Genomic DNA, 115,343 nt, shown 5'->3' on the forward strand with positions numbered 1-115,343 from the left:
TAAAGGCTGTACACAGTCTATCAAAGTTATTGCAACTATTGCAGTATCTTCTCCACTACAACCTCCTTCAACGGTATATAAAAAAGTATACGTACCAGCTTCTACAGAAGATATATCCCATAAATTAGAACCATCAGTTAGTCCTCCGCTTATTGTGCTTGTTGTTTCCTCCCAATAACCAAATTCATCATAAGAATCTGTTAAGTAATCAAATAAATTCAGAACATCGGCTACGCTTGACTTAACCACACTTAGAGTCTGTCCTGTTCCAGCTTCTGGATTAGTTGTATTTTCTGCAGTTACATTATATGTTATTATTATTTCTGAACATGTATTTCCACTTCCATCATATGTTAATTTCGCTTGATAAAGTCCAATATCATCAATCGAAGAGAAATCATCAATAGGCAAGGTACTAGAAGTTCCCAAAACAGTAGAACCTCCATCTTTTGTCCATTCATATTCCATATAATCTAAATCAGGAGCAAATAAAAAGCCATCTTCTCCTTCACATAAATTAACAGCTCTAATTCGTGGATTTTTTGTTCTATTAGCATTAATAGAAACACTTTCTGTACCACAATCATCTGTTAATTCAAAAACATAATTTCCCTGTTCTAAGTCGATAAAAGCTCCTGATGTACCATTATCATCTTCAAAATCAACTCCATCTTTAGAAATAATCTTATAATTTATATCTCCAACTCCTTCAGCCTCAATAAAAACACTTAGATTACCATTAATACATTCATTAACATAATAATCAGTTACAACAACCGATCCGCTTCCATTAAATTCAAATTCCTCAAGAACCTCCATAGGTTCTGTACAAGCTTCAGCAACACCCGCATTCGTTAAAACACTAGGAGGACCTGCTAAATAAGTAACAACTCTATAAGATCCATCTCCATAATCTAAATTTTGCTCATTAATAGTGCCACTATTACTATATGATAAATTTAAGGTAAGCTCATTTTCCCATTCTTCTGTTGATTCATCATATTTCTGCAGATACACATAAAAAGAAGTAGATGTATTTACACGGCTATAAGTACCATCTATACCAAACGTACCACAATACTTAGTGACAGTTACGTCACTCTCATAAGCTGCATCATCATTAATTGTAAATTCATGAGTAAGTAGTTGATTATCACAACTTTCTACAACTGCCTCCACTACATAATCTCCAGGAGGGGCATCATATATATAGTGCAAAGTTTGAAATTGAACAGTTGTCTCATAGGGCAACGTAAAAGGAAAATCATCTGGCGCTTCTATTACTGTAAAAACAGCATCTTCATTACTAACATATAATGTAACATATGCTGTTTCTGTATCACAATAAAATCTGAAATTACTTCCTATCTCTAATTCATCACTTGTTACATTCTCTATCTCTTGGTGCGTAATCCCGCAGTCATCAATAAAATCAAACACATAAGCTCCATCTGCAACATATTCACTACTACTCCCAATAGAACCACTATCAAACTCATTCGCAGCAGTAATTGTCATACTATATGTTCCATCTCCATTATCTGTATAACCAGCTGCTATAGCTTGATTAACATCAAAATCATCTGGAAAACTAGAAAGCGTAACTACTATTGGATAGGTGAGGTCTCGTGAAAATCTAAAATCTATATATTCATGCCCACAAACTGAAGAAGTACCTCTAATATTAGTAGATGGATTTATATCTAACGTATCCGTAAATGTATCAGTAACCTCTTTCCCACAAGCATCCGTAATTGTAGTTACAACAACAGTATTTTCATCCTGAAAAACAGAATAATAAACATTCCCAAATTCTACTAAATCAGTTGCTTGACCAGTAACTCCTTCCTCTATAAGCACAAAAGTCTCTGTAGTATTATCTGGGTATGTTATAACAGACGTTGACGTAACTGGATAAACTAATATATCACTATCAGCACTAATCCCTGGTCTATATGCTTCCTGATTACACTCTAAACTACTAGAAATGACAATCGGATCATATTCATAAGTTTTACTTAAGGAAGAAACTATATAAGTTTCATTTTTTGTAGCTCCACAATTACTCACTACTTGCACAGTATATGTACCTGGCTCTACATTATCGAACTCGTTACTTGATTGTGGACCAGCAATTAAAGCTCCGTCTTGATATAAAGAATATTCCACTATAGTTCCCGAAACCGTACTTACTGTAAAAGTATAATAATCATCCCCATCTAAAGTAGAAGGACATGTATATTTATTAGTAACAGAAAAATCTAATGCTTCACTAACATTAGATTCAATTTCAAAATTCACTTCCTTTTGAAGTTGTTCACTACTTGAATTGACTTTTTGTATCTCTGCATAATATTCCGCAGCAGCAAGATCTGCTACCATCGTAATATTACCTGAGATTCCATCTTCATTTAAGACTGTAACAGGCGTCGTTACATCTGGAAGTCTATATATAGAAACTTGGAAATCGACATCCGCTTCTCCATTTACAATAATAAAAGACACCTGTCCATCAGTATTACATTCAGCTGGTTCAGTTTCAGTTGCAACTGTAAAGTCGTCTATAACAACTTCAGAATATAATTTTTCTCCATCTCTATTGCTTGAAAAAGCATTAAATGGAATAAAAGCAGTTATAAAAGTAAAAACAAATAACAATAAGTATTTATTCATCATACATGTTTATTTAAAAGAAATAATCAGTTTTTAATACGACAAGAACCTATCAATCAAAAAATTGATAAAGTTATCTGAGGGATAATAGGAAGAGGGAATTAATTATTAAAAACACAAAATACACATTATCAGGTGTTTACAATAGGTGCAAATTTATAGCATATTAATTCTCTATCCATATTTAATGCCTTTGATTTTCTTTTATCTGATTACATGAATATTAATGTATTGTTATCTTCTTTTAATTAGCTCAGGGTATAAAATCAACATTTATCAAGTAAATATGCCTTTGATCGATACAATTACTTCGCTAAAAAAATAATTTTCCTCTTGAAGAAAATTCTACCCCTATGAGACACTGAAATATTGATTAAGAAATATCCCTAGATATAACAGACATACATAGTTAATATGTCATCATAAATAAATGCTCAAAAAAACTAATGAAGGACTCAAGTTTTGTATAAAATAAAAAAACCAAAACAATGATCAGAATATAACATGATCATTGTTTTGGTTAACAATATTAAATAGTAAAGATTATAACAGTTGCACAAAATATTCAACAACTATTATAAATAGTAATCTACACCATATAGTATATAAGGTTCTTTTAGGAGTTACTCACAAGAATTGGAATATTCCTAAAAAACACTATTAATAGGCTTTAGCAAATAAAACTCGCTGCTTGGATGGTTTCCCAGAATACACACAAACACCATCCTCTTCTTTTGAGTCTAAAGGAATACAACGAATGGTTGCTTTTGTAAGTTCTTTTATTTTGTCTTCGGTTTCTGTCGTTCCATCCCAATGTGCCGATAAAAATCCACCTTTAGTTTCTAAAAGTTCTTTAAACTCTTCGAAAGTATTTACTTCTGTAATATGACTATTTCTATAATCTAAAGCCTTATTAAAAATTGTTTCTTGGATTTCTTCAAGTAAAAATTCAATTCTTTCGACCACATCATCGGTAGCAACTACCTCTTTAGAAAGTGTATCTCTACGAGCTAACTCAAAAGTGTTATTTTCCATATCACGCATTCCAATTGCTAAGCGCAACGGAACACCTTTCAACTCATATTCATTAAACTTCCAACCTGGCTTATAAGTATCTCTATTATCAAATTTTACAGAAATCCCTTTAGATCTTAACTCTTTAACTAAAGGATTTACACGTTCTGTAATTGCATCTAACTGTTCTTGCCCTTTGTGTATAGGAACAATTACAACTTGAATAGGTGCTAATTTTGGAGGCAATACCAATCCGTTATCATCGCTATGCATCATTATTAAAGCTCCCATTAATCTTGTAGACACTCCCCAAGAAGTTGCCCAAACTAGTTCTTGCTTACCTTCACGGGTTGTATATTTTACATCAAATGCTTTTGCAAAATTCTGACCCAAGAAATGAGAGGTTCCAGCTTGCAGTGCTTTTCCATCTTGCATTAAAGCCTCAATACAATAAGTTTCTACAGCACCAGCAAAACGCTCGCTATCGGTTTTCACTCCTTTTACTACAGGAACACCCATAAAGGTCTCTGCGAATTCTGCATACACATGCATCATTTGCTCTGCTTCTTGAATTGCTTCCTCTTTTGTTTCGTGTGCCGTATGCCCCTCTTGCCATAAAAACTCCGCAGTTCTTAAAAACATACGTGTTCTTAATTCCCAACGTACAACATTTGCCCACTGGTTAACAAGAATAGGTAAATCTCTATATGATTGAATCCACTTTCTATAGGTATCCCAAATAATCGTTTCTGAAGTAGGGCGCACAATAAGTTCTTCTTCTAATTTTGCATCTGGATCTACAATAACTCCACTTCCATCTTCAGCGTTTTTTAATCTGTAATGAGTTACGACTGCACATTCTTTTGCAAAACCGTCAACATGAGCTGCTTCCTTACTTAAATATGACTTCGGAATAAATAAAGGAAAATATGCATTCTCATGTCCTGTTTCTTTGAACATCTTATCTAATTGTGCTTGCATTTTTTCCCAAATAGCATACCCATAAGGTTTGATTACCATACAACCTCTTACTGCTGAATTTTCAGCTAAGTCAGCTTTAGCAACCAGTTCGTTATACCATTTAGAATAATCTTCGCTTCTCTTTGTTAAATTCTTACCCATTGTATGTAGTTTGGCACAAAACTTGCACCTTAGTTAAATGTAATCTATAAATATATAGTTCGACAAAACTAACTATTTTTGTTATGTTCAACAATAAATTTTTACAATCATGAAAACACTATACATTCCTAGAAAATTAAAAGCTATTTCTACTATATTTATTGTTGGAATTCTCGCTGGATCATGTGGATCATATGATCAGGCTTCTTATTATGATAATGATGGAATATATGAAAAAGATATTGCTTATTATGACGATACTAAAAATTCCAATGATAAAAAACAAGAACAACAGGCTACCGCTAATGTTGCAATAACTGATTATGAGGGCTATTTTGATAGCCGAGCTCAAATGTTAGGTCAAGCATTAGATTATCAGGAGCAAAATGAAATATTTACTGATGTAAACGAATACTCTAGCACTGATGTAGATAGCACCGATGTAACTCAAGATTACGTCTTAGATTATAACGAAGGAAATCCTGGATGGGGAGAAAACCCAGAAAGAACTATCGTTAATGTTTACAACAACGACTTTGGATATGGAGGCTACTACGGTGGATACTATAACCCATATTGGGGGCCATATTACGGTGGTTACTATGGTGGCTTCTACGGTGGTTGGGGAGGCGGCTTCTATGGTGGAGGCTGGGGCTTAAGCTGGGGCTGGGGCTACGGTGGCGGCTATTACGGTCGTCCTTGGTATGGCGGAGGTTATTACGGTCCATGGGGTGGCGGATATTACCGTCCTTACCCTTATGGTGGAAATCACAGATATGCCTATACAAACTCAAGAAGAGGATATTATGGTAGAAATACAGCTGCTATAGCTAGACATAACGCTACTGAAAGAAGAAGTAATACTACTGCAAGAACATCTAGAGGTTATTCTAGATCTACTTCAGCAAGAACAGGGAATTCATCAAGAAGTACAACTTCTCGTAGTGGGTACTCTAATAGCTCTAGAGTTGGCGTAGATAGAAATAGAAGTGGTTACAGCAGAACAGCTGGATATTCTAGAACATCTAGTTCTGCTTCTAGAAATACCTCTACAAGAGAAGGTTATTCTAGATCTTCTTCATCTACAAGAAGTTCTAACACATACTCAAGACCAACGTCTTCTAGTAGAAGTTCTAATACATACTCAAGACCAACGTCTTCTAGTAGAAGTAGCGGCTCTTACTCTAGATCAAGCAGCGGTTCAAGATCTTACTCAGGGGGATCTAGAAGTAGCGGCGCATCAAGAAGTAGTGGTGGATCAAGAAGTAGCGGTGGAAGAAGATAATAAAACTTATATTTTAAAAAGGCTTACTCCAAAAAAGTAGGCCTTTTTTTAAGATTTACAACTTTAAAAATTATATAATTTCTGAAAAAACTTAGTAAGTAATCAAATGAGGAATCTATTTTTATTTCTAGTAACATTTATATTCGCTACAAATGTTTTTGCTCAAAACCGAAACGATGTAGCTCTTTACGGAAGCGACAAACTAAACGGAACTGCGAGATACCAAGGAATGAGCGGAGCTTTTGGAGCTCTTGGAGGAGACATGTCTTCCCTTAATATCAACCCCGCAGGTTCTGCTGTATTTACGAATACTGTATTTACTATCTCGCTCGCCAACTACCATATAAATAATGAAACTAATTATTTTAACGGTAGAAGTGAAACTGATTTTTCACAATTAAAGCTGAATCAAATTGGGGGAGCATTAGTTTTTGAAAATGGAAACTCTTCTTCTCCTTGGAAAAAATTTACCATGGCTTTTAATTACGAACTCAGTAATAATTTTGAAAACGAATTCTTAGCTACTGGAGATGGAAATACTTCTATAGCTCAGTATTTCTTAAACAATGCTACTGGATACAGGGTTGAAGACTTAAAAATTCAAGATAATGAAAATTACAACAGCGCTTATTTAAATATAGGCCATGATTTAGGTTATAGTGCACAGCAAGGATACTTAGGCTATCAAAACTTAATAATTGATCCTGCTACTACCGAAAATCCTGATGAAACCAGCTATGTCTCCAATGCAAAATATGCAAGTAGAATTGGTCAAGATCAATTGGTTATTACCTCAGGATACGACAGTAAATATACTTTAAACTTCGCTTCTCAATATACCGATAATGTATATCTAGGTTTCGGATTGAATTTCCATAGCCTTGAACGTAGAAGAATATCTCAGTTTAAGGAATTTGGCTATGATAGTGATTCTAAACTTCAATATGTTGAATTTGACAACGATTTATATACATATGGAAATGGATTCTCATTTAATATTGGAGGGATTGCAAAACTAAGTAACATGGTTCGTGTTGGAGCTAGTTACCAATCGCCTACATGGTACGGTATGACGGACGAATTATCACAAAATATATATACCGAGTATATTGAGGGTACAGAAATTATAGGGTTAGGAGACGACCTTAGAAGTACCATTATATTCCCAAATTACGATATTTATATTCCAGGGAAATATACTGGAAGTATGGCTGTTATTTTTGGGCCTTTTGGGTTATTAAGTTTAGATTATTCTTATCAAGATATGTCTAACGCAAAGCTCAAACCAACTACAGACCCTGTTTTTGCTGAAGAAAACCAAGCTATCGACAATGAATTTCAAGCAGTTTCTACCGTTAGAGTTGGAGGAGAATTTAGAGTGAAGAGATTTAGCTTTAGAGGAGGTTATCGCTTTGAAGGCAGCCCTTATGAAGACGAGTTCACTTCAAGTGACTTAAATGGATATTCTCTGGGGCTTGGGTACTCTTTTGGAGCTACAAAATTAGACTTAGGATTTAGTCAAGCGTTCCATGATTATAACATTTCCTTGTACGACACAGGACTCACATCTACAGCAGCTATCGATAATAAGAATACAAACGTGAGCTTCTCTGTTACCTTTAACTTATAGTAAAAAACATAATCATTAAGAAAAATATTCTTTATGGTTACTCACAAAAAAAAGCTCGAAAAGATTTCATCTTTTCGAGCTTTTTTTCACTTATTACTCTTCATCACATATATCTTTACATAATATACTCCCCATTAACAACCTCTTCCGGAGGCGGTATTTTACTTTCTCCAAGCATTTCTAATAAATTGATTTCTATAGCTCTTGTTATTTGATTCAAAGAAATTCCCGAAGGAATCGCTTCAAAAGGATTTAAAAGTGCCATCCCAATTTTATGGGTAGTTAGAAACACATAACCCACAAGAATTCCTACTAATATAGACCAAGCGCCCATCCCATCTACTGCAGACCATGTTATACTTACAATAAATATCCAGATAAATACACGAGTATAGAAGTTATAAGTGGTAGGAAATACGGTGTTTTTAATTCTTTCTGACATTCCCATTTCATCGCAAAAACCGACTATCATTTTATTTAACTCCAAAAACTTAAAACCATCTATATTCCCTTTATCATAATGCATTTCTAAGTCCTGAGATTGTAAGTTCAAAATTGCATTAGGAATATTCGACTCCTTCTCTACTGCCTTCCATTCTTCCTCGCAGAGGTAATTACGATACTCACGAGAAATAGTTCCTCTTAAACTTTCTTTAAGCGCATATACAAATGCAATATGTCGATAAATCATTCTAACTTTATCTTTCTTTATGCTTTCAGTAGTAACATCTCCTTTCATATAAAAGAAAACCTGTCTTCCAAAAGATCTAGAATCATTTACCAAAGCGCCCCATATTTTTCTTGCTTCCCACCAACGATCATAAGCCTGATTGTTATTAAAACCAATAAAAAAGGCTAAGGCTGTACCCAAAATAGTAGGTATCTTACTTGAAATAACTACTGAATCAAAAACATGGAGAGACTCTACATATCTATAAAGTGTATAAGCAGCAAGACAGGCTATTATTTCTATTAAAAAATGACGCCAAGTACCGCTTAAAATACTGTAAATATTAACTTTTTTGGAAACTAACATAAGGTTGGTAAATCTAATTTTGAATTAAATATACCTATTTCAAAGAAATTTAATACAATTTACTTTTCAAAAATTCTGGCAAGCTCTTCATTATAATAGCATCCCAACCTGCGTCAAAACTACTACTCTCAAAATTAGGCCCTAAGGAAGAAAAATTCTCTATCCCACTATGTTTCAATCGTACATGCGTTATTCTATCTACAGAAGTTAATTGCCAACTCACAACAGATATTGCTTTGGAATATTCTGGATAACTCCAAGTATACCGGATTCTTTCCCCAGGAACAACTTCTAAAATTCTACATACATGTTTAAAATTTTTTCCGTTGGGTTCGTAAAAATAAAACTTATTCCCCTCTACTAATTCAAAATCTTGAATATTAAAATACCATTTTTTCATTTCTTCAGGATCTGTAATAGCATCCCAAAGTGTTGTTATAGCTGCATTAAATGCTATGTCTTTGACAATTGTTTGATCTTTCATTTTTTATCAATCTATTTAAAATTTAAAAGAATCAGTTTAGGGATCATCAACTCTAAAATAGCAATATATTATTCAGAAAAACAAAGTGAGATTTCTATAAACATCTACTTTTTATACATCAGAAATTAAATTCCTCACGATAGTGAACGAGCAAACCTATACTATTATTGTAAAAATTAATCGTAGAAATAAATCTTATTGCTGATAAAAAATTACTTCCAAATGAATAAAAGCTGAAAGACAACAAATAACAGATGAATAATAGAAAAATTGAAAGGTTTTAGAGAGAAAAGCTACTAATAAAAAAGTACACTAAATACTCGAAAACACCATTTAATAAACGAAGAAAGTTAATTATTCAATAAAAAGTTTGCAACTTAGCACTATATTAATGTTAATAGGCTATAAATACGTATCTTTGCTGTCAATTTTTTTTATTGGCAACCATTTTTTACAACACCTATTAAAAATTTATTTAAAAGAGTTAGTTGCAATAAAGTAATATTTTAGAGGGATGAAAATAGATAAAGCATTAGAAGATCACTTTGAAGAATTAGGTAATGACCATGCATCATCAGCGGCGGAAACTCCAATGAGAAAAGATGCTTTTGAGATATCTGATGACCAGAAAATAGAACAAATAGAATCACAAGTTTACAATATTTTAGAAACGTTAGGATTAGACTTAACAGATGATAGTTTACGTGGTACACCACGAAGAGTTGCTAAAATGTTTGTAAAAGAGATTTTCTCTGGACTTAATCCAGAGAAAACACCTAAAGCTTCTACTTTTTCTAATAAGTATAAGTACGGAGAAATGCTTGTAGAAAAAAACATCACTGTTTATTCTACCTGCGAGCATCACTTACTTCCAATTGTTGGGAGAGCTCATATTGCATATATCTCTAACGGAAGTGTTGTTGGTCTTTCTAAAATGAATAGAATTGTAGATTACTACGCTAAACGTCCACAAGTTCAAGAAAGACTTACAATGCAAGTAGTACAAGAACTACAAAGAGCGCTAGGAACTAAAGATGTTGCCTGCGTAATTGATGCTAAACACCTTTGCGTAAATTCTCGTGGAATTAGAGACATAGAAAGTAGTACAGTAACTTCAGAATTTGGAGGTAAATTTAAAGAACCATCAGTAAAAAGAGAGTTTTTAGATTACATAAAGTTAGATACTGATTTTTAAGAATAAATTCTTCTAATCTAACTACAAATCTGCATATACAAATGTGCGAATACAACATTTTCGGCAGTTGAATATGCAGATAAAAAACTAACCTTTTTTTAAGATATTCTCAAAAATCATTAAAACAACAATGCAACTATATCAAACCAACGAATTAAAAATTTATAATTCGATTACAGGAGAAAAAGAAGTATTTAAACCAATTACAGAGGGCTATGTTGGAATGTATGTTTGTGGACCTACCGTTTACAGTAATGTACACCTCGGTAATGTAAGAACTTTTATGTCTTTTGACCTTGTTTTTAGATACCTTAAGCACCTTGGATATAAAATACGCTACGTAAGAAATATCACTGATGCTGGGCATCTAGAGAATGATGCAGATGTTGGAGAAGATAGAATTGCAAAAAAGGCGAGATTAGAACAAATTGAACCTATGGAAGTCGTGCAACGATATACGGTAGATTTCCATAACACCCTTAATAAATTTAATAACCTCCCTCCTAGCATCGAGCCGACTGCTACTGGGCATATTATTGAACAAATTGAGGTAATTAATGAAATTATAGATAATGGCTTTGCTTATGTAGTGAATGGTTCTGTATATTTTGATGTTTTAAAATTTAATGAAACAAATGAATATGGGAAACTGAGCAAACGTAAAGTTGAAGACCTAATTCACAATACAAGAGAAACTGCTGGACAGTCTGAAAAGAAAAATCCACAAGATTTTGCACTTTGGAAAAAAGCAGAACCACAACACATTATGCGTTGGCCTTCTCCTTGGAGTGATGGTTTCCCTGGTTGGCATTTAGAATGTACTACAATGAGCACCAAATATTTGGGAGAACATTTTGATATTCATGGAGGCGGAATGGATTTAAAATTTCCTCACCACGAATGTGAAATAGCTCAAGCGGAAGCCTCTAAAGGAAAAAGTCCTGTTAATTATTGGATGCATGCCAATTTACTTACACTAAACGGGAAGAAAATGGCTAAATCTACTGGTAATAATATTTTACCAAATGAAATATTTACAGGTAATAACGATATTTTAGACAAAGCTTTTACGCCATCAGTAACCCGATTTTTCATGCTACAGGCTAATTACCGTAGTATTTTAGACTTTAGCAACGAGGCTCTTTTAGCTTCTGAAAAAGGATTTAATAGATTGATGGATGCCATACGCGCATTAGAAAGTTTACCAACTGCAAACACATCTACTTTTGATGTTAGCGCTTGGAAAAATAGCTGTTATAGTGCTATGAATGACGATTTTAATAGTCCGATTTTAATAGCAAACCTATTTGAAGCTGTAAAGCAGGTGAACTTAATTAAAGAAGAAAAGGCTTCTATTACCAAAGAAGACTTAGCTACTATCAAAGAAACTATGCATGCGTTTGTTTTTGATGTTCTAGGACTGCAAGACGAGAGAAATGCTCAAGACAATTCTTCAGATAAGTTAACTGGAACTGTAGAGCTATTAATTCAGTTACGTGCAGAAGCAAGAGCTAATAAAGACTTTGCTACATCAGATAAAATCAGAGATCAATTGGCTGCTTTGGGAGTTGAATTAAAAGATGGTAAAGACGGAACAACTTTTAGTCTAAACTAATTGTTAGGCTTTAGGCTTTAGGCTTTAGGCTTTAAAAATAAAATTTGCAATCTAGCATTCAAAACATTGTAAACTCTAATATGTTAAGCTGATTCAATACATCTTAGTAACTTTCAAACTTTTATACTTTAAAAAAACAAATTGCTAAAAAAAATACTCATAGCTCCTTTTATTTTTTTAGTTCGCTTTTATCAAGCGGCAATATCGCCATTTACCCCTGCTACTTGTCGATATTCGCCAACATGCTCTCAATACACGCTAGAAGCACTAAAAAAACATGGCCTTTTTAAAGGCGGCTGGCTTTCTGCTAAAAGGATTCTTAGTTGCGGCCCATGGGGAAGCTCTGGTTACGACCCAGTACCGTAACAAAAGAATTGAAACTGCTCTGCTATTTTCCTTTAACAAAACTTTGCGTTTATTCCTAAAATTTATCTTTACCATAAAACATCAATTAGTTATATTTACCTCAAAATAAACGAGAATGCACTTTTTAAGTATCACTTGGGATCCTAACGGGGTTCTTTTAGACCTTGGTTTTTTCCAATTACGCTATTATAGTTTAATGTTTGTTATTGCTTTTACATTAGGATGGTTCTTAATGCAAAAGATATACAAAAACGAAAACCAGTCAGAAGAAGCGCTAGATTCTCTGTTTATTTATATGGTTCTTTCTGTACTTATTGGTGCTCGATTAGGGCATTTTATTTTCTACGAGCCAAGTATGTTTTTAGAAGATCCTCTTAGCATTATCTTACCATTCCAATTCAGTCCAACATTTGAGTTTACTGGTTTCCGAGGGCTTGCTAGTCACGGTGCAGCTATTGGTGTTATCATCGCTATGTATTTATACAGCAAAAAAGTGATAAAAAAACCAATGCTATGGATTCTAGACAGAATAACAATTCCTGTAGCTATTGGAGGTGTTTTTGTGCGATTAGGGAACTTCTTTAATTCAGAAATCGTAGGGAAGCCAACAGGAACTGATTACGGTGTAATTTTTAAGCAATTAGGAGAATCTTTTCCAAGACACCCAGCCCAATTATATGAAGCTTTTGGATACGTATTTGTATTTATTATTTTGTTTTTCACGTATTGGAAAACCGATAAGAAAGACAAGTTAGGATATATGTTTGGAATGTGGTTAGTATTAACTTGGACAGTTCGCTTCATTGCAGAATTCTATAAAAAATCTCAAGGTGGATTCGAATCGGTTCTTGGCGTATTCTCCACAGGTCAATGGCTTAGTATTCCTTTTGTACTTCTTGGGTTTTACCTTATGTTTTTCTTTAAACCGTCAAAAAAAGTATCATGATCAACTTTTTAATCCGCCTTTTATTAGCTTTTATTTTTTTGTGCTTATCGTTAGTTAGTTGCAACACAAATTCTTCTCAAAAAGAAATAAAAACAGAAGAGGTTTCTTTTACTAAAGAAGGAGAATTATCTATTTATAAAGGGGATACGCTTATAAAAGACGGAATTGATATTGAGATTGCAGACAACGAATATGAGCGTCAAACGGGACTTATGTATCGCTCTTCCATGGAAGAAAAACAGGGAATGCTTTTTATATTTAAAAACGAAGAACCACGTAGTTTCTACATGAAAAACACTGAAATTTCTTTAGATATTATCTATATAAATAGCCACTTAAAGATTGTTAGCATGGTAAAAAATGCACATCCAATGAACGAATCATCACTTCCGTCTAAACTTCCTGCTCAATATGTATTAGAACTCAACGGAGGTACGGCAGATAGCTGGAAACTTACTGAAGGAGACCGCATAAGCTTTCAAAAAATATAATAAAACTATTATCAGCTTAAGCCTACCGAAGGTTTTGCATAAATCCCTCGATAAGCTCAGCATGATAATTTAATCACTTACAGAAACTACGAAACTTCCACTTGAAACTTTTCTCGTAACGATTTAGCGGCACTTACCATAGCCACCAAAGCATCATTAGTTTCTTTCCACCCTCTTGTTTTCAATCCACAGTCAGGATTTACCCAAATATTTTTTATAGGCAATAAATCGGCTGCCTTCTTAATCAGATTTTCCATTTCCTCAGTATTAGGAACCCTTGGAGAATGAATATCATAAACCCCTGGTCCAATTTCATTAGGATATTCAAAGTCTACAAATGCATCTAATAAATCCATTTGAGAACGAGAAGTCTCAATCGTAATCACATCGGCATCCATATCTGCAATACTTTCTATGATATCATTGAATTCAGAATAACACATATGGGTATGTATTTGAGTTGCATCTTTTACACCAGAAGCAGTAATTCTAAATGCCTTAATTGCCCAATCTAAATACCCCTTCCAATCTGCTCTTCGTAAAGGAAGACCCTCACGTATTGCAGGCTCATCTATCTGAATAATTTTAATTCCAGCAGCTTCCAAATCAACCACCTCTTTTCGAATTGCAAGCGCAATCTGATTCGTAGTTTCTTCTCTAGACTGATCATTTCTCACAAAAGACCATTGTAAAATGGTTACAGGTCCCGTTAACATCCCTTTTACAGGTAAATCTGTTAATTCTTGAGCATATGCTGTCCAAGCAACCGTCATTGGCTCTAACCTATCTACATCTCCGTAAATAATTGGCGGTTTTACAGCTCTAGATCCATAACTCTGCACCCAGCCAAATTTTGTAAAAGCAAAACCATCTAGCTGCTCCCCAAAATATTCAACCATATCGTTACGCTCAAACTCGCCATGCACCAATACATCCAAACCGATCTCCTCCTGCCATTTTATTGCTTTTTTAATTTCCGCAGTAATAGCATTGTTATATTCGTCTTGAGATAATGAAGCATTTTTAAGTTTAGATCTCAGTAATCGCACTTCTTTTGTTTGCGGGAAAGAACCTATAGTTGTTGTTGGCAATAAAGGAAGCCTTAAACTCTCTTGCTGCAAAATCTGCCGATCCGTAAACTTACTATTTCGTTTACTCTGAGAAGGGGTAATATTACTAACCGCATACTGTACCTTCTCTTTAAGAATCAGTTTAGATTCCTTTTTAGAAATCATCGCTTTTTTATTCTCCTCCAAAGCCTTTTTATTTGCATCATTATTAACTCCAGAAGCCAAATTCGAAATCACTTTCAACTCTTTGATCTTTTGCTTGGCAAAAGCCATCCAATTTTTAACTTCTAAAGGCAATGTAGTCTCATTATCGAGATCAAATGGAGTGTGCAATAACGAACAAGAAGGAGCAAGTATCAACCTATTTTCACCTACTTTTTCTTTTGCCTCATTTAGCAACAACAAAGAAGCTTCAAAATCATTTTTCCAAATATTTCGTCCATCAACAATTCCTAAAGAGAATTTTAAACTATCTGGAGCGCTTTCTAACGAAGAAATCACTTCGTTACCTCCTCTTACAAGATCAAGATGAAGAACGGCCACAGGAAGCTCTAAAACCCAATTTAGATTATCTCCGAGTGAACCAAAATAGCTCGTTAGAAAAAAAGATATTTCTGGAAATCTTTCAGCTAGAGTTGCATAAACAGATTGAAAAGCTTTACGTTCCTTTTCATTTAGATCCATCACAAGAAACGGCTCATCCAACTGGATATTTTTAGCACCATTATCTTGTAATTCAGCAATAATTGCACAGTAAACAGGAAGCAAGCGATCTATTAAATCCAAACGATGGAAGCCTTCTTCCTTTTCCTTCCCAAGCAGCAAATAAGATACAGGACCTATTAAAACAGGCTTAGCTTCCACTCCCAATGCTATAGATTCTTTATATTCTTGAACCGCCTTTGTAGAAGTATATTGAAATTCTTGATTCTTATAAAACTCTGGAACTATATAGTGATAATTGGTGTCGAACCACTTAGTCATTTCCATAGCAGTAATATCAAAACCATTTTTCTGATAACCACGAGCCATGGCAAAGTAAAGATCCAATTGATTATCCTCTTCCAAAAGAACCTCAGAATAACGTGGCGGAATGGCTCCTAAAGCCAAAGACATATCTAATACTTGATCGTAAAACGAAAAGTCGTTTACGGGGATAAGATCTATACCAACCTCCTTTTGAAGTTTCCAATTTTCTGCACGAAGACGCTTTCCTTCTTCCAACAGCGAATCAATATCAGTCTTTCCAGACCAATAGTTCTCACAAGCTTTTTTAAGCTCTCTTTTAGCACCTATTCGCGGGTACCCTAAATTTTGTGTGATCATTTTTTTGTTTTTAATCTATTAAACACTCTTGATCCTTTACAAGGCGCTTACGGACTAAAACAAAATTCAATAGCAGCATACACCAAATTAAAAATAAGGTGTAAAAACTATCAATTCTTGAATATTGCTTCAGGTCGCGAAAGCAGCATCATTTTAATTTCGGCAGGTCTCCTGGCTTGTAACATTTCTACCTCCTTCCCATCGTTAGACAGTGGATTTATTGATAAAAACTGGTTTGTTACTTACAGTTGCGCGACAGCTTGTGATTTTCACACAATTCCCTATTAATCTACGTAAAAGTAAAACCGCAATTAGATTGATCGATATGTAAAGAACATATATCGGTGTAAAGCTACATAATATTTAAATAGAAAAGATATTCTTTAAAAACAGCTTGTATAAAAATTGTTATAAAAATGATTAGGGTAATTATCTTCTAGAAAAAAGAAGATACCAGGCTTTCCGCTCGAAGTATTTGCTATTACAAAGAAACTACAGGAGAAGTCAGCAAAACAAGCTAAATCAAGGTTAAAAAGGGGTAATAGCAGAAAGAAATAGCAAAAGCTACCCGCTACAATCCTTATTACAAAAAAAGGGCTACCCGAAATAGGTAGCCCTTTTAAGAAATTATATATTTTATAACTATTCAGTTATTTTATCACCTTTTTTCTTTAAAGTGTCAAACATAACTGGTGTTGCAATAAATAATGATGAATATGTACCTACAGCAATACCAACAATCATGGCAAACATAAATCCTCTTAAAGATTCTCCACCGAAGATAAATATTGATAATAGCACTACTAATGTAGTTAAAGAGGTATTCAAGGTTCTACTTAAAGTGCTGTTCAATGCTTCATTAGCATTGTGTCCGCCTCTCCATCCTTTTTCTCTAACTACCTCTCTAATACGGTCAAATACAATTACGGTATCATTTAACGAGTAACCAATTACCGTTAAGATCGCCGCTATAAAAGCTTGATCGATTTCCATATTAAATGGCATGATGCTAGATGTAAGAGAGAAGATCCCTAATACTATTAAAACATCATGGAAAACTGCAACTACAGCTCCTAATGAGAATTGCCATTTACGGAAACGTAGTAAGATGTATAAGAATACAACTGCAAGAGATCCTATAATAGCCCAAACCGCATTTTTCTTAATATCATCTGCAATTGTTGGACCTACTTTGATAGACTGTAAGATTCCAATTTTGTCCTCTCCACTACCTTTAGAAAAGTCTTCATAAGTAATACCTTCTGGAAGGTACTTTTTAACTGCTTCATAAAGACCTTTTTGAATCTCTATGTCAACAGCAGTTCCTTCTTCATTAACCTTATATTTTGTAGTAATCTTAACCTGATTTGCATCTCCAAAAGTTTTCACCTCTGTGTTTCCAAATACGTCATTAAGATCATTAGCTATATCAGAAGGATTCACTGGGTTTACAAAGCGTACTTGGTACGAACGTCCTCCAACAAAATCCACACCACCTTCAAGTCCTTTAGTCAATAAAGAACCTAAACTAATTACAATTAAGATGGCAGATATAATATAAGCTTTCTTTCTTTTTGCTAAGAAATCGAAATTAGGATTCTTAGGTAAAGATCTAGTTATAGAAGTTGTAAATGTTAATGGATTCTTACCTCCTTTTACATTCCATTCTACTAATAATCTAGTAACAAAGATTGCAGTAAATAAAGAAGTTGCGATACCTATTATTAAAGTAGTTGCAAAACCTTGTATAGGTCCTGTTCCGAACAATAATAAGATAATAGCTGTTAATCCTGTTGTAATATTTGCATCTAAAATAGAAGACAATGCATTACTAAATCCATCTGCAATTGCCTGCATTTGTCCTTTTCCTGCACGTAACTCTTCTTTAATACGCTCAAATATAATTACGTTGGCATCCACCGACATACCGATTGTTAAAACGATACCGGCAATACCAGGTAATGTAAGAACTGCACCTAATCCTGCAAGCACACCAAATATTAAAATAATATTAAATACAAGTGCGATGTCCGCAAAAATACCAGCTTTACCATAATATAGTAACATCCATAACAATACTAATACCATTGCTACGATGAAAGAGAACATACCACTACTAATAGCCTCTTGTCCTAATGATGGTCCTACAACCTCCGACTGGATAATGTCTGCAGAAGCAGGTAATTTACCAGCTCTAAGTACATTCGCTAAATCGTCTGCTTCTTCTAACGTAAAGTTTCCAGAAATCTCAGAACTACCTCCAGAAATTGCTCCCTTAGATACTCCTGGTGCAGAGTAAACAATATTATCTAAAACAATAGCAATATTACCTTGCTCTCTAAATGCTTTTCCTGTAAGTTCTTCCCAGATTTTAGCTCCACGAGAATTCATCTGCATAGAAACTGCTGGTCTTCCTGCCATATCATAAGCTTGAGAAGCATCTGTAATAACATCTCCGCTCATATCTGGAATGTTCTCACGATTAGCTTTCAACGCATACAATTCTACAACCTGTGTATCTTTAGGAGGAATCCCCCATGCGAATTTCACATATTGTAAGTTATTAGGAAGTTGTTGCCTAACTTGAGGCATTTTTAAATACTCATCGAATTTTGCAGTATCTTTAGTAGCAACCATTGCAACTACTGGAGAACCTTGCCCTCCACCACTAACGATAAGATCGAAAAGTGGATTCACTTGGTTTGCAACATCTAAAGAATCTTGATTTGCATCAGACAATAAAGAATCGATTTCAGAAGTAGCTTCTTCTTTAACATCATCCTTTTTATCAGTAACAACAATATCTTTTAAAGTATTATTAGCAGCAATTAAGAAAGGAGCTACTTGGTCTGCTTTATAAGTTTCCCAAAACTCTAACTGTGCTGTACTTTGAAGTAAATTCTGTACTCTATTTACATCTTTAGCCCCTGGTAATTCTACCAAGATACGTCCAGAAGTACCTAAACGCTGAATGTTTGGTTGTGTAACTCCAAACTTATCGATACGCTTACGCAATACTTCGAATGCAGATACAATCGACTCATCAATTTTTCTTCTAATAATTGGCTGAACTTGATCATCTGTCATTTGGAAGTTGATCTCTTCGCTCAACGATTTATTAGCAAAAATATCTGGAGATGCTAATTTTGTAGAACCAGCACTAGCCTTTTCAAATTCAGCAAAGAATAAGTCAACATAATCATCTTGACTATTTTTTGAAGCCTCATCTGCTTGCGCCAACGCTTTGTTAAAAACAGGGTCTTTAGTATCGTTCGCTAATCCTTTCAAGATATCTTTTACAGATATTTGAAGAATAACATTGATACCACCTTTAAGGTCAAGTCCTTTGTTTAATTCTTTTTCTTTTACCTCATTGTAGGTAAAATCAGCAAATCCAAGGCTAAATACCTCTTCATTTCCTAGGGAGTCTAAATACCTAGATTCTTCGGCTTCTCGCTTCGCTACGTAGTTCTCTTCTGCATCTGAAATCTTGTTTAACGCGTAAGTTTCAGCTTCATCATCTACCTTATTTGCAACAAAAGTAAAAGAAAGTTGATAAATACTTACAATACCAAACAAAATAGCAAACAGCCTAATAAGTCCTTTATTCTGCATTCTAAATTTATTTAATGGTCAATTTTAAAAACGGACAAATATAGCGTTTACGTTATGAACTGACAATTATTTTTTTGAAGATTTAAAGCACAAAAAAATCCTACAAAAAAATATTTGTAGGATTTTTCAATATCTAATCGAATTATTAGCTTTTTATAGCTCTAAAAGTCCATTTGTTTTCCTAACTCCATCTGCACTTTCTTGCATTTTAGTCTTCTCAGCATCAGATAGTTCTATTTCAACAATCTTTTCAATTCCATCTTTTCCTAAAATTACAGGAACTCCAATACAGATATCAGACAACCCGTATTCTCCGTTCAATAAAGTTGAACAAGGAAACATTTTTTTCTGATCGCATGCAATTGCTTGTACAAGTCCAGATACCGCTGCACCAGGAGCATACCAAGCACTTGTTCCTAATAATTTAGTCAATGTAGCTCCACCAACTTTAGTATCTTCTTTTACTTGCTCTAAACGCTCTTCCGACAAAAATTCGCTAACAGCTACACTATTTCTAGTTGCCATACGCGTTAAAGGAAGCATTCCAGTATCACTGTGTCCTCCAATTACCATTCCGTCAACATCAGAAATAGGAGCTCCTAAAGCTTCTGCTAAACGGTATTTAAAACGTGCGCTATCTAAAGCACCACCCATTCCGATAATTTTATTCTTTGCAAGTCCAGTTGTTTTATGAACTAAATATGTCATTGTATCCATTGGATTACTTACTACAATGATAGTTACATTTGGAGAATGCTTAATCAAGTTACTAGAAACGTCTTTTACGATCCCTGCATTAATTCCGATAAGCTCTTCACGAGTCATTCCTGGTTTACGAGGAATACCACTAGTAATTACTGCGATATCAGAATCTGCAGTTTTACTATAATCACCAGTAGTACCAGTAATCTTAGTATCGAAACCATTCAAAGAAGCTGTTTGCATTAAATCCATTGCTTTACCTTCAGCAAAACCTTCTTTAATATCTAATATTACTACTTCTGATGCAAAATCTTTAATTGCGATGTACTCTGCGCAGCTAGCACCTACCGCTCCTGCTCCTACAACTGTAACTTTCATATTTTTATATATTATTTATTTAAACGATTCTATTGAAAACACAAAGCTACTAATTTTAACACAACAAGTAGCTTTGAAAAATATTAAATATGTTATAAAAAGAACACAAATTTTGGATATCTGTAATTTATTAGAAAGCTAAAAAGGTTATTGGCACAATAATTGAAAATATATCTAAACCTTTTAGGTTATAGAAATAAAATCTAATTATATGAAAACAACCACATTTAAAAACATTCTGATTGCAATCAGTTTTATTAGTTTACTCAGCTGCGCTTCTACAATAGATAAAGTTGTTGTAAATGCAATTTCTGCTCCAGATTCTGATATTAAAGTAAATCACCTTTTAATGCCAATGCCAAACGATCCGCACATGGCGATGACAGCAATTATGCCTCCCAAAGATGGAGATCAAGAAAGAGCAGATAGCTTGGCTAGAGTAATCAAAAAAAATATTGCTAAATACAAAGATATAGAGGTTGCCAAGTCTGATGGATATGAATTTTTCCCTCCTGAACCTCCTGCTGATATGAATATTGTTCATCTTGTAAATAGAAAATTTTCAGCTAAAGAAAATAAAAAATTCAATTCTGAAAAGCCTGGGTCTATTTTATACGAAAGAGATGGCAATGGATGGAAGCTTATCGGTGCTATGATAACTGCTCCTGTTGATGCATCAGAAAAAGAAATGAACGAAAGAGCTCCTCTTTCTGTAACGCAATGGCATTTACATAAAAATGTATGCGTCCCTAAACCTATTTGGGATGGAGAACAATGGAAGAAAACATTTCCTGACGGATCTCCTGTTTACGGACCTACAAGCAAAGTTACAACAGCTTCTGAATGCTCAAAATATCAAGGCCGTTTCTTGCCAGTTGTTTTTGGATGGATGACACATGCTTATGTTTTTGTTGACAACCCAGACGATGTCTGGAATCAAATGTACGGACACACAAGCAGTGAACACGACATGCATGGAGACCATCAAAAACATGAAAATCATTAAGCACATACAATCCAAATAAAAAGTGCTGCACTTTAAAAGGACAGCACTTTTTTTATATCTAATCTATACCTTTAGTTAGGCATCAATATTTGCATAAACTGCATTCTTCTCTATAAACTCTCTACGTGGTGGAACCTCATCTCCCATTAACATGGAGAATACACGATCTGCTTCTGTACCGCTATCTATAGTTACTTGACGCAAAGTTCTAAACTCTGGATTCATTGTAGTATCCCACAATTGCTCCGCATTCATTTCCCCAAGACCTTTATAACGCTGAATCCCTGCGCTACCTCCGTATTGCTGAGCCAACTCATCTCGTTCTTTATCACTCCAAGCATATGCTTTCTTAGCTCCTTTTTTAACTAAATATAATGGAGGCGTAGCAATATAAACATATCCTCTTTCCACCAATTCTCTCATATATCTAAAGAAGAATGTTAGAATTAAAGTAGCAATATGCGAACCATCGACATCGGCATCACACATAATCACTACTTTATGGTAACGTAGTTTATCAAGATTTAAAGCTTTACTATCTTCTTCCGTACCAATAGTAACCCCAAGAGCTGTATATATATTTCTAATCTCTTCGTTCTCGAAAACCTTATGTTGCATTGCTTTTTCAACATTTAAAATCTTACCACGAAGAGGCAGAATAGCTTGAAAATTTCTATCACGACCTTGTTTAGCAGTTCCACCCGCCGAATCTCCCTCGACAAGGAATACTTCACATTTCTCAGCATCCTGTTCTGAACAATCTGATAGTTTCCCCGGAAGTCCACCACCACTCATTACAGTTTTACGCTGCACCATCTCACGAGCTTTACGAGCTGCGTGTCTAGCATGTGCTGCAAGAATTACTTTCTGAACTATTATTTTAGCATCGTCTGGATGCTCCTCTAAATAATTCTCTAGCATTTCTGAAACAGCCTGAGATACAGCAGATGTAACATCTCTGTTACCTAGTTTTGTTTTCGTTTGTCCTTCAAATTGAGGCTCTGCAACTTTAACAGAAACAATTGCCGTTAGTCCTTCTCGGAAGTCATCCCCAGAAATCTCAAACTTTAATTTATCTAATAACCCTGAAGCATCCGCATATTTTTTTAGTGTTGTAGTTAAACCACGTCTAAAACCAGATAAATGCGTTCCACCTTCATGAGTATTAATATTATTTACATACGAATGTAAGTTTTCGCTAAAAGAAGTGTTATAAACCATCGCTACTTCAACAGGAATATCATTCTTCTCCCCTTCCATAGAGATCACATCACTAATTAGCGACTCACGAGTACCGTCTAAGAACTTTATAAATTCTTTAAGACCTTCTTCAGAATGAAATTTCTCAAATATAGGCTCTCCATCTTCTCCTTTAACACGCATATCTGTTAACGTGATAGTAATTCCTTTATTCAAAAAAGAAAGTTCACGCATACGACCCGCTAAAGTATCGTAACTATATTCTAATGTCTGCTTAAAGATTGTTGGATCTGGCTTAAAAGTAACCATTGTTCCTCTAAGTTCTGTATCACCTACAGACTTAACTGGATATAATGATTTTCCTCTCTCATATTCTTGTTCCCAAATAACACCTTCTCTATAAACCGTAGCTCTTAAACTCTCAGAAAGCGCATTTACACAAGAAACCCCAACTCCGTGAAGTCCCCCAGAAACTTTATAAGAATCTTTATCGAACTTACCTCCAGCACCAATCTTAGTCATTACAACCTCCAATGCTGAAATTCCTTCTTTTTTGTGAATATCTACAGGAATCCCACGACCGTTATCTTCAACAGTAACAGAATTATCTTCATTTATAACAACACGTATCGTATCACAATGTCCAGCTAAAGCTTCATCAATAGAGTTATCTACAACTTCATATACCAAATGATGCAAACCTCTTACCCCTACATCTCCAATATACATCGATGGACGCATACGAACATGTTCCATTCCTTCTAGCGCCTGGATACTATCCGCCGAATAATTGTTCTTTTTAATTTCTTCGCTCATAAAATTATCCTTTCTAAATTAATTGAAAAACCTAAAAAACAAGCAAAGAAGCTAGTCTCTTAAATCTCTTATATTAATACTTATTTTTGAAACATTTATACATAAAAAAATGCACTAGGTGCATCTTTTTGAATACTCACAAATATACGAAAATTAAGCCTGTTCTAAAAGCTTTTAAGCATAAAGCAGTTAAAATTATCAACAATTGTTGATTACTTAAAAAAGCTCTTAGAAGCTCTTAAAATTAGTTTAGAATGCATTTATTCGGATTTTAACATTTCCTAAAAACTCAAAAAACAACAAAACCTCTTAAACAAGAGGTTTTGTTGTTTTTATAATTTAAACAAACGACTATTTTCTACTTTTGGTAGGCATCTGCGTGAACTTTTGCTACCGCTCTTCCAGAAGGATCGTTCATGTTTTTAAAAGCTTCATCCCACTCTAAAGCAATCTGAGTACTACAAGCTACCGATGCTTCTTGAGGCACACAAAGTGCTGCTGCATCCGATGGGAAGTGTTCAGCAAAAATAGACCTGTAATAAAACTCTTCTTTAGAAGTTGGAGTTTGAATTGGGAAACGGAATTTAGCATTTGCTAATTGCTCATCGCTAACTTCTGCATTTACAACTTCTTTTAAAGTATCTATCCAACTATATCCTACTCCATCAGAAAACTGCTCTTTTTGTCTCCAAGCAACACTCTCTGGTAAATAATCTTCAAAAGCCTTACGAACAACCCATTTCTCCATACGCTCTCCGTTAATCATTTTGTCTTGTGGGTTAATACGCATAGCTACATCCATAAATTCTTTATCTAAGAATGGCACACGTCCTTCGATACCCCACGCAGCTAAAGATTTATTTGCACGTAAACAATCATACATATGTAACTTACTAAGCTTTCTTACCGTTTCTTCATGAAACTCTTGTGCATTTGGAGCTTTATGGAAGTATAAATATCCTCCAAATAACTCATCTGCACCTTCTCCAGACAATACCATTTTTATCCCCATAGACTTAATCACTCTAGCCATTAAGTACATAGGAGTGGAAGCTCTAATGGTTGTAATATCGTATGTTTCTAAGTTGTAAACTACATCTTTGATAGCATCCAATCCTTCTTGAATTGTAAACTTAATCTCATGATGCACTGTTCCTATGTGATCTGCTACTTTTTGAGCAGCAGCCAAATCTGGAGATCCTTCTAATCCTACAGAAAAAGAATGAAGTCTTGGCCACCATGCTTCAGAAGTGTCATCTGATTCTATTCTTTTTTCAGCATATTTCTTAGCTATAGCAGAAGTAACAGAAGAGTCTAATCCTCCAGAAAGAAGTACACCGTATGGCACGTCTGACATTAATTGTCTGTGAACCGCTGCCTCTAATGCATCTTTAACTTCTTGAATGCTTGTTTCATTTTCCTTTACAGCATCATATTCTGTCCAATCTCTAACATACCATTTTTTAAACTCTCCATCAGAACTATGCAAATAATGTCCAGGAGGAAAAAGCTGAATTTTACTACATACACCTTCTAACGCTTTTAATTCTGAGGCTACATAAAAAGTACCATTTTTATCCCATCCAATATAAAGTGGAATAATCCCCATATGATCACGAGCAACAAAATACTCATCTTTTTCAACGTCATAAATAGCAAATCCGAAAATTCCATTCATTTCATCTATAAAGTCGGCTCCCTTTTCTTTGTATAACGCTAAGATTACCTCACAATCTGATTCTGTTTTGAAGTTATATTTCCCTTCAAACTGCTTACGAAGATCTCTATGGTTATATATTTCTCCGTTTGCAGCTAAAATAAGCTTACCATCATCGCTAATTAAAGGCTGAGTTCCAGAGGCTGGATCTACAATTGCTAAACGCTCATGCGTTAAAATAGCCTTTTCATCACTATAAATCCCACTCCAATCTGGACCTCTATGACGTACTCTTTTAGACATTTCTAATAACTGAGGCCTTAAGTCTTCCGCCTTTTCTTTTAAATCGAATGCACAAACAATTCCACACATAACTATATATTGATTTTTTTATTTCTGATTATTTATAAGACAAATATGCAATACTAGTTTCATATTACAAACGAATAAAGCATTATGACTTACATATATTAACTAAAAATCGTGATTACGATCGAATTTAAAATTTTATTCAAAAAAAATGAAGCTTTTTCATTAAAATTTGTAAGTTCTCGTAATTTTACTATACTATACTTATGTAAGATTACAAATAACTTATTAGCTTTAATCATTAAAAATTAAACATGAAAAAAACTATTTTCGCTATGTTATTCATAGCTGCATTATCATTCACAACACAAGTTGAAGCACAGAAATTTAGCGGACTAGACAAAAGTCCTGCTGATATTGCCTATTTTAAAGCTGATAAAAAGGCCCCTCCAATTATTAAGGTTGTTTACGGAAGACCTCAATTAAAAGGAAGAGTTGTTGGGATAGATTTAGCTCCATACGGAGATGTTTGGAGAACTGGAGCTAATGAAGCTACAGAAATTAAATTTTTCCAAGACGTTGCTTTAGGTGACACGCAAATTGCTGCTGGAACTTATAGTTTATTTACAATTCCAGGAAAAACAGAATGGACAATCATTATTAGCAAAGACACTGATGTATGGGGTGCTTATTCTTATAATGAAGCAAACGATGTTGCTCGTCTAAACGTTCCTGCTGGAAAAGGTGACGAGTCTTTAGAATCTTTTTCTATCACTTTTAGCAATACAGATACTGGCGCTAATTTAATTATGGGATGGGATAAGGCACGTGTAGAAGTTCCTTTTACTATAAAATAACAATAACTCCTTGAGTTATCTAAAAACACCCCTGAGGTCATTACTTCAGGGGTGTTTTTTTATTTGAGAATAAGAAAATAACATACACTAGCTTCCTAAACTCATTTACATTTACAGTTTTTCTTAATTTTTTTAATGTTCTTCTTCATCGATTTTGTCAATATTTTATAGGAAGTAGGAGCGAAAACAAAGTCTGGATCATCATCATCTTCATCTTTTGAAATAGAAACAGACCCTCTTGTATTTATATAATGAATCTGTGTTTGAGTTTTTAAATCATAAAAAGCAATAGACACCTCAGCAATATTATCATCATCAGCTAAAGGAATATCGTTCTCATAGCCCATTCCTGTAAATTCACTTTTTATTACTTTTCCTTCAACAGTAATTAGGTAAGAAGCATCTGTTCCTTCATGTAATAATTTTAACTCCTTTTCGCTAGGTTCAAATGGAATCTTTGATGTTATAAGGTTTTTTTGTCGCTCTTGATGAATATCTACTATAGCATCCTTAGCACAATCTTTAAGAAAACCCATTAACATCTCTTCCAACGCATCATTATCACAATTTTCACATGTAGCGTCATTTAACACCCATCTTCCTTGAGAAAAATCGAGAGCTCCTTTGGAACCTGAACTCGTATTATAGGAAGCATGATAACAAGAGGCAAAAGAGATAACAACAATAAAAACAATAAATTTTCTAAACATAAGTACTTCTAATAGGAGTCTTAAATATAGAAAATTATTTCACTTGTTTCCCCCCTACAAAGGTTCTATTTACTTTTAGATTTGGAATATCACTTTCAGGAACTTCCATTATATCTTTATTTAAAACTATAAAATCTGCAAACTTCCCTACTTCTATACTTCCCTTTTCATCCTCTTCAAAGTTGGAATATGCAGCCCAAATCGTCATTCCTTTTAAAGCCTCTTCACGACTTAAAGCATCTTTAATCTGAAAACCTCCCTTTGGATATCCCTTTGTATCTTTTCTAGCCACCGCAGCATAAAAAGTTAAAAATGTACTTACTCTTTCTACTGGAAAATCTGTTCCCAATGCTATCGTTCCAGCTTTATCTAATAATTTTTTATAAGCATACGCTCCCTTAATCCTTTCCGAACCTACTCTATCTTCTGCCCAATACATATCGCTAGTAGCGTGTGTTGGCTGTACAGAAGGAATTATATTATTAGAGAAATAATCGAAATCCTTTTCATCTACAATTTGAGCATGCTCTACTTTCCAACGTTTATCTTTTTTATCAGCCAATACTTTCTCATACGCTCTAAGCACCACAACATTTGCAGAATCTCCAATTGCATGTGTATTCAATTGAAAGTCTGTTTTAGACAATCTTTCAGCAAGACTATATATTTGATCAACTGGAGTTACCATTGCTCCAAAATGATTATGTTTATCAGAATAAGGGGATTTCATAGCGGCTCCACGAGATCCTAAAGCGCCATCAGCATATGCTTTTACAGAGCGCACATCCAACTTATCTGTTTTTAAAATTCCTCGATCTAAAAAGTAATCTACATTTTCTTTTGTATTACTTATCATTGCATACACTCTCATATCTATAGCACCAGACTTCTGTAAACTATCGATAAGTAAAATTGTTTCTTTATCAAGTCCGGCATCATTAACGGTTGTTAATCCATAATCAAAACAAATTTCTTGAGCATCTTGTAAAGCTTTGGCTGCTACACTTGTTGTGATTTCTGGAAGTATCTTATCCACAAGACTCATTGGATTATCTATTAAAACCCCTGTAACTTCTCCATCTTCAATTACTATCTCACCACCATCAACCACAGTTTCTGCCGTAATACCCGCTAAATCCAACGCTTTCTGATTCACTAAATAAGCATGACCATCTATTCGAGATAAAACTACAGGCGTTTCAGGAAAAATAAGATCTAATTCTTCTTTGGTTGGAAACTCTTTTACTTCCCAATCGTTTTGATCCCATCCTCTTCCTATAATAAAATCTAAATGACGTTCATTTTGAAACTGCTGGATACGCTCTAAAACCTCATCATAACTTTCTGTCCCAACTAAATCTACATTTTGTTCTTGCAACCCTAAACCATAAAAATGACAATGTGCGTCTATAAACCCTGGATAAACTGGTTCTCCTTCAAAGTCCATAATAAGATCAGAAGTATATTTTTTTGAAATCTCTTCTGAAGTTCCAACAGCAACAAATTTCCCGTTATTAATAGCAAATGCTTCAGCTTTCGACATCGCACTATCAACAGTATAAACATTAGCATTTAAAACTACTAAATCTACAGTTTCGCTCTTAGCACAAGAAATCAATATTAAAAATGCGCTTAATAAAAATAGGTTTTTCATAAATGAGATTATTAATGGTTTATTTGAAACAAAGATAAAATGTATTTTATAATATGGGTGTTTCTAACATAAGAATAGCGCCAAGAGCTTATTAAAATGTGAGATTAGAAGATTAATACACATAAAACTAATAATGTACCTTTGTAAAACAGAAGTAAATGAATGATACAAAGAATTACACAATTTTTAAAAAGCTATAATTTCACCAAAGGATTACTAATATCCACTGCGGCTTTTAGTGCTATTGCTTTTTGCTACTTTTATTTGAATATGACAATTGGAGCTGGTGCTGCTTTTGGTGTACTTCTTGCATCTTCGAGTGATATTCCCGGGAATAAAAAACACCATATCTACGGAATATTAATTTCATTATCCTTAGCTGTAATTAGCTATATAACGATACATTTAACGATACCATACCCATATCTACTTATCCCTACACTTGCTATTTTAGTTTTTGTAAATTCCTATATTTCCGTATATGGTTTTAGAGCTTCTTTAATTGCTTTTTCTGGACTCCTTGCTGTTGCATTAAGTTTTGCGCATCCGCTTACTGGTATTGATATTTTTTATAACGCCTTTTATATTATCGGTGGTGGACTCTGGTATTTATTAATTTCCTTGATTTTTGAAAACACTAGAACCAAGCAGTATAGTGAAGAACTTATTATTGAATGCATGCAGCTTACTGCGGAATATCTTAGTACTCGTGTAGCGCTACTTTCTGCCATAGACAGAGAGAATGCATTAAATAAACAATTGAGTTTACAAAATGAACTCAATGAGAAACATGAAACCTTAAGAGCACTACTTTTAAGTCAGCGGCAACGATCTGGCTCCAGAAAATCTAGGAGACAACAACTCTTAGTTTTTATAGAGCTTATCGATATTTTAGAGTTTGCAGTAGCAAACCCCCTTAATTACAAAAAATTTGACAATAGCAGTGATGCCTTTAAAAAAGTAGCCATACAGATAGCATCTACAATGGAACTGGTTGCAAATAGGCTTCAACAGATCTCAGAATACATATCATTAGGGAAAGAGATTCCTGATAATACTGAAATTGAAGATTTATTAGCTACTTCCCATCAATCTATAGAAAATTTAAAACTGAATATCGATCTTAAAAAAAATAGAGAGGAAATATTAATCCTGAGAAACCTATACGATTATACCGAGCGTCAGTCTCAAAAAATAAATACAATTAAAAAAGTTGTAAAGGATAATGTTACCAATGAAATTTCAATTTTAAAAAGAAACGAACGCCTTAAGTTTATTACGAGTCAAGATTATAGTTATAAGATATTGCTTGAAAATTTCACTTTAAAATCTCCCATTTTTAAACACTCACTTCGTTTGGTAGTTACTGTTCTAGCGGGATATGCTATTGGAAGCATTTTTTCTCTACAACATGCCTATTGGATTTTACTTACCATAATTGTTATTATGAGACCTGGATATGTTCTTACAAAAGACCGATCTAGGCAACGTATTGTAGGTACATTAATTGGAGGAGCCATCGCAGGTGGAATTGTATTGCTTACCGACAATCAGACTGTGTACATTGCTATCACTTTTATAACAATGACATTATCTTTCACCTTTATTCAGCAAAATTATAAAGCCTCGGCTACTTTTATTACACTTACTATCATCTTTGTATATGCAATGCTGTCTCCAGACGCTATTACAATTATTAAATTCAGGATGATAGATACCTTAATTGGAGCTGGGCTTGCTAGTATTACAAACTTAGTTTTATGGCCTGCTTGGGAAAGTCAGAATATAACCAATCTAATCCAGCAGGCTGTACTCACAAATAAAAAATATTTAGAGGAGGTTAAGAATCTATATCATGATAAAGCTACCGTTAAAACGCCTTATAAAATCTCTAGAAAACATGCTTTTATAGCCATTGGAAATCTACATGCTGGTTTTCAAAGAATGACACAGGAGCCAAAATGGAAACAACAAAACTTAAATAAACTATACGAAATTGTTGTAACTCAAAACACCTTACTATCTGCTACAGCATCTTTAGGAACTTATATACAGATTCATCACACTACTGATGCTACTATGTATTTTGACACTTATATGAAGGCAATTGATAATGAGCTGAATTATTGCGGCGGAATGCTTCAAAATAAACCTATTCAAAAAGAAGATGATCTGAATCTAGAAGAAGCTAAAAATTATCTAAATCAAGTATTTCGAGATTTATCTCAACAAAGAAATAGTGAAATTGATGCTGGACTACTAGAAATCAATACCGAGCTCAGAGAACGACTAAAAGAAGTTAGAATCATCTCAGAACAATTAGAGTGGCTACATAATTTATCGAAAAACTTACATACAGCCATTAAAGAGTATTCTAAACAATAAAAACACCCATAAAAAAAGAGTTAAGATAAATCACCTTAACTCTTTTATATTTTATTCGTAGTTCATATAAGACAGTAACAATTAATTCTACTTCCTAATTAACTTATTACTTTCTTACTTTCTTACTTTCCTACTTTCCTGCTTTTCAACTTTTAACTTTTAACTTTTAACTTTTTTACTTTCAAACTTCTTAACTGTATCCTACAAATCAAATTTATAGGCTGCACCTGCTAAGATTTGAAATCCTTGTACCGGATAATTAACCAATCTATTATATTGAGAACCCGTTATATTATTCGCTTTTATAAATGCCGACCATTGAGCTGTAATATCATACCCAATATTAGCATTCAAATCGAAATAACCATCTAAATTCTCTATAGACAACTCCTGACTGCTAGGTAAAGTTATATTCCCAACCAAGTCTTTACGTTCACCTACATAGAAAGCATTCAATCCAGCAGACCATTTCCCTTTTGAATAATTTCCGAACAACGAACCTTTAATAGCTGGTAAATTCCATGCCTCAGCTTCATCATCTGAACTATAATCTGCAAACTCTCCGTTTATTCCCATTGTTAGGTTACGGTTTATATCTACATTAATCTCTCCAAATACAGAAATAGTGGTAACGTCATCATAGATTACTTCAAATGAATTTCCATAAGCATATCCTTCATTATTAACGATTCCTGAATCATCTAAGCCATGAGAGCTATTAGAGCGATACAAACCTTTATCATTTTCTTTTATGTACGATCCTCTTAAATTGTAACCTACATTTGGCAGAAAACGTCCTTTAACCCCTGCGAAACCATTATACTTCTGATCCGTTGGCGTTATATCTATTGTTGGAGAGATATAAGGATTCTCTTGTGCATAATCGTAATACGAGTTTTGTTGCAAGTCTCCTTTCACTCCTCCATATGCGGTTACATACTCTTCAACTATATTATAAGCTACATCTACTTCTGGATAGAAAAAGAAATCGCCATCGCTATTTTCGATATCTTGATTATAAACAACAGAAGCCCCTAAATTCAAGGTAAGTTTATCAGATAAAATCTGAATACTTGGAGTTACTCCTGCAAAAACATTGCTGTAATTTATATCATTTGTGTTAGCATATTCTCTATCAAAACTACCTCCTACATAATCTACTTCAACATCTAAATTCATCAACTCTTCTCCTACTGGAAATTGAAATTTTGGTTGTAAAACCGCTCTATTCTCTCCAGAACTAAATCCATCCCAAAAACGACGGTAATACACTTCTCCACCAGTAAAATAAGAATCTTCAAATTGCATATTCGCTCCTACAAAAGCCGTGTAATAGCTTTGCTTTTCATCAATATCGCTAATAACACTCTCCTGAATTTCTGCTGGCACACCATACCAATTGTAAATTTGATGCTTAAAACCTCCATTTACTCCCCAGCTCATATAACGGTTTCTTTTTCTATAATATGCCTCCAAAGAAGTGTCGTAAAACTTATCATCTAAAGCCACATCATCTATTCCTCCTTGTGAAGAATGATGATTTAACATTAAGTCTAAGCTCTCATCTCTATTAAAATCACGACTCGTGTAAAAGTCTAGTTTTGCAGTATTGTAATTCCCTAACCCTAAAGACAAATAGGAATTATATAAACGCTCTCTTGCCGCTTTCTGGAGTCCTGTTGCCTTTCCTTTTGAAGGTGTAAAAGTAGAGGCTACCGGTACAGAAAAAATAGTATAATTAATATCTTTTGTAGCTGTTGTAATAGAATCGTTTAAGGGTGGTTTCTCCTGAATTTTATTAGCATCAGAAATAGTTGGCGTATATGGTTTTACCACATTTACCACTTCAGTTCCTATATCTTCCTCTTCCTTATTATTTTCTTTTTCCTGAGCCATTACAAAATAGCTGCTAGATAATATTAGTAGTGCACTTAGTATTAAATTCTTGCGCATTTTATATCGTGGTATATCGTTATCTCTTATTAATTGATTCGTTTGCATAAAACAAGCTTAATTTTGATTTGGATTAACAGAAGAATTTCTCTGAGCCTCTTTAGTTTTTATAATAGAGAGTTCCGTATTGGCCTCATTTACAATTTCTGGATACTGCGAGAAATTATCAATTACACTCTGTAAAATATAGGTTGCTTGAAAAGCATCATCCATGGCAAAGAAATTCTTAGCCATAATAATTAATCCTTTTGCTCCCGTTTCTTTATATACTGAAAAGTCTTTTGCTAATCGTTGCGCTGCAACATTAGAAGCTTTATAATCTCCCTCTTTATTTTTAAAATAAGCATCATAATATAAAGCCTCTGCCCCCAGCTCTCCTGTAGCTATCTTTTGAACTTCTGCATAAGCCTTTTTAGCTTTTACTTCATCATCTGTAGCAATTGCAGAACGAGCAATCATGGTATAAGCATCACTTTTTATTCGATCGTCTACCTTAGGAGTATTAAGTACCTTTTCCGCATAAGAAATAGTTTGCGGGTAGTTTTTCAATGCATAACTAGCTTTCATGATATTAGACTGTGCAAAGATGATATTTTGCTGAAAATCTGCTCCCTGCTCTAATTTCTTTAAAACTGTAATTGCTTTGTTATAATTCTTATTATCTAAATATATCTCTCCTACTCTTACATAAGATTCTTCAGAAAACTCATTTCTTTTCTCATTAACCACATACTCATAATGTGGTAACGCTTTTGCTTTATCTCCTTCTTTATAATTTAGCTGAGCTAAGTAAAAATGTGATTTCAAAGCGTTCGTTCCTTTCGGAAATTCATTTAGATAAGCTTCAAAACCTTTCTCTGCAGCAGCATTTTTATCTTGTAAATATTGTCGCTCAGCAGCTTCAAAAGAAGCACTCTCCAACTCACTTTCTGTAACATTTACAAAATCTAATCCTTTTACCCATGAAGCATATTCACCTACACGACCTTCATCTACATAAACTTGTTTTGCTGTAGAAACGGCTTGTAAAGATTCTGGCGTTCTCGGGTATTTACTAACAACTGCTTTAAACTGACTTAAAGCTTTCTCGTTTTCCCCTTTGTTATAATAAACAAGTCCCTCTTTTAAGATTGCTTTCGGCACAAAAGAACTCATACTATACTCGGAAGCTAGCTTCCCGTAGGCATCGATTCCCTTTTGTGTTTGGTTATCATTTATGTATGTATTTCCAAGCTCGTAATAAGCATCATCTCTTAATGGAGATTTCGGAAAATCGTTTACAAAAGATTCTAATTCATTTATCTTCTTCTCATTTCTATCTACAAAACCATAGCTAATCGCTTTTTGGAAGTGTGCATAATCTGCTTGCTCTCCTCCCAATTCAATCGCTTTATTATAAGCTTCCATCGCTGGCCAATATTGACTAGCTGCAAACTGACTATCTCCCATTCGCAAATAACTATCCTTTATTCGCTCTACATCATCTTTATTACCGGCAGCTATAAAAGATTTAAAATGACTAGCAGCCTCACTGTAATCTTTTTGCTTGAAATAAGCATATGCTAAATTATAATCTAAGTTTTTAAATTCTGGAGTCTGCGCAGCCATTGCATTCTGATCAAACTGCTTAAAGCTAATAATAGCCTCGTCATACTCTTCATTTAAATAAGACACTTCTCCATTCCAAAAAGTTGCTCTCGCTGTAAAAACTGGATCTTGTTGTTCTTTTGCTGATTTAGCAAAATACCCTTGCGCCTCATCATAATTCCCTTCATTATAAAGTTCTAATCCTCTATAAAAAGCTACTTTCTGATAGGTCGTTTTTGTACTGTAATTCTTATTACTTTCTAATAGTTTTAAAGCAGCATCATAATTCTTAGATGTAATATATGAATCTACTAAAAGCTCTTGAATCTCTTGTGTATTTTCACTCTTTGGATATTCATTTAAATAATTACTAAGAACTAAAGGAGCACTCTGATAAGGATTCCCAATCTCATAACTCAAACGGGCATAATTTAAAAAGGCATCTTTTTTTATCTGAGCATCATAATCCATTTGTGAAGCATTTCTAAAGGCATTCAACGCCTCTTGCTTTTTATCAGTCTCTAAATAACATTCTCCCAAATGGTAATATGCATTTTGAGCTACCGAATTATTCCCCTCTACAATCTTATTAAATTGTCCGATTGCCGACTCATAATCTCCTTGCTTGTAATATGCATATCCTAGTAAATAGAAATCGGTATTACTCCACTTTCCACTCTTTCCTTTATATTCTTTTAAATATGGAATGGCAGCCTCGTATTCTTTTTTATTGAAATAACTCTCCCCTATAATTTTATTTAATTCTGAAAGTTCATTTCTATCTGCTGAATTTAATTGCTCTTTACCTAAAGTGATTGCTTTATCAAAGTTTCCGAGCTTAAAATTCATATCAGCTTGGTAGTAAGATAAATTTTTATTCAACTCTTGATTACCAGAAACTTGATCAAAATATTCATTCGCCTGATTGTAATCATCTCCTTGGTAAGCCATATACCCCATATAATATTTCGCCTGAGAACCATATTTTGGAGAAGCAGAAACACGCTCTAAATACTCTCTAGCTGGCGCATACTTTTTAGCCACAAACAAAGAATACCCCTTTTTAAAGTTAAATTCTTCACGTTCAGAAGCACTCATCGATTGATCTTCAGCAAGATCATACCAATGTAAAGCATTTGGATATTTAGCCTGATTAAAATAATAATCTGCAACATCTAAATAAGCAGAATTTCTTTTTGTTGAAGTAGGATAATTAGTCACAAAGTCTTCCATTAGCTTATCTGCCCCCAACTGATTGGTGCGGATCCCAGCGTTGGCTATATAATATGCAGCATTAGCTTCCGTTTCTGCATCTGTAGTAGCTCTCTTTACATTTTCGAAAATTACTTGGGAAGCCTGGTACTGCTTTTTGTTATATAAATCTAAAGCCTCATGAAAATCTTTTTGATCGTACGTGTAAATTTTTGATTGTTGTGCAAAAGAAAAAGTACTTCCAAGTACTAATAGCACAGTAAATCCTTTGTTGGTCAGATTCATAAAAATTAGTTTAATCCCTATATTTGGGTTTAATTATTTCGATGTTAAAACATCAATATAAGTTGATTCTATTTAATTTCAATATTTCGTAGCATATACTACAAAATCGTCGGTTTATTTATTCAAAAATACGTGAATGAACGTATTAATAACGTGGTTTTTTTGTTATAATTATCCTAAAGGAATAAATTCTGATATAGAATTACATATTATATTTACCTTTACAATAAGTTTTACCAAAAGTTATCTGATAATCTTAATATTACATTTGATATTTTTACTGAGATTGTTCTGATAGCATTATAAAAACTAAATTTAACTGTAGAAAACAAACAACCTTTACTAGAGACTATGAGTGAAATAATATTAGAATTAAGAGATGTTGCTATTTATCAAAAAGAGAATTTGGTTTTAAGTGAGATTAATCTTAATATTTCACAAGGAGAATTTGTGTATCTTATTGGTAAAACTGGAAGCGGAAAAAGTAGCTTCATGAAAACACTTTATGGAGACCTTCCTCTTACACAAGGCTCTGGTAGTATTGTTGACTACGATCTACGCTCGCTTAAGGAAAAAGAAATTCCATTTTTAAGAAGAAAATTAGGTATTGTTTTTCAAGACTTTAAACTCCTTCCAGACAGAACTATAAACGATAATTTATTATTTGTTCTGAAAGCTACTGGATGGACAGATAAAAATCTTATCACTGCAAAAATAGACGAAGTACTTACTAAAGTAGGAATGGCAACCAAAGGGTTTAAGTTCCCGCATCAATTATCTGGTGGTGAGCAACAGCGTGTCGCTATTGCAAGAGCTTTATTAAATGACCCTGAACTTATCCTTGCAGATGAGCCTACAGGAAACCTCGATCCACAAACAAGCGTAGAGGTTATGAAGGTATTGCAAGACATCAATAAAAATGGACGTACCATCTTAATGGCAACTCATGACTATGCCTTGCTATTAAAATTTCCTTCTAAAACCTTAAAGTGCGACGGAAGTAAAGTATTTGAAGTGGTTCAGAAAAACGTGTAACCATATTATATAATCTGTAAATAATCTTTACACGAAACCTTAAATTCTACTTGAAGATTTAAAGGAGTACACTTCTAAGGAAGCAACATATTTTAATGCAACACCAACTAATAATAAAGTGGGTCTACAGTTATTGAATGGATACTTTAAGAACAAAATCTTCTAAATTTCTGTTTTCACTCTTTACTTTTTTCTTTCTTGATAAATAAATAATAGAAGTTTACTCCGAGAATAGCTGCATTGGTTATAATAATAGGGATGGAAGGCAACATCAATCCATAGATTACAAAAAATAAACATCCTATAGAATTCACAATTCGGAGCTTTTTAATCTCTTTCATAAAAAAAGAAAGCAACACCCCTAAAGAAGCGGCATAACCTATTAATTCTGTGATTGACGTATCTAAAAATTCCATATATATTTTATTAAACTATTAAGCTAAAAGCAAAAACTTTACATCTCTTTATAAAAATAAATATAGCTTAAAAGTTGAATTATTTTTAGAAAATATTCAAAAAACAAGGAATAATAATAACAATCTCTTATTTTTACGATATTAAGGATTACTTTTTTATAGATAGATATATGGAAATTTTAGGAATAGATATAGGAGCTTCTGGAATGAAAGGAGCCATTGTAGATATAGAAAAAGGAGTATTAATGACAGAGCGATTTCGAATAGAAACCCCTAGACCAGCTACTCCAGAAGCTATGAAAGCTGTCATAAAAGAAATTGTAGATCATTTTGGTTGGAAAGGGCCTGTGGGCTGTGGCCTCCCTACAGTTGTTAAAAATGGAGTTGCCATTACCAAAAGTAATTTACATAAGAAATGGGTGAATGAAAACGCCCAAGCTCTTTTTGAAAAAGAAACAGGCCTTCCTTTTATAGTAATTAACGATGCAGATGCCGCTGGAATTGCCGAAATGAATTTTGGAGCAGGTAAGGGTAAAAAAGGGTTTGTTCTCACTATTACTATTGGTACGGGATTAGGCTCTGGAGCGTTCTATAACGGAGAATTGCTTCCTAATTTTGAATTAGGACAGATGTATTATAAAAAGCATAAAAACATAGAAAATTATGCTGCTAACTCCGTAAGAAAACTTAAAAATTTGAGCTTCAAGAAATGGGGTAAGCGTTTTAATAAATTCTTAAACCATGTAGATCTTATTTTATGTCCTGATTTATTTATCCTCGGTGGTGGCGGAAGCAAGTATTTTGATGAATTCGAAAAATATTTAGACAGAAAGGTGCCAACCATAAAAGCAGAAACATTAAACGAAGCTGGTATTATTGGCGCTGCCTATGCAGCTAGAAAATTAGCTACTGAAGCGCTTAAAAAATGATTACAGAAGCTGCATACCTTACAATTAAAGAGAATCTAAAAGATCATTTTGAAAAGGATTTTATAATAGCTAGCAAATATATTTCTTCTATAAATGGCTATATAAATCATAGTCTATTAAGATGTATCGAAAAAGAGAATACATATCTCTTAATTGTAGAATGGGAAAAATTAGAAGATCACACTATCGGCTTTAGAACCTCTGAAGCATATAAAGAATGGAAAAAGATATTACATAACTACTACGATCCTTTCCCAATTGTGGAGCATTTTGAAAAAATTATCTAAAAAACTAAAAAGCGGATAGAAATTTAATTTCTATCCGCTTTGTTATATCAAATATCGCTTGGCGAATTATCCTATTTGTTTTCCAAAACGTTTACGATCTGTTTCTTTTAAATAGATCTTACGAATACGCATTGTTTTTGGAGTTACCTCAACATACTCATCTTTTTGGATGTATTCTAAAGCTTCCTCTAAAGAGAATTTAATTGCCGGAACAATTTTAGCTTTATCATCTGCACCAGAAGAACGTACGTTAGATAATTTTTTAGTTTTAGTGATATTCACAGTCATATCATCACTACGTGAATTTTCACCTACAACCTGACCTTCATAAATCTCTTCATTTGGATCAACGAAAAATTTACCTCTGTCTTGTAATTTATCAATAGAATAAGGAATTGCTTTTCCATTTTCCATAGAAATTAAAGAACCATTATTTCTTCCTGGAATCTCACCTTTATATGGTTGATATTCTAAGAAACGGTGATTCATAATCGCCTCACCAGCAGTTGCAGTAAGTAATTGATTACGTAATCCGATGATACCTCTAGAAGGAATATTAAAAACAATATTCATACGATCTCCTTTAGGCTCCATACTCAACATTTCACCTTTACGAAGCGTTACCATCTCAACAGCTTTTCCAGAAACACTCTCTGGTAAATCTATAGTTAACTCTTCTATTGGCTCACATTTTTTACCATCAATTTCTTTGATAATAACTTGTGGCTGTCCAATTTGAAGCTCATAACCTTCTCTACGCATCGTTTCAATCAATACTGAAAGGTGTAATACCCCACGACCGAAAACTAAGAATTTATCTGCACTATCAGTTTCATTAACACGAAGTGCCAAGTTTTTCTCAAGTTCTTTACTTAAACGGTCTTTAATATGACGAGATGTTACAAATTTTCCATCTTTTCCGAAGAAAGGCGAATCGTTAATTGTAAACAACATACTCATTGTAGGCTCATCAATAGCAATTGTTTTAAGACCTTCTGGCTCTTCAAAATCCGCAACAGTATCACCAATTTCAAAACCTTCAAGACCAACAATCGCACAGATATCTCCTGTTTGAATTTCGTCTACTTTTATACGTCCAAGACCTTCAAATACATGAAGCTCTTTAATTTTATTTTTCACAACAGAACCATCACGTTTTACTAACGATATGTTTTGCCCTGTTTTTAATTCTCCTCTTGTTAAACGTCCGATAGCAATACGCCCTGTAAAGCTAGAGAAGTCTAAAGAAGTAATTAACATTTGAGTATTTCCTTCTGGTAACTTAGGCTCAGGAATATGCTCAATAACCATGTCTAATAAAGGCTCAATATTCTCCGTTTCATTTCTCCAGTCTGTACTCATCCAGTTATTCTTAGCTGAACCGTAAACTGTTGGGAAATCTAACTGCCACTCCTCTGCTCCTAATTCGAACATTAAGTCGAATACCTTTTCATGAACTTCCTCTGGAGTACAGTTTTCTTTATCTACTTTATTTACAACCACACAAGGCTTCAACCCTAAATCGATTGCTTTCTGTAATACAAAACGCGTTTGAGGCATTGGCCCTTCAAAAGCATCAACCAATAGTAATACACCATCAGCCATGTTTAATACACGTTCAACCTCTCCACCAAAATCGGCGTGACCAGGAGTATCAATGATATTAATCTTTGTATCTTTATAAATAACAGATACGTTTTTAGAAGTAATCGTAATTCCACGCTCACGCTCTAAATCGTTATTATCAAGAATTAAATCTCCTGTATTTTCGTTTTCACGAAATAATTGACAGTGATACATTATTTTATCAACCAACGTTGTTTTACCGTGGTCAACGTGCGCAATAATTGCTATGTTTTTAATAGAAGTCATATTATACCCTCGCTTTTAAGGGCGCAAAGGTAATGTATATTTATTTTAGATGAAGCATAAAATTAAAAATATTTAATTGTTTGATTTTTAATCTTTTATATTAGTTTTTAAGAATCTTCCTCAACACGCTATGTCCTTAAATATTAGCTTTTTATTCTTCTGAAGGAAAACCAATAAGAATCTTTGAAATTAGTGAGATTAAATTATTTCGTAAAACAGTATCTTTGTTAAATAAAATCTATTCAAAATGAAACTAGATAAAATCCCACAGATAAAACATACACAAGGTAATAACTTCTTTTTGTTAGCAGGACCTTGCGCCATAGAAGGCGAAGAAATGGCGATGAGAATAGCCGAAAAAGTAGTGACTGTTACAGACAAGCTAGAAATCCCTTATGTTTTTAAAGGGAGCTTTAAAAAGGCAAACCGTAGTAGAATTGATTCTTTTACTGGTATTGGAGATGAAAAAGCACTTAAAATATTACGTAAAGTTTCTGAAACATTTAATGTGCCAACTGTAACTGATATCCATGAGATTAGTGATGCTGCAATGGCTGCCGAATATGTTGATATTTTACAAATTCCTGCTTTCTTAGTACGCCAGACCGATTTAGTGGTTGCTGCTGCAAATACAGGAAAAACTATCAACTTAAAAAAGGGACAATTTATGAGTCCTGAAAGCATGAAGCATGCTGTACAGAAAGTTTTAGACTGCGACAATGAGCAAGCATTAATTACAGATCGTGGTACTATGTTTGGCTACCAAGATATGATTGTTGACTTCAGAGGGGTTCCTACAATGAAGGAGTATGCTCCTGTTGTATTAGATGTAACCCACTCATTACAGCAACCTAATCAAACTAGCGGAGTAACTGGAGGACGACCAGATATGATAGGAACTATCGCCAAAGCTGGAATAGCTGCAGGAGTAGACGGTCTTTTTATGGAAACGCACTTTGATCCTGCAAATGCAAAAAGTGATGGTGCTAATATGCTTCACCTTGATCATTTAGAAAAACTACTTACCCAATTAACAGCTCTTAGAAAGACTGTAAATTCTTTCTAAAGAGTATTATAGACTGATAGTTTTCAGTTTACATTTAAATAAGTCTTTTTGAGAAGCGTAACAATTAATACCTTCTTAAAAAGACTTATTTTTTTATTCATTTGGAATAGTGAATATTTTCTCATACATTATAAATAGTTATAACTTATAATATTACATAAATGAGAAAATTTTTTAACCCTTTTACAGAACAGATTTTAGAATTCATGCCCAGCGTGCTTGGTGCTATATTAGTACTATTTATAGGATGGCTCATAGCACGAGGAGTTAAGAGTATTGTAGTAAGACTCCTCAAAAAAACTTCATGGGATGAAAAAATTCTAGGAAAGGCTGATATAGGAAACACCAATAAATTTATTGGTAATATCTTCTATTATGTTATCATGATAATTGTTATTATGGTCGTTTTAGAACTTCTAGGTGTTAGCCAAGTGCTTACTCCTGTAGAAAATATGGTAGCACAAATACTAAATTTTGTTCCTAGTATTATTGCTGGATTTTTAATTGCATTTGCAGGATACTTACTTGCTAAATTTGTTTCCAACCTAATCAACTTAGGAGGTTCTTTTCTAGATAAACTAGTAGATAAAACAGGGTTTAAAGACACCGAAACTCTTGTTAACATCATTCAGAAAGTAGTTTTCATATTGATATTTGTTCCGTTTTTAATTCAAGCTTTCAACGCATTAAATATTAAATCTATTTCAGAACCTGCAAATCTTATTTTGCTGAAGTTTACCGATTTAATTGGAGAAGTATTGGTTGCTGCAGCTATTTTAGTACTCTTTATTTGGGGAGGTAAATACTTAACAAACCTAATTGAAGACTTACTTAAAAGCATGAAGATTGACAGTTTATCTGAAAAAATTCAGCTTCAAAAAATAATAGGAGAGAAACGGTCGTTAGCAAAAATACTTTCTAATATATGTTACTTTTTTATAGTATTCTTTGGAATTATTACTACCACAGAGATCTTACAATTAGATCACCTTACCTATACATTAAATGAGATCCTAACGCTTACAGGACAGATAATTTTTGGGCTACTAATTCTAGTAATTGGAAATTATATATCCTCGCTTATCTATAACATGCTTTTAAAATCTAAAGGCAATAATTTTATAGCAGGTATTGTAAGAGCAGCTTCATTGGCTTTGTTTATTGCCATTGCATTAAGAACTATGGGAATAGCTAATGAAATTGTAGAAATCGCTTTTACTTTTATTATGGGTGCAATTGCTGTTACAATCGCCTTGAGTTATGGTCTTGGAGGAAGAGAAGCCGCTGGAGAACACTTTAAGGAGATAATTCAGAAATTAAAATCTAAAACTCCATCAGACAAAGAAGAGTAATTATAAACTACTCCTATATTTTTTAGGAGTCTTATTGTAAAAACGCTTAAATGCCGCACTAAAATGTGTGGCATTTTTGTATCCAATTTTCTCAGCTATTTCATAAATCGGAAGTTGTGTTGCTATTAAAAGGTCCGAGGCTTTATTCATCTTCTCCCTTGTGTAATATTCATTAATTGCACACCCAAAAATTCGTTTAAACTCCTTTTTAAAAATATATTCATTTAATGCTAATACTCTCGACATCTCTTTGATAGAATAATTCTTATCGATGTTTTCATCCATTAATTGTTTGGCTGCATATAGTTTCTTTAAAATCTTATCTTGATTTGTACCCACCTTAGCTACCAAGCCCTTTTTATAAAGTTCTATTTGTAATGCTAATAATTCTAGAATTTTTGACTCCAAATACAAACGGCGACTCACACCCTTCATTTTGGTTTCTTGAATACTCATCAAAATAGACAATATATCATTAGAAATAGGCTGTATTATATTCGCATCATTAAAAGAACTAAAAACAGTTACATCAGTAATTCCTCTGTTTTTTAAGTAAGAAATGGGAATGCTAACTCTTATTTCTCTAAAAGGCTTCCCTCCTGTTAAACGAACATACCCCTTAAATTCTTTGATCCGTGAAGTGTAACACTCTTGACTTTCATTCAAGACATCATTATTACCTCGTAAGGAAACAATTTTCTCTCCATCAATCAGAAAAGACATTTGTAAAACATCCTCTTGATATTCATCATAAAAGACTAAATCTCGACTTAGCTCTAGATTACAAACATCAATTGTGACCTCTGCTATTTGAGTAGATAATATACTACCTTTTCCATATTTAGGAGTCACTTGATATTTAGTATAGAGACTCCCAGAATTATTTTCCGACAAGACACAACTAGCAATAACCTCTCTGAAATTCTTTTTCAATTTTAAAAGATTGATTAATTCACAATTAATAAAATCACGTCTTTTTTTATCCATATCGCGTCACTAATGATGCATTTGCTTTTCTAAATTTGCTCTCTATTTTATTTAGACCAAATATAAATAATAATTTAACGTATGAAAAATATAATTACTATACTATTCTTATCCATTACTTCTTTTGTTATTGCTCAGCAAGGGCAAATTAAAGGGCAAGTAATTTCTGATAGCGGGGAAGCAATTCCGGGTGCAAATGTAATTTTAACAGGAACAAATATTGGAATTAATACAGACGACTCTGGTTATTTCGAAATAGAAAACGTTCCAGCAAAAAGATACAAATTAAAAGTTTCTTATATAGGTTTTAGGAGTACTTCAAAAGATATTCGTGTTTATAATAATCAAACTACAAATTTAGGTTCCATCAAAATTATCGAAAGAAGTGAAGAGCTTGGAGAGGTAGTTTTAGAAGGACATAAAAAGAATAAATTTTACCGTTCAGAGAGTACTGTTGTATCTAAACTTCCTTTAAAAGATTTAGAAAACCCACAGGTTTACAACACCGTTTCTAGTCAGTTATTAGAAGAGCAAGTAGTTACCAACTTTGAAGATGCTCTTAAAAATGCTCCTGGTATTTACAAACTTTGGGAATCTACAGGTCGTGGTGGCGATGGTGCGGGTTACTATTCTTTAAGAGGTTTTGCAGTACAACCAACCATGATGAATGGATTGCCTAGTTTAACAAATGGAACTATGGATCCTGCAAACATCGAAAATGTAGAAATTATAAAAGGGCCTTCTGGAACGTTATATGGAAGTAGTTTGATTTCTTATGGAGGATTGATAAATGTAAACACAAAACGTCCTTATTTTGATGAATTTGGAGGAAGCATATCTTATACAGGTGGAAGTTACGGTTTAAACCGTGTTACAGCAGACATAAATACTTTATTAAATGATCAGAAAAATGTTGCGCTTCGTATAAACACAGCTTATCACACACAAAACAGTTATCAGGATGCTGGTTTAAAAAAATCTTTTTATATCGCCCCATCACTAGCGTACAAAGCAAGTGATCGTTTATCATTTAACATCAATACTGAATTTTATAATGGTGAAAATACCAATCAGATGGTGTTGTTTTTAGATAGAGGTTCAGAACTACGTGTTCATAATATTGATGAGTTAGGATATGATAATAATCGCTCATATACGAGTAATGACTTGACTATAAAAAATCCAACTTTCAGCCTTCAAGGGGAAATGCGCTACAAATTAAGCGATAATTGGACTTCACAAACTGCTATATCGAGCTCTAGCGCAAAATCAGATGGCTATTATTCTTATTTATATGAAATAACAAATTCTGTAGACCAAGTTTCTCCAATTGAAGATGGTACAATTTTCTCTCGTTATATCAGTAAACAAAATTCAGAAAAAACAGGAATTGATATCCAACAAAACTTTATTGGAGAATTCAATTTAGGAAACTTTAAAAATAAAATGGTTGCTGGATTGGATTACTACAATCAACGCATCATTAACAATAGTACTGGATACGCAAACCAAGGATTTGTTTATATAGGTACTAATAATGCAGAGTTTGCTACAGTTGCTCCTGCTCTACACCAACAGTTTGGGACTCCAATGAACGAAAACTTTGTAGACGATACAGGAATTTTAACTCAAGCTGGTGCCGATGCTAGTATTGCTACATTAGGAAATCCAAGCGCTCAATACAGCGAGACTAAACAAGAAATATATAGTGCTTATGTTTCTGATGTTATTTATTTCATGCCTCAATTATCGGCTATGGCAAGTTTAAGATTAGATCATTTTTCGAATGATGCGCACGAACAAACGGCATTATCTCCTAAATTCGGTTTAATATATCAACCAATACTAGATAAGGTTTCTGTGTTTGCTAATTATATGAATGGTTTTAGCAACGTTGCTCCAAGAATTGTACAAGACGGGGAAACAACTACAACCTTAAGTTTTGATCCTGAAAAAGCGAATCAATTTGAAGTAGGTACAAAACTTAGTTTATTCGAAAACAAATTAGCTGCTACATTAAGCTACTACGATATTAAAGTAAGTAACATCGTTTTAACTACAGGACCTACAACCTATTCTCAAGGGGGAGAACAATACAGTAAAGGTTTTGAAACAAGCATTACTGCAAACCCTATAGAAGGTTTAAATATAATTGCTGGGTATAGCTATAATGATAGTGAAATTACAGAAGGAGATGCTGACTTTTTAAATAAACGCCCTGAAGAAGCTGGTCCTCAAAATTTAGCCAATCTTTGGGCTAGCTACCATTTTTATAATGGTTCTCTAAAAGGATTTGGATTAGGTTTTGGAGGAAATTATGCTGGAGACAATATGGTTTTCAATAGAAATCTAGCTGGTACCTTTACAGTTCCTGAATACACAGTACTAAATGCATCTTTATTTTACGAAGTTAAAGACTTTAGCATCACTCTTAAGTTAAACAATATCGCCAACGAAGAATACTACGGTGGTTGGTCTACTGTTAGTCCACAAATGCCAAGAACATTCTCAGCAAACTTTACATATAACTTTTAATTAAATATAAAATGAAAAAAATAATAGCAATCGCAATATTCCTACTTGCAACAACAAACACCTTTGCACACTATCTTTGGATAGAAACGGATACCAATGGTGAACTAGGAAAAGAACAAGCCGTTAAAGTACATTATGGAGAATATACTTATGGAGTAATTGAAGAAGTAAATGGAGAGGCTTTTTCTAAAGTGAATAAATTTACCGTTTGGTTGGTATCTCCATCAGGAGTAAAAACTCCTTTAGAGACTTCTGCTAAAGAAAATTATTATTTAACTTCTTTTACTCCTAAAGAAGAAGGTACGTATACCATCCTATTAAATAATAACGAAATTGATGTTATTGATTACACTCAGTATGATTTTGGAATTTTTAAAACCCACTATCACTCTGTGGCTAATGTAAATGTAGGAAACAAAACCAACGATACTGCTACACAAAATAACGAAGGTATTACTGTTAAAAGAATTGCTTCTGATAAAGATGAAGTAAAATTACAGATCTTATACAAGAACAAACCTTTGGCAAAAAATGAAGTAAATGTTTTCGTTGCTGATCAATGGTCCAAAACTTTACATAGTGATGAAGAAGGATATATTTCTTTTAACCAACCATGGGACACAAAATACATTCTAGAAACAACTCATAAAGAAGAAGTTCCTGGGAATTATAATGGAGAAGATTATCAATTTATATGGCACTGTGTAACATACTGCATGCCTTAATAATTGCAATTTAACTTATAAGAAAACAACTCTGAATTTTAGTTCAGAGTTGTCTTTGTTTAAGTCTAGTATCTAAATAATATTAAAAACCCCAGTTAGGGAAATAAATAAAGAACATGATTGCGTTAGCTTCAATATTAATATTTATAGGTTTTTACTGCTTGTATAGCGGATCTAAAAAGGCTACTTTAAACACTTCCGTAATTGATAATTGGTTTCAAAAGGAAAATGAAAATTTAAAGTTTGTAGGCCCTATTTTATTAATAGCGGCACTCGTTATTTCAGTTTTAGAAAAAGGCTTTGCCTCAGGAATTTTCTTGTGGTTTATTATCCTAATGACAATAGGGAGTTTAATTGTAATCCTCTCTCCTTTAAAAATACTGAATTATAAAACTGTACTAGTATCGTTTATCTTTATTGTAATTATTGAAAACTTTATCCTATAATTATGCCAGCAAATAAAAAACATCTTACTGCATCTCCATCGCAAAGATTCGCTAAAATATCTGCTGGTTTTTTGGGTGGATATTTAGTTACCATAACCTTACACTTAGCATTAGCATCATGGCTTAATCATGTAAATGTTATGATTACCTCAACATATTCAGGGTTTATACTTTGGTGCGTTCTCATGATTCTTGCTTTTCTAAGCAAAAATGGATGGAAAGTATGGGCACTTTACTTACTACTCGCTGGTCTGTTTTATTTAGCATTTTATTTTGGTAAAATTTATAACCCTATTATCCCTTCGTAAATGAACAATCGTTCTTATAATATATTTTTTCACCTACATACCATTAGCGGTATTATAATAAGTGCTGCTCTATTTGTAATTTTCTTTGCAGGTTCCTTTTCATTTTTTAGAGATGAAATAGCAAACTGGCAAAAAAATGAAGAAGTAGCCGCTGTAGATAAAGGAATTACCATAAACATAGATACCGTAATCGATTCCCTAGAAAACACATACAACCTCTACGGAAGAGATTTGGAGATTGCAAAGCATTATAATGAAAGGAGAGTAGATATAAATATAGGTGCTACAAAAGATACCCTAGCTGCTGAAGAAGATAAAGCAGGGGCTTTCTTTTATTTGGACACAGAAAACTTTAATACCTATAATTACATCGAATCGTATACTTTAGGAGAATTTTTATACCGTTTACATTTCTTTGCTCAAATCCCCTACCCCGCTGGATATTACCTTTCTGGATTCGTAGCTTTCTTTTTTCTATTCGCCATCATTACTGGGGTATTAATACATTGGGATAAGATCATTTCAAACTTTTATATCTTCCGCCCACGAGCTAAATTAAAAACGATCTGGACAGATGCACATACGGCATTGGGAGTTATAGGACTTCCTTTTCAATTTATATATGCCGTTACTGGAGTGTTTTTTATGCTGAGTATTCTTATGGCTGCTCCAAGTGTATTATTGCTTTATGATGGAGACCAAGAACAGATGTATCAAGATTTAGAATATACAGATAAACCAGTTGCTCTAAATTATAATAAACTTTCATCTATTCCTTCTGTTGAAAAATATATCAGTAACACGAAAGAAGAATGGAAAGACTTTAATATTACCCATATCCATGTTTATAATTACGGAGATGAGGCTATGCAAGTTGCTATTGAAGGGGAACTAGATAAACATGTTGAGTTTACTGGAACTGGAAAAGTAATTTATAAAGCGTCTACTGGAGTCGAACTTTATAAAAAAGATCCTTATTCTGAAAACACATATCTCGATGGAGTAAAAACAGCTATGTATAGACTTCATTATGGAGATTATGGCGGTTTTTCGCTAAGAATTATAAGTTTTATTCTCGGAATTATTTCTTGTTTTGTAATCATTTCTGGTGTCTTAATATGGCTGGTTGCTAGAGATAAAAAGAATGTTCCTGAAAGAAAACGTCGTTTTAATCGTTGGCTAGTAAATATCTATATGGCGGTATGTCTAGGTATGTATCCTATTACGGCTTTAAGTTTTATCGTGGTAAAAGTATTTCACCCTATAAATCAAACGCAACTGTATCAATTTTACTTTATCGGTTGGTTGCTTATCTCGGTGTTTTTCATCTTAAAAAAGAACTTATATTTCACCAATAAATACAGTCTTATTTCTGGAAGTATTATTGGATTTCTAATTCCAATATGCAATGGTTTGGTTACTAAAGAATGGTTTTGGACAGCTTTTATAAATGGAAATTATCAAGCATTTTTTATCGATGTTTTTTGGATTGTATTAGCAACTATAACCCTTCTTGTTAGTTTTAAATTAAAACCGGAAGAGAAGAATTAGTTAGTATAAAGTTTCTAACTCTTTTAATATTGGAATAAGAACTTCGCTATTTATGGCTTCGGGTGTATAATAGCGAAGTGATTTTATCATTTTCCGATTTTCTGTCACTAAGAGCTCTTTAAACTTGGTGATTTCAAATCCCTTCCAAAAGCACACATCCACATATCCTTTGGTTACATTAAAATAGCAGAATGGTTTTCCGTTAAGGTAAAAAAAAGGAATTTTGTATTTATATTTTAATTCTAGATTTGGCAATGTAGCCGTTACAAGAATTTGCAATTCCAAGAGCATACTTCTGTATGGTTCTTTCTGGTTTAGAATATAGACTTCAGCAGGATTCATTTTATGAATTTAATATAAGTAATTGACAATTCAGAAAGTATAATACGTTTTCTTAATACTACAATTTCATTCAGTATACAAAATTTCGTAATTTTACTATTAAAATATATTATCACTTGTTAATTCTAAATTTTAGTTTTTTAAGAAAATAAAATTTATTTTAGCATAAAAATTATACAACATGAAGAAGAAACTCATTATCCCATTTTTAGCATTAGTATTAGTTTATGCTTGTGGAACTACTACAGACATTACTGCTTCTTGGGCAAATAAAGAAGCTTTTACAACTAAAAAATACAAAAGTGTATTTATCGCTGCAATCACAGGAAATGTACCTAACAAAACTATTATCGAGAACGAATTAGGTTTCCAATTACAACAAAGAGGTATTACTACCACTAAAAGTCACGATGTATTCCCTGGGACTTTCACTAAAGATAACAAGCCTACAAAAGAGGTTTTACTTGGAGGAATTAAAGAATCTAAGAGTGAAGCTATTCTAACAGTTACGCTTCGTGATCAAGAAGACGAAACAAGATATGTACAAGGTAACAGCTATATGTATAATCCAATAGGTTACGGATATGGTTATTATGGTAATTTCTACGGATATTACAACAATGCATATGGATACGGATATGATCCTGGATACTACACTACAGACAAAGTATATTATTTAGAAACTAATATCTATGATGCAGAGAGCCAAGAATTAATCTGGTCTGCACAATCTAAAACATACAATCCTAACAACATTGAAGACTTTACAAAAGGGTACACAGATGCTGTTATTTCTAAACTTCAAAAAGATGGTATTTTAGCAAAACTAAAATAGACTTTCTTTAAAAGAAGCAACTTATTATAAAAACGGTTATCGTAAATATTTACGATAACCGTTTTTACATTTAAAAATATCTACTATATTTATAGTACTGTAGAAAATACATATATTCTACACTATAAACTCTCCCCCTCCCTATAATTAAATAGGTAAATAATTTAATTTTTTATTGAAACATGTATGTAAAGAACTTTACACTTTTAAAACTATTATTAGTTTTTACTGTATTTATAAGTTTCCAAAATACTCAAGCTCAAACTGCAGATACACTTGCATTAGATAATGGGGATATAATTGTGGGAGAGATTAAAGAAATGAAAAATGGAGTTTTAACTATTGAAACAGATTATAGCGATAGTGACTTTACGGTAAAATGGATTAAGGTAGATAGGATTAGTAGTAACCAACACTATTTGGTTACACTTACTAATGGCGTTAGACTTAATACAGATTTACATACCAAAGCAGGTGAATCGGGGGTTGTAGATTTAACAGATATAAATCAAACGGTTACCGTTAATATAGAAGATATTGTTTATGTAAAAGCTGTAAAAACAAGCTTCTTTTCTCGTTTAAGTGCATCTCTGTCTGTTGGTTACAACTTCACTAAAAGTAATAATTTGAGTCAGTTTACAGTTCGAAGTAGCCTCGGTTACATAGCCGATAAATGGGGATTTAGTGGGAGCTACAACTCCGTTCGTAGTAAACAAGATGATGTTGATGAAACCAATAGAACCGATGCTAATATTGGAGGGAAATACTTTTTAAAGAACGACTGGTTTGTTGCTTTATCTGGAGATTTCTTATCGAATGACGAACAGAAATTAGACTTACGAACCACGATAAAAGCAGGGGTTGGAAAATATATCATCCATTCCAATCGCGTTTATTTTGCAACTGGTGGAGGTTTGGCACTCAACAACGAGAAATTCTCCGATGATGCAAATACGAGCAGAAATAGTATGGAGGCATATTTAGGATTAGAATTAAATATGTTTGATTTTGACGACATTAGTTTGTATTCAAACTTAACCGCTTATCCAAGTTTAACAGAGTCGGGAAGGGTGAGAACAGATTTTTCTTTAGATCTAAAGTATGATTTACCTTATGAGTTTTTCGTAAAAGTAGGGTTTACTCATAACTTCGATAGTAAGCCTATTGAAGATGCTGCAAAAGTGGATTACATTTTCCAAACAACATTTGGTTGGGAGCTATAAAGCACAATCATAAAATAAATCATAACAAAAAAAGTCATGAAAAAAGCACATTCCCTGAAAGCGTTTAAAAAGAGTTACTATATCTTTTTTGTCTTTGCAATGATTACTGTTGGTATAAATGCTCAAGAAATAGAAAATGAAAACACAACAGAAGAAACAGAAGAAACAGAAGATGTTTATAATGAAGAAGAAGAGTCCGAAGAATTTAAAAAGCATAAACTAGCAATATTTACAGGATATAGCTGGATTCCTCAAGGAGAAAATAATGAAACTGGCGACAGAGAAACTCTTTTTGTCCCTTCTATTGGTTTCTCTTATGAATATTGGTTCTCAGAAAAATGGGGAATAGGAACTTATGATGATGTCGAAATTATTAAATATAAAATTGACCGTGAAGGGGAAGAAGATCTTGAACGTGAAAATGCATTTGCATTAACAGTTGGTGTTGTAAGGGAGATTTTACCTCTCTGGACATTTGTTCTTGGTGGTGGTGTAGACATCGATAAAAATGAAACCCTTCCTATTTTACACTTGGCTACCGAGTATGTAATTCTAGAAAAAAATAACAACGAGCTTTCTGTCAGCCTATCCTATAATTTTAAAGAATATTACGATACGTTCTCTATAGGCTTCGTTTACGGTAAGAAATTTTAATCATAAAAATTAACAATTAAATTATTTAATCATGCTAAGATCTCTTACAAAAAACTGGTGGGCACTCGCTCTAAAAGGAATAATTCTAATCATTTTTTCTGTTCTAATTTTTATGAATCCTGCTGTCACTGCCACCGGTTTGGCATTATGGATAGCCTTTTTAATGATTGCTGATGGGGTATTTACAATTATTGCAGCTATTGCAAGTTGGAAAGAAATAGAAGATAAATGGCTTATTCTATTGGAAGGAGCTGTAAGTCTAATTTTAGGTATCATTCTTTTAAATATGCCTCAGCTTACGTTATTGATTGTTGGCTTTACCATCGCTTTCTGGTTCATCTTTGGAGGTGTTAGTAGAATTGCCATGGGAATCCAAGTGCGTAAAGAAATTAAAGGGGAAGGTTGGATCATCCTTGGAGGTGTTTTAGCCGTTATTTTTGGACTTATTATACTTTCAGCGCCAACAATAGGAGTTACTTATGTAATGTGGATTATGGCATTTTCAGCACTTCTTATTGGTATTGTATCTATAATTGTTGCTTTCAAATTAAAAAAAGGAGACAAGTGGCTGAAAGAGAATCTTGAAGAAATTCAAGGATAAACTTAAATCTAATTTTAATTCTAATTATAAAAATGAAAAAGAGAAACATTTCACTAAAACTGGCATCCCTTTTCATAACAATTTTAATGATTAGTTGTTCTGATGATGGACCAGATTATGTAGACGAACTAGATGTTGTCTATACAAATTACGATTCTAGCTTTGATTTTAGTACTACCACAACGTATGCGCTTCCAGATAGAGTTATAGAGGTTACTGGAGAAAATATAGGTGATACTGATTTTGATGAAGATGTAGATTATGTAGATCCTGTTTATGGGGATCCAATATTAGCAGGTATAAAAGAAAATATGGATGCCTTTGGATGGCAAGAAGTAGACGAAAGTAGCAATCCAGATGTAATTATATTACCTACTGCTATGGATACCGTAAATCTATATTACTATTACGATTGGGGTTATTGGGGTTGGTATTACCCAGGCTGGGGTCCAGGTTGGGGTTGGTATTATCCTGGTTACTACCCTCCTATTATTAGCGGATATCGCTCAGGGACAATTCTTTTACAAATGACCTATCCTAGTGGTATTGGTGTAAACGATAATATTCCAGTGCTATGGACAGGTGCTATAAATGGACTTTTAGAAGGGAGTACTTCTTCTATCCAGACTAGAATAGAGAACACCGTAGACCAAGTGTTTAAACAATCGCAATACTTAAATAAATAAAAAACGATGAAAAATATTTTTCCTATTATAGCTTTTATCAGTTTTATATCATATTCTGTACAAGCGCAAAACATACAATTAAAATCTATCACAGAGTTTAATTATTCTATTGGAGTTCCTACAGGTAATTTAAGCGATTTTATTTCGGAGGTGAGTCCAAGAGGTTTCTCTATAGCTTACAAAAGAGCTGTAGCACCCAACCTTTACTTAGGAGGTGAATTTGGGTTTAATGATTTTTATGAAGACTTTCCTTATGATACTTATACCGAAGGAACTGCTTCTATAACAGGATATCAAACAAGATATAATACCTCTATGCCTATTTTACTGGCTGCAGATTATATCTTTCAAGATAATGCAAAGTTCAAACCCTATCTTGGACTTGGTATCGGAACCATTTATAACTTAAGAGAAATTGACTTAGGACTCTTTGAAAGTAGTGTAGATACTTGGTTCTTTACGATCAAACCAGAAGCAGGTATTATTTTTAATATCAATTCTTACACTGGTATCAAAGTAGGTGCTAAATACTACCAAACATTCGATACCAAAGATATCGATGCCTATTCTTACTTTAGTTTCGATATTGGTTTTGTCTTAATGCATTTCTAATATAAAATAATAGTGAGCACCAATGCTCATCAATAGAAAAAAGCGCGTAACACCTAAATGTTATGCGCTTTTTAAAACAACCTAACCAATAATATAAATCTAAATCTTTATTTTGAATGGGTTTGTATCTTCTTTTTCATAGCGATTGTTTCCCCCTTCTTTCTTTTACACAAGATAATAAATGTTTAACAAAAAACAAATATTGTTAAACAAAATTATATGTTAAATATTATAATGTGATTATCCGCTGTCATCTTGTCATTATAATTCAATTGGTATTTTTTTTGACTACTAGAAAATAGAAATTAATACTAATAAAAAAATTACATATATGACAACTGGAAATATCAACGTATCTGTTGAAAACATTTTTCCGCTGATAAAGAAGTTCTTATACAGCGATCATGAAATCTTTTTAAGAGAACTTATCTCCAATGCTACCGATGCTACTTTAAAGTTAAAACATCTTACCAATATTGGGGAAGCTCCGGGTGTAGAATATGGAAATCCTGTTATTGAAGTTAAGATCGATAAAGAGGGTAAAAAACTACATATTATCGACCAAGGATTGGGGATGACGGCAGAAGAAGTACAAAAGTACATCAATGAAGTAGCCTTTTCTGGTGCTGAAGAGTTTTTAGACAAATACAAAGATTCTGCTAAAGACAGTGGTATTATTGGTCATTTTGGACTAGGATTCTATTCTGCTTTTATGGTTGCAGATACAGTAGACATCATTACAAAATCTTATAAAGATGAGCCTGCAGCACATTGGACTTGCGACGGTTCTCCAAAGTACTCTCTAGAAGAAGCTGACAAAAAAGAAAGAGGAACAGAAATTATTCTTCATATTAATGACGACTCTCTTGAGTTTTTAGAGGAAGGAAAAATAAACGAACTTTTAACGAAGTACAATAAATTCATGCCAGTGCCTATTAAATTTGGTACGCGTGAAGAAACAAATACTGTTGGAGAAGGCGACGATGCTAAAGAAGAGAAAACTACAGTAGACAACATTATTAATAACCCAACCCCAGCATGGACAAAGCAACCGGCAGATCTTAAAGATGAAGAATACAATAGCTTCTACCGCGAGCTATATCCTATGCAGTTTGAGGAGCCTCTTTTCCATATCCACCTAAATGTAGATTATCCGTTTAACCTTACAGGAATTTTATATTTCCCTAAGCTTTCTAACGATATGACCATGCAGAAGGATAAAATTCAGCTGTATCAAAACCAAGTATTCGTTACGGATAATGTAGAAGGTATTGTTCCTGAGTTTTTAACGATGCTTAAAGGGGTAATCGATTCTCCAGATATTCCATTAAACGTTTCTCGTTCTTACCTTCAGGCGGACGGAAATGTGAAGAAAATATCTAGTTATATCACCAGAAAAGTAGCTGATAAATTAAAATCACTATTTAACGAAAACCGTGAGGACTTCGAGAAAAAATGGGATGATATCAAGATCGTTATTGAATACGGAATGCTTTCAGAAGATAAATTCTTTGAAAAAGCAGATAAGTTTGCATTATACCCAACTGTAGATGGTACTTATTATACTTTTGAAGAACTTCAAGAGAAAATAAAAGATAACCAAACAGATAAAGACAATAAGCTAGTTGTACTTTATGCTAGCAATAAAGACGCACAGCACACGTATATCAACGAAGCTAAAGAGCTTGGGTATGAAGTATTGCTATTAGATTCTCCTATTGTTTCGCATTTAATTCAGAAATTAGAAACTTCTAAAGAGAACCTTTCTTTTGTACGTGTAGATTCAGATTCTATTGCTAACCTTATTAAGAAAGACGAAGAGAAAATCTCTAAGCTTTCTGAAGAGCAACAGGAAACTCTTAAAACTGCTTTAGATGCAGTAATTCCAAAAGAGAAGTTTACAGTACAGTTAGAAGCTTTAGATAGCAAAGCATCTCCATTCAGTATCACGCAACCAGAATTTATGCGTCGTATGAAAGAAATGAGCGCTACTGGTGGTGGCGGTATGTTCGGAATGGGTAATATGCCAGAAATGTACAACTTGGTGGTAAATACCAACCACAGTCTTGTAAACGAAATATTAACTACAGAGGCTAAAGAGACTCAAGAGCGACTTATTAAGCAATCTTTAGACTTGGCGAGATTATCGCAAGGGCTACTTAAAGGAGAAGAGCTTACTAATTTTGTGAAACGTAGTTACGAAATGATTAAATAAGTTATTTCAACACATAAACTAAAGCTGTATAGAGATTAAATCTATACAGCTTTTTTTATGATACTATCCAAAACTAGCTATCAAATACAGAAACACTTATTTAAACAAGGGGGCGCTCCAATATCATGCTCAAAACAAGTAAGCAAATGCATAATGCTCTCCTATTTTATATAAATACATCATTTTTTGTTATCTTTTAGCTAGCGCTACGTCTTATTAGTTAAGATTAAAAAACCAATTATAAATCGAGATATTAACCTATCTTAAAAATCAAAAACAATTCATGAAATATCGTTTATTAATCCTTATTGCATGTGTATCATTTTCACTAACAAATTGTAAAGACACATCAGAAAAAGAAAAAACTCCTGCAGTTGTAGATACTGTACTAAAACCTCAATCTTGGATTGATGAAAGAGTTGAGAAAGCTTCAGAACGTTTACATAAAAGTGAAGCTGGTAAAATTGTTTGGAATGCGATGGAGGCTCACGGCGGACTAAAAAAATGGTACAGCAATGGAGCCCTTTCTTTTCATTTTGATTACAAACCTTTGGATGATAAAACTCGTCGTAATACCAACCAAACGGTAGATATATGGAGTAATAAATCTCGTCACCAACATGTTACAGATGCCACTCAAGAGTACGGATGGACTGGAGAGAAAGCTTGGAAAAAGGTTAAAGATTCTACCATTTTCCCATACGATATGCGTTTTTGGGCATTAACTCCTTACTATTTCCTAGGGCAACCTTTTATTTTTGATGGTGAGGGAGTAAACCTAGAAAAACTAGCAGATACTCAATATAAAGACAAGCCTTATAATACTATAAAAGTAACTTTTGATCCGGGTACAGGCGATGCTCCAGACGATTACTATATTCTTTACTTCGGAAAGAAAGACCATAAGCTGGCGGTAATTCGTTACATCGTTTCGTATCCAGAATACTTTAAAGATGGCGGACATAATCCTGAGAAATTAATGGAAATTCAAGGTACTACCGTTGTAGATGGTATTGAGCTTGCTACTGGTTACCATACACATTGGCTTACTGAAGATGAGAAAGCTGGAGAATACATTACTGAGATTACTGTAGATAATATTAAGTTTGACAAAACTGTAAAGAACAGCTATTTTGAAGTTCCTGAGGGAGCAGAAATAATAAAATAATCTGTTGTTTGCTTTTAGACTCAACTGAGTTTTAAAAAGTAATGACCAGAATTATAAGCATAAAAAAATCCGTCGTGTATTTACATGACGGATTTTTTTATGAATTATATATAAACTCTTAAGCTTCTTGAGCTTCAGCTTCTACTTCCTCCTCTTCTGTTTCCATAACAGAATTCTTAACCTCAATAAATTTCTTTACACTGTCCAAATCATCTTCTTCACCAGAAAAATAAGGAAATACATCCATAATTGGAGATTCAGAAATCATTGGGATTGTATAATCTCCCATCGTATCTTTCATCACTCCTACCGTATTATCGTACGCCTCTTTTACATCATTTGCTTGTACCAGCAAATACATATTTGTTTTGCGCTCCTTCCCACTTTCTTCATCATAGGCAACCAAAGCTACCTTCGATTTAAACCAGCGATCAGAGTTTTCAAAAGGGTGAATCTCTGCGTAGTTCGCTACTTTTATATTGGTAATCTTAAACTCTTCACTAATATAAGCAGACATCTCCTCGTTAATTCTAGACTCCGCCTCTGTATAAGAAACAGCATCTACCAAATAAGGTTCTGTAACTACTTTCTGAACACCAGTGTCGTTTGTTTTTCTATATTTTACTTTGCATTCGTACCAAGTTGCACTCATAATTTTATTTTTTAAAGGGTGCCAAATATAACCGTTACCAAAGAATCTGTTTGCCAATTTCCAAAATAGATATTCACAATTTAAAAGTCAGATGTATATCTTCCTTATTTTAAATTAGTTGCTTAAATTTGATATATTAAATAACAATAAACCTCCCCCCTATACAGCCGCTTTTAACCACAAAATAAAACAGGTAAATTACCTTTAAAGCAACTAGTCTAAATCACGCACATAGCGTATGGACTAAAACTTAATTTTAATTTGATAATCATACTATAGAAAAGTATTTCTTAGTATCTAAAAGCGAAATCACTATGAGCGAAATCAGAAAAAACAATGCTGTTAATTTTTACAGAACAGCTTATGAGGGGAATCCTAAGAAAGCAGTAGAATTGTATGTTGGAGCGGAGTATATACAACACAATCCTGCTGTGGCAAATGGAGAAAAGGGGTTTATTGAATATTTTGAAAGGATGCAAAAAGAGTATCCAGATAAGAGTATAACCTTTGTACGGGTAATTGCCGAAGGAGATTTGGTTGCCTTACATACGCATCAAGTGTGGCCGGGGAATGATCAATATGTTACGATGGATTTCTTTAGGTTTGATGAGCACGATAAAATTGTAGAACATTGGGATGCCATTCAGCAAATACCACTAACTTCGGCAAATAAAAATAAAATGTACTAGAGATTTTTATATATTGGGCTTCTCTGATATTTACAAAATCGCTGGCTATGCCTACTTTTAAAAAGGGATTTTTTTAAAGTGACTTATCAGAATTATATACCATGTATCTCCTTAAAATAGTGGTACATACCTAACAGCTAAGAAATAACTATAAATTATGGCTCCCAATAAGAAACCATCTATAAAGTCAAAGCTCCACCCTCGTAATAAGAATCGAGAAAATTACGATTTGGCAGCTTTGGTAGCTTGTACCCCAGCATTGGCGGAACATATAAAGCTAAATAAGTCTGATGAGCCTTCTATAAACTTTGCCAATCCTGCGGCGGTAAAACTTTTAAATAAAGGCTTACTGCATCATTATTACGGAATTGAGCATTGGGATTTTCCAGACAATAACCTCTGTCCGCCCATCCCTGGGAGAGCCGATTATTTACATTATATAGCAGATTTATTAGCAGAAAACAATGCTGGGAAGCTTCCTAAAGGGAGTAAAATTACCTGTTTAGATGTGGGTATTGGCGCCAATACCATCTACCCTATTCTTGGGGTGGCTATTTACGATTGGAACTTTATAGGTTCGGATATTGATGCAGCTGCAATTGCTTCAGCAGAAAAAATTATAGCCGCCAATCCTTCACTTAAAGATAAAATTGAATGTAGGTTACAAAAAGATAAGCATGCTATTTTTAAAGGAATCATAGGCGCAAAAGAAGCTGTAGATATTACCATTTGCAATCCCCCATTTCATGCTTCCAAAGAAGATGCTATAAAAGGAACGATGCGAAAGGTTAAAAATCTATCAGGAAAAAAAGATAAGCACCCTACGCTTAATTTTTCTGGCGTTAGTAATGAGTTGATTTATGAAGGTGGTGAGTCTCAGTTTATAAACAATATGATTTCCGATAGTAAGAAAATGGATAAGAATTGCTTTTGGTTTACAACATTAGTTTCTAAGGAGTCTAATTTAAAAGGGATTTATAAACACCTTAAAAAAGTAAAAGCTACTACCATAAAAACCATCCCAATGGGCACTGGAAATAAGTCCACACGCATTGTAGCATGGACGTTTTTAAACAAACAAGAGCAACAGAATTGGATAAAAAACAGGTGGAAATAAAAACCGTTGCCTTCACTGTTAACGCCCATATAAAAGGAGCTCCCTATTGGTGATAGCCTCCAAAAAACAACTAACTTTTTAGTACCTTCGTTACTATGAATACAATAGAAATTAGAACCGTAGATGTGGTTCAATACATAAAACCCTTACGAGAGGGCGGCTCACTTCCTGCCATTGTAAAGGCAGACGATGGCTATCTTTATGTGCTTAAATTTAGAGGTGCTGGTCAAGGTAAAAAGGCGCTTATAGCAGAACTTATAGGCGGAGAATTGGCACGAGCAATCGGATTAAAAGTACCAGAATTGGTATTTATGAATTTAGATGATTCTTTTAGTAAAACCGAACCCGATGAAGAGATTCAAGACCTTTTAAAATTTAGTGTAGGTTTAAATTTAGGCTTGCATTTTTTATCTACCGCCATAACCTACGATCCGCTGGTTCCTGTTGGAGACGCCACTACAGCTTCTAAAGTGGTATTGCTAGACAGTATAATTAGTAATATTGATAGAACGCCAAAAAATACAAACCTCCTAAATTGGAATAAAGAATTATGGCTTATAGACCACGGTGCGAGTTTGTATTTTCATCATAATTGGCAACATTGGGAAGGGCATCTCTCCAGAACATTCCCTCTTATAAAAGACCATGTACTTTTGGAGCGTGCCAGTAATTTAACGCAAGCAGCACAAGAAATAAAACAGCTAGTAACCCCAGAAAAAATTTCTGAAATTGTAAATACCATCCCAGAAGAATGGCTTATAACAGAAGGAGATGCACTCACTCCACAAGAAATGAGAAGTGCATATATGGAGTTTTTAAACACGCGACTTTCTAAGATTGATATACTTGTTAAAGAGGCAGAAGATGCAAAATAGGAATAAATTTGAATATGCAATTATTAGGTTGGTACCTAAAGTAGAACGAGAGGAGTTCTTTAATATAGGAGTGATACTTTTCTCGAAAGGGAAGAAATTTCTTGGTGTGAAATACCATATCGATGAGCATAAATTAAAGGCTTTTACTGATGAATTAACTATAGATTTTTTAGAAGATTATTTAAGCTCATGGACACACATCTGCAAAGGGGAAGCCTCTGGTGGTGCCATTGGGAAGTTAGAACTCTCAGATAGATTCCGCTGGTTAGCAGCCTCCAGAAGCACCATTATACAAAGCTCCAAAACACACCCCGGTTTATGTGAAGACCCCGAGGAAGCATTAAAAGATATATTTGAAAAATACGTTTTATAATTCCCCATAGAAAAAGCCTTTTTTATAGAATAAAAATTACTTCTGAAATTTATAATGTACTGAATATGTATTTATTATAGATTTTAATCTCTATATTTAGAAAAATAACCCATAAATATAGAGCCATGAGAAATGTGATTACTACAAAGCTTAGTAATGCTGACGAATCAAAAATCAACTCGCTAGTAGACCAATTAGAAAAACTAATTAACGGAAAACTAACAGCATTAACAGAAGATGAGCGTATAAAATACGGATCTATAAACGAGCAGAATAAGCTACTGGTTAATAAGGTATTCGATTTTAATAAACGTTCTCCAGAACTAAGCACCAAAGATGTAGATTGGATAGAGTTTAAAAAAGATTTTGAGTCCCGAAGCTTTTTAGAAAACACACTAGAACGTATAAAGAGTGTAGCCTACCAAATGGAAAGTACAAAAACACTGCATGATTACGACAACTACCAAGATGCACTGCTAGATTATAGCCACGCACAATATAAAAAAGGCGCAGGTGCAAATGGGTACACAGAGAAAGTAGCAGATTTAAAGCAATTCTTTCCGAGAACAAGAAAAAAACAAGAAGACGAGAACGAATCTTAAACCTTTAGTTGCTAGCATATAACGATTAGCCTCCATTCCTAAAAATTTAGGTTTGGAGGCTAATTCTTTTAGGTTGCATACCTAAACGTTTAGGTACACAACCTAAAGTTTTAAGTCCGCCCTATATATCTTTAGGTGAGTTATAGCAGCGTTTAGCTAGATTATAGATGTCTTTAGGTTCCCAATAGAAGTCATTGGGTTATTTACTGTCCCGTTTCGGTCTTTTAATGATGTGTTTAGGTGAAAAATAGATGTTTTTAAGCCCAACGATTAAAATTTTGACCTCCGCCATTAAAACTTTCATCAAATCACTTAAAGTTTTATTCATCCTCGCTAAAATTATGAGTGTCGCACTTATAATTTTCCCCCTTTTAATTAAAATTATCATTAAAGAACCTAAACGGGACACCTTTTGACCTAAACGGATGTATTTTTCTGTTAAAGTCTCTTTTATAGGGATAATGTGAGGTTGTGAGGTTGTGAAGTTGTGAAGTTGCAAATTTGCGAAACTGTGAAACTGTGAAACTGTGAATTTGCTTGATTGTGATTTATGTTTAAGACTTCTACTTTAATTTTCTGTATATATCTAGTAGACTTCCTTTTTTAAGTTTTAATAATAGGTATATTTATAAATTCTAGTAAAACATCATCAACAGAAGTTAACATGAGTGTATTCTCTTATCATTTAATTGAATTATCATTTTTTAGGGGAGTAAAAGGTATATTCTCAAGTCCAGTTTCAAAAAAAACTAAAGGGTTAATTCATTCGGAATACATGACCACAATGACTCTAGGCTCCTCAATTACATCTACTTCTAGATTTTTAATTAAACAGGTGGCTGTCTTCATGCAATGGGAAGACGAAAATGCCTTAGATGAATATTTAAAACAAGATAGCTTTGGTAGAGTCTTAACAAGAGGATGGCACGTACGTTTAACTTTTATTAGAAAATGGGGAAAGTACAATGGATTTAGAATTCCAGAACAAGAAGAAAGCATAGAACAGAACATATATCCTGTTGTTGCTATAACAATAGCTAAAATGAAACCCTTGGAAGTTCCGAGATTTATCAATTGGGGAAGACCTGTAGAAAAACTAGTTCGTGACCACCCTGGCACAACACTTTCTTTAGCATCAGTCAAGCTACCTAATACTGTATCTACATTTTCAATTTGGAAAACAGAAAAAGAAATGACAGATATGGTTCACGGTCATAGTAAGGTTACTAAACCTAAAAGACACTCTAATGCTATGAAAGAAAGAGTGCGTAGAAATTTTCACTTTGAATTCACAACGCTAAGATTCAAACCTATTGCAGAATACGGCTCTTGGAAAGGTAAATCAAATTTCATCCCTAAATCTTAATCAATTATTGTTAAATGAATCTTGCTCATAAAAAACAAAACTTTCAAGACTGGATAACGCAGCAATGGGTTATTCTATTTGGAAAGAAAGTTGATGAAAAACATAGTGAATGGCTATTAGGTCCTTTTGGAAATACAAATGGTATCGGCATAAAATTCATTGATCAATTAGCAGAAAAAGAACACCTAATTAAGGATAAAGGCGATAAGAATAAAGGTTTAATACAATCTATTAATCAATTAAATTTATCTAAAGAGCAATTAAAAGTTTTATCCGAAGAAGTAATTGATTTTTATGAAAACACTGCCAACTATGACTTTGATTTAAATGTTAAATGGAATCCTTTCTTTAAAGGTTTTGGGATATTACTAAAGACCATTTTTAGCAATCGGATAGAACAATTAAATATTCCTATTGACAATATAAAAGAAACTGAAGCTTTAAAAAGTGAAATAATACACTTAAAAGATGCTAACACCATGGAAGTTAAGCGGACCATATGGTTAAGAACTTTTAAGAAAACAAATCAAGTAGTGTATTCTGGAATTTATGAAGCATGTACCCTTCCCTCTGGAAAGACCTGTATTAAAGCCATTTTCCCTTTACCAAACGGGAATGCAACTGTAATTTTAAGTCCTAGTGTTGGAGATAATGGAGAGCTGGTATTAGACTCTTCTGGGAAAAGAATTGGAGATAGTGGCTTCTATTTTTTGTTAAACGACGCTAAGGGAAAGCTATGGACTAAGTTTATTAAATCGTTTAAAGACAAACTAGTTGTTAGTCCTAATAATGATAGAATTATTGCTATACAAACTTTAACTTTATGGGGAATAAGAGTTTTAGTTTTTCAATATAATATAACAAAAAAGTATCCCTCTGAAAACCTTATAAATAAATGAAATTAAAATTAATCTTAATATTTACCCTATTAATTTCTAGTTGTGGAAGCACGAAAAATACAACCAACCTTCCTGAATTAACAATTGAAAATAAAAGTATGAATAGATTAATTGTTGATAGAAAACCTAACTATGGAATTATGGGTAGTGATGGATGCGTTGTTATGGAAGAAATTTCTATGGACATTACTAAATTGGATAATGGGAGCATCATACAAGGAAAAGTTTTTGACTCAAATACGAAAGCTCCCCTTATAAATGCTACTTTAAAACTTACAACAAGACAGAAGGATACTAATAATACTTCAACGATAAATACAGATAAAAAAGGGTTTTATAAATCTAAACTAAAAGGTGAATTAACAGATATTGAAATAGATTACATTGGGTATAGAACATTAAAAGTTAGCTTTAAAAAAGCATTTTAAAAGCAAATTTGCGAATCCAACAGATTTACAAATTAGCATCTTTAATTTGTTTATTTTTATTTCGTCTAAAGAAAAAAGCATTTCATGAAAATTATCTCCACTAACATAGCAAAGCCAACAACATTCATTTGGAATGGTAAAGAAGAGACTACGGGTATTTACAAAAAGCCTGTTGATACTCCTATTTACTTATCTAAAAATGAGGTATTAGAAGATGAGGTCTCCAACCGTGTGTATCATGGTGGCTATTATAAAGCTTGTTATATGTTTTCCGCAGAACAATATCCGTATTGGAAAAACATATATCCTGATTTGGAGTGGACATGGGGAATGTTTGGAGAGAATCTTACTGTTTCTAACTTCGATGAGCGCAAGGTACATTTGGGAGCCATTTATAAAGTAGGCAAAGCCGTTGTACAGGTTTCTCAATCTCGAGAGCCTTGTTATAAGTTTGGCTATAAATTTGGGACTCAGAAAGTACTCAAACAGTTTATAGAACATGGCTTTGGAGGTACTTACTTAAGCATTTTAGAGGAAGGCCATGTGGCCAACAATGACGAGTTTGTTTTAGTAGAACAACCAGAAAACAGCTTAACGGTTGCTCAGTTATTTGAGTTGCTATGGGCAAAAGAAAAGAACCAAGAGTTATTAAAAATAGCCGCAAATAGTAAAGCCCTTCCGCCAAAAAAGAGAATGTTTTTTAGCAAGTATATTAAAGAATAGGTTATAGATTTTCCAAACAATCCTACTGACAAAGAATATAATCTATATATTTATAGCTGCCATAATACAAGCATATGGCATCCATTTATATGAAGACAACTATTACATGCCACCCATACTCACACTTAAAGGTAGAATTAAATGAGTTAGAAAGTATTATTGTAGAAAGGGGTGCATTAATATTTTCTGATGGAGATTATAAATTGATAACAAAATCAGAAGCAAAAACGTTCAACAATTGGATAGGGATAGCTTTTGGAGGAAAGAGCATTATTTACAACCAGTATAATGCAAAGGAAAAAATGGAAATGCTATTCTCCCCTAATCAGAATGCAGAAATATTTGAAGTTGAAATCTCCAATCAGAAATCAGTAATCATTTCTCCTGATGCTCATTTTGCTAGAACTAATAAAATTGAATTAAAGATAATTAAGCAAAATTGGAGGGCTGTTGCTCATGATGGTTTAAAAATGAAGGCATCTGGTGAAGGGCAATTATTTTTAATTGGATATGGAGAAATTATAAACAAAAAATTAAGCCCCGAGAAGGAATATTTAATAGATGAAGATTATTTAGTAGCATATGATAGCCACTTAAATATTAAACGTGTTTCCCGTGGATTAAAAGAACTTGTGAGCAGTGGAGAGGGCTTCTTATATTCAATAAAAGGAGATGGAGAAATCTGGCTTCAGACTAGAGACAAAGACGAGATGTCTTCAAGTGGAGGAATAATTAATCGTATTCTAAGCTTCTTTTACTAATCTATGTAACTTTCTTAGGAGGATATAAGTAATTATCTTTACGCAAACTAGATTTAATGCAACTCATAAGACTTAAAAATACTGCTGATAATTATTTTTCTGAAGCGTGGGAAATATATCAAGAAGCCTTTCCCTTTGATGAACGGAGGTTGCTTGCCGTTCAAACCCAAGTGATGAAAAACCCTGCTTATCATTTTGATATAGTAATGGAGGAGCAACAATTAATAGGGATTATTTTATGGTGGGATTTTGATGCTCATCGCTATATAGATCATTTCGCTACGGCAACAGCCCATAGAAATAAAGGATATGGAAAATTAATATTAGAGAAATTTAAAAGCGATAATAAGAAGTCAATCCTCTTGGAGGTAGAATTACCAGACACTGCAATTAACAAGCGAAGAATAAAATTCTATGAGCGCTTAGGCTTTAAATTAAATATGCACCACTATAAAGCACCCGCTTTGAGTGCGCAACAATCTCCATTAGAATTCCTATTGATGTCCTACCCCAACGCAATCTCCTCTGATGATGTGGCTCAATTTGTAGCGGAATGCCACCCCATTATTTTTGGAAAATAAAAAGCTAGAAACTAGTCGCTTTAAAAGACAGTATACATTGTAGTTAAAATAACTCCCTTATACCCTTTTGAAGAGAGAGATAACAGTTGCTTTTCTTCTTGTACTTTAAAATTAAATGGAGGAGCTAATAAATTCAATCCGCTGTTCTTTTTCAACCTGATTCCTTGTCCAGATATAATGTCTTTATTAGGAGTAAACGCTTGTTCTGGGAGGTGTTCTGTTAGGATAATATATTTAAAGTTAGCCAACTTAGGCACGATACTTTGTATTTCTGCATTCGATAAATGTTGCAATACTTGTCGCACTAAAACACAATCTCCAGCTGGCAAATCATCTTTAGCGATATCTAAACAATGGAATTCTAAATTGCTATCCTTAAACTTTTCTTTATTGCGAGCAATAAGAGTTGCCACAATATCTACAGCGATATACTTTTGGGTGTGTGCCACCAACTCTTTACCCACATTAAAATCTCCACAGCCTAAATCGCAAACTACCAACGGCTTTTTAAAAGAAGTAAGAAACGAGGTAACCACATCTATATACGGGTTTACAATCTCTGGATCATGAGACCCGAAACCTGAGTAGAAATCAGATTTATTATCGCCCCAGAGTTTCATTGCATACACCTGCTCCATAGCGTCTTTTGTTGGCCATGGTTTCTTTATTTTTTTAGCACCGCTATTATTATCCTTCATAAACCTGCTTACTATTAAAACAAACCTACAAATTATATGGAATAGTGTTATTAAATTACTACTACATTCGTTCTCAATAGATCAAGCCTGTATAATTTTAATAACTGCGACACTTTTTTTAACTTTGCACGAAATTTTTTTGGATGATTTGTACTGTAGAGAAAAAGGAGATTGAAGACATTAACCCAACAAATATTTTACCTCAAACACCATATTGGGGGCGGCTTAAAGACCAACAGGGATTTATTCCTAATGGATTTGAAGTCACTATTTCTAAAGACCTTTTAGGAACTTCAGAGAGTGGTTTGGCAAAAGCACAAGACGATTTGTTGGTGCTTATAAAATATATAACTCCAGATTTCTGTTACGCATACGTACCTTACGGTCCAAAAATAGAACCTACTTTCGAAAATCAAGGGTTGTTTTTAGAAGAGCTTTCTGAAACTATAAAACCTCATCTTCCCGAAAACTGTATGTTTATCCGTTATGATTTGATTTGGGAAAACCAATGGGCCACGGAAGACGAGTATTTTGATGCGGAAGGAAATTGGAACGGTCCGCCGCAAACTAGGATTCAAGAGTTTAGAGTGAATTACAAAACTTCTGAATGGAATTTACGTAAAAGTCCGAGTGATATATTACCAAAGAATACTTTCTTTTTAGACTTAAAACAGAAAGAAGAAGATCTCCTTTATAATATGCGCTACAACACAAGATATAATATCCGACAGGCAAATAAAAAGGGTATTGAAGTAAAGGAATATGGAGTAGAAAACATTAAAGATTGGTACAAACTTTATGTAGAAACTTCTCAGCGCCACCAAATGGGACTGCAAAGTGAAGCTTATTTTGAACGTATTTTAAACAATCAAGACAACCATAAGAATGGCGTTAATGTAAAAATGCTAATGGCAAGTCATGATGATAAATTCTTAGCTTCTATGTTTTTAGTATTATCTAATAAACGTGGAAACTATTTATACGGAGCTTCTTCTTCGGATAATAAACTAGCTAGTTATGCCCTCCAATGGGAATCTATAAAAACTGCCAGACAATGGGGATGTACAGAATACGATATGTTTGGTTCTGCGCCAAACTTAAGTAAATCGCATCCATTACGTGGAGTTCATGTTTATAAAAAGGGATTTGGAGGAGAATTATTCCATAGAATGGGATGTTGGGATTACCCATTTAATCAAAAGGAATACGATTTATTCCGACTCCAAGAAGCTAGTAATTAATTATTAGCACATATATAATTACCACACAGAGTTTTTCTCTAATACGCTAAGGAACTTTTTTATAGCTTATTCGTGTATATAATCTTGTTAAGGGTTGATATTTTCTTTAACTTGTATAAGTTATCCAAACCGCTAGAAAACATGAAAACGCTATTTGAAAAACTGAAACTAGAACACCAAAAGGAGATTCTTATTATTAATGAGCCTGATGGATTTGCTGAACAGTTGGCAGCACTGGTAGATATTGAGATCTATCAATCGCTTATTCAAGTAAATAAGATGGAATTTGCCTTAGTTTTTGTTTCTACTATTAAAGAATTAGAGAACCAAGTGCATACACTTCATCCAAAATTAAAAGGAGATGTTGTTTTATGGGTTGCACATCCTCGGAAAAAATCGGAGACACTCACCACAGATATTACAGACGATTACGATTGGCATCCTTTATTGAATCACCGTTATGAGGCAGTAAAAAATGTAAAGATAAATAACGATTGGGAAGCAATACGCTTTAGAAGATCAGAATATCATAAGATGTCTTAATCGTAAAAATAATGACAAGACCAAATCTAAACACTTAAATTAGATACTCAATTTAAACCAACTGATGAAAAATATTATCTCCATTGCCATACTCTTGCTTGTTATGGCTTCTTGTAAAAATAAAGAGGTTCCTAAGGAAGTTATGGTAACTAAAACTCCTATAGACTCTGTTTTTAAATCATATTATGAAGAAAGTCTTAAGCTATATCCGCTAAATGCAACGTATGCTGGAGATAATCGCTATAATAATTACTTACCTAACGATATTAGCTCTTCCTTTAAGAAAAAGGAAAAGGAATTTTATTCTAAATATAAAAGTGAGCTACTAAATTATACCAAAGACTCTTTAAGTAAGGAGCAAAAAATGAGTTATGATGTACTTATGTGGGAGTGTAATATCAATATCGATAAATTACAATATCCTACAGAGCTGACGCCTATAAATCAGTTTTCTTCATTACCACAAACTATTGGGCAGCTTGCTGGAGGAACAAGTGCACAGCCTTTTAAAACAGTTGAAGATTATAAAAATTGGTTGCAGCGTTTGGATGATTATGTAGTTTGGTGTGATACTGCCATTGTAAACATGAAAAAGGGAATGAAATTAGGCTATGTATTACCAAAAACACTCACGGTAAAAGTAATTCCGCAAATGGAGAGTTTTAGTTCTGGAGACCCGAAGGAACACCTATTTTATACGCCTATTAAAAATATACCTTCTTCTTTTACTGCTGCTGAAAGAGATACCCTCGCTACTTTATATGAATCGATGATTGCAAATAAAATTATCCCGACTTATAAAAAGCTCGAAGATTTCTTTAAAAACACTTACCTAGATGCGAGCAGAGAAACATCTGGGATTAAAGAAGTACAAAGAGGAAATGCTTATTACGGGCATCAGATACAAACTTATACCACAACAACTTTAGAGGCAGATTCTATTCATAAGTTAGGACTTTCTGAAGTTGCTAGGATAGAAAAAGAAATGAAGAAAGTTATGGAAACCGTTGGCTTTGACAGCGATTTAAAATCTTTTTTCAATGCGGTAAGAACAGAAAGAGCATTAATGCCTTTTGATTCTCCTGAAGAGGTAATTGAGAACTTCAATGAGATTCATAAAAAGATGAAGCCGCAGTTGGCCAAACTCTTTGACCTCACTCCAAAAACAGCTTTTGAAGTTAGAAGAACGGAAGCCTTTAGAGAGGCATCTGCTAGTGCAGAATACAATCCTGGTTCTTTAGATGGAACACGACCTGGAATTTTCTACGTTCCAATTCCTAATGTAAAACAATACAATGTATATGCCGACGAAGATTTATTTTTACATGAAGCGATCCCTGGTCACCATTATCAAATTTCTTTACAACAGGAAAATGATAAGTTACCTAGTTTTAGGAAAACACTTTGGTATAGTGCGTATGGTGAAGGTTGGGCGCTATATTCAGAATCATTAGGAAAAGAGTTAGGTTTGTATAACGATCCGTATCAATACTTCGGAATGTTAAGTGCAGAAATGCATCGAGCTATTCGTTTAGTTGTAGACACCGGAATCCATACAAAAGGATGGACACGAGAGGAAGCAATTGAATATTCTTTGGCACATGAGGCAGAATCCGAAGAAAGTATAATCTCAGAAATAGAGCGTTATATGGCTTGGCCTGGGCAAGCATTATCATATAAAATAGGTCAACTTAAAATAATTGCTCTTAGAGATAAAGCTAAAAGAATGCTAGGCGATCAATACGATGTAAAGATATTTCATAATATAGTTTTAGAGTCGGGATGTATCCCTTTAAAACTACTAGAAGAAAAAGTAAACACTTGGATTTTTAAAAATAAAAAGAATGAGTAATTGGCACTATTATCTAATGGCTGTGTTATACATCATAGCTGGAATATTACATTTTATAAGTCCGAGGAAGTATCTCTCGATTATGCCGCCCTATATTCCATACAAGAAAGAGATGGTATATTTAAGTGGTGTAGCAGAAATTCTGTTTGGAGTATTACTCTTTACAACATTAAAAGACTATGCTATTTGGGGAATTATACTAATGTTAATTGCTTTTATCCCTGTGCATATTTATATGCTTAAAGAAAAGAAGTTTGAGAAAGTAGCCCCAAGATGGGTGTTAATAATACGTGTTCCGTTACAATTTGCACTTATGTTTTGGGCGTATTCTTATTTATAGAAACAAAAAAAAGGGAGCTCTAACAACTCCCTTTTCGAACTTTAAAATCTAATTATAAGATTACAAGCTAACTGTTTTGTAAAATGTATTTCCTTTTCTAGTAACTTCAAATCTGTAGGATTTCTTTTCTACATTTGTGAAGTCAAATCTTTTTCCTAAGCTCTTTTCTCCCTTTAATATTTCTTCGTGCAATAATTCGTTTGTAGACTCATCGTATACTTTTACGAATACTGGAGACTTATCTATACTTAGCATGTTAACGCTTACTATTCCGTTATCATTTCTAAAGTATGGTTTATAAATAACCTCCTCGTTTTCTCTATCTACAAGTGTATTATCATCTGTAAAAATAACTGGTACTTTTTCTATTTTAATGTCATTCTCTACGATAAAATAGTATTTTCCTGTTGGAAGTCCTTTAAAGTTATATCTCTTTACGTTCTCTGGTAAATCTTTAAAGTTATAGTTATATAAAACTTCTCCTTTAGCATCTACGAATGAAATTGCTATTGGTTGATCTTTGTGGTCTACGAACAAATCAACAGTTCTATTATCTCCTTTTTTTACTGACAGGTAAAAATCGTTGGCTCTTGCCATTCCTAAAGTTGCAATACTTAGTAATACAACTAGCATACTGTTTCTTAATGTGTTTTTCATATCAAGCAATTTTTAAATGGTTATACATTTATTTTAACTACATTACAAATGTAAGACGGATACTACAGTTAAAATACATCAGGATTTTCTAGTTTATGCACTATTTTACCACAACTACCATGTTAACACTTTCTTAATGATAAAATAGCACATATTTGTGGTAATATTTTGTATATTTGCCTCTTTAACAACATCTACCTTTATATAATAAATTACTACTGCTATGAGTATTAAAAAACCTGCATTAGAAGTCATTAATCCTACATTTGGTAGTTCTTTTTCTTTCATAAAGTTTGATGAGAACGAGAATCAGAATGCATTATATTGGCATTACCACCCAGAGATAGAATTGGTATATGTAAAGGGTGGATCAGGGAAAAGGCAGATTGGGAGTCATATTTCTTATTATACAGACGGAGATCTTATATTAATAGGAACGAATCTCCCACACTGTGGATTTACAGATAAACATACTGGAAATGAAAATGAGGTTGTTATACAAATGCTTCCTGATTTTCTGGGAGAAGAATTAATGTCTAAACCAGAAATGAACAATATTACCTTACTATTTAAAAGGTGTAAAGGTGGATTAGCATTTACAGGAAAGACTAAAGAGGTAATTGGTGAAAGAATAGAGGCGTTAGAGAAATTAAATAATTTTGAACGTTTACTAGGATTCCTTTCTATTTTAAATGAATTACAATTATCTGAAGATTATCAAATATTAAATGCTGAAGGATATTCTTTACAAGCTGATGTTCAAGATAACGACAGGATAAATATTGTTTTTAATTATGTGAAGAAAAATTTCCAGCAACAAATAACACTCCAAGAGATAGCAGATATTTCTGGTATGACAGTTCCTTCTTTTTGTAGATATTTTAAACAGATAACTGGAAAGACATTTACAAATTTTGTAAATGAATACAGATTGGTTCATGCCTCTAAGTTATTAGCTGAAAAACCTATTGGAATTACAGAGATTTGTTTTGAAAGCGGATTTAATAATTTTTCATACTTCAATAAATCTTTTAAAAAGTTTACTGGTAAAACACCTTCTCAATATCGAAACGAACTAAAAACAGTTCTTGAAAATTAATCTATAACTGATTTGCGTTAAGGATTGAGCAATTTGTTTGAGCTCTTTACTGCTAATTTCAGAAAGCAAAAGGTTTGCTCCTCATATTATTGGATATGTATTTTTAATAAAGTCTCTAAGCAGTAAAAGCGAGTTGAGAAAGCCTGACCGAAAGGGAACGCCATAAAAAAAGCCACATTCATAGGGGTGGATGTGGCTTCCTTTTTTAAACTAACCAACTTAAAAAATAATCAAACTAACCTTTATATCATATCTACTATTTATTTACTTATTATATATTCTTGAATTATATTTTGAATAACTATTACACTTTAAAATAAAAAGAGCCGCACAGGTTATGGGTCTGAGGGAATGTGCGACTCTTATGAATTAACCAATCAAAAAAATCTATCCTGCATATTTATCTGCAGGGATGATGAAAATAATTACATCATTAATTATGAAAACTATTTTAAAGAACGTGTTATTTATCTTCTTAATTACACTACAAAGTTACAACCCTACTAAAGCTTTTAACTTGTAAAAAACAATACAAAAATTTCCTTTTTAGAATTCGTTAACCTTTAATTACTAACCTATTGTATAAACACAAAAAAGCCACATTCTTAGGGAGGAATGTGGCTTTTCTAAACTAACCAACTTAAAAAATAATCAAACAAATCTTTATATCATATCTACTATTTACTTATTATATATTCTTGAATTTATATTTTGAATAACTATTACACTTTAAAATTAAAAGAGTCGCACAGATTATGGGTTTGAGGGGAAGTGCGACCCTTTCGAATTAACCAATCAAAAAAATCTAACCTACCTATATTTGCAGGCATGATGAAAATACTTCCATCATTATTTATGAAAACTATTTTAAAGAACTTGTTATTTATCTTCTTAATTACACTACAAAGTTACAACCCTACTAAAGCTTTTAACTTGTAAAAAACAATACAAAAATTTCCTTTTTAGAATTCGTTAACCTTTAATTACTAACCAATTGTATGAACACAAAAAAGCCACATTCTTAGGGAGGAATGTGGCTTTTCTAAACTAACCAACTTAAAAAATAATCAAACAAATCTTTATATCATATCTACTATTTATTTACTTATTGTATGTTCTTGAATTTATATTTTGAATAACTGTTACACTTTGAAAATAAAAAGAGTCGCACAGGTTTATGGGGCATGATATTGTGCGACTCTTATAAATTAACCAGTATAAAATTAAACATGATTAATTATTAAAACTATTTTAAAGAACGTGTTATTTATCTTCTTAATTACACTACAAAGCTACAACCCTAATAAAGCTTTTAACTTGTAAAAAACAATACAAAAATTTCCTTTTTAGAGTTCATTAACTTTTATAGCTAACTCATTATTATAGATATACAAAAAGCCACATCCATAGGGTGAATGTGGCTTTTCAAACTAACCAACTTAAAAAATAATCAAACTAACGTTTATACTATAAATAGTAATAAATGTTATGAGAACTATTTTAGTGCGAGACAAAGTTATAACAGCTTTATCTTCTGTAACTTGTAAAAACTACTATAAATTTTTCTATTTTTGATTTAATTAACTGATTTTAAATATTTAGCATCGAATATGAGTAGTTTTCATGAAGGCTTCCTTATAGTTAAAGAAGATATAGCACTTAAGAAGGTTTCTAATTATAGACATAATTATTTTCAGATTATCTATATTAGAGCTGGAGAGGGTGTGTGTACTATTAATGACATCGATGTGACCTACAAAGTGGGAAGCATTTTCTTAACTGCTCCCGAGGATAGTTTTACTATAAAACCTACCGAAAAGACAAGTTATACTGCATTACAATTTACAGAAATTCTATTCTCTAATAAATCTAGCCTTCCTGATAGGAAATACTGGTTGGAAAGGATTGAACATATCTTACATAATCCTAATATTATGCCTGGAGATTGTATTTCTAGTCCCGAAGACAGAAAGAGGCTTTGGAGAATTCATGATTTTATAGTGGAAGAATATGAAAATAAAAATGAATTCTATTGGAGTATTATTACCAATGGGATTACTACTTCTATTAGTATTATAGCTCGAAGTATTATAAAAAAATACAATCCAAATAAGGATATTACTCCTTCGGTAGATCTAAAAAAATCTGATCAGATTTTGGCATACATCCGCACGAATGTTTACGACCCTGAACTTATTAAAATAGAAAATTTGGCTTCTAAGTTCAATATGTCTCAAGCTAATATTGTGAGTTTATTTAAAAAAGAAACTGGGGAAAGTATCCGTCAATATGTTATTAACTATAAATTGATGCTCGTAAAATATCGCCTTAGAAATACCAATTATACTATCTCCGAAATAAGTTATGAATTAGGTTTTACTGATGAAAGTCACCTTACAAAATCTTTTAAAAGTAGATTTCATAAAACTCCAAAGCAGTATCGTCTAGATTTAATAAATGAATAGATTAGAAAATATCATTTAATACTTTAGCCAATCGCAATCCCCCTTTTTCTAATTGGGCTCTTACCGTATCAAAATTATCATACATATAATTATAACCTAGCTTCTCTCCTACTTCCACAGAACCGTACACTTTAATAGCTAATTGTTGCGATTCTTTAACCCAATCTAAAAGAGTGCCGTCTATTATAGCTTCTTGCTGAGCCTTAGAGTAAACAGGAAGATTATTTGCTAGCTCACTATAACTCATTCCGTAAGAATCTATCATATCGCTATCCCAAACTCTATGCAAATTACTTCCATCGCCAAACCAACGTACCTGAATGTCATTTCCACCTTTATCTTCTCCTCTTCCAACATGCATCGGTTGATGTAAGTCTCCAATAAAGTGAATTAAGAGCTTCAGATAAAAAACTTTGTCTTCTTGAGTGGCGTTGTCGTCTTTTATAACACTAATACATTTCTCAATCCCCATTACTATATCCCCATTTTCACTAGGAGTAACATCTTTATAATCTTTATCAAAAGGGAAATTAACATAGTGCCAAGGGCTAAAACCTCTAAATCTTTTATCAGATTTAATATCATCTGCATAAGTAGCAACAATGGCTAGACTCTGCCCTCCTAACAACTTCTCTATCTTGCGTTTAGTGCTGTTTTTTATATGCTGCTGTGCAACTTCACCAACTACTCGGTGTCCAGTTTTACCCCAATATGGAGTATTTGCAAAAGATTGTTGAAAAAAAAGTATTGCTAGAATAAATATAAAACGCATGGTTATAAATTTTTGACAAAAATAAAACTCTTACCTTTAAGTAGATGTTAAATCTATGAATAGATTTATAATCTAACATCCATTATTAATATTCCTAACACTTTAGTACCTTTACAAATGGAAGTTAGCGTATATAATACGTTACGTTCTTCCCCCCAAAAAAACACAAGCTTATCTACTTAAATGCTAAATGAATTAAACATGTTTATACCAACACTAACAAACAATAAGTGATGAGATTAAAATATACCGTATTTTTTTCGGTAGTAGTTTGCTTCTTTAACCTTGGTTTTTCGCAAATCCCAGAGAATATAAAGAAAGAAGTTCAATATAGAGTTAATAATAAAATTAATCCTTCTATTGCGATTGGATTAGTAGATTCTACGGGAACTCATTATTATATTCAAGGCTATAAAGATGTTTCTAAAAAGCTAAAAGCAGATGAGAATACACTTTACGAAATAGGCTCCATAACCAAAACATATACTGGACTCCTATTAGCAAAATATACCATAGAAGACACTTTGACTCTTGAGGATCCTGTGAATAATTTCCTCCCTGACTCTATTAACCTTACTGATAAAAAAGGTGTAGAAGTAACCTTAAAAAATCTATCTACTCACAGTAGTGGATTACCAAGACTTCCGGGAAATATGGATCTATCAAATCAACTGAATCCCTATGCTTCTTATTCTAGAAACGATATGTTTTCGTTTTTAAGTCATTACATTCCTAGAAGCGTTGGTAAGAATTTCGAATATTCTAACCTTGGAGTAGGGTTATTAGGTGAAATACTATCTATCCACAAAAAAGAACCTTATAAAGAACTTCTAAAAAGAGAAGTCTTAGCTCCTTTAGGACTTAAAAATACTTATTTTACAGTTCCAGATCTTCAGCAAGAAAATTTCTCAAAAGGATATATTGTAGATCAAGAAGTTCCACATTGGAATTTTAAAGCTATAGCTGCAGCTGGAGGTTTACGTGCTAATATTAAGGATTTGGTTAAATACGGTAAAACTTATTTAAATCCTGAAAATCCATTATCAGAAGCTCAAAAAGTAGCTACTACACTACAATTTACAGATAAAGAAATGCAAAAGCATGGCCTTGGCTGGTTTATAAACAATAACAATGTGCTATTTCATGGTGGCGGTACAGGTGGCTTTAGAACATTTATAGCCGTTGATCAAAAAAATAAAAGAGTAATTGCAGTAATGACGAACTCTGGTTCTAGTCCTGCTGAAGATATTGCTGAATATCTGATAGATCCAAAAAATAACTCTTTAGATTTTGCTAAAGAGAGTGTTGAAATTACTCCTGAAGAGCTTACAAAATACGAAGGGAATTTTATAAACGATGGTCTAGGTCTAACTTATGATTTTCAAGTGGATGAAAAAGGACTTCTCAAAGCAAAACTCTCTGGGCAACCAGAATTTCCTATTTTCTATCAAGGAGATTTTACATTCTCATATAAAGTAGTAAAAGCTAAGATTGTATTTGAACATGATGAGAATGATACAGTTGTTGGGCTCACCCTCTTCCAAAACGGACAAGAAATACCATTTATAAAAACAACCCCTTAAACCACAAGGATGTATAAAATTATTTTTACTGATATCGATGGAACCTTATTAGGTCCACAAAGAGAGCTCACGCCTTTTACCATAGAGCAAATGCTTAAAGTAAAAGATAAGATGCCACTAATTATGGTATCTTCAAGAATGCCTAAGCAAATGCATCATTTACAAGAAGAGCTAGATATTATCGATAATCCTTTAATTGCCTTTAATGGAGCTTATGTTATTAAAGACAACGAAGTTATAAGTTCTACAGAAATTCCAGTTTCTATTATAGACCAACTCGTAGAATTAAATGAAAATGCTGGAGAAGATAGCATTCATATCAGTCTATTTAATGCTAACGATTGGTATGTAGATTGTATGGATTATTGGGCTCAAAGAGAACAGAGAACTACAAAAACTACTCCAGAAGTTAAAACAAATAGAGAGGTGGTTTCTCTTTGGAAAAAAGAAAATAAAGGAGCTCATAAAATTATGTGCATGGGTAAAAAACCACATATTGATAAGGTTTATGCCTTCTTGGAAGCTAATTTTAGTGATTCCATTCACCTCTACCGATCTAAAGATACCTACATTGAAATTGCAAGCAAAGAAGTTTCTAAACTTACAGGGATTAATGCTATGCTAGCGTGTTGCTACCCTGGTATAGAACTAGAAAATGCAATTGCTTTTGGAGATAATTATAATGATGTCGAAATGATTGGCGCTGTTGGCCTTGGTGTTGCTGTTGAAAATGCTCGCGATGAAGTAAAGCAAGTTGCAAAAGCCATTACTACACATCATAAAGAAGATGGTGTAGCCAAATATTTACAGAAACTTTTTAAATAATGTAACATTTAAGCAAAAAAGAAGTCTTATACACAAATTTATAAATGAAATATATGAAGAAGTTAGTCTTTACAATTTTTGCTGCGACCATCGTAGCCTGTACGCCTAAAGTAAACGACTTAGTTACCAGTGCACCTATTAAAGCATCTGTAGACCTTGTTAATGTTACTAATGACAAAGTACATGTATCGCTAGACCCAGGACGTTTTACTACTGAAACAATTAATTTTTACATTCCAAAAACGGTTCCAGGAACGTATAGCAATAATAATTACGGTCAGTTTCTAGAGAATGTTACTGCCTATGACTACGACAATAATAAAATGGAAATTTCTAGTGTTGACACCAATACTTGGAAGATTACAAATGCTACTGATCTAGATAGAATTGAATACGATGTAAACGATTCTTTTGATACAGAAACAGAAGTTGATGAGGCTGTATTTTCTCCAGCAGGAACAAATATAGAGGCTAACAAAAACTTCTTCCTTAACTTACATATGTTTGTTGGTTATTTTTCTGATCTTCAAGAAAGACCATACGAACTTACATTCACACATCCTTCAGGGTTTGAAGCTTCAACATCTTTACAAAAAGTGGCTTCTAAAAATGAAAAAGCAGATACAGATACTTTTATTGCGAATCGTTATTTTGAAGTTACCGATAACCCTATTATGTACTCAAGACCAGATTCAGAAACTTTCTCTGTAAATGATATTGAGGTAACACTTTCTATATACTCTCCAAATAAAGTGTATTCTGCAGCCAGCATAAAAATGGAAATGGAGAAAATGATGAAAGCTCAAAAGACTTTCCTAGGAGATATAAATTCTACAAAAAAATATCATATCCTTCTATTTTTAGGAGCTATGGGAGAAGGTGATCCTACAGGTTTCGGAGCTTTAGAACATCATACAAGTACAACGGTTGTTTTGCCAGAAACAATGCCAAAAGAAGCATTAGTAGAAACTATGACAGATGTGGTTTCTCACGAGTTTTTCCATATTGTAACTCCACTTACAGTTCATTCAGAAGAGATTCAATATTTTGATTACAACGATCCTAAAATGTCAGAACACCTTTGGATGTATGAAGGAGTTACAGAATACTTTGCAAATTTATTCCAGATAAATCAAGGGCTTATCGATGAGCAAGCTTTTTATGATAGAATTGCTGGAAAAGTTCAAAACTCAAAAAAATACAACGATGCACTTTCTTTCACCAAAATGAGTAAAAATGTTTTGGTAGAGCCTTATAAAGATGATTACGGTAATGTATATGAAAAAGGTGCTCTTATAGGGATGTGCGTAGATATTATTATCCGTGAACAAAGCAATGGTGAGAAAGGAATTTTATGGTTAATGAAAGAACTTTCTAAGGAATATGGAGAAGACAAACCTTTTAAAGATGATGAGCTTTTCGATAAAATCATAGCGCTTACTTACCCAGAAGTTGGAGATTTCTTTACCACTTATGTAATTGGAGACACGCCTATTAATTATGAAGATTTCTTAGGTAAAGTTGGATTGTCTTTTACTTCTGAAATGACTCCTACAGGTTTCTTTTTAGACGGACAAACTCCATATGTAGATGTAAACCCTAAAAACAATGAGATTTTCGTAAGAAATACAACTTTAAATTCTTCGATGATTGCTCTTGGACTTCAAGCTGATGATGTTATAAAGTCTGTAAACGGAAAAGAGTTTACTATAGAAGCAATTCGCGATGTTATTATTGGTTCTATGTCTTGGCAACCAGATACAGAAGTTACTTTGGTAATCGATAGAGACGGTGAAGAAAAAACGCTTAAAGGAAAAGTTGGAACGCCAACTGTAGAGAGTAAAAAACTTTCTAAAATGGAAACTACAAATTCCACACAAGATAAATTACGAGAAGCATGGCTTAAAGGCTAAACAATAACTTCTCAATTTATTAATGAACCCGCAAAGAATTATATTTTTTGCGGGTTCATTTTTTTTTAAAATCAAACTTTTCATCCTTTAAAAAACAATTATCCATAAGTCGCTTTAGGTGTATTAAAAAAATATTTCATATTAAAAACGTGCTGTTACCCCAATAAAATCAACACATTCTACATATTTATTATTTTTTTCAAAATTTCTTGTAACATTTTTTCTAGTAGCTACGTATAATACCCGTATACCCAATTCATTCATTTAAAACAATCAGGAGAGAATAGATGAGACAGCTCAAAATTACGAAGCAGGTAACCAACAGAGAAACCGCTTCCCTGGATAAGTATCTTCAAGAAATTGGTAAGGTAGATCTAATTACAGCAGATGAAGAAGTAGAATTAGCACAACGTATCAAGGCGGGAGACCAAATAGCCTTAGAAAAACTTACAAAAGCTAATTTACGTTTCGTTGTATCTGTTGCAAAGCAATACCAGAATCAAGGATTAACTTTACCCGATTTAATCAACGAAGGGAACTTAGGCCTTATTAAAGCTGCACAACGTTTTGATGAAACGCGTGGTTTTAAATTTATTTCTTATGCTGTATGGTGGATTCGTCAATCTATCCTACAAGCATTAGCAGAACAATCTCGTATTGTTAGATTACCATTAAATAAAATTGGTTCTATCAATAAGATTAATAAAACCTTTGCTTTCCTTGAGCAGGCGCACGAACGTGTTCCTTCTGCTGAAGAGATTGCAAAAGAATTAGATATGTCTATTAATGACGTAAAAGAATCCATGAAAAACTCTGGTCGCCATGTATCTATGGACGCACCTTTAGTAGAAGGAGAGGATTCTAATTTATATGATGTATTACGTAGTGGAGAATCTCCAAACCCAGATAGAGAACTTTTACACGAATCGCTTCGTACCGAGATCGAAAGAGCTTTAGAAACGCTTACCCCTCGTGAGGCTGATGTTATTAGACTTTATTTCGGATTGGCAGATCAACATCCTATGACTTTGGAAGAAATTGGAGAAACATTCGATCTTACAAGAGAGCGTGTTCGCCAAATTAAAGAAAAGGCTATCAGAAGATTAAAACATACTTCTAGAAGTAAAATCCTAAAAACCTATTTAGGTTAATCATATTACCTTATTTTTTTGTAATTTTAAGTTTCGACTATAAAGCTTACAAAGATATATACGGCAACAACAGTTTATCATAAACTGTTCGTTTTTTGATTGATGAATAAACTCCGGCTGATTACCGGAGTTTTTTAATGCCTTATTTTTGGTGTGCCCCTGAAAAAACAGGGTCGGGCTATTCGCTATATCTTTTAAAAAATACATTTTTAAAAGGATGTCGCTACTATCCCTCACACAAAATAGATTCCCAGAATCTAAAAGCATGTTAAGAGCTGCAAATCACCACTGCTATAAAATATATTTCCCGTATTTTTGTGTATATAAGAATCATTAATTACACACTTCATACCGATGAATAATAAATTAATAGCTCCTTCTATTTTGGCTGCCGACTTTGCCAATCTTCAACGTGACATAGAAATGGTAAATAACAGTGAAGCAGATTGGTTTCATATCGATGTTATGGATGGATTATTTGTTCCCAACATCTCTTTTGGAATGCCAGTTATAAAAGCCATTGCAAAGCATGCCAATAAAACATTAGACACGCATCTAATGATTGTAGATCCTGATCGTTATATTCAAGATTTCGCAGATTTAGGAGTTGATATTTTAACGGTACATTACGAAGCTTGTACACACTTACACAGAACAATACAAGCTATTAAAGCTGCAGGAATGCAAGCTGGAGTTGCACTAAATCCACATACAAGTATTAGTGTTCTCGAAGAAGTAATTAAAGATATTGATGTGGTTCTTATTATGAGTGTAAATCCTGGTTTTGGAGGTCAATCTTTTATTGAAAATACATACAAAAAAATATCACAATTAAAAGAGCTCATTTTAGCAAATAACGCCACTACACTCATAGAAATCGATGGCGGTGTAAATGGAGATAATGCTAAAAAACTTGTAGCTGCTGGTGCAGATGTTCTTGTAGCAGGAAGTTACATATTTGGAAGTGATAATTCTAAAGAAACAATTTCTGATCTGAAAAATAAAATTTCTTAATGAAGCATATAGAATTAATAATTGTAGGCGGTGGTCCTATCGGAATTGCATGCGCATTAGAAGCAAAAAAAAAGGGAATTGATTATTTAATCCTTGAGAAAGGTCCTATTGTAAATTCATTATTTAATTACCCTATGAATATGCAATTCTTCTCTTCTTCAGAAAAATTAGAGATTGACAATATCCCTTTTATAAGTACAGAAGCTAAACCAAAAAGGAATGAAGCTTTAGAGTATTACCGAAGAATTGTAGACGCTAACGACCTTAATATTCATCTTTTTGAAAAAGTAGTTTCCATAGAAAAGCAAGACAACGAACTGTTTAATATCACTACAGAAAAAGGAACTTACAGCGCAAAATATACAATTATTTCTACTGGATTTTACGACATACCAAACACTTTAGATGTTCCTGGGGAAGACTTACCAAAAGTGGCTCATTACTACAAAGATCCTCATTTCTATTCCATGCAAAAGGTAGCCGTTATCGGAGCTAGTAATTCTGCTGTAGATGCCGCTTTAGAATGTTACCGTAAGGGAGCAGATGTAAGTATTATTGTCCGAGGTCCAGAAATTGGAAGACGTGTTAAGTATTGGGTTAAACCAGATATCGAAAACCGAATAAAAGAAGGAAGTATAAAAGCTTTCTTTAATACAACGGTAAAAGAGTTTAAAGAGAACACCCTCACCCTTAATACTAGTGAAGGTGAAAAGGTAATTGAAAATGATTATGTTTTAGCCCTTACTGGTTACAAACCTAATTTTTCTTTCCTAGAGAAAATCGGAGTGAGCTTATCTGAAGATGGAAAATTTTATCCTCAGTATAATGAAGATACCATGGAGACTAACGTTAATAATTTATATCTCGCAGGTGTTATTTGTGGAGGTATGGATACACATCTTTGGTTTATTGAAAACTCTAGAATTCATGCTAAAATTATAGTACAAAATATCTTAAGCAAGAAAAATTAAGAGAAAATTATAATCTGATACTAGAATTCTGCCCATCCTTTTTTGTATTTTAATGGAGATGAGAGAAGAAGAATTAGAGAATAATTTGGAGACAACAAACAAAGTAATTCCCGAAAGCATAAAAAAAGAAACTTTGAGAGCTCTTAGTTTCTATCCAGAGTTAAAAGATGTTCCTATAGAGTTTAAATTCAAGGAAAAGCTACAGAAATCTTTTATGCAGGCACAGCCTGATTTTAAGACACTCCTCAGAAGTGCTAAAAAAAGAAAGTATATCATATTTATCAGTAGTAATTTTAATATTGAAGGAGAAGAGTTTAATATCCATAACGTCCCAAAAGATGTGATTATCGGTTGGATTGGGCATGAACTGGGGCATATTATAGATTACCTCAACCGTAGCAGCCTTAATCTGCTCATATTCGGAATTAAATATATTTTTATTGGGAAGCACATCCGAGAAGCCGAAAGAGCCGCAGATACATTTGCTGTTAGCCATGGTATGGGAGACTATATTTTAAATACTAAAAATTTTATCCTTAATAATACCAGCCTCTCTGAAACCTATAAAAATAGAATTAAAAATTTGTATTTATCTCCCGAGGACATTTTACAACTAACACAAGAGCTAAAGTAATTTATTGTTCAGCGACAAAGCTTTCCCAATCTTTAAACTTCTCCTCTCCCATTACACGCTCCATTTTTACTTGTCCGCCCTTCTTTTTATTACGTTCATTCCAAGCATGAAATATTTCTGGTTTTATAACTTCTACCATTACTCCTTTTAATGCTTTAGAACGCGCCACTTTATAGTTCTTATTTGCTTCCTTTAGAGCCTCATCAAGAGCGGATGCAATTTCCTCTTTATTCGTATTGTTATTTGGAGATCCAATATACCATTTATGGTAATATTCATTATCTATCTTAGTGGCTGCAATAGTAAACTCTGGAATCTCCATATCAAATTTATCTTCTATAATCTGAATGGCATCATTCATTTTATTAACCGATAATTGAGAACCTACTACATTTAAGAAAAATTTTGTACGACCCGTAATAATAATTTCTGCACGCTCTACATCTGTAAACTTTATAGTATCTCCAATTAAGTAACGCCACGCTCCAGAAACAGTAGATATTATAAGTACATACTCAACATCTTTTTCTACCTCAGTAATATTTATAGAGGGAGCATCTGCCACTAAAGATCCATCCTCATTAATATAATCTGGCTTAAAAGGAACAAATTCAAAATAGATACCGTTATCAAGCGATAACTTCATAGACTTTGTTTCTGGACGCTCTTGGTAAGCTAAAAATCCTTCTGAAGCTAAATACGTATCTATTATATTTATAGGATGATCTAGTAAAGCATTAAAGCTTTTTTTATAAGGACCAAAAGCAACTCCTCCCGTGGTATATACTTGAAGATTAGGCCAAATATCATGTATATTATCTACCTTATTATATTCTATCACCTTCTTCATCATCAGCTCCATCCAAGAAGGAATTCCACTTAAAGCGCCAATATCCCAATTCTTAGCCTCTTCGGCAATTTTTTGCACACGCTCATCCCAATCGTCAATCTGAGAAATCTCTACACCTGGTTTATAATAACCTCTAAACCAATAAGGGATATTGCTTGCACTAATTCCACTAATCTCCCCTTCTAAATGTCCATCTTTCTCTTTCAGCTTGGTAGAGCTCCCCAACATCATAATTGTTTTTTCGAAGAAATCTGCTGGAAGGTCAAAATTTGCTAATGCACCAACTTGCTTTATCCCTGTTTTTCTTATCGCATCCAACATCTCCTCAGTAACAGGAATACGCTTACTAGTTTTCCCCGTAGTACCAGAACTCAATGCATAATATTCTGGACTTCCAGGCCAAGTTAGATTCTCTTGCCCATCATGTAAAAACTTCCAATACTTATCGTTAATACTATTATAATCGTAGTAAGGAACATTAAGAGCAAAACTCGTTTCTATGGAATCAGATTCTAAAATAGTTTCAAAAGAGTGATCTTTACCAAATTTAGTTTCCTTAGCTTTCTCCAAGAGATGTTTTAAAACTTTATGCTGCTCTTTTGCTGCATTCTCTTCTGGAATAACACTATCTGCTAATTCGATAACTCCCTTTATTATAGAACCTACTATTGCCATATTATTTTTTCTTTGAAATTAACTTTTCTAGCATTAAAATTTATTAATAAAAAGATAAAATATTACAGCTATATATTTATTTGAAAACAAAAAAGCCGCTATAAAAGCGACTTTCTGTATGATTACAATTGTTTACTATTGAATAGAATCTTTAGCACCTTTATCCCAAGGAACCATTTCTGATTCATAGAAATTGATATTCTTCAATTTAAATCGGTTATAATGTTTCCCTAATCGGACTTTATAAGTATCCCATTCTCTTGATGAATCCTGAGACCATCCAATCTCTGCATAACCTAGTAAACGAGGTATTACCATATATTCAATATCGTCAATTGTTTCTAAAGTTTCTGCCCAAAGTGGAGCCTCTACTCCAACAATATCATCTTTTCCTACTCCTTCAACAAGAGTAGAAGGGTTCCAATCGTATCCTGTTTTCACATTTATAAGTCCTGCCCAACTAAGCCCTAAAGGAGAAATTGAATCATATTTCATATCCAAATAAGCTTTGGATGCTGGAGAGATTAATACTTTTGACCCTTGCTTAACTGCTTCTTGAGCGTTTTCTTTATTCGCCCAAAACTGTACAACAGTAGATTCTTTTAATTCAGCATGTCTAATTTCATCCCAACCAATTGGCGTTTTTCCATGCTTATAAACCATATCTTGGACACGAGTAACAAAAGGAATATAATCTTCTAATTCTGTAGAGTGAGACTCATCTCCACCTATATGAATATACTCACCAGGAGTAATTGCAATAATTTCTTTAATTACATCTTCTATAAAAGTATATGTAATCTCTTTATCTATACAAAACGAACTAAAGCCTACTTCTGTTCCTGTGTATAATTCTGGTGCTTTTCCATCACAATTTAATTCTGGATAAGAAGCTAATGCAGCATTTGTATGACCTGGCATATCTATCTCCGGAATAATAGTTATATATCGCTCTTGTGCATAAGCAACTATCTCCTTATAATCTTCTTGCGTATAAAAACCGCCTTCTCCGCCTCCTACTTCCGTACTAGCGCCGATTTCTGTAAGCTTTGGCCATGATTTTATTTCAATACGCCAACCTTGGTCATCTGTTAAATGCATGTGTAAAACATTTAGCTTATATGCTGCCATAAGATCAATATATCTCTTTACTTCATCTACAGTAAAAAAGTGTCTTGACATATCTAACATACTTCCACGGTAAGAATACTGAGGGTAATCTGTAATATTAACTCCTGGAATTACCCATCGTATATTTTTAATAACTTCTGGACTTGCAATTTCAGAAGGCAATAACTGTTTTAATGTTTGGATACCTCTATAAGCTCCAGCTGCTGTAGAAGCACTCAATGTTACAAGATTTTCATTCACATTTAATTTATAACCTTCTTCTCCTTCTACTTCCGAAGATATTTTAAAGACAATCCCACTAGCTACATCATCGGTGCTAGAAGTTGTTTTTAATTTAATACCACTTGCATTGGCTATTGTTTCTACAAAACTGCCTGCTACAGCCTTTAATGCTGCGTCATTATCAACATACAATACTGTACTTTCTGTAATTTCGAAAGTCCCTTCATTCTTTTCAACAGAAACAGGAGCTGGAATTAAACTTCTATCTTCTAAACTTGCTTGTGGTTTATTTGGCGTCGTACAAGCAAATAATAGAATCGCCAATGTTAAACTGGCATTTAGTAAAATGTACTTTTTAATATTTATCATTTTAAAACTTGGTAATTGGTTAGTAATATTTAATTATTTTTTTTCCTATTCCTTAAAAAAGTAAAACTTGACTTGAAAAAAGAATCGGTTTCAGTGATTTTAAATTATGTTTCCTTACTATTCTCTAATAAAACCTTTTAGTGTTTAGTTAATCATTAAAAAGGGAACATTAAAACTATCACTTTTATAATTATTGAACAAATTGTAAGATTCAAAATTAAGAATACAATAAAAATTTAATACTTACCCTACTTTTAGTGAAGTAAATAACTCACTCTCTTTATTTATTTATAATGAATTACTACTTTAGCGGGTTTAAGGTATTTCACTTTTCAATTCCTTTTTAATTGTCAATACATAATAAAAATATAAAATCTCAATTCGAGATACATTATACTGCACTCTGTAAAAAAGCATATTTTTACATAGAGGACATTGATGATGCCAAAGATATTGTACAGGAGGTTTTCTTGAAGTTACTCGACAAAAAAAACTTAAACGATATTAAAGATTTTAAAAGTTACCTTAATCGTTCTGTTGTGAATGCTTCTTTAAAATGGATAGCAAAACAGAAGAAAAAAAAGAAAATTGATCACACAATAGAAATCCAAAAAGGAACAGAATATTCTATTGAAGATAGTATCATTAAAGATGAATCTTCTACTATTTTAAACAAAGAATTAAATAATCTTCCTGAAAAGTGCAAAGAGATATTTGTTTTATGTGTTTTAGAAGATTTAAAATATCAAGAGGCAGCAGATACTCTAGGAGTATCTATAAATACTGTAAAGTCTCAAATAAAGAAAGCTTATAAAATATTGAGAAAGTCTGCTAATTATCACAGCTTTCTCTTTCTTTTACTGAATAAAAATCAGTAAAATAATAATTTCTTTAAAAAAAACTCCAATTGACGTCACCCTAAATTAAAGTTTTGGGATCCTAGTTATAAAAGAGGTCTTCTCTATTAAATATAACATGGATCAGATTAACGACATATTAATAAAAAAACTTCATAATAGACATACCGAAGAAGAAGAGCGTATGTTCAAATCGTGGATTCTTGAATCTAAAGAAAATAGCGATTTCTACAAGAAATTAAAGCGTTTAAAAAAAGAAAATGACTTACATAGAATAAATCAAATAGATACGGATAAGGCTTGGCAAGAAATTCTAACTAAGCATAGAGAAAAGAGAAAGTTAACAAATAAAATTGTTCTTAAAAGAGTTCTTGCTTCAGCAGCAGTTTTCATTGGAATTATCGCCTTAGGAATTAGTTATTACAATCTTAAACAAATTGGAAATACTCCTGAGGAACCTATAATCACCCTTCAAATAGGAAAAGGAAAAACCAATAATATTATACTTTCCGAACAAAAAGAAATTCTTAATCATGAAGGGGATGCTATTGCAAAAAAAGTAGGTTCAGATTTAGTTTTCCAGCCTATAAATAAAAAGGATTACAGTATAAATACAGTTCATGTTCCCAACGGAAAGACATTAAATATCATCCTTTCAGACAGCACTTCAATTCACATTAACGCTGGAAGTACTTTAAAATTCCCTACCAATTTTGAAAAAGACAAAAAGCGAGTTGTAACATTAGAAGGAGAGGGTTTCTTTAATGTAACAAAAAATAAAGAGCAGCCTTTTATAGTCAAAACAACTGCTTTAGATATAACTGTTTTAGGGACGCAATTTAATGTTAATGCTTATGCCAACAACCTCAATTCTAATATTGCGTTAATAGAAGGTTCAGTTAAAGTTAGTTCAAAAAATAAAAATATTAAAGGTATTCAACTAGCTCCGAATCAAACGGCAACATTGAATGTTGGTTCTAACAATATAGATGTTAAAAATGAAGATGTTTCTAAATACACTGCTTGGATTGAAGGAAAAATAATAATTGAGGCTATTCCATTTTCAGAAATAATAAAACAACTAGAGCGAAAATATAACGTCACCATTATTAATAATAATAAGGCGTTAGAGGATCAAAATTTCACAGCTTCTTTTGACATCGAAACTATTGATGAAGTTATGGAAGCATTTAAAATAAGTGTTCCCTTTGAATATAAAATTCAAGGAAAAGAAATAACGATTACAAATCCAGAAAAATAATAAACATGTAAAAGAAGAAATACAAACACAAAAAAACAGGAAATGTTGCAGCATCCCCTGTTTCACAAAAATTGTTCAGTCAAATTAGTCTAATAACCAAACATCACAAATGTATGAAAAATAGAACTTTCATAAGGCCCTATTGGTCTTATTCCTCTCAATTTTATTTAAAAATGAAGTTAACTATATTTTTTCTCTTAGCTTCTTTATTTACAGTAAACGCAAACTCATATGCGCAAAAAACAAGGATTGATTTAAATCTTAAAAATGTTAGTATTGAAACTGTACTTAAAGAAATAGAACAGAAAACAGATTTTAAATTCTTATATAATAATAATGAAATAGATACTCAAAGAGAAGTTTCTATTGATGTTTACAAGAAATCTGTTTCTGATATCTTAGATACTATTTTTAATAATAGTAATATCACTTACATTCTTAAGAAGAAGCAGATAGTTTTAAGGAAAAACACTTTTAAAAGCTCCTTCCTTTTTGATAAAATAGAGAATCTCCAAAATCAAGTATCTGGAAAAGTAACTGATGTAAACAACGTTCCGCTATTAGGGGTTACAGTAAAAGTAAAAGATGCTCCAATTGGGACGAGTACAGATCAAGATGGAAATTTTACCATTACTGCTAGTCAAAATGATGTATTACAGTTTACTTACATTGGTTTCGAAACCAAGGAAGTTAAGGTGAATAACGCCTCTACATTTAATGTAACCCTTAAAGAAGCCGTAGAAGCTATTGATGAAGTTGTTCTTGTAGGTTATGGAGAAGTAAAACGAGAAAATATTACTGGTGCTGTAAGTAGTGTTAAAATGGAGAGCTTTAGCAACCAAGCTCCAACAGTAAATGTAGAACAAGCACTTCAAGGACAAGTAGCAGGTCTTTCTGTAAGTACTCCAAACGGACAGCCTGGCGCTGCTTCTAAAATTAGAATTAGAGGTACTTCCTCCCTATCAGGTTCTAACCAACCGTTGTTCGTTATTGATGGAATTCCTGTAGTTCCTCAAAGCAACATTCCTGTAGGTGGAACCGAAGGCCAAAATCTGGGTAGAGAATTAAATTACCAAGGTTTAAGTACACCGATCGCTAATATAAATCCAAATGACATTGAATCTATAAGTGTTTTAAAAGATGCATCTGCGGCTGCAATTTATGGTTCTAGAGCAGCTAATGGAGTTATTATTATAAACACAAAAAAAGGATCTAAATACTCGAAACCCACAATTAATGTAGATGTTTCTAGCACGATACAAACTCCAAATACATTGGATGTTTTAAATGCAGATCAATATAAAGATATTTGGACAAGAGCCGTTCAAAACAGTAATGTAGATGATGCTTTTACAAAAAGTGTTTTAGATGGTTCTTATTTTGGAGATACAGAAACTAATTGGGAAGACGAACTAACTAACGGGATGGCTGTTTCTACCGACGCTAATTTAAGTGTCCGCGGAGGGAGTGAAAAATCACAATATTCTATTTCCCTTTCTGCTTTAAATTCTGAAAGCGGAATTCAAGGCGCAAGTAGTGAACGTTACACGCTAAATATAAACCTAAATAATGATATAACTGATTTTTGGAGGTTTGGAACCAGCTTACAAACATCCTATCTTAATCAATCTTCTGCAGATGGAGGTCTTGTAGATAGAATGTATACTTTCAGACCAGATGCTCCTATTTTTGATGAAGATGGGAATTATGCATATTCTGAAACTTCTAACAGCGAAAATCCTGTTGCTTTAGCACAAGCTAAAAATAAAAATAAAACTTTTCTTTTTCTAGGTTCTGTGTTTACCCAATTAGATTTAACGAAGGGATTGACTTTTGAAACCAGACTTTCCGCAAATTATAACAACGGAAATCAATATAGCTTTTATCCAAAATACACTTCTAGGGGAGGTTGGTTTAGATTTAGTGGAGATGGAGATGGATTTGCTCAAGACAGTAGGTCTACAAATACTATTCTACAATGGCAAAATACATTAACCTACAAGCAGACTTTTAATCAAAAGCATAATATTGATGCAGTTTTAGGAACCACTTTTGAGGAGATAAACAGCTCTTACAATAAAGCTTTTGGAACTGGATTTTCTAATAATGTTTTAAGCAATGTATCTAGTGCTACCGTTAGTAACGGAGGTGAATCCTATGAAGAGGGTTCAGGATTAGCTTCTTATTTTGGTAGAGTTAATTACGATTATAATCAAAAATACCTTATCACATTAACAGGAAGAGTAGATGGTTCTTCAAAATTTGCTAAAGAGAATAAATATGCTTTCTTTCCAGCAGCAGCAGCGGCGTGGAGATTATCTAATGAAGATTTTATAGCTAATAGCAATGTCATTGACGAAATGAAATTACGTGTTAGTTATGGATTAACTGGTCAACAAGACTTTGGTGCTTATCAATGGAGAACATTATATTCTACAGATGCTTATGCAAACGACCCTTCCACTGTTTTATCTCAATTAGGTAATGATCGATTAAAATGGGAAACTACGAAGCAGTTTGACTTAGGAATGGATTTTTCATTTTTTAAAAATGTAATTTCTGGAGGAATAGGATATTACTCAAAAAATACAGAGGATGTTATATTCCCTGTAAAAACTCCTGGAAATACAGGTGTAACATCTGTACTTGCAAATATTGGAAAAACGGAAAACAAAGGATACGAACTACTTTTGGACATTCGTCTTTTTAATAATCAAGATTTTTCATGGAATCTAAGCTTAAATGCAACAAAGAACACAAATACACTTACAGAAATAGGAGACGACTATAAAGATGATGACGGTTATATAGTTGGTTTCCCTGGTTTGGGAGGTGGACGTTTGCAAGAAGGAAGTCCTATTGGGCTTATTTATGGTTATGAAGCCGCAGGCATTTTTCAGAATCAAGCAGAAATCGATGCATTGAATCAAGCGGCTCCAAATGGTGTTTATCAGGAAGATGGAACTGCTCCTGGAGATTTAAAATTTAATGATATTTCTGGCCCAGATGGGATCCCTGATGGAATTGTTAATGACTTTGATCAAACTACTATTGGAAATTCTCAACCTGATGTATTTGGTGGATTCAGCAGTACTTGGAGATACAAAGGTTTCTCTCTTTCAGCTCAATTTAGTTACTCTATAGGTAATGAGTTAATGTGGTTTTCTCAATCAAGAGCAATCAATTTTACAAGCACCTATTTTAGTGAGAATAAAACAACTGAAGTTTATAATGCATGGACAGCAGAAAATCCTACAGATCAGCCAAGAATTGTCTATAAAGACCCTAATGATAATGATAGACTTTCTAGCTATTACGTACACGATGCATCTTATCTAAGATTAAATACACTAAACTTAAGATATACATTGCCTAGAAAAACAATAGATAGAATCAGTTTCATTAATTCTATATCATTTTATGGTATTGCTCAAAACTTATGGACACTAACAAATTATCCAGGAGCAAACCCAGAAGGAGGTACTCTATTTAATAATGATATTTCAGGATCTGGGAGAGATACTAATAGATTTCCTCCACAGAAATCTTTCACTCTAGGCGTAAATATTGGTTTCTAAAAAAAATATTATGAAAAAAGTACTATATATAACAATACTAGCAATTAGATTAACGGCTTGTAATTTGACAGATTCTATAGATCAAGATCCGCCAAATAATTTAGTTCCAGAAAATGTAGTAACAAATGAAGATGATGCTAAAGCACTATTAAATGGTGCTTATAGCCAGATCATATCATATACAAATTCTTCTTATTATATGTATTCTGAAATAATTCCGAGTGCATTAATAGGTTCTATGACAATAAATTCTAGTTCAGACGAAGAGATTTTCGATAATGATATTCTTGCTGAAAATGCTACAGTAAGGAACTTCTGGAGCATTTTTTATAGCGTGATTGATGCTGCAAATAATACAATTGCAAACACAGAAAAGTTAAGTAACGATCTTATTACTCCAGAAGCAAAAAAAGAAATTATTGGAGAAGCTCATTTTCTTAGAGCAATGGCTACTTTTGATGCATTACGCTATTTCGGACAATTTTATGACTCTAGTAGTAATCTAGGAGTGATCCTAAGAACAGAACCTGTAAACTTTGTTACTAGAAGCATAAAAAGAAGTTCTGTACAAGAATCTTACAGTCAGATATTGTCAGATTTAGATTATGCAATTTCTAATGCTCCTGACTTTACTGTTTCTTACAGAGGTTCAAAAACAGCTGCAAAAGCCTTAAAAGCAAGAGTTTTATTGTATAACGGGCAATACAATGAGGCTGCAAACATAGCAGATCAAGTAATAAATGAGGGAACTACTTCTTTAGAAACTAACTTCTCTGATGTTTTTGATAAAGGCTATAATGCTTCAGAAAATATCCTAGTAACTTTTAGAGATTCCGAATCTGATAATGATGAGAATAATAGAAAACGATTTTACGCTGGGCGTGTTGCTGATGGATGGTTTACCGATCTCATGGAAAATGATCCTAGAAAAGAGGCCAGCTATAGTGGTACTACTGTTTTAAAAACTAATAATGAAAATAGTTTTCGTCCAACATTCTTTATCCGTTTAGCAGAAATGTACCTTATAAAAGCTGAAGGTATTTCCAGAAGTACTGGTGATGTTGAAGCCGCAAAAATTCCTTTAAACAAAATTATAGAGAGAGCAGATGCAGATTTATCTACTGCTACCTCTATTGAAGAACTCAATGATAACATCTTTAACCAATATATTAAAGAGATGGCCTATGAAAATGGATCTGATTGGTTTGCAGCAATACGATTTGAAAAAGCTATGGATTTAAAACCTTCTATAACAAGTGTGGATCAATACATTCTTCCGATCCCTACAACAGAAATAGAAGGGAATGAATTTCTTACACTTGCAGATCAAAATCCAGGTTACGAATAAGCCGTTATCACTATAAAACTTATCAATAATTTTTAGATAAACATACATAAAAATCTTTATTTATTTGAATAACAGTATTACATCCTTAAGGAAATATATGCCTTAAGGATGGAAATACTAAAGAAAATTTAAAAATGAAAATACTACAAATACTATTTATATTATACTGTGGAGTTTGCTTTTCACAGGACACGAAAACATTCAATAATTCTGATTTAAGTACTCCGTTACCAATGGATCCTTCAATTAAAACAGGTACTTTGGAAAATGGTTTAAAATATTATTTAAAAAAGAATGTTAAGCCTGAAGCAAAAGCAGAATTAAGACTCGTTCTAGATGCAGGTTCTATCCTAGAAGATGAAAACCAATTAGGACTCGCACACTTTATAGAACATATGGCTTTTAATGGTACAAAATCTTTCAAGAAAAATGAATTAATCGATTACTTACAAAGTATAGGAGTTCAGTTTGGAGCAGATCTAAATGCGCATACTAGTTTTGATGAGACAGTATACAAATTAACTGTTCCAACAGATGATGAAGCTATTTTTGACACAAGTTTAGATATATTAAGAGATTGGGCAGACGGGATCACACTAAGTGATGATGAAATAGACAAGGAACGTGGTGTTGTTGCTGAAGAATTAAGAGCAAGAAACAATGCAAACTCTAGGATGTATGACAAAACAATTTCTGTAATCACTAATAATTCTCGCTACTCAAAAAGACTGCCTATCGGTTCATTAGATATTATATTGAATGGAGAACATAGTGCCTTAAAAAATTTCTATAAAGATTGGTACAGACCAGATTTAATGGCTGTTATCATTGTTGGAGATATTGATATTGATAAAACAGAAAGAAAAGTAAAGTCTTTATTTTCAAAAATCAAAGAAGTTAAGAATCCAAAAAAGCGAACACGTTATACCATTGAAGATAATAGTGCTACAACCATAAAAGTTGTAACTGACAAAGAGGCTAAAAGCACAAGTGTCTCCTTTTATTATAAGGAAGAAAAAGAAGCTGTTTCCACTCTAGAAGATTACAAAAATGACATCATAAAACTCCTTTTTACAGGGATGTTAAAACAACGATTAGATGAATTAGAACTTGCTGAGAACACTCCTTTACTTTCAGCTACTGGTGGAATCGGTAATTTTTTAAGCAATAAAGATGCATATTACTTAAAAGCAATCTTAAAAGAAGAGCAGATTAACGATGGTATTTCCATACTATTACAAGAAAATGAAAGAATAAAACAGCATGGCTTTAAAGCAACTGAGTTGGAACGCTACAAAAAAGCGCTTATAAATAATGCTAAGTTATTTCGTAAAGAAGCTGGAAAGATTCCTTCTAAGCTTTATGTTGAAGAGTTAATAGATAATTTCACTGATAACGAACCTGTTTTAAGTGAAAATTTCAGATATGAATTTTACCAACATATATTACCTACAATTTCTATTAATGATGTAAATGAGATTGCTGACTTTTGGATTCAGAATAAAAATCTAACTATAATTTTAAATGCTCCTGAAAAGCAAAATCTTGAGCTACCTACTGAAAATGATATTTTAGGATTACTAGAAACGTCAACTTCAAAAGAAATTGAACCTTATGTAGATACATTAGGAGATGTAAAGCTGAAAGCAAAAATCGTTGATTCTGGAAAAGTAACAGCTTCCAGTTACAATGAAAAAATTGATGTTACTACTTGGGAGCTAAGTAATGGCGTAAAAATCATATTAAAGCCTACCGAATTACAAAATGATCTCATCTCGCTTAGAGGTTACAGACAAGGGGGAAGTTCTATTGCTCCAGATGAATTATATGTGTCTGCGAGACAAGCCAGCAACATTATCGGTAATAGTGGTGTGGATGGAATTTCAAACATCAATCTAGAGAAACTAAATATGGGAAGAACGGTTTCTGTTACTCCTTATATAAATTATTATGATGAATTATTTTCTGGAAGCAGTACTTCTGAAGAGTTAGAAAGAATGCTTACACTTATAAATCTTTACTTTACCGCACCAAATAAAGATGAAAAAGTATTTAATACCTCTAAAGAGAGAATGCTTGCTTCTATTAAAAATGATAGTCTGAATCCTGATACTGTTTTTGATAATGAAATCAGTAAAATAATGACTAATAATGATTTAAGATCTATTCCACTTTCTGAAAAACAAATTAATGAAGAATTAAAGCTGGAAGAATCGTTTAACTTTTACAAAGAGCGCTTTTCAAATGCTAATGGATTCACGTTTATTTTTGTTGGTAATTTTGATATCGATACCCTAAAACCAATGGTTTTAAAATATCTAGGAGGCTTACCTTCGGATTTAAAAGAACAACAATCGTGGAGAGATATCGGTTTAAGAAGAATTACAGGAAAGCATAGAAAAGTTATCACTAAAGGAACAGAAGATAAGTCTAAAGTAGATATCCGATTTACTGGAAAACTTGATTATAATTTAGACAATCAAATGCAAGTTTCTCTTTTAGGAAAACTTCTAAAGATAAAACTCACCGAAGAGTTAAGAGAAAAAATGTCTGGAGTATATGGAGTTCAAGTTTCTGGATATGCAACAGACCGCCCTTATGATTGGTACCGAATGAATGTAAGGTTTACATGTGATCCTGAAAACAGAGAAGCCTTAATTGATAAAGTACATGAGGTTATAAAAGATATACAAGAAAATGGGGCTTCAGAAAAAAATGTAGCTAAAATTAAAGAAGCTGAACTTAATATTACTAAGGTAGCACTTAAAAGTAACAGTTATTGGGTAATGAAGTTAAGAAGTGCCGATGAATATGGATGGAATCCAGAAGAAATATTAGATTATGAAAAACGATATGATGTAATTACATCTGATTATTTCAAAAAAGCAGCAAACACCTATTTTGATTATTCTAACTATGTGGAATTTATTTTAATTCCTGAAAACTTAGAAGAATAATAAGAATCTTTCTATAAAAACCTCCACTTGTTTCTTTTTAATAGTATAGAAACTCGTGGAGGTTTTTTACATAAATTTCCCTGTAAAGTTATTCTTTACTCCTTATCATCTCTAAAACGGAACCATTCATATTCTTTGGAGCATCCTCTACACCTAAAATCTTTAAAATTGTAGGAGCTACTTGGTTGCTATACAATTGCTCTTCTATTTTAACTTCACCTAGTGCAGACGCATTTTTCCCAAAAGCTAAAATCCATACTTCGTCTGCTCCATTAATATCACTTCCATGACTTTTCCATGTTTCTAAAGGATGTGTTCCACGACCATGGTCTGTAGTAATTATAAAGGTTGTGTTGTCTTTATAAAATTCATCCTCTTGTGTAAACTCCCATAAATCTTTAATAAAAGAATCTGTAGTATGTGCTGATTTCAAATATGCTTCGTAATCTCCATCATGAGCAAAATCATCAGTTTCTCCATAAGCTACATAAACTATTTTAGGATGCTTACTTTTCATATATTCTTTAGCAAAATGATGTGTAAAGGCATCTAAACGAACAGTTCCCCATGGGCTAGGTATTTCTGACTGTAATTGGTTTAAAAACTTTTCCCTATCAGTTAAATCTCCTTCAGCATTTCTAAACCCCGCATTTACGGGAACACCGCTTCTCTTATCATTAATTATATATGGGAATACATCCCAACTTCCAAAGGCAGCTACCTCCCCTTTAAAATCATTTGTGCTATTTAATAATTCTAAAATGGTAGTATTTGGATTGTAGATTTTGTCATTGCTTTTTATGTTTTTATCATCAGCATTACCTGTTAAAATCTCATTGTAGCCAGGGTAAGAAAACCACATTGAATTTGTTAGATTCACTTTACTCCCCTTATCTCTATTACCATGAAGCTGTCCGTTTTTAGCTACATAATCCCATAAAAAAGGAAATAAAGCTTCTCTACGTAGCTTTGGAGTATTCTCCCAAAACATTTTTTTTAAACCTTCTGTGTTACTAACGTACGCTTTATTGTTTACCAACTTCTCGTCTGCACCTGTAAATAATTCTTGCCAACGGAGTCCATCTAAAGTAATTAATACTATTTTTTGTTCTTTCTCTTGTGCAAAAGTAAAAGTTGCTATCAGTAAAAACAGTAAAGTTATTTTCTTCATAAGGTTGGTTTTATTTCTTGTTTTAATACCAGCTAAAATTAATAAGTTATGAACAAATAAAACTATTAATCAGAATTAAAAAAGGCAAGTCAAAAAATGACTTGCCTTCTTAAAGTGACCGCGAAGGGATTCAAACCCCCAACCCTCAGAGCCGAAATCTGATGCGCTATTCAGTTGCGCCACGCGGCCTTATCTTTGTTTTTAAAAATTCTCTTCCAGACCCAGATTTAAAATATCGTTCTCTAGTTATAGCCAATTCCCGCGTATTAAACTCCTCATAATAAACCAAAACCCATGGTTTATATCCTTTAGTTGATTTAGTTTTTCCTGAATTATGCTCTCTTACTCTCTCTTCAAGTCTGCTCGTATGCCCTTTGTACAACCTACCATCAAACCCACTTCTCAAAACATAAACGTAATAAATCATAATTCAAATTTTGCGCCCTGCCTGCCGGCAGGCAGGTATTCAGTTGCGCCACGCGGCCTTATTTTTGTTTTTAAAAATTCTCTTCCAGATCCAGATTTAAAATATCGTTCTCTAGCTATAGCCAATTCCCGCGTACTAAACTCCTCATAATAAACCAAAACCCATGGCTTATATCCTTTAGTAGATTTAGTTTTTCCTGAATTATGCTCTCTTACTCTCTCTTCAAGTCTGTTCGTATGCCCTTTGTACAACCTACCATCAAACCCACTTCTCAAAACATATACGTAATAAATCATAATTCAAATTTTGCGCCCTGCCTGCCGGCAGGTATTCAGTTGCGCCACGCGGCCTTATAAATTATGGTTTATTCCTAGCTTAATCTACTTTTTACTACTGTAGAAATCGTTTTTCCATCTGCTTTTCCTGCTAATTCTTTTGAAGCCATTCCCATTACTTTCCCCATATCTTTCATTCCTTCAGCTCCTGTTTTAGCAATAACTGCATCAACGATTACGGCAACTTCTTCTTCACTTAGTTGTTCTGGTAAGAACTTTTCTAAGATTGCTGCTTCTGCCATTTCAGGTTCCGCTAAATCTGCTCTTCCTTGCTCTGTATATATAGCAGCGCTATCTTTTCTTTGTTTTACAAGCTTCTGTAATAGTTTTATTTCATCTTCTTCAGACATTCCATCCTTACCACCAGCACTTGATTGTGCCAATAACAATTCAGATTTTACTGATCGAAGTGCTGTTAAAGCTACTGTATCCTTTGATTTCATAGCAGTTTTCATCTCTGCCATTACCTTGTCTTGTAAACTCATAATTGTACTGTATTTACTATTATTTACGCTGTGCGAAGATAAAAAAATAACCCGAAACCTTTTTAAAAGATTTCGGGTTTTAAATTATTAGATTTTTAAAAACTAATCTACATTATCATGCAGAAAAGAATTATTGCTTCTCAATTGTGTTTCTTCATTGCTATCAGTTCCTACACTCATACGAGAAGATTGACTATCAGATCTTCTATCTTCAAGGTCAATTCCCATACGTTTATAAGCTGGTTGCTTTTCAATTTCTTCAATCTTAGAAGCATTGTTATGGAATTTGTAGTTAAAGTCCTTTAACTTACGTCTACGCTCTTCTGCTCTATTTCTTAGGCTATCTTCAATAGAGCTATTCATAGGATCCACCTCTTCATCTGCAGCTTCCTGTTGCGGTTGTTTTTCTTCTACAACTTTTTTCTGAAAAGCTAATTCTTGCTCTACCTTCTCTACCTTTTTCTCTACAGGTTTTGCGCTGTTCATCTGGTCTTCAATCTCCATATAATCATCTAAACTATAACGCTTAGTTCCTCCTTCAGAGACTTCAGTAACGGGAACAACCTCTACATGATCATTCACTTCAACATCATTCACACTATCAGAGAAATCAAAAGTAACCACATGCTCACTTTCACTTTCCTCTTGACTGTCTTCATTTAAAGGCATATCAAAAGGCAATGCTGTTTGCTTTTTTGGTGCAGCTCTCAAAACCTCAGGATCAACTACATCAATATCTTTAATTTGAGATGTCGTATCGATAATTACAAAGTCATCATCGTTTTCTAATGTTACTTCATCATAAACAACATTAATGTTTTTTATAAGCTCTGATGTTGGAATTAACTCCATATCATTTTTAGCTTGAGGCTTCACTTCTGGCTCCACATCATCTTCAACAAGAGTATGCTTTACAACCTTTTCTGGTTTTGCTTCTACTTCTTGTTCATTTGAACTAAAAAACTGCTGCTGATTATTTTTAGGGGTTAAATCATGCATTGCTTTTTGTTCATCTTCTAAAGTGTGGATTATTTTTTTTGCTTCAGTATTAACAATTTCATGCTGTTGTTCAGCGTCGAAACCCGTAGCAATAACTGTAACAGCGATAGCATCTCCTAAACTTTCATCTTCACCAACTCCCATAATGATATTTGCATTATGTCCAGCTTCATCTTGAATATGATCATTAATTTCTCCAATCTCATCTAGGGTAATTTCATCAGCACCAGAAACAATAAGTAGCAATACGTTTTTAGCACCTGATATTTTGTTGTCGTTTAATAACGGAGAATCTAACGCTTTCATAATAGCCTCTTGTGCACGGTTAGCTCCAGTAGCAGTTGAAGATCCCATTATTGCAGTTCCACTATTTGAAAGTACTGTTTTAGCATCACGTAAATCGATATTTTGCGTGTAGTGATGTGTTATCACCTCTGCAATACCCTTTGCCGCAGTTGCCAATACTTCGTCCGCTTTAGAGAAACCAGCTTTAAAACCAAGGTTTCCGTATACTTCACGAAGCTTATTATTATTAATCATAATTAGCGAGTCTACATTCGCACGAAGCTTTTCTACCCCACGCTGCGCTTGCTCATTACGCATTTTCCCTTCAAACTGAAAAGGAATTGTAACAATACCAACAGTTAATATGTCCATGTCTTTTGCTAGCTTAGCTATAACTGGTGCAGCTCCTGTACCAGTTCCACCACCCATTCCTGCGGTGACAAAAACCATTTTAGTATTGGTATCCAACATAGATTGCAGTTCTTCTAAGCTTTCTATAGCTGCATTTTCACCAACTTCTGGATTGGCTCCTGCACCAAGTCCTTCTGTTAATGAAACCCCTAACTGCACCTTATTTGGTACGCCTGTATTTTGTAACGCCTGTGAGTCTGTATTACAAACTACAAAGTCTACTCCGTTTATACCCTGCTGAAACATGTAATTAATTGCGTTACTTCCGCCGCCTCCAACGCCAATAACTTTAATTACATTACTTTGATTCTTTGGTAAGTCGAATGAGATGTTCCCTAAATCTGTTGTGCTACTCATAATAATTCTTTTTTACCCTAATTTTTTCTATTTACTACTTTTTTGAATATTTTTTAAGATGACCTTTATAGCGTTGGTTTACTACTCTGCGTTATCTAAAAAATCTTTTAATTTTTCTGACCACTTTTCGAGAAACGATTTCCGTTCTACTGGCGGTTCAGTTGGTTGGGGCTCTGTATTTATTTGCGGTTCTTCTATTTGTTCTTGCTCTATTTGCTCTTCCTTAATGGCTTCTTTTTCTTTTTCTATTTTTAAAGCTCCATTTTTCTTTTGCTGCTGAATGGCATTCATAACCAAACCTACAGCAGTTGCATAAACAGGACTTGCCACTTCAGCATCAGAATCTCCTGCTAGATGTTCATTAGGATATCCTATTCTAGTATCCATACCCGTGATGTATTCTACCAGTTGCTTTAAGTGCTTTAGCTGACTTCCACCTCCTGTTAAAACGATTCCAGCTATTAATTTTTTCTTTTGATCTTCATGCCCATAATTCTTGATTTCCATATAAACCTGCTCTACAATTTCCACAACTCTTGCATGGATAATTTTAGATAAGTTTTTTAAGGTTATCTCTTTAGGCTCTCTACCTCTTAAACCAGGAATAGAAACAATTTCATTATCCTTATTTTCTCCAGGCCAAGCAGATCCAAATTTTATTTTTAATAACTCTGCTTGCTTTTCTATAATTGAGCATCCTTCTTTAATATCTTCAGTAACAACATTTCCCCCAAAAGGAATTACTGCAGTATGCCTAATTATACCATCTTTAAAAATAGCTAAGTCTGTAGTACCACCTCCTATATCTATCAATGCTACTCCAGCCTCTTTTTCTTCTTGACTAAGAACTGCATTTGCAGCAGCAAGAGGTTCTAATGTAATTCCAGCTAAATCTAGTCCAGAACTTTTTACACATCTTCCTATATTTCTAATAGAAGACACTTGCCCAACAACAACATGGAAATTCGCTTCTAAGCGACCTCCATACATTCCTATTGGTTCTTTTATTTCAGCCTGTCCATCTACTTTATATTCCTGAGGAAGCACATGTATTATTTCTTCTCCAGGTAACATTACAAGCTTGTATACTTGATTACATAATTTATCTAAATCAACCTCACTGATTACCTCTTCAGAATCTGGTCTTGTGATATAATCACTATGTTGTAAACTTCTTATATGCTGACCAGCAATCCCTACCACGCAATCGTGTATTTTTAATCCAGAAACACTTTCTGCTTCTTGAACAGCTTGCTGTATAGATTGAATAGTTTGAGTAATATTATTAACGACACCTCTGTGTACTCCCAAACTTTTGGATTTACCAATACCTAAAATTTCAATCTTTCCATAGTCGTTTTCACGACCTATCATAGCCACTATTTTAGTGGTCCCTATGTCTAATCCTACCGCGTATTTAGTATTTTCCATAACTTATTTTTTGGTACACACCACTTGATTATCAAAACTAAGGTTAACAGTTTTATAACTATCTAAAGTTTTATCATGTAACCCCTTCTGATAAAAAGCTTTAAAATTATTGAACTTAGATTCTAAGTTCGCTACCTCACCAAGGTCTACAATAAAACCTTCGGTTCTTAACTTCAATTCAAAATGCTTATTGTTCTGATGAATTCCTATAATATTTTTTTTCAGAAACTCATCGAAATATATAAACATAGCCAACTCATAGAGCTTTGGCATATTATTTTTTACATCTGTACCAGTTATCAACGGCACTCTAGCTGAATGCACCGGAGATAATGGCATCGATTTACCCTCTATATCTATATAAAATGGCTGATTCGCTGCTACTCGCCCTATTGGCGTGCGCTGCCGAATTTTAGCTCCAATTTGCCCTGTTACAGATACATACACATCTGCTTCTTGTACCATTGCATTAGCAATCAGAGACTTCTCTATAGTATTCAAAGCTAATTTTTCTTTTCGTACGCCCGTAAGGGTATCTGGATTTTGTATCAACAATTTATTAACCGTATTTCGAGTGATATAATGACCATCGTTATTTAAAAATTCGATGTTGCAATTAGCACTCAATTCACGGTTTTCATTCCTTGTATTCGAAAACGAATACAAGAAAATCAATGCGAATAGCACAACAAATATTTTTATATGGTTAACATATTTTTTCACTTAACGCTTTTTTTATGGTATTAACTTCTAGTCCAATATCTCCTGCTCCTAAGGATAAGAAAACTTGCGAATCGCTTTTTCTCAACACCTCAGTTAAATCTCTTTTTTCAACCTTTTGCTTGTTATCACTGGAAATCATTTCCAACAACCAATCGGCAGTAATTCCTTCAATAGGTTTCTCTCTAGCGGGGTATATGTCTAATAAAATTATCTCATCAAAATTGGCTAAGCTCTTTGAAAATTCGGGGGCAAAATCTTTCGTTCTTGAAAAAAGATGGGGCTGAAAGATTACAGTTGTTTTTTTATTTGGGTGTACACTTTTTACGGCTTCATAAACAGCATCTATTTCTGTTGGATGATGCGCATAATCGTCTATATAAATAAGATCTTCTTGATTTATATGATAAGAAAATCTACGTTTTATTCCTTTAAAAGTGGCAAGGGCTTCAGCAAGACGACTTAGAGGGGTGTCTATAGTAGTCGCCATTGCTAATGCTGCCAATGCGTTTAACAAATTATGATTTCCTGGCTTGTTAAACCTCACTCCTCTAACATGTTCTGTGGGAGTCACTAAATCGAATAGGTAGGTTGAGTCTGTTATTGTTAGATTTCTAATTGAAAAATCAGAATTATCCTCTATACCATAAGTAATTCCATTAATTGGCAATCCACTTTTCACAAAAAGCTTCCCTCCTGGTTTTACTTTCTCAGAAAACGCTACAAAAGTTCGTTCCATCTCCTCCTTATCTCCATAAATATCTAAATGATCTGCATCTATTGAAGTAATACATGCTACCGATGGAGAGAGATGTAAGAAAGAGCGATCAAATTCATCCGCTTCTACTACGGTAAATTCATCTCCTTCTATTAAAAAATTACTATTAAAGTTTTCAGAAACACCTCCTAAAAAAGCTGTAATTGGTGTTCCTGTTTCTTTTAAAATATGTGCTAAAATCGCACTTGTTGTTGTTTTTCCATGTGTTCCAGCTACAGCAAAGCAGTAAGAGTCTTTTGTTATCAGTCCTAAAACTGCTGCTCGTTTCTGAATATTAAATCCATTTGAAACAAAATAACCATACTCGCTATTATCACTTGGAACTGCAGGTGTATAAACAACTAATGTGTTTTCTATATTTTTAAAATCAGCTGGGATATTCTCTATTGCATCATCATAATGAATTGCAATTCCCAACGCTGTTAATCCACTAGTAATCTCACTAGTAGTTTTATCATATCCAGCAACTTCCTTTCCTATGAATTTAAAATAACGTGCTAAGCCAGACATGCCAATGCCGCCTATGCCCAGAAAGTAAACGTTATTTATTTTATTTAAATCCATTTTCAACTTGTTAAGCTGTTTTTTTAATTATTTCATCAATAGCATCAACGATGTCTTTTGTTGCATTAGGTAATGCTAACATCTTAAAACTATTTCCTATTTTTTTCTGTTCTTCTTCTGAATTCCATACTGATAAAAACTTAGCTTCAAAATCAGTATCTAAATCAGTTTCTTTTACTAATAAAGCCGCATCTTTACTTACTACTGCCGCTGCATTTTTTGTTTGATGATCTTCAGACACATTTGGAGAAGGAATAAAAATAACAGGCTTTCCTACTATAGCTAATTCCGAAACCGATATTGCACCCGCTCTCGATATAATTACATCTGCTGCTGCATAGGCTAACTTCATATCATTTATAAAAGCATTAACTTTTACAAAGTCACTCTCATATTTTTTATATTCATCATAATACAGCTTTCCACATTGCCATATTAGTTGTACGTTATTTTCTTCAAAAAAGTTTAGCTCTTTTTCAATCAGCTGATTAATTCTTCTCGCTCCTAAACTTCCTCCCATGACAAACAGCGTTTTACGTTTTTCAGAAAGATTAAAAAATTTAATTCCCTCTAACTGTTTATCTCCTATCTGTAAAAGATCTTGCCTTACTGGATTTCCAGTTTTTACAATTTTTTCAGCTGGAAAAAAGCGCTCCAAATTATCATAAGCAACAAATATTTTTTTCACATCTTTTGCCAACCACTTATTTGTAATTCCAGGAAAAGAATTTTGCTCTTGTATCACACAAGGAACACCTTTCCCAGAGGCTGCTTTAAGCAATGGACCGCTAGCAAATCCTCCTGTACCGATAACTACATCTGGTTGAAATGATTTTACAATCTTTCTCGCTTTCCAAATACTACTAATCAGCTTAAAAGGGAACATTAAGTTTTTTAATGTTAGCTTACGCTGTATTCCTGAAATCCATAATCCTTCAATCTCATAACCCGCTTGAGGCACTTTCTCCATCTCCATTCTATCTTCTGCACCTACAAAAAGGAACTCTGCATCTGCATACCTATGCTTTAGCTCATTTGCTATAGCAATGGCAGGATAGATGTGACCTCCTGTTCCGCCTCCCGATAATATGAATTTATAATTGCTCACTTAAAATATCTAATGGGTTCTGATTATCTATTGCTTCTTTCTCTTCAATTTCTTCTAAATCCTCTTGACGCTTTGCACTCACACTTAGAATAATACCTATTGCTAAACATGTCATCCAAATAGAGGTTCCTCCACTACTAATTAGCGGAAGTGTTTGCCCTGTTACTGGAAATAACTCGACTGCTACTGCCATATTTATAAATGCCTGCACTACAATTGGCAAGCCTGCAGCTATAACCAATAATTTTCCGAATGTAGATTCCGATTTATGTGCTACAACCACAATTCTAAATAGTAGAAGTAGATACATAAATATAATTACGAAACCACCTACAAGGCCATATTCTTCAATGATGATAGCATATATAAAATCTGATGAGCTTTGAGGTAAGAAGTTTTTCATCACACTCTTTCCTGCTCCCAAACCAACAACACCTCCTGTTGCGATTGCTATTTTTGCTTTCTCGATTTGGTAATCAGCTTCTGTATCTTCATCATTTGTAAAATTATCAATCCTGCTTATCCAAGTATCAACACGGTTTGGAAAGAGACCTGGAAATGCTTTTGCAGTTAACACAAACATCGTAAGCCCTAATATACCTGCACCTATTACTCCTAACAGATATTTCCAAGGATACCCTCCTAAGAAACATAAAATTAAAACCATTAAAAAGATAATAGCTGTAGTAGAAAAGTTAGCTGGTAAAATTAAAACCAACACTATAAAAACTGGCAACCATAACGGCACAATAGTCTCTTTAAAAGTTACCGTTCTATCTTTTATTTTTGCTAAATACCTAGCTACATGTACTAAAAGTACAATAGCAGCAAAAGTAGATGTCTGAAAAGTAATTCCTACGTAAGGAACTTGTATCCACCTACTTGCATTAGCTCCACCAATCATCGTTCCTTGAGCTAACGTATAAAGCAATAACAGTATTACAATCGGCATCGCTAAAATCGACAATGCCTTGAAATATCTGTAAGGTATTTTATGTACAGCATATATAACTCCGATACCTAAAAGAAGCAAAACAGCATGCTTTAATAAGTACCCAAAGGTAGTACCGCTACCAACCACATACACTAAGTTTGTACTGGCGCTATATACTGGTAAAAAAGAAAATAACGCTAGTATGGCCACTACGGCCCATATAGCTTTATCTCCCTTAATATTTTTAAATAATTGCTGCACTATTTCTTTTTATAATTCTTGAACTGCCTTTTTAAACTGATCTCCACGATCTTCATAATTTGTAAACAAGTCGAAAGATGCACATGCTGGAGATAATAAAACTGTATCCCCTCTTTCTGCTACTTCTTTACTCATATTTACTGCATCTTTCATAGATGTAGTTTCCACAACAAAATCTACAACACCACCAAAAGTCTCTATGATCTTAGCATTATCAAGACCCAAGCAGATTATCGCTTTTACCTTCTCTCTCACAAGAGGCATTAAAGACAAATAATCATTTCCTTTATCTTGCCCTCCAACAATCCATACCGTAGGAGTTTTCATGCTATCCAACGCATAAAACGTTGCATTTACATTCGTTGCCTTAGAATCGTTCACATATTGAACATTTTGGATTTTCAACACTTTTTCTAATCTATGCGTTGCTCCTTGAAAATTCTCCAGACTCTCTCTAATTGTCGCCTTTCTAATTTTTAATAACTGAGCCACAGTAGAAGCCGCCATTGCGTTCTTCGTGTTGTGTTTCCCTTCTAATGCTAAAGTATCTGTAGACATTTCTATATGCTGTTTATCTATGTTAATTATAATTTTATCATTTTCTAAATAAGCCCCGTTTTCTATTTTCTTTTCTATAGAAAACGGTAATAATTTTGATTTCACTGGATGCTTTTCTAACCAAGCTTCTATCACTTCGTCATCAGCATCATAAATAAGGTAATCGTCTGCAGTTTGATTCATAGCTACTTTGAATTTAGAAGCTATATAATTTTCAAACTTATAATCGTAACGATCTAAATGATCAGGGGTAATATTTGTAATAATGGCTATATGCGGATTAAACTGATGGATTCCGTCCAATTGAAAACTACTAATTTCAAGTACATAAGAATCTTTATCATTTTCGGCTACCATTTGAGCGAAACTATCACCAATATTCCCAGCCATTCCAACGTTTAATCCTCCATTTTTTAAAATATGGGTGGTTAACATTGTAGTGGTGGTTTTTCCATTACTCCCCGTAATTCCAATAAGCATTGCTTTTGTATAAAGAGCTGCAAATTCTATTTCAGAAATCACAGGAATCTTCATTTCCTTCAACTTTACAATTAAAGGAGCTTTGTCTGGAATGCCAGGGCTTTTTACAATCAAATCGGCATTCGTAATTTTATCTTCTGAATGCTGACCTTCCTCCCAATCAACCTCAATATTTTTAAGGACGTTTTTATATTTTTCTTTTATAGGACCTCTATCAGAAACAAAAACCTCGTATCCTTCCTTCTTTCCTAAAATCGCAGCGCCAATGCCACTTTCTCCTCCTCCAAGAATCGCAAGAACTTTCATTACCTAAGTTTTAACGTAACTACAGTTAATACCGCTAATAAAATTCCTATAATCCAAAAGCGAGTTACAATCTTGCTTTCATGATACCCTTTCTTCTGATAATGGTGATGCAAAGGCGACATTAAAAATATCCTTCTTCCTTCTCCATACTTCTTCTTCGTATACTTAAAATAAGCTACTTGCAATACCACTGATAAATTCTCTGCTAGAAAGATTCCACATAGGATTGGAATTAACCATTCTTTACGAATAGCAATTGCCAATACTGCAATGATCCCTCCTATAGTTAAACTCCCCGTATCTCCCATAAAAACTTGAGCAGGAAAAGCATTATACCATAAAAAACCAACTAATCCACCTGCAAAAGCAGCTATAAAAACTGTCATTTCTCCAGCTCTAGGGATGTACATAATATTCAGGTAATCCGAGAAAATTATATTCCCAGAAACCCATGCAAATATTCCTAATGTGAGTACTATTATTGCAGATGTTCCCGCTGCCAAACCATCAATTCCATCCGTAAGATTGGCACCATTCGAAACTGCAGTAATTATAAAAACCACTATTGGAATAAATATTAACCAAGCATAGCTTTTATAATAATCTCCCATCCAAGAAACCAATTCTGAATAATCGAACTCATTATCTTTTACAAAAGGAATCGTAGTTTTTGTTGACTTCTCTTCTTTTCCATACTCTAAAGCCACATCTCCATTTGCTACCACTTCAATATTATTTGGCGCTTTAAGCTCTTCTTTGATAGTAACAGCTGGATGAAAATATAATGTTGCTCCAACTACAATACCAATTCCAATTTGTCCTAATACTTTGAATCGCCCTTTTAATCCTTCTTTATCTTTTTTAAAAATTTTTATGTAATCATCTATAAAACCAATAGCTCCCATCCACAAAGTGGTAACAATTAGAAGAATGATATATATATTATCTAGCTTCGCGAATAACAACACAGGAATCAGCGTAGACATAATTATTATGATCCCACCCATTGTTGGAGTTCCTGCTTTTTGAACTTGACCTTCTAAACCGAGTTCTCTTACACTTTCTCCTACTTGTTTTGCTCGTAAATAATTGATAACTCTCTTTCCGAATATTGTAGATATCAACAAGGATAAAATCACAGCAGCAGAAGCCCTAAAAGTGATGAATTGAAACAATCCAGCTCCAGGGAGTTGATAATTTTTTTCTAAAAATTCGAATAAATAGTATAACATATATTTTTCTATTTACTCCTTTCGGAGCTTACTGCTTTATTTTTTTACGTTTGATAATAATTCTTTAACAACCTTCATATCGTCAAAATCGTTACGAACTCCATTTACCTCTTGGTAGGTTTCATGACCTTTTCCTGCGATAAGAATAATATCATTAGCCTGAGCAAATTGGCAAGCTGTTTTGATTGCTTGCTTTCTATCTTCAATAGAGATTGTTTTATTAAAATTCTGAGGCTCCACACCCGCTTCCATTTCTTCAATAATCACCTTCGGATCTTCCGTTCTAGGATTGTCAGAAGTGAAAATTGCTTTAGAGCTTAATATCGAAGCAATATTTGCCATAACTGGTCGCTTTGTCTTATCTCTATCTCCACCACAACCCACAACTGTAATCAAGCTTTCATTCCCCGTGCGAATTGTATTTATAGTTTCTAATACATTCTTTAACGCATCTGGAGTATGTGCATAATCTACAATAGCAGTTACCTTTTCTTCAGAAATAAAATACTGAAAACGCCCACCTACACTTTCTAATTCACTTAAATGCTGCAACGTTTCTATGGTTCCCAATTCAAAAAGATCGGCTACCGCAAAAACAGCTAATAAATTATAAGCATTGAAACTTCCTATTAATCGAGACCAGACCTCATTATCATTTACTTTTAATAATAAGCCTGTGAATTGATTTTCTAATATTTGCGCTCTATAATCGGCATACGATTTTAATGCATAAGTAACCTTCTTTGCTTTTGTGTTTTGCAACATCACAGCACCATTCTTATCATCTGCATTTGTTAATGCAAAAGCTGTTTTTGGAAGCTCATCGAAAAATATTTTCTTCGTATCTCGATACTCAGCAAATGTTTTGTGATAATCTAAATGGTCGTGACTTAAATTTGTAAATACTCCCCCAGCAAAGTGCAGTCCAGCAGTTCGCTGCTGATGAATTCCATGAGAACTTACTTCCATAAAGCAAAATTCCACTCCTTCATCACTCATTTTTTGCAAATAGCTATTAATCTTTAATGAATCTGGAGTTGTATGCGTTGCAGGATATTCTTTATCCCCAACCATTATTTTAACTGTAGATAGCAAACCTACTTTATAACCCGCCTTCTTAAATAAATTATATAATAGTGTTGTAACTGTTGTTTTACCATTGGTTCCTGTTACCCCAACTAATTTTAAATTTTCTGATGGATTTTTATAGAAATTGGCAGCCATAATAGCCAATGCTTTATGTGCATTTGTAACTTCTACATAAGTAATTCCGTTAATTATTTGCTCCGGAAGCTGCTCACATATTACAGCAATTGCTCCAGACTCCACAGCCTTCGTGATATAATCATGTCCATCTACAACTGTTCCTGGAATAGCCACAAAAACATCATCCAAAGACACCTTACGAGAATCAAAATGAATATCATTAACATAAGTAACGGTACTTCCCGCCACTGCGTTAATATTCACTTTATATAATATGTCTTTTAATAACATCATGACAATTGCAATACGATTGTTTGATTCGACTCTATTTTTTGTCCTCCTTTTATAGACTGACTTTTTACTTTACCTACACCACTTCCTTCAACCTTAACACGCACTCCTAAATTCTCTAAAATAGAAACTGCATCCATTCCACTCATTCCCTCTACATTTGGAATTAAATTATTACGCTTTTTTACTTTTGCGTAATAAGACTTGTAATCTTTTTCTGTTTTATCACTCTCTTCATTAAGTTCTTCGATAGTATCTATTAATGGAGAGTTTGTATATATTTTCTGAGCTACACTTTTAAATACTGGACCTGAAACATCTGCTCCATAATACCCTACACTTTTATCAGGATTATGAACTACTACAATACAAGAATATTTAGGCTTATCAGCAGGAAAATACCCCACAAAACTTGAGATATAATTCATTTTACTTTTATCAGCATAATCCTTTTGAGCAGTTCCCGTTTTTCCAGCCATTGAAAAATTAGGGGAATACAATCCATGACCTGTACCATGTTTATCTTCCACCACATTTTTAAGCATAGCCTGAACTTTAGAAATAGTTTCTTTTGAACAAACAGAAGGATTGATAACATCTTTATCGAACTTATAAATAACCTTATCCCACTCCCTAACTTCCTTTATTAGACGAGGCTTCACCATTTCTCCTCCATTTGCCACCGCATTATAAAAAGTAAGCGTTTGCAAAGGTGTAAGCGAAACTCCATAACCATAAGCCATCCATTGTAGAGCAATTCCACTCCAACGACTCTTATCATTTGGATGTGGTATAATTGGACTTCCTTCTCCTTTAATCGACATTCCTAGTTTTTCATTAAGCCCCATATTGTAAATTCTATTTACAAACTTCTCTGGTTGGTCTTTATAAAACTTATCGATTATCTTTACAATACCTACATTCGAAGAACGCTCCAACACTTCAGAAACAGTTATTTTACCATAACCACCTCTTTTAGAGTCACGCACTTTTTTTCCGTAGAAAGAAATAATTCCATTTTCAGTATCAATAACATCACTTGTATCTACAGCCTTATCTTCTAAAGCTGCAATCATAGACATTAATTTAAATGTAGAACCAGGCTCGTGAGATTCACCAATTGCATAATTTAATCGCTCATAATAAGCGCCACCATTCGTTCTTCCTAAATTAGAAATTGCCTTTATTTCTCCAGTAGCCACTTCCATAACTACCACCGAACCATGATCGGCTTTATATTTCTCTAATTGCTTTAAAAGCGCATGATGTGCAATATCTTGGATATTCACATTAATAGTAGAAACTACATCATAGCCATCTTTAGGCTCAATCTCGTTATAATCTGTAATAGGCTTCCATTGCCCTTTTGCTATTTTTTGCTTCAACCTATGCCCTTCAGTTCCTCTTAAATAATCACCAAAAGCACCTTCCAAACCTACTCTCGTATAATAACCTTTATCGTCAACACGCTCATAACCAACACTACGATGCGCCATTCCTCCCAAAGGATATTCACGTTTTGTTTCCTGCTCCACAATAACGCCTCCTTTATAAGGACCTAGATTAAAAAGTGGGAAATTTTTAATACGCACATATTCTGTATAACCAACGTTTTTAGCTATTAGTAAATACCTATTCTTATTGGCTCTAGCTTTTCGTAATAAATTTGAATAATATGAGGAAGATCTCCCCAACGCAACAGATAAAGAGTCCGAAAGTGGCTTTATATGCTCTTCAAAGACTTTATGTTGAGGCGTGATAGCATCAAAACGAATATCATATTTAGTAACAGATGTAGCCAACAAACTACCATCATCCGAATACAAATTCCCCCTTTTAGGTTCTATTGTAAAGTTTTTGACAGTACGCTGCTCCGCAAGTTCTCTATATTTTTCCCCGTCTACTACTTGGATGGTAACAAGCTTTACCACTATAGCCAACGCAAAGAAAAACATACATCCTGCAACGAAATACAAACGGCTTAATATGTTTTTATCAGTTATCGGCATTTTTTACTTTTTATGAGCTACCATTATCTTTTTTGGCGGGATTAGCGAGGGTTTTAATCCCGAAGATGCTACTTGATTTGTAACATTCGACTCCAATTTTACTTGTTGTACTTTAGTTCTTACATCTACAAATTCACTTCTTAACTCTAAAACTTCATTATTAATTCTTGCTAAATCATGCACCTTTTTATCGGCATGATGCGCACTAGATATCATTACTACTGCTAAAATTGATATAAAGAGTATGAACCTCCAGTTTTTAATCGAATCTTCATTTACCAGAAATCCTCCTTTTAATAAATCTAAAATTCCTTTCTTCATAACACTCCTACAACTTTTCTGCTATCCTCAATTTTGCGCTTCGCGCTCTATTATTCTGTTTTATCTCTTCTGAAGTTGGAACAATCAATCCACCTACTTTTTTAAGAGGTACATTTATGTTTCCATAGAAATCCTTTTCAGGCTCTCCTTCAAATTTTCCGCTTCTTATAAATCTTTT

96 protein-coding genes, 1 tRNA gene and 1 riboswitch (1 of these 98 running past the window's edge) are annotated in these 115,343 nt (G+C 33.4%); of the genes, 57 read left to right on the top strand and 40 right to left on the bottom strand.

What is annotated here, in order from left to right:
* Both JM658_RS13935 and proS read right to left on the bottom strand, forming a co-directional pair.
* On the bottom strand, window positions 1–2,676 hold a 2,676-nt coding region (locus tag JM658_RS13935; RefSeq protein WP_236959894.1), incomplete at its 3' end, for a hypothetical protein.
* 657 nt (window positions 2,677–3,333) lie between these two features.
* Entirely contained in the window at window positions 3,334–4,809 is a 1,476-nt protein-coding gene (gene proS, locus JM658_RS13940; RefSeq protein ID WP_236959895.1) for a proline--tRNA ligase, read from the bottom strand.
* A gap of 109 nt (window positions 4,810–4,918) precedes the next feature.
* Between proS and JM658_RS13945 the strand changes: the two genes are divergently transcribed.
* On the top strand, window positions 4,919–6,094 hold the full coding sequence (locus tag JM658_RS13945; protein WP_236959896.1) for a hypothetical protein: 1,176 nt from the start codon (window positions 4,919–4,921) through the stop codon (window positions 6,092–6,094).
* Window positions 6,095–6,200: 106 nt separating this feature from the next.
* On the top strand, window positions 6,201–7,724 hold the full coding sequence (locus JM658_RS13950) for an OmpP1/FadL family transporter (RefSeq protein ID WP_236959897.1): 1,524 nt from the start codon (window positions 6,201–6,203) through the stop codon (window positions 7,722–7,724).
* A gap of 115 nt (window positions 7,725–7,839) precedes the next feature.
* Here JM658_RS13950 and JM658_RS13955 read toward each other — a convergent pair whose 3' ends face one another.
* Both JM658_RS13955 and JM658_RS13960 read right to left on the bottom strand, forming a co-directional pair.
* On the bottom strand, window positions 7,840–8,760 hold the full coding sequence (locus JM658_RS13955) for a bestrophin family protein (RefSeq protein ID WP_236959898.1): 921 nt from the start codon (window positions 8,758–8,760) through the stop codon (window positions 7,840–7,842).
* Between the two features lie 49 nt (window positions 8,761–8,809).
* Window positions 8,810–9,244, bottom strand: a complete 435-nt coding sequence (locus JM658_RS13960; RefSeq protein WP_236959899.1) for an SRPBCC family protein — start codon at window positions 9,242–9,244, stop codon at window positions 8,810–8,812.
* 514 nt (window positions 9,245–9,758) lie between these two features.
* Between JM658_RS13960 and folE the strand changes: the two genes are divergently transcribed.
* The 5 genes from folE (at window position 9,759) to JM658_RS13985 (ending at window position 13,857) form a co-directional block, all read left to right on the top strand.
* On the top strand, window positions 9,759–10,439 hold the full coding sequence (gene folE, locus JM658_RS13965; RefSeq protein ID WP_236959900.1) for a GTP cyclohydrolase I FolE: 681 nt from the start codon (window positions 9,759–9,761) through the stop codon (window positions 10,437–10,439).
* A 130-nt stretch (window positions 10,440–10,569) separates the two neighbouring features.
* Window positions 10,570–12,054: a cysteine--tRNA ligase gene (cysS, locus tag JM658_RS13970; protein ID WP_236959901.1), complete on the top strand. Its 1,485-nt coding sequence runs from the start codon at window positions 10,570–10,572 to the stop codon at window positions 12,052–12,054.
* Between the two features lie 141 nt (window positions 12,055–12,195).
* Window positions 12,196–12,420, top strand: coding sequence for a membrane protein insertion efficiency factor YidD (gene yidD, locus JM658_RS13975; protein WP_236959902.1), 225 nt, complete (start codon window positions 12,196–12,198; stop codon window positions 12,418–12,420).
* 115 nt (window positions 12,421–12,535) lie between these two features.
* Window positions 12,536–13,366, top strand: coding sequence for a prolipoprotein diacylglyceryl transferase (lgt, locus tag JM658_RS13980; protein ID WP_236959903.1), 831 nt, complete (start codon window positions 12,536–12,538; stop codon window positions 13,364–13,366).
* Window positions 13,363–13,857 carry a DUF192 domain-containing protein gene (locus JM658_RS13985; RefSeq protein ID WP_236959904.1) on the top strand — a complete coding sequence of 165 codons (495 nt, stop codon included), beginning with the start codon at window positions 13,363–13,365 and terminating at the stop codon, window positions 13,855–13,857. Before lgt ends, JM658_RS13985 begins: the two co-directional genes overlap by 4 nt.
* Before the next feature lie 86 nt (window positions 13,858–13,943).
* Here JM658_RS13985 and metE read toward each other — a convergent pair whose 3' ends face one another.
* The 3 genes from metE to JM658_RS14000 form a co-directional block, all read right to left on the bottom strand.
* Complete coding sequence (gene metE / locus JM658_RS13990) at window positions 13,944–16,253, bottom strand: 5-methyltetrahydropteroyltriglutamate--homocysteine S-methyltransferase (protein WP_236959905.1); 2,310 nt, start codon at window positions 16,251–16,253, stop codon at window positions 13,944–13,946.
* A 144-nt stretch (window positions 16,254–16,397) separates the two neighbouring features.
* Window positions 16,398–16,578: riboswitch (cobalamin riboswitch) on the bottom strand.
* A gap of 317 nt (window positions 16,579–16,895) precedes the next feature.
* A complete protein-coding gene (gene secDF / locus JM658_RS13995; protein ID WP_236959906.1) occupies window positions 16,896–19,868 on the bottom strand; it encodes a protein translocase subunit SecDF in 2,973 nt (990 codons plus the stop codon).
* 153 nt (window positions 19,869–20,021) lie between these two features.
* Window positions 20,022–20,948 carry a malate dehydrogenase gene (locus JM658_RS14000; RefSeq protein ID WP_236959907.1) on the bottom strand — a complete coding sequence of 309 codons (927 nt, stop codon included), beginning with the start codon at window positions 20,946–20,948 and terminating at the stop codon, window positions 20,022–20,024.
* Between the two features lie 211 nt (window positions 20,949–21,159).
* On the opposite strand from JM658_RS14000, the gene JM658_RS14005 reads away from it, so the two are divergent.
* A complete protein-coding gene (locus JM658_RS14005) occupies window positions 21,160–21,954 on the top strand; it encodes a hypothetical protein (RefSeq protein ID WP_236959908.1) in 795 nt (264 codons plus the stop codon).
* 75 nt (window positions 21,955–22,029) lie between these two features.
* Here JM658_RS14005 and gyrB read toward each other — a convergent pair whose 3' ends face one another.
* Window positions 22,030–23,970: a DNA topoisomerase (ATP-hydrolyzing) subunit B gene (gene gyrB, locus JM658_RS14010; RefSeq protein WP_236959909.1), complete on the bottom strand. Its 1,941-nt coding sequence runs from the start codon at window positions 23,968–23,970 to the stop codon at window positions 22,030–22,032.
* 358 nt (window positions 23,971–24,328) lie between these two features.
* On the bottom strand, window positions 24,329–25,999 hold the full coding sequence (gene asnB, locus JM658_RS14015; protein ID WP_236959910.1) for an asparagine synthase B: 1,671 nt from the start codon (window positions 25,997–25,999) through the stop codon (window positions 24,329–24,331).
* 251 nt (window positions 26,000–26,250) lie between these two features.
* Here asnB and JM658_RS14020 point away from each other — a divergent pair, with 251 nt between their 5' ends.
* A complete protein-coding gene (locus JM658_RS14020) occupies window positions 26,251–26,793 on the top strand; it encodes a DUF2911 domain-containing protein (RefSeq protein WP_236959911.1) in 543 nt (180 codons plus the stop codon).
* A gap of 101 nt (window positions 26,794–26,894) precedes the next feature.
* Here the strand turns inward: JM658_RS14020 and JM658_RS14025 are convergent, their stop codons facing one another.
* Window positions 26,895–27,503: a hypothetical protein gene (locus JM658_RS14025; RefSeq protein WP_236959912.1), complete on the bottom strand. Its 609-nt coding sequence runs from the start codon at window positions 27,501–27,503 to the stop codon at window positions 26,895–26,897.
* Window positions 27,504–27,537: 34 nt separating this feature from the next.
* Window positions 27,538–29,157, bottom strand: a complete 1,620-nt coding sequence (locus tag JM658_RS14030) for an amidohydrolase (protein WP_236959913.1) — start codon at window positions 29,155–29,157, stop codon at window positions 27,538–27,540.
* Window positions 29,158–29,319: 162 nt separating this feature from the next.
* Here JM658_RS14030 and JM658_RS14035 point away from each other — a divergent pair, with 162 nt between their 5' ends.
* A complete protein-coding gene (locus JM658_RS14035) occupies window positions 29,320–31,542 on the top strand; it encodes an FUSC family protein (protein ID WP_236959914.1) in 2,223 nt (740 codons plus the stop codon).
* 201 nt (window positions 31,543–31,743) lie between these two features.
* Here the strand turns inward: JM658_RS14035 and JM658_RS14040 are convergent, their stop codons facing one another.
* Together JM658_RS14040 and JM658_RS14045 are read right to left on the bottom strand one after the other, a co-directional pair.
* The gene (locus JM658_RS14040) at window positions 31,744–33,495 is read right to left on the bottom strand and encodes a TonB-dependent receptor (protein ID WP_236959915.1); all 1,752 of its coding nucleotides are present in this window, start codon (window positions 33,493–33,495) and stop codon (window positions 31,744–31,746) included.
* Window positions 33,496–33,552: 57 nt separating this feature from the next.
* Window positions 33,553–36,579, bottom strand: coding sequence for a tetratricopeptide repeat protein (locus JM658_RS14045; protein ID WP_236959916.1), 3,027 nt, complete (start codon window positions 36,577–36,579; stop codon window positions 33,553–33,555).
* A gap of 351 nt (window positions 36,580–36,930) precedes the next feature.
* Here JM658_RS14045 and JM658_RS14050 point away from each other — a divergent pair, with 351 nt between their 5' ends.
* A complete protein-coding gene (locus JM658_RS14050) occupies window positions 36,931–37,614 on the top strand; it encodes a cell division ATP-binding protein FtsE (protein ID WP_236959917.1) in 684 nt (227 codons plus the stop codon).
* A gap of 176 nt (window positions 37,615–37,790) precedes the next feature.
* Here the strand turns inward: JM658_RS14050 and JM658_RS14055 are convergent, their stop codons facing one another.
* The gene (locus JM658_RS14055; RefSeq protein WP_236959918.1) at window positions 37,791–38,030 is read right to left on the bottom strand and encodes a YgjV family protein; all 240 of its coding nucleotides are present in this window, start codon (window positions 38,028–38,030) and stop codon (window positions 37,791–37,793) included.
* 170 nt (window positions 38,031–38,200) lie between these two features.
* Between JM658_RS14055 and ppgK the strand changes: the two genes are divergently transcribed.
* On the top strand, window positions 38,201–38,959 hold the full coding sequence (ppgK, locus tag JM658_RS14060; protein WP_236959919.1) for a polyphosphate--glucose phosphotransferase: 759 nt from the start codon (window positions 38,201–38,203) through the stop codon (window positions 38,957–38,959).
* A complete protein-coding gene (locus tag JM658_RS14065; protein ID WP_236959920.1) occupies window positions 38,956–39,246 on the top strand; it encodes an antibiotic biosynthesis monooxygenase family protein in 291 nt (96 codons plus the stop codon). The genes ppgK and JM658_RS14065 overlap by 4 nt, the downstream gene beginning before the upstream one ends.
* Window positions 39,247–39,312: 66 nt before the next feature.
* Here JM658_RS14065 and typA read toward each other — a convergent pair whose 3' ends face one another.
* Window positions 39,313–41,118 (bottom strand): translational GTPase TypA, encoded by a 1,806-nt coding sequence (gene typA / locus JM658_RS14070; RefSeq protein WP_236959921.1) that lies wholly within the window; start codon window positions 41,116–41,118, stop codon window positions 39,313–39,315.
* A 247-nt stretch (window positions 41,119–41,365) separates the two neighbouring features.
* On the opposite strand from typA, the gene kdsA reads away from it, so the two are divergent.
* Together kdsA and JM658_RS14080 are read left to right on the top strand one after the other, a co-directional pair.
* A complete protein-coding gene (gene kdsA, locus JM658_RS14075) occupies window positions 41,366–42,184 on the top strand; it encodes a 3-deoxy-8-phosphooctulonate synthase (RefSeq protein WP_236959922.1) in 819 nt (272 codons plus the stop codon).
* A 161-nt stretch (window positions 42,185–42,345) separates the two neighbouring features.
* Window positions 42,346–43,536: a mechanosensitive ion channel gene (locus JM658_RS14080; RefSeq protein ID WP_236959923.1), complete on the top strand. Its 1,191-nt coding sequence runs from the start codon at window positions 42,346–42,348 to the stop codon at window positions 43,534–43,536.
* On the opposite strand, the gene JM658_RS14085 is transcribed toward JM658_RS14080, so the two are convergent.
* Window positions 43,537–44,469, bottom strand: coding sequence for a helix-turn-helix transcriptional regulator (locus JM658_RS14085; RefSeq protein ID WP_236959924.1), 933 nt, complete (start codon window positions 44,467–44,469; stop codon window positions 43,537–43,539).
* A 135-nt stretch (window positions 44,470–44,604) separates the two neighbouring features.
* On the opposite strand from JM658_RS14085, the gene JM658_RS14090 reads away from it, so the two are divergent.
* The 5 genes from JM658_RS14090 to JM658_RS14110 all read left to right on the top strand — a co-directional run bounded on the left by JM658_RS14090 (window position 44,605) and on the right by JM658_RS14110 (window position 50,088).
* Entirely contained in the window at window positions 44,605–47,058 is a 2,454-nt protein-coding gene (locus JM658_RS14090) for a TonB-dependent receptor (protein WP_236959925.1), read from the top strand.
* Between the two features lie 11 nt (window positions 47,059–47,069).
* Window positions 47,070–47,783 (top strand): DUF4198 domain-containing protein, encoded by a 714-nt coding sequence (locus JM658_RS14095; protein ID WP_236959926.1) that lies wholly within the window; start codon window positions 47,070–47,072, stop codon window positions 47,781–47,783.
* A gap of 116 nt (window positions 47,784–47,899) precedes the next feature.
* Entirely contained in the window at window positions 47,900–48,229 is a 330-nt protein-coding gene (locus tag JM658_RS14100; RefSeq protein ID WP_236959927.1) for a DUF3325 family protein, read from the top strand.
* Between the two features lie 2 nt (window positions 48,230–48,231).
* Entirely contained in the window at window positions 48,232–48,537 is a 306-nt protein-coding gene (locus JM658_RS14105) for a hypothetical protein (protein WP_236959928.1), read from the top strand.
* The gene (locus JM658_RS14110; RefSeq protein WP_236959929.1) at window positions 48,538–50,088 is read left to right on the top strand and encodes a PepSY-associated TM helix domain-containing protein; all 1,551 of its coding nucleotides are present in this window, start codon (window positions 48,538–48,540) and stop codon (window positions 50,086–50,088) included. It abuts the gene before it with no gap.
* Here JM658_RS14110 and JM658_RS14115 read toward each other — a convergent pair whose 3' ends face one another.
* On the bottom strand, window positions 50,089–50,430 hold the full coding sequence (locus JM658_RS14115; protein WP_236959930.1) for a DUF1801 domain-containing protein: 342 nt from the start codon (window positions 50,428–50,430) through the stop codon (window positions 50,089–50,091).
* A gap of 181 nt (window positions 50,431–50,611) precedes the next feature.
* On the opposite strand from JM658_RS14115, the gene JM658_RS14120 reads away from it, so the two are divergent.
* From JM658_RS14120 to JM658_RS14155, 8 genes are all read left to right on the top strand, one after another.
* Window positions 50,612–51,265 (top strand): hypothetical protein, encoded by a 654-nt coding sequence (locus JM658_RS14120; RefSeq protein ID WP_236959931.1) that lies wholly within the window; start codon window positions 50,612–50,614, stop codon window positions 51,263–51,265.
* 182 nt (window positions 51,266–51,447) lie between these two features.
* Window positions 51,448–52,488: a DUF481 domain-containing protein gene (locus JM658_RS14125; RefSeq protein ID WP_236959932.1), complete on the top strand. Its 1,041-nt coding sequence runs from the start codon at window positions 51,448–51,450 to the stop codon at window positions 52,486–52,488.
* Between the two features lie 36 nt (window positions 52,489–52,524).
* Window positions 52,525–53,142, top strand: coding sequence for a hypothetical protein (locus JM658_RS14130; RefSeq protein WP_236959933.1), 618 nt, complete (start codon window positions 52,525–52,527; stop codon window positions 53,140–53,142).
* 31 nt (window positions 53,143–53,173) lie between these two features.
* A complete protein-coding gene (locus tag JM658_RS14135) occupies window positions 53,174–53,743 on the top strand; it encodes an HdeD family acid-resistance protein (protein ID WP_236959934.1) in 570 nt (189 codons plus the stop codon).
* Between the two features lie 86 nt (window positions 53,744–53,829).
* Window positions 53,830–54,429 (top strand): DUF4136 domain-containing protein, encoded by a 600-nt coding sequence (locus JM658_RS14140; RefSeq protein ID WP_236959935.1) that lies wholly within the window; start codon window positions 53,830–53,832, stop codon window positions 54,427–54,429.
* 6 nt (window positions 54,430–54,435) lie between these two features.
* Complete coding sequence (locus tag JM658_RS14145) at window positions 54,436–55,041, top strand: hypothetical protein (RefSeq protein WP_236959936.1); 606 nt, start codon at window positions 54,436–54,438, stop codon at window positions 55,039–55,041.
* Window positions 55,042–55,372: 331 nt separating this feature from the next.
* Window positions 55,373–57,256: a molecular chaperone HtpG gene (htpG, locus tag JM658_RS14150; protein ID WP_236959937.1), complete on the top strand. Its 1,884-nt coding sequence runs from the start codon at window positions 55,373–55,375 to the stop codon at window positions 57,254–57,256.
* A gap of 283 nt (window positions 57,257–57,539) precedes the next feature.
* Complete coding sequence (locus tag JM658_RS14155) at window positions 57,540–58,424, top strand: hypothetical protein (protein ID WP_236959938.1); 885 nt, start codon at window positions 57,540–57,542, stop codon at window positions 58,422–58,424.
* 118 nt (window positions 58,425–58,542) lie between these two features.
* Here the strand turns inward: JM658_RS14155 and JM658_RS14160 are convergent, their stop codons facing one another.
* Window positions 58,543–59,076 (bottom strand): DUF4494 domain-containing protein, encoded by a 534-nt coding sequence (locus JM658_RS14160; protein ID WP_236959939.1) that lies wholly within the window; start codon window positions 59,074–59,076, stop codon window positions 58,543–58,545.
* Window positions 59,077–59,390: 314 nt separating this feature from the next.
* Between JM658_RS14160 and JM658_RS14165 the strand changes: the two genes are divergently transcribed.
* The 11 genes from JM658_RS14165 to JM658_RS14215 all read left to right on the top strand — a co-directional run bounded on the left by JM658_RS14165 (window position 59,391) and on the right by JM658_RS14215 (window position 67,490).
* Complete coding sequence (locus JM658_RS14165) at window positions 59,391–59,765, top strand: nuclear transport factor 2 family protein (RefSeq protein WP_236959940.1); 375 nt, start codon at window positions 59,391–59,393, stop codon at window positions 59,763–59,765.
* Window positions 59,766–59,922: 157 nt separating this feature from the next.
* Window positions 59,923–60,882, top strand: a complete 960-nt coding sequence (rlmF, locus tag JM658_RS14170; RefSeq protein ID WP_236959941.1) for a 23S rRNA (adenine(1618)-N(6))-methyltransferase RlmF — start codon at window positions 59,923–59,925, stop codon at window positions 60,880–60,882.
* 95 nt (window positions 60,883–60,977) lie between these two features.
* Window positions 60,978–61,757 carry a HipA family kinase gene (locus tag JM658_RS14175; RefSeq protein WP_236959942.1) on the top strand — a complete coding sequence of 260 codons (780 nt, stop codon included), beginning with the start codon at window positions 60,978–60,980 and terminating at the stop codon, window positions 61,755–61,757.
* Window positions 61,747–62,130, top strand: coding sequence for a DUF3037 domain-containing protein (locus tag JM658_RS14180; protein ID WP_236959943.1), 384 nt, complete (start codon window positions 61,747–61,749; stop codon window positions 62,128–62,130). The genes JM658_RS14175 and JM658_RS14180 overlap by 11 nt, the downstream gene beginning before the upstream one ends.
* Before the next feature lie 125 nt (window positions 62,131–62,255).
* Complete coding sequence (locus tag JM658_RS14185) at window positions 62,256–62,732, top strand: hypothetical protein (protein WP_236959944.1); 477 nt, start codon at window positions 62,256–62,258, stop codon at window positions 62,730–62,732.
* A gap of 664 nt (window positions 62,733–63,396) precedes the next feature.
* The gene (locus tag JM658_RS14190) at window positions 63,397–64,098 is read left to right on the top strand and encodes a hypothetical protein (protein WP_236959945.1); all 702 of its coding nucleotides are present in this window, start codon (window positions 63,397–63,399) and stop codon (window positions 64,096–64,098) included.
* A gap of 14 nt (window positions 64,099–64,112) precedes the next feature.
* The gene (locus JM658_RS14195; RefSeq protein ID WP_236959946.1) at window positions 64,113–64,997 is read left to right on the top strand and encodes a hypothetical protein; all 885 of its coding nucleotides are present in this window, start codon (window positions 64,113–64,115) and stop codon (window positions 64,995–64,997) included.
* Between the two features lie 98 nt (window positions 64,998–65,095).
* A complete protein-coding gene (locus JM658_RS14200) occupies window positions 65,096–65,425 on the top strand; it encodes a carboxypeptidase-like regulatory domain-containing protein (RefSeq protein WP_236959947.1) in 330 nt (109 codons plus the stop codon).
* A gap of 84 nt (window positions 65,426–65,509) precedes the next feature.
* On the top strand, window positions 65,510–66,148 hold the full coding sequence (locus tag JM658_RS14205) for an MOSC domain-containing protein (RefSeq protein ID WP_236959948.1): 639 nt from the start codon (window positions 65,510–65,512) through the stop codon (window positions 66,146–66,148).
* 74 nt (window positions 66,149–66,222) lie between these two features.
* On the top strand, window positions 66,223–66,909 hold the full coding sequence (locus tag JM658_RS14210) for an AIM24 family protein (RefSeq protein ID WP_236959949.1): 687 nt from the start codon (window positions 66,223–66,225) through the stop codon (window positions 66,907–66,909).
* Between the two features lie 56 nt (window positions 66,910–66,965).
* Window positions 66,966–67,490, top strand: coding sequence for a GNAT family N-acetyltransferase (locus tag JM658_RS14215; protein WP_236959950.1), 525 nt, complete (start codon window positions 66,966–66,968; stop codon window positions 67,488–67,490).
* A 20-nt stretch (window positions 67,491–67,510) separates the two neighbouring features.
* Here the strand turns inward: JM658_RS14215 and JM658_RS14220 are convergent, their stop codons facing one another.
* A complete protein-coding gene (locus JM658_RS14220; RefSeq protein WP_236959951.1) occupies window positions 67,511–68,188 on the bottom strand; it encodes a class I SAM-dependent methyltransferase in 678 nt (225 codons plus the stop codon).
* 143 nt (window positions 68,189–68,331) lie between these two features.
* Here JM658_RS14220 and JM658_RS14225 point away from each other — a divergent pair, with 143 nt between their 5' ends.
* The 4 genes from JM658_RS14225 (at window position 68,332) to JM658_RS14240 (ending at window position 72,164) form a co-directional block, all read left to right on the top strand.
* The gene (locus JM658_RS14225) at window positions 68,332–69,429 is read left to right on the top strand and encodes a lipid II:glycine glycyltransferase FemX (RefSeq protein WP_236959952.1); all 1,098 of its coding nucleotides are present in this window, start codon (window positions 68,332–68,334) and stop codon (window positions 69,427–69,429) included.
* Between the two features lie 141 nt (window positions 69,430–69,570).
* The gene (locus JM658_RS14230) at window positions 69,571–69,972 is read left to right on the top strand and encodes a hypothetical protein (RefSeq protein ID WP_236959953.1); all 402 of its coding nucleotides are present in this window, start codon (window positions 69,571–69,573) and stop codon (window positions 69,970–69,972) included.
* A gap of 64 nt (window positions 69,973–70,036) precedes the next feature.
* Window positions 70,037–71,824, top strand: coding sequence for a DUF885 domain-containing protein (locus tag JM658_RS14235; protein ID WP_236959954.1), 1,788 nt, complete (start codon window positions 70,037–70,039; stop codon window positions 71,822–71,824).
* Window positions 71,817–72,164 (top strand): DoxX family protein, encoded by a 348-nt coding sequence (locus JM658_RS14240; RefSeq protein ID WP_236959955.1) that lies wholly within the window; start codon window positions 71,817–71,819, stop codon window positions 72,162–72,164. Before JM658_RS14235 ends, JM658_RS14240 begins: the two co-directional genes overlap by 8 nt.
* A 60-nt stretch (window positions 72,165–72,224) precedes the next feature.
* Here JM658_RS14240 and JM658_RS14245 read toward each other — a convergent pair whose 3' ends face one another.
* Window positions 72,225–72,821 (bottom strand): DUF3244 domain-containing protein, encoded by a 597-nt coding sequence (locus tag JM658_RS14245; protein ID WP_236959956.1) that lies wholly within the window; start codon window positions 72,819–72,821, stop codon window positions 72,225–72,227.
* 223 nt (window positions 72,822–73,044) lie between these two features.
* On the opposite strand from JM658_RS14245, the gene JM658_RS14250 reads away from it, so the two are divergent.
* Both JM658_RS14250 and JM658_RS14255 read left to right on the top strand, forming a co-directional pair.
* The gene (locus JM658_RS14250) at window positions 73,045–73,920 is read left to right on the top strand and encodes an AraC family transcriptional regulator (RefSeq protein ID WP_236959957.1); all 876 of its coding nucleotides are present in this window, start codon (window positions 73,045–73,047) and stop codon (window positions 73,918–73,920) included.
* A gap of 1,610 nt (window positions 73,921–75,530) precedes the next feature.
* Complete coding sequence (locus tag JM658_RS14255; RefSeq protein WP_236959958.1) at window positions 75,531–76,385, top strand: AraC family transcriptional regulator; 855 nt, start codon at window positions 75,531–75,533, stop codon at window positions 76,383–76,385.
* Between the two features lies 1 nt (window position 76,386).
* Here JM658_RS14255 and JM658_RS14260 read toward each other — a convergent pair whose 3' ends face one another.
* Window positions 76,387–77,157, bottom strand: coding sequence for a S1/P1 nuclease (locus tag JM658_RS14260; RefSeq protein ID WP_236959959.1), 771 nt, complete (start codon window positions 77,155–77,157; stop codon window positions 76,387–76,389).
* A gap of 233 nt (window positions 77,158–77,390) precedes the next feature.
* Between JM658_RS14260 and JM658_RS14265 the strand changes: the two genes are divergently transcribed.
* From JM658_RS14265 to JM658_RS14295, 7 genes are all read left to right on the top strand, one after another.
* Window positions 77,391–78,740: a serine hydrolase domain-containing protein gene (locus JM658_RS14265; protein WP_236959960.1), complete on the top strand. Its 1,350-nt coding sequence runs from the start codon at window positions 77,391–77,393 to the stop codon at window positions 78,738–78,740.
* A gap of 9 nt (window positions 78,741–78,749) precedes the next feature.
* Window positions 78,750–79,565, top strand: a complete 816-nt coding sequence (locus JM658_RS14270) for an HAD family hydrolase (protein WP_236959961.1) — start codon at window positions 78,750–78,752, stop codon at window positions 79,563–79,565.
* Between the two features lie 53 nt (window positions 79,566–79,618).
* Window positions 79,619–81,478 (top strand): M61 family metallopeptidase, encoded by a 1,860-nt coding sequence (locus tag JM658_RS14275; protein WP_236959962.1) that lies wholly within the window; start codon window positions 79,619–79,621, stop codon window positions 81,476–81,478.
* 287 nt (window positions 81,479–81,765) lie between these two features.
* On the top strand, window positions 81,766–82,629 hold the full coding sequence (locus JM658_RS14280) for a sigma-70 family RNA polymerase sigma factor (protein WP_236959963.1): 864 nt from the start codon (window positions 81,766–81,768) through the stop codon (window positions 82,627–82,629).
* A 354-nt stretch (window positions 82,630–82,983) separates the two neighbouring features.
* Window positions 82,984–83,643 carry a ribulose-phosphate 3-epimerase gene (gene rpe / locus JM658_RS14285; protein ID WP_236959964.1) on the top strand — a complete coding sequence of 220 codons (660 nt, stop codon included), beginning with the start codon at window positions 82,984–82,986 and terminating at the stop codon, window positions 83,641–83,643.
* A complete protein-coding gene (locus JM658_RS14290) occupies window positions 83,643–84,614 on the top strand; it encodes a YpdA family putative bacillithiol disulfide reductase (protein ID WP_236959965.1) in 972 nt (323 codons plus the stop codon). The genes rpe and JM658_RS14290 overlap by 1 nt, the downstream gene beginning before the upstream one ends.
* 58 nt (window positions 84,615–84,672) lie before the next feature.
* Window positions 84,673–85,248 carry a hypothetical protein gene (locus tag JM658_RS14295; RefSeq protein WP_236959966.1) on the top strand — a complete coding sequence of 192 codons (576 nt, stop codon included), beginning with the start codon at window positions 84,673–84,675 and terminating at the stop codon, window positions 85,246–85,248.
* 1 nt (window position 85,249) lies between these two features.
* Here the strand turns inward: JM658_RS14295 and JM658_RS14300 are convergent, their stop codons facing one another.
* Both JM658_RS14300 and JM658_RS14305 read right to left on the bottom strand, forming a co-directional pair.
* The gene (locus JM658_RS14300; protein ID WP_236959967.1) at window positions 85,250–86,773 is read right to left on the bottom strand and encodes a GH3 family domain-containing protein; all 1,524 of its coding nucleotides are present in this window, start codon (window positions 86,771–86,773) and stop codon (window positions 85,250–85,252) included.
* 135 nt (window positions 86,774–86,908) lie between these two features.
* Window positions 86,909–88,495 (bottom strand): beta-N-acetylhexosaminidase, encoded by a 1,587-nt coding sequence (locus JM658_RS14305; RefSeq protein WP_236959968.1) that lies wholly within the window; start codon window positions 88,493–88,495, stop codon window positions 86,909–86,911.
* 347 nt (window positions 88,496–88,842) lie between these two features.
* Here JM658_RS14305 and JM658_RS14310 point away from each other — a divergent pair, with 347 nt between their 5' ends.
* The 5 genes from JM658_RS14310 (at window position 88,843) to JM658_RS14330 (ending at window position 98,496) form a co-directional block, all read left to right on the top strand.
* A complete protein-coding gene (locus tag JM658_RS14310) occupies window positions 88,843–89,373 on the top strand; it encodes an RNA polymerase sigma factor (protein ID WP_236959969.1) in 531 nt (176 codons plus the stop codon).
* A 97-nt stretch (window positions 89,374–89,470) separates the two neighbouring features.
* Window positions 89,471–90,613: a FecR family protein gene (locus JM658_RS14315; protein ID WP_236959970.1), complete on the top strand. Its 1,143-nt coding sequence runs from the start codon at window positions 89,471–89,473 to the stop codon at window positions 90,611–90,613.
* A gap of 173 nt (window positions 90,614–90,786) precedes the next feature.
* Window positions 90,787–94,191 (top strand): TonB-dependent receptor, encoded by a 3,405-nt coding sequence (locus tag JM658_RS14320; protein ID WP_236959971.1) that lies wholly within the window; start codon window positions 90,787–90,789, stop codon window positions 94,189–94,191.
* 10 nt (window positions 94,192–94,201) lie between these two features.
* Window positions 94,202–95,539: a RagB/SusD family nutrient uptake outer membrane protein gene (locus JM658_RS14325; protein ID WP_236959972.1), complete on the top strand. Its 1,338-nt coding sequence runs from the start codon at window positions 94,202–94,204 to the stop codon at window positions 95,537–95,539.
* 134 nt (window positions 95,540–95,673) lie between these two features.
* Window positions 95,674–98,496 (top strand): M16 family metallopeptidase, encoded by a 2,823-nt coding sequence (locus JM658_RS14330; protein WP_236959973.1) that lies wholly within the window; start codon window positions 95,674–95,676, stop codon window positions 98,494–98,496.
* Window positions 98,497–98,584: 88 nt separating this feature from the next.
* On the opposite strand, the gene JM658_RS14335 is transcribed toward JM658_RS14330, so the two are convergent.
* From JM658_RS14335 to rsmH, 17 genes are all read right to left on the bottom strand, one after another.
* On the bottom strand, window positions 98,585–99,667 hold the full coding sequence (locus JM658_RS14335; protein WP_236959974.1) for an alkaline phosphatase family protein: 1,083 nt from the start codon (window positions 99,665–99,667) through the stop codon (window positions 98,585–98,587).
* A gap of 115 nt (window positions 99,668–99,782) precedes the next feature.
* A tRNA-Arg gene (locus JM658_RS14340) sits at window positions 99,783–99,856 on the bottom strand.
* On the bottom strand, window positions 99,834–100,094 hold the full coding sequence (locus JM658_RS14345) for a GIY-YIG nuclease family protein (protein WP_236959975.1): 261 nt from the start codon (window positions 100,092–100,094) through the stop codon (window positions 99,834–99,836). Before JM658_RS14345 ends, JM658_RS14340 begins: the two co-directional genes overlap by 23 nt.
* Complete coding sequence (locus JM658_RS14350) at window positions 100,091–100,390, bottom strand: GIY-YIG nuclease family protein (RefSeq protein WP_236959976.1); 300 nt, start codon at window positions 100,388–100,390, stop codon at window positions 100,091–100,093. Before JM658_RS14350 ends, JM658_RS14345 begins: the two co-directional genes overlap by 4 nt.
* Window positions 100,391–100,464: 74 nt before the next feature.
* Window positions 100,465–100,914: a GatB/YqeY domain-containing protein gene (locus JM658_RS14355; protein ID WP_236959977.1), complete on the bottom strand. Its 450-nt coding sequence runs from the start codon at window positions 100,912–100,914 to the stop codon at window positions 100,465–100,467.
* Between the two features lie 102 nt (window positions 100,915–101,016).
* Window positions 101,017–102,966, bottom strand: a complete 1,950-nt coding sequence (gene ftsZ / locus JM658_RS14360) for a cell division protein FtsZ (RefSeq protein ID WP_236959978.1) — start codon at window positions 102,964–102,966, stop codon at window positions 101,017–101,019.
* An 81-nt stretch (window positions 102,967–103,047) separates the two neighbouring features.
* Entirely contained in the window at window positions 103,048–104,397 is a 1,350-nt protein-coding gene (gene ftsA / locus JM658_RS14365) for a cell division protein FtsA (RefSeq protein ID WP_236959979.1), read from the bottom strand.
* A 3-nt stretch (window positions 104,398–104,400) separates the two neighbouring features.
* On the bottom strand, window positions 104,401–105,120 hold the full coding sequence (locus JM658_RS14370) for a cell division protein FtsQ/DivIB (RefSeq protein WP_236959980.1): 720 nt from the start codon (window positions 105,118–105,120) through the stop codon (window positions 104,401–104,403).
* Entirely contained in the window at window positions 105,104–106,459 is a 1,356-nt protein-coding gene (murC, locus tag JM658_RS14375) for a UDP-N-acetylmuramate--L-alanine ligase (RefSeq protein ID WP_236959981.1), read from the bottom strand. The genes JM658_RS14370 and murC overlap by 17 nt, the downstream gene beginning before the upstream one ends.
* Window positions 106,460–106,469: 10 nt before the next feature.
* Window positions 106,470–107,567 (bottom strand): undecaprenyldiphospho-muramoylpentapeptide beta-N-acetylglucosaminyltransferase, encoded by a 1,098-nt coding sequence (murG, locus tag JM658_RS14380; protein WP_236959982.1) that lies wholly within the window; start codon window positions 107,565–107,567, stop codon window positions 106,470–106,472.
* Complete coding sequence (locus JM658_RS14385) at window positions 107,554–108,762, bottom strand: FtsW/RodA/SpoVE family cell cycle protein (protein WP_236959983.1); 1,209 nt, start codon at window positions 108,760–108,762, stop codon at window positions 107,554–107,556. Before JM658_RS14385 ends, murG begins: the two co-directional genes overlap by 14 nt.
* A 9-nt stretch (window positions 108,763–108,771) precedes the next feature.
* On the bottom strand, window positions 108,772–110,106 hold the full coding sequence (gene murD, locus JM658_RS14390) for a UDP-N-acetylmuramoyl-L-alanine--D-glutamate ligase (RefSeq protein ID WP_236959984.1): 1,335 nt from the start codon (window positions 110,104–110,106) through the stop codon (window positions 108,772–108,774).
* Window positions 110,106–111,338, bottom strand: a complete 1,233-nt coding sequence (mraY, locus tag JM658_RS14395; protein WP_236959985.1) for a phospho-N-acetylmuramoyl-pentapeptide-transferase — start codon at window positions 111,336–111,338, stop codon at window positions 110,106–110,108. Before mraY ends, murD begins: the two co-directional genes overlap by 1 nt.
* A 36-nt stretch (window positions 111,339–111,374) precedes the next feature.
* Entirely contained in the window at window positions 111,375–112,838 is a 1,464-nt protein-coding gene (locus tag JM658_RS14400) for a UDP-N-acetylmuramoyl-L-alanyl-D-glutamate--2,6-diaminopimelate ligase (protein WP_236959986.1), read from the bottom strand.
* The gene (locus JM658_RS14405; RefSeq protein WP_236959987.1) at window positions 112,835–114,844 is read right to left on the bottom strand and encodes a penicillin-binding protein; all 2,010 of its coding nucleotides are present in this window, start codon (window positions 114,842–114,844) and stop codon (window positions 112,835–112,837) included. The genes JM658_RS14400 and JM658_RS14405 overlap by 4 nt, the downstream gene beginning before the upstream one ends.
* A 3-nt stretch (window positions 114,845–114,847) precedes the next feature.
* Entirely contained in the window at window positions 114,848–115,165 is a 318-nt protein-coding gene (locus tag JM658_RS14410; protein WP_236959988.1) for an FtsL-like putative cell division protein, read from the bottom strand.
* A 7-nt stretch (window positions 115,166–115,172) separates the two neighbouring features.
* On the bottom strand, window positions 115,173–115,343 hold the final stretch of the coding sequence (rsmH, locus tag JM658_RS14415; RefSeq protein WP_236959989.1) for a 16S rRNA (cytosine(1402)-N(4))-methyltransferase RsmH. Its footprint extends 726 nt past the window's final position; only the last 171 of its 897 coding nucleotides appear in the window; its start codon lies off the right edge, out of view; its stop codon occupies window positions 115,173–115,175.

Source organism: Joostella atrarenae (assembly GCF_021764745.1).
Taxonomy (GTDB): Bacteria; Bacteroidota; Bacteroidia; order Flavobacteriales; family Flavobacteriaceae; genus Galbibacter; species Galbibacter atrarenae.

Coding starts and splice junctions, on each gene's coding strand:
- proS (WP_236959895.1), bottom strand. CDS start 4,809: ATGGGTAAGAATTTAACAAAGAGAAGCGAAGATTATTCTAAATGGTAT.
- JM658_RS13945 (WP_236959896.1), top strand. CDS start 4,919: ATGAAAACACTATACATTCCTAGAAAATTAAAAGCTATTTCTACTATA.
- JM658_RS13950 (WP_236959897.1), top strand. CDS start 6,201: ATGAGGAATCTATTTTTATTTCTAGTAACATTTATATTCGCTACAAAT.
- JM658_RS13955 (WP_236959898.1), bottom strand. CDS start 8,760: ATGTTAGTTTCCAAAAAAGTTAATATTTACAGTATTTTAAGCGGTACT.
- JM658_RS13960 (WP_236959899.1), bottom strand. CDS start 9,244: ATGAAAGATCAAACAATTGTCAAAGACATAGCATTTAATGCAGCTATA.
- folE (WP_236959900.1), top strand. CDS start 9,759: ATGAAAATAGATAAAGCATTAGAAGATCACTTTGAAGAATTAGGTAAT.
- cysS (WP_236959901.1), top strand. CDS start 10,570: ATGCAACTATATCAAACCAACGAATTAAAAATTTATAATTCGATTACA.
- lgt (WP_236959903.1), top strand. CDS start 12,536: ATGCACTTTTTAAGTATCACTTGGGATCCTAACGGGGTTCTTTTAGAC.
- JM658_RS13985 (WP_236959904.1), top strand. CDS start 13,363: ATGATCAACTTTTTAATCCGCCTTTTATTAGCTTTTATTTTTTTGTGC.
- metE (WP_236959905.1), bottom strand. CDS start 16,253: ATGATCACACAAAATTTAGGGTACCCGCGAATAGGTGCTAAAAGAGAG.
- secDF (WP_236959906.1), bottom strand. CDS start 19,868: ATGCAGAATAAAGGACTTATTAGGCTGTTTGCTATTTTGTTTGGTATT.
- JM658_RS14000 (WP_236959907.1), bottom strand. CDS start 20,948: ATGAAAGTTACAGTTGTAGGAGCAGGAGCGGTAGGTGCTAGCTGCGCA.
- JM658_RS14005 (WP_236959908.1), top strand. CDS start 21,160: ATGAAAACAACCACATTTAAAAACATTCTGATTGCAATCAGTTTTATT.
- gyrB (WP_236959909.1), bottom strand. CDS start 23,970: ATGAGCGAAGAAATTAAAAAGAACAATTATTCGGCGGATAGTATCCAG.
- asnB (WP_236959910.1), bottom strand. CDS start 25,999: ATGTGTGGAATTGTTTGTGCATTCGATTTAAAAGAAAAGGCGGAAGAC.
- JM658_RS14020 (WP_236959911.1), top strand. CDS start 26,251: ATGAAAAAAACTATTTTCGCTATGTTATTCATAGCTGCATTATCATTC.
- JM658_RS14025 (WP_236959912.1), bottom strand. CDS start 27,503: ATGTTTAGAAAATTTATTGTTTTTATTGTTGTTATCTCTTTTGCCTCT.
- JM658_RS14030 (WP_236959913.1), bottom strand. CDS start 29,157: ATGAAAAACCTATTTTTATTAAGCGCATTTTTAATATTGATTTCTTGT.
- JM658_RS14035 (WP_236959914.1), top strand. CDS start 29,320: ATGATACAAAGAATTACACAATTTTTAAAAAGCTATAATTTCACCAAA.
- JM658_RS14040 (WP_236959915.1), bottom strand. CDS start 33,495: ATGCGCAAGAATTTAATACTAAGTGCACTACTAATATTATCTAGCAGC.
- JM658_RS14045 (WP_236959916.1), bottom strand. CDS start 36,579: ATGAATCTGACCAACAAAGGATTTACTGTGCTATTAGTACTTGGAAGT.
- JM658_RS14050 (WP_236959917.1), top strand. CDS start 36,931: ATGAGTGAAATAATATTAGAATTAAGAGATGTTGCTATTTATCAAAAA.
- JM658_RS14055 (WP_236959918.1), bottom strand. CDS start 38,030: ATGGAATTTTTAGATACGTCAATCACAGAATTAATAGGTTATGCCGCT.
- ppgK (WP_236959919.1), top strand. CDS start 38,201: ATGGAAATTTTAGGAATAGATATAGGAGCTTCTGGAATGAAAGGAGCC.
- JM658_RS14065 (WP_236959920.1), top strand. CDS start 38,956: ATGATTACAGAAGCTGCATACCTTACAATTAAAGAGAATCTAAAAGAT.
- typA (WP_236959921.1), bottom strand. CDS start 41,118: ATGACTTCTATTAAAAACATAGCAATTATTGCGCACGTTGACCACGGT.
- kdsA (WP_236959922.1), top strand. CDS start 41,366: ATGAAACTAGATAAAATCCCACAGATAAAACATACACAAGGTAATAAC.
- JM658_RS14080 (WP_236959923.1), top strand. CDS start 42,346: ATGAGAAAATTTTTTAACCCTTTTACAGAACAGATTTTAGAATTCATG.
- JM658_RS14090 (WP_236959925.1), top strand. CDS start 44,605: ATGAAAAATATAATTACTATACTATTCTTATCCATTACTTCTTTTGTT.
- JM658_RS14095 (WP_236959926.1), top strand. CDS start 47,070: ATGAAAAAAATAATAGCAATCGCAATATTCCTACTTGCAACAACAAAC.
- JM658_RS14100 (WP_236959927.1), top strand. CDS start 47,900: ATGATTGCGTTAGCTTCAATATTAATATTTATAGGTTTTTACTGCTTG.
- JM658_RS14105 (WP_236959928.1), top strand. CDS start 48,232: ATGCCAGCAAATAAAAAACATCTTACTGCATCTCCATCGCAAAGATTC.
- JM658_RS14110 (WP_236959929.1), top strand. CDS start 48,538: ATGAACAATCGTTCTTATAATATATTTTTTCACCTACATACCATTAGC.
- JM658_RS14115 (WP_236959930.1), bottom strand. CDS start 50,430: ATGAATCCTGCTGAAGTCTATATTCTAAACCAGAAAGAACCATACAGA.
- JM658_RS14120 (WP_236959931.1), top strand. CDS start 50,612: ATGAAGAAGAAACTCATTATCCCATTTTTAGCATTAGTATTAGTTTAT.
- JM658_RS14125 (WP_236959932.1), top strand. CDS start 51,448: ATGTATGTAAAGAACTTTACACTTTTAAAACTATTATTAGTTTTTACT.
- JM658_RS14130 (WP_236959933.1), top strand. CDS start 52,525: ATGAAAAAAGCACATTCCCTGAAAGCGTTTAAAAAGAGTTACTATATC.
- JM658_RS14135 (WP_236959934.1), top strand. CDS start 53,174: ATGCTAAGATCTCTTACAAAAAACTGGTGGGCACTCGCTCTAAAAGGA.
- JM658_RS14140 (WP_236959935.1), top strand. CDS start 53,830: ATGATTAGTTGTTCTGATGATGGACCAGATTATGTAGACGAACTAGAT.
- JM658_RS14145 (WP_236959936.1), top strand. CDS start 54,436: ATGAAAAATATTTTTCCTATTATAGCTTTTATCAGTTTTATATCATAT.
- htpG (WP_236959937.1), top strand. CDS start 55,373: ATGACAACTGGAAATATCAACGTATCTGTTGAAAACATTTTTCCGCTG.
- JM658_RS14155 (WP_236959938.1), top strand. CDS start 57,540: ATGAAATATCGTTTATTAATCCTTATTGCATGTGTATCATTTTCACTA.
- JM658_RS14160 (WP_236959939.1), bottom strand. CDS start 59,076: ATGAGTGCAACTTGGTACGAATGCAAAGTAAAATATAGAAAAACAAAC.
- JM658_RS14165 (WP_236959940.1), top strand. CDS start 59,391: ATGAGCGAAATCAGAAAAAACAATGCTGTTAATTTTTACAGAACAGCT.
- rlmF (WP_236959941.1), top strand. CDS start 59,923: ATGGCTCCCAATAAGAAACCATCTATAAAGTCAAAGCTCCACCCTCGT.
- JM658_RS14175 (WP_236959942.1), top strand. CDS start 60,978: ATGAATACAATAGAAATTAGAACCGTAGATGTGGTTCAATACATAAAA.
- JM658_RS14180 (WP_236959943.1), top strand. CDS start 61,747: ATGCAAAATAGGAATAAATTTGAATATGCAATTATTAGGTTGGTACCT.
- JM658_RS14185 (WP_236959944.1), top strand. CDS start 62,256: ATGAGAAATGTGATTACTACAAAGCTTAGTAATGCTGACGAATCAAAA.
- JM658_RS14190 (WP_236959945.1), top strand. CDS start 63,397: ATGAGTGTATTCTCTTATCATTTAATTGAATTATCATTTTTTAGGGGA.
- JM658_RS14195 (WP_236959946.1), top strand. CDS start 64,113: ATGAATCTTGCTCATAAAAAACAAAACTTTCAAGACTGGATAACGCAG.
- JM658_RS14200 (WP_236959947.1), top strand. CDS start 65,096: ATGAATAGATTAATTGTTGATAGAAAACCTAACTATGGAATTATGGGT.
- JM658_RS14205 (WP_236959948.1), top strand. CDS start 65,510: ATGAAAATTATCTCCACTAACATAGCAAAGCCAACAACATTCATTTGG.
- JM658_RS14210 (WP_236959949.1), top strand. CDS start 66,223: ATGGCATCCATTTATATGAAGACAACTATTACATGCCACCCATACTCA.
- JM658_RS14215 (WP_236959950.1), top strand. CDS start 66,966: ATGCAACTCATAAGACTTAAAAATACTGCTGATAATTATTTTTCTGAA.
- JM658_RS14220 (WP_236959951.1), bottom strand. CDS start 68,188: ATGAAGGATAATAATAGCGGTGCTAAAAAAATAAAGAAACCATGGCCA.
- JM658_RS14225 (WP_236959952.1), top strand. CDS start 68,332: ATGATTTGTACTGTAGAGAAAAAGGAGATTGAAGACATTAACCCAACA.
- JM658_RS14230 (WP_236959953.1), top strand. CDS start 69,571: ATGAAAACGCTATTTGAAAAACTGAAACTAGAACACCAAAAGGAGATT.
- JM658_RS14235 (WP_236959954.1), top strand. CDS start 70,037: ATGAAAAATATTATCTCCATTGCCATACTCTTGCTTGTTATGGCTTCT.
- JM658_RS14240 (WP_236959955.1), top strand. CDS start 71,817: ATGAGTAATTGGCACTATTATCTAATGGCTGTGTTATACATCATAGCT.
- JM658_RS14245 (WP_236959956.1), bottom strand. CDS start 72,821: ATGAAAAACACATTAAGAAACAGTATGCTAGTTGTATTACTAAGTATT.
- JM658_RS14250 (WP_236959957.1), top strand. CDS start 73,045: ATGAGTATTAAAAAACCTGCATTAGAAGTCATTAATCCTACATTTGGT.
- JM658_RS14255 (WP_236959958.1), top strand. CDS start 75,531: ATGAGTAGTTTTCATGAAGGCTTCCTTATAGTTAAAGAAGATATAGCA.
- JM658_RS14260 (WP_236959959.1), bottom strand. CDS start 77,157: ATGCGTTTTATATTTATTCTAGCAATACTTTTTTTTCAACAATCTTTT.
- JM658_RS14265 (WP_236959960.1), top strand. CDS start 77,391: ATGAGATTAAAATATACCGTATTTTTTTCGGTAGTAGTTTGCTTCTTT.
- JM658_RS14270 (WP_236959961.1), top strand. CDS start 78,750: ATGTATAAAATTATTTTTACTGATATCGATGGAACCTTATTAGGTCCA.
- JM658_RS14275 (WP_236959962.1), top strand. CDS start 79,619: ATGAAGAAGTTAGTCTTTACAATTTTTGCTGCGACCATCGTAGCCTGT.
- JM658_RS14280 (WP_236959963.1), top strand. CDS start 81,766: ATGAGACAGCTCAAAATTACGAAGCAGGTAACCAACAGAGAAACCGCT.
- rpe (WP_236959964.1), top strand. CDS start 82,984: ATGAATAATAAATTAATAGCTCCTTCTATTTTGGCTGCCGACTTTGCC.
- JM658_RS14290 (WP_236959965.1), top strand. CDS start 83,643: ATGAAGCATATAGAATTAATAATTGTAGGCGGTGGTCCTATCGGAATT.
- JM658_RS14295 (WP_236959966.1), top strand. CDS start 84,673: ATGAGAGAAGAAGAATTAGAGAATAATTTGGAGACAACAAACAAAGTA.
- JM658_RS14300 (WP_236959967.1), bottom strand. CDS start 86,773: ATGGCAATAGTAGGTTCTATAATAAAGGGAGTTATCGAATTAGCAGAT.
- JM658_RS14305 (WP_236959968.1), bottom strand. CDS start 88,495: ATGATAAATATTAAAAAGTACATTTTACTAAATGCCAGTTTAACATTG.
- JM658_RS14315 (WP_236959970.1), top strand. CDS start 89,471: ATGGATCAGATTAACGACATATTAATAAAAAAACTTCATAATAGACAT.
- JM658_RS14320 (WP_236959971.1), top strand. CDS start 90,787: ATGAAGTTAACTATATTTTTTCTCTTAGCTTCTTTATTTACAGTAAAC.
- JM658_RS14325 (WP_236959972.1), top strand. CDS start 94,202: ATGAAAAAAGTACTATATATAACAATACTAGCAATTAGATTAACGGCT.
- JM658_RS14330 (WP_236959973.1), top strand. CDS start 95,674: ATGAAAATACTACAAATACTATTTATATTATACTGTGGAGTTTGCTTT.
- JM658_RS14335 (WP_236959974.1), bottom strand. CDS start 99,667: ATGAAGAAAATAACTTTACTGTTTTTACTGATAGCAACTTTTACTTTT.
- JM658_RS14345 (WP_236959975.1), bottom strand. CDS start 100,094: ATGATTTATTACGTTTATGTTTTGAGAAGTGGGTTTGATGGTAGGTTG.
- JM658_RS14350 (WP_236959976.1), bottom strand. CDS start 100,390: ATGATTTATTACGTATATGTTTTGAGAAGTGGGTTTGATGGTAGGTTG.
- JM658_RS14355 (WP_236959977.1), bottom strand. CDS start 100,914: ATGAGTTTACAAGACAAGGTAATGGCAGAGATGAAAACTGCTATGAAA.
- ftsZ (WP_236959978.1), bottom strand. CDS start 102,966: ATGAGTAGCACAACAGATTTAGGGAACATCTCATTCGACTTACCAAAG.
- ftsA (WP_236959979.1), bottom strand. CDS start 104,397: ATGGAAAATACTAAATACGCGGTAGGATTAGACATAGGGACCACTAAA.
- murC (WP_236959981.1), bottom strand. CDS start 106,459: ATGGATTTAAATAAAATAAATAACGTTTACTTTCTGGGCATAGGCGGC.
- murD (WP_236959984.1), bottom strand. CDS start 110,106: ATGAAAGTTCTTGCGATTCTTGGAGGAGGAGAAAGTGGCATTGGCGCT.
- mraY (WP_236959985.1), bottom strand. CDS start 111,338: ATGTTATACTATTTATTCGAATTTTTAGAAAAAAATTATCAACTCCCT.
- JM658_RS14400 (WP_236959986.1), bottom strand. CDS start 112,838: ATGATGTTATTAAAAGACATATTATATAAAGTGAATATTAACGCAGTG.
- JM658_RS14405 (WP_236959987.1), bottom strand. CDS start 114,844: ATGCCGATAACTGATAAAAACATATTAAGCCGTTTGTATTTCGTTGCA.
- JM658_RS14410 (WP_236959988.1), bottom strand. CDS start 115,165: ATGAAGAAAGGAATTTTAGATTTATTAAAAGGAGGATTTCTGGTAAAT.